This window comes from Halomonas sp. M20 (genome assembly GCF_020622265.1).
Taxonomy (GTDB): domain Bacteria; phylum Pseudomonadota; class Gammaproteobacteria; order Pseudomonadales; family Halomonadaceae; genus Modicisalibacter.
Genome location: NZ_JACNMQ010000001.1, coordinates 918,401 through 1,033,743, shown reverse-complemented (window position 1 = coordinate 1,033,743; position 115,343 = coordinate 918,401). Strand labels below are relative to the sequence as shown.

110 protein-coding genes and 4 tRNA genes (2 of these 114 running past the window's edge) are annotated in these 115,343 nt (G+C 57.0%); 45 read left to right on the top strand and 69 right to left on the bottom strand.

Annotation, left to right across the window (positions count from 1 at the left end; genetic code table 11):
* The 10 genes from cheA to fliD form a co-directional block, all read right to left on the bottom strand.
* Positions 1–1,084: the 5' portion of a chemotaxis protein CheA gene (gene cheA, locus H7850_RS04860; RefSeq protein ID WP_227368288.1), read on the bottom strand. The gene continues 1,052 nt to the left of window position 1, outside the view; only the first 1,084 of its 2,136 coding nucleotides appear in the window; the start codon lies at positions 1,082–1,084; the stop codon falls past the left edge of the window.
* 19 nt (positions 1,085–1,103) lie between these two features.
* Complete coding sequence (gene motB / locus H7850_RS04855; protein WP_227368286.1) at positions 1,104–2,060, bottom strand: flagellar motor protein MotB; 957 nt, start codon at positions 2,058–2,060, stop codon at positions 1,104–1,106.
* The gene (gene motA / locus H7850_RS04850) at positions 2,057–2,929 is read right to left on the bottom strand and encodes a flagellar motor stator protein MotA (RefSeq protein WP_227368285.1); all 873 of its coding nucleotides are present in this window, start codon (positions 2,927–2,929) and stop codon (positions 2,057–2,059) included. The genes motB and motA overlap by 4 nt, the downstream gene beginning before the upstream one ends.
* Positions 2,930–3,111: 182 nt before the next feature.
* Entirely contained in the window at positions 3,112–3,708 is a 597-nt protein-coding gene (gene flhC / locus H7850_RS04845) for a flagellar transcriptional regulator FlhC (RefSeq protein ID WP_227368284.1), read from the bottom strand.
* A 3-nt stretch (positions 3,709–3,711) separates the two neighbouring features.
* On the bottom strand, positions 3,712–4,041 hold the full coding sequence (gene flhD / locus H7850_RS04840; RefSeq protein ID WP_227368283.1) for a flagellar transcriptional regulator FlhD: 330 nt from the start codon (positions 4,039–4,041) through the stop codon (positions 3,712–3,714).
* A gap of 402 nt (positions 4,042–4,443) precedes the next feature.
* Complete coding sequence (locus tag H7850_RS04835; RefSeq protein WP_227368281.1) at positions 4,444–4,725, bottom strand: EscU/YscU/HrcU family type III secretion system export apparatus switch protein; 282 nt, start codon at positions 4,723–4,725, stop codon at positions 4,444–4,446.
* A complete protein-coding gene (locus H7850_RS04830) occupies positions 4,722–6,002 on the bottom strand; it encodes a flagellar hook-length control protein FliK (RefSeq protein ID WP_227368280.1) in 1,281 nt (426 codons plus the stop codon). The genes H7850_RS04835 and H7850_RS04830 overlap by 4 nt, the downstream gene beginning before the upstream one ends.
* On the bottom strand, positions 5,999–6,364 hold the full coding sequence (locus H7850_RS04825) for a flagellar protein FliT (RefSeq protein WP_227368278.1): 366 nt from the start codon (positions 6,362–6,364) through the stop codon (positions 5,999–6,001). Before H7850_RS04825 ends, H7850_RS04830 begins: the two co-directional genes overlap by 4 nt.
* 30 nt (positions 6,365–6,394) lie before the next feature.
* Positions 6,395–6,778, bottom strand: a complete 384-nt coding sequence (gene fliS, locus H7850_RS04820) for a flagellar export chaperone FliS (protein ID WP_227368277.1) — start codon at positions 6,776–6,778, stop codon at positions 6,395–6,397.
* Between the two features lie 11 nt (positions 6,779–6,789).
* The gene (fliD, locus tag H7850_RS04815) at positions 6,790–8,178 is read right to left on the bottom strand and encodes a flagellar filament capping protein FliD (RefSeq protein ID WP_227368276.1); all 1,389 of its coding nucleotides are present in this window, start codon (positions 8,176–8,178) and stop codon (positions 6,790–6,792) included.
* Between the two features lie 229 nt (positions 8,179–8,407).
* On the opposite strand from fliD, the gene H7850_RS04810 reads away from it, so the two are divergent.
* Positions 8,408–8,911: a hypothetical protein gene (locus H7850_RS04810; RefSeq protein WP_227368275.1), complete on the top strand. Its 504-nt coding sequence runs from the start codon at positions 8,408–8,410 to the stop codon at positions 8,909–8,911.
* 5 nt (positions 8,912–8,916) lie between these two features.
* Positions 8,917–10,134 (top strand): MFS transporter, encoded by a 1,218-nt coding sequence (locus tag H7850_RS04805; RefSeq protein WP_227368274.1) that lies wholly within the window; start codon positions 8,917–8,919, stop codon positions 10,132–10,134.
* A gap of 15 nt (positions 10,135–10,149) precedes the next feature.
* Here H7850_RS04805 and H7850_RS04800 read toward each other — a convergent pair whose 3' ends face one another.
* From H7850_RS04800 to H7850_RS04785, 4 genes are all read right to left on the bottom strand, one after another.
* On the bottom strand, positions 10,150–11,133 hold the full coding sequence (locus H7850_RS04800; RefSeq protein WP_227368272.1) for a biotin-dependent carboxyltransferase family protein: 984 nt from the start codon (positions 11,131–11,133) through the stop codon (positions 10,150–10,152).
* A complete protein-coding gene (gene pxpB / locus H7850_RS04795; RefSeq protein WP_227368271.1) occupies positions 11,130–11,864 on the bottom strand; it encodes a 5-oxoprolinase subunit PxpB in 735 nt (244 codons plus the stop codon). The genes H7850_RS04800 and pxpB overlap by 4 nt, the downstream gene beginning before the upstream one ends.
* A gap of 198 nt (positions 11,865–12,062) precedes the next feature.
* On the bottom strand, positions 12,063–12,830 hold the full coding sequence (locus tag H7850_RS04790; protein ID WP_227368269.1) for a 5-oxoprolinase subunit PxpA: 768 nt from the start codon (positions 12,828–12,830) through the stop codon (positions 12,063–12,065).
* Positions 12,831–12,844: 14 nt separating this feature from the next.
* Complete coding sequence (locus H7850_RS04785) at positions 12,845–13,723, bottom strand: urea carboxylase-associated family protein (protein WP_227368268.1); 879 nt, start codon at positions 13,721–13,723, stop codon at positions 12,845–12,847.
* Positions 13,724–13,855: 132 nt separating this feature from the next.
* Between H7850_RS04785 and H7850_RS04780 the strand changes: the two genes are divergently transcribed.
* The 4 genes from H7850_RS04780 (at position 13,856) to H7850_RS04765 (ending at position 18,012) form a co-directional block, all read left to right on the top strand.
* Positions 13,856–14,857, top strand: a complete 1,002-nt coding sequence (locus tag H7850_RS04780; RefSeq protein ID WP_227368267.1) for a TRAP transporter substrate-binding protein — start codon at positions 13,856–13,858, stop codon at positions 14,855–14,857.
* 190 nt (positions 14,858–15,047) lie between these two features.
* On the top strand, positions 15,048–15,602 hold the full coding sequence (locus H7850_RS04775) for a TRAP transporter small permease (RefSeq protein ID WP_227368266.1): 555 nt from the start codon (positions 15,048–15,050) through the stop codon (positions 15,600–15,602).
* A gap of 15 nt (positions 15,603–15,617) precedes the next feature.
* On the top strand, positions 15,618–16,916 hold the full coding sequence (locus H7850_RS04770; protein WP_227368265.1) for a TRAP transporter large permease: 1,299 nt from the start codon (positions 15,618–15,620) through the stop codon (positions 16,914–16,916).
* A 46-nt stretch (positions 16,917–16,962) separates the two neighbouring features.
* Positions 16,963–18,012 carry an asparaginase gene (locus H7850_RS04765; protein WP_227368263.1) on the top strand — a complete coding sequence of 350 codons (1,050 nt, stop codon included), beginning with the start codon at positions 16,963–16,965 and terminating at the stop codon, positions 18,010–18,012.
* A gap of 63 nt (positions 18,013–18,075) precedes the next feature.
* Here the strand turns inward: H7850_RS04765 and H7850_RS04760 are convergent, their stop codons facing one another.
* Positions 18,076–18,303, bottom strand: a complete 228-nt coding sequence (locus H7850_RS04760; protein ID WP_227368261.1) for a DUF2835 family protein — start codon at positions 18,301–18,303, stop codon at positions 18,076–18,078.
* Between the two features lie 420 nt (positions 18,304–18,723).
* On the opposite strand from H7850_RS04760, the gene H7850_RS04755 reads away from it, so the two are divergent.
* The 3 genes from H7850_RS04755 (at position 18,724) to H7850_RS04745 (ending at position 24,159) form a co-directional block, all read left to right on the top strand.
* Positions 18,724–19,548, top strand: coding sequence for a flagellin (locus H7850_RS04755; protein WP_227368259.1), 825 nt, complete (start codon positions 18,724–18,726; stop codon positions 19,546–19,548).
* Between the two features lie 235 nt (positions 19,549–19,783).
* Positions 19,784–23,611, top strand: a complete 3,828-nt coding sequence (locus H7850_RS04750) for a TDP-N-acetylfucosamine:lipid II N-acetylfucosaminyltransferase (protein ID WP_227368257.1) — start codon at positions 19,784–19,786, stop codon at positions 23,609–23,611.
* Positions 23,608–24,159, top strand: a complete 552-nt coding sequence (locus H7850_RS04745; RefSeq protein WP_227368255.1) for a class I SAM-dependent methyltransferase — start codon at positions 23,608–23,610, stop codon at positions 24,157–24,159. The genes H7850_RS04750 and H7850_RS04745 overlap by 4 nt, the downstream gene beginning before the upstream one ends.
* A gap of 44 nt (positions 24,160–24,203) precedes the next feature.
* Here H7850_RS04745 and H7850_RS04740 read toward each other — a convergent pair whose 3' ends face one another.
* The 3 genes from H7850_RS04740 to H7850_RS04730 are packed head-to-tail and all read right to left on the bottom strand — an operon-like array spanning position 24,204 to position 26,466.
* Entirely contained in the window at positions 24,204–25,052 is an 849-nt protein-coding gene (locus H7850_RS04740; protein WP_227368253.1) for a sulfotransferase family protein, read from the bottom strand.
* A gap of 26 nt (positions 25,053–25,078) precedes the next feature.
* Entirely contained in the window at positions 25,079–26,185 is a 1,107-nt protein-coding gene (locus H7850_RS04735; protein ID WP_227368251.1) for a DegT/DnrJ/EryC1/StrS family aminotransferase, read from the bottom strand.
* A complete protein-coding gene (locus H7850_RS04730) occupies positions 26,182–26,466 on the bottom strand; it encodes a hypothetical protein (RefSeq protein WP_227368249.1) in 285 nt (94 codons plus the stop codon). Before H7850_RS04730 ends, H7850_RS04735 begins: the two co-directional genes overlap by 4 nt.
* A gap of 266 nt (positions 26,467–26,732) precedes the next feature.
* Between H7850_RS04730 and H7850_RS04725 the strand changes: the two genes are divergently transcribed.
* Positions 26,733–27,212 carry a hypothetical protein gene (locus H7850_RS04725; RefSeq protein ID WP_227368247.1) on the top strand — a complete coding sequence of 160 codons (480 nt, stop codon included), beginning with the start codon at positions 26,733–26,735 and terminating at the stop codon, positions 27,210–27,212.
* 236 nt (positions 27,213–27,448) lie between these two features.
* On the top strand, positions 27,449–30,217 hold the full coding sequence (locus H7850_RS04720) for an EAL domain-containing protein (protein WP_227368245.1): 2,769 nt from the start codon (positions 27,449–27,451) through the stop codon (positions 30,215–30,217).
* Positions 30,218–30,405: 188 nt separating this feature from the next.
* Here H7850_RS04720 and fliE read toward each other — a convergent pair whose 3' ends face one another.
* Positions 30,406–30,735 carry a flagellar hook-basal body complex protein FliE gene (gene fliE, locus H7850_RS04715; protein WP_227368243.1) on the bottom strand — a complete coding sequence of 110 codons (330 nt, stop codon included), beginning with the start codon at positions 30,733–30,735 and terminating at the stop codon, positions 30,406–30,408.
* A 310-nt stretch (positions 30,736–31,045) separates the two neighbouring features.
* Between fliE and fliF the strand changes: the two genes are divergently transcribed.
* The 13 genes from fliF to fliR all read left to right on the top strand — a co-directional run bounded on the left by fliF (position 31,046) and on the right by fliR (position 42,550).
* On the top strand, positions 31,046–32,758 hold the full coding sequence (gene fliF, locus H7850_RS04710; protein WP_227368240.1) for a flagellar basal-body MS-ring/collar protein FliF: 1,713 nt from the start codon (positions 31,046–31,048) through the stop codon (positions 32,756–32,758).
* Positions 32,751–33,746 carry a flagellar motor switch protein FliG gene (gene fliG, locus H7850_RS04705; protein ID WP_227368238.1) on the top strand — a complete coding sequence of 332 codons (996 nt, stop codon included), beginning with the start codon at positions 32,751–32,753 and terminating at the stop codon, positions 33,744–33,746. Before fliF ends, fliG begins: the two co-directional genes overlap by 8 nt.
* Positions 33,739–34,476, top strand: a complete 738-nt coding sequence (gene fliH / locus H7850_RS04700; RefSeq protein WP_227368236.1) for a flagellar assembly protein FliH — start codon at positions 33,739–33,741, stop codon at positions 34,474–34,476. The genes fliG and fliH overlap by 8 nt, the downstream gene beginning before the upstream one ends.
* The gene (gene fliI / locus H7850_RS04695; RefSeq protein ID WP_227368233.1) at positions 34,473–35,909 is read left to right on the top strand and encodes a flagellar protein export ATPase FliI; all 1,437 of its coding nucleotides are present in this window, start codon (positions 34,473–34,475) and stop codon (positions 35,907–35,909) included. Before fliH ends, fliI begins: the two co-directional genes overlap by 4 nt.
* A gap of 84 nt (positions 35,910–35,993) precedes the next feature.
* Positions 35,994–36,464, top strand: coding sequence for a flagellar export protein FliJ (gene fliJ / locus H7850_RS04690; protein WP_227368232.1), 471 nt, complete (start codon positions 35,994–35,996; stop codon positions 36,462–36,464).
* Positions 36,465–36,500: 36 nt separating this feature from the next.
* Positions 36,501–37,871 carry a flagellar hook-length control protein FliK gene (locus tag H7850_RS04685; protein WP_227368231.1) on the top strand — a complete coding sequence of 457 codons (1,371 nt, stop codon included), beginning with the start codon at positions 36,501–36,503 and terminating at the stop codon, positions 37,869–37,871.
* 186 nt (positions 37,872–38,057) lie between these two features.
* Positions 38,058–38,546 (top strand): flagellar basal body-associated protein FliL, encoded by a 489-nt coding sequence (fliL, locus tag H7850_RS04680; RefSeq protein WP_227368230.1) that lies wholly within the window; start codon positions 38,058–38,060, stop codon positions 38,544–38,546.
* A 7-nt stretch (positions 38,547–38,553) separates the two neighbouring features.
* Positions 38,554–39,594 carry a flagellar motor switch protein FliM gene (gene fliM / locus H7850_RS04675; RefSeq protein ID WP_227368229.1) on the top strand — a complete coding sequence of 347 codons (1,041 nt, stop codon included), beginning with the start codon at positions 38,554–38,556 and terminating at the stop codon, positions 39,592–39,594.
* The gene (gene fliN / locus H7850_RS04670; protein ID WP_227368228.1) at positions 39,587–40,198 is read left to right on the top strand and encodes a flagellar motor switch protein FliN; all 612 of its coding nucleotides are present in this window, start codon (positions 39,587–39,589) and stop codon (positions 40,196–40,198) included. The genes fliM and fliN overlap by 8 nt, the downstream gene beginning before the upstream one ends.
* Positions 40,195–40,680, top strand: coding sequence for a flagellar biosynthetic protein FliO (gene fliO / locus H7850_RS04665; protein ID WP_227368226.1), 486 nt, complete (start codon positions 40,195–40,197; stop codon positions 40,678–40,680). The genes fliN and fliO overlap by 4 nt, the downstream gene beginning before the upstream one ends.
* 44 nt (positions 40,681–40,724) lie before the next feature.
* A complete protein-coding gene (gene fliP, locus H7850_RS04660) occupies positions 40,725–41,450 on the top strand; it encodes a flagellar type III secretion system pore protein FliP (protein WP_227368541.1) in 726 nt (241 codons plus the stop codon).
* A gap of 37 nt (positions 41,451–41,487) precedes the next feature.
* Positions 41,488–41,757, top strand: a complete 270-nt coding sequence (gene fliQ / locus H7850_RS04655; RefSeq protein ID WP_227368225.1) for a flagellar biosynthesis protein FliQ — start codon at positions 41,488–41,490, stop codon at positions 41,755–41,757.
* A 1-nt stretch (position 41,758) separates the two neighbouring features.
* The gene (gene fliR, locus H7850_RS04650) at positions 41,759–42,550 is read left to right on the top strand and encodes a flagellar biosynthetic protein FliR (RefSeq protein ID WP_227368223.1); all 792 of its coding nucleotides are present in this window, start codon (positions 41,759–41,761) and stop codon (positions 42,548–42,550) included.
* A 214-nt stretch (positions 42,551–42,764) separates the two neighbouring features.
* On the opposite strand, the gene H7850_RS04645 is transcribed toward fliR, so the two are convergent.
* The 12 genes from H7850_RS04645 to flgB form a co-directional block, all read right to left on the bottom strand.
* Entirely contained in the window at positions 42,765–44,033 is a 1,269-nt protein-coding gene (locus tag H7850_RS04645) for an O-acetylhomoserine aminocarboxypropyltransferase/cysteine synthase family protein (protein WP_227368222.1), read from the bottom strand.
* Positions 44,034–44,145: 112 nt separating this feature from the next.
* On the bottom strand, positions 44,146–45,360 hold the full coding sequence (gene flgL / locus H7850_RS04640; RefSeq protein ID WP_227368221.1) for a flagellar hook-associated protein FlgL: 1,215 nt from the start codon (positions 45,358–45,360) through the stop codon (positions 44,146–44,148).
* Between the two features lie 25 nt (positions 45,361–45,385).
* Positions 45,386–47,023, bottom strand: a complete 1,638-nt coding sequence (gene flgK / locus H7850_RS04635) for a flagellar hook-associated protein FlgK (protein WP_227368220.1) — start codon at positions 47,021–47,023, stop codon at positions 45,386–45,388.
* An 89-nt stretch (positions 47,024–47,112) separates the two neighbouring features.
* Positions 47,113–48,189: a flagellar assembly peptidoglycan hydrolase FlgJ gene (gene flgJ, locus H7850_RS04630; RefSeq protein WP_227368218.1), complete on the bottom strand. Its 1,077-nt coding sequence runs from the start codon at positions 48,187–48,189 to the stop codon at positions 47,113–47,115.
* Complete coding sequence (locus H7850_RS04625; RefSeq protein ID WP_319799262.1) at positions 48,189–49,316, bottom strand: flagellar basal body P-ring protein FlgI; 1,128 nt, start codon at positions 49,314–49,316, stop codon at positions 48,189–48,191. The genes flgJ and H7850_RS04625 overlap by 1 nt, the downstream gene beginning before the upstream one ends.
* Before the next feature lie 31 nt (positions 49,317–49,347).
* Entirely contained in the window at positions 49,348–49,971 is a 624-nt protein-coding gene (locus tag H7850_RS04620) for a flagellar basal body L-ring protein FlgH (protein WP_413614140.1), read from the bottom strand.
* Between the two features lie 101 nt (positions 49,972–50,072).
* Positions 50,073–50,855: a flagellar basal-body rod protein FlgG gene (flgG, locus tag H7850_RS04615; protein ID WP_227368214.1), complete on the bottom strand. Its 783-nt coding sequence runs from the start codon at positions 50,853–50,855 to the stop codon at positions 50,073–50,075.
* A 31-nt stretch (positions 50,856–50,886) separates the two neighbouring features.
* Complete coding sequence (gene flgF, locus H7850_RS04610) at positions 50,887–51,624, bottom strand: flagellar basal-body rod protein FlgF (RefSeq protein ID WP_227368213.1); 738 nt, start codon at positions 51,622–51,624, stop codon at positions 50,887–50,889.
* Positions 51,625–51,713: 89 nt separating this feature from the next.
* Positions 51,714–52,940, bottom strand: coding sequence for a flagellar hook protein FlgE (gene flgE, locus H7850_RS04605; protein WP_227368211.1), 1,227 nt, complete (start codon positions 52,938–52,940; stop codon positions 51,714–51,716).
* A 97-nt stretch (positions 52,941–53,037) separates the two neighbouring features.
* Complete coding sequence (locus tag H7850_RS04600) at positions 53,038–53,736, bottom strand: flagellar hook assembly protein FlgD (protein ID WP_227368209.1); 699 nt, start codon at positions 53,734–53,736, stop codon at positions 53,038–53,040.
* Positions 53,737–53,760: 24 nt separating this feature from the next.
* The gene (gene flgC, locus H7850_RS04595; RefSeq protein WP_227368207.1) at positions 53,761–54,168 is read right to left on the bottom strand and encodes a flagellar basal body rod protein FlgC; all 408 of its coding nucleotides are present in this window, start codon (positions 54,166–54,168) and stop codon (positions 53,761–53,763) included.
* 6 nt (positions 54,169–54,174) lie between these two features.
* Complete coding sequence (flgB, locus tag H7850_RS04590; RefSeq protein ID WP_227368206.1) at positions 54,175–54,588, bottom strand: flagellar basal body rod protein FlgB; 414 nt, start codon at positions 54,586–54,588, stop codon at positions 54,175–54,177.
* A 227-nt stretch (positions 54,589–54,815) separates the two neighbouring features.
* Between flgB and flgA the strand changes: the two genes are divergently transcribed.
* The 4 genes from flgA to H7850_RS04570 all read left to right on the top strand — a co-directional run bounded on the left by flgA (position 54,816) and on the right by H7850_RS04570 (position 57,951).
* Positions 54,816–55,523 carry a flagellar basal body P-ring formation chaperone FlgA gene (gene flgA / locus H7850_RS04585; protein ID WP_227368205.1) on the top strand — a complete coding sequence of 236 codons (708 nt, stop codon included), beginning with the start codon at positions 54,816–54,818 and terminating at the stop codon, positions 55,521–55,523.
* 112 nt (positions 55,524–55,635) lie between these two features.
* Entirely contained in the window at positions 55,636–55,920 is a 285-nt protein-coding gene (gene flgM / locus H7850_RS04580) for a flagellar biosynthesis anti-sigma factor FlgM (protein WP_227368204.1), read from the top strand.
* A 24-nt stretch (positions 55,921–55,944) separates the two neighbouring features.
* Entirely contained in the window at positions 55,945–56,397 is a 453-nt protein-coding gene (locus H7850_RS04575) for a flagella synthesis protein FlgN (RefSeq protein WP_227368203.1), read from the top strand.
* A 66-nt stretch (positions 56,398–56,463) separates the two neighbouring features.
* Positions 56,464–57,951 carry a GGDEF domain-containing protein gene (locus tag H7850_RS04570; protein ID WP_227368202.1) on the top strand — a complete coding sequence of 496 codons (1,488 nt, stop codon included), beginning with the start codon at positions 56,464–56,466 and terminating at the stop codon, positions 57,949–57,951.
* On the opposite strand, the gene H7850_RS04565 is transcribed toward H7850_RS04570, so the two are convergent.
* Positions 57,931–58,356, bottom strand: coding sequence for an SRPBCC family protein (locus H7850_RS04565; RefSeq protein ID WP_227368201.1), 426 nt, complete (start codon positions 58,354–58,356; stop codon positions 57,931–57,933). The genes H7850_RS04570 and H7850_RS04565 overlap by 21 nt on opposite strands.
* Before the next feature lie 271 nt (positions 58,357–58,627).
* On the opposite strand from H7850_RS04565, the gene queC reads away from it, so the two are divergent.
* From queC to H7850_RS04545, 4 genes are read left to right on the top strand one after another with little or no spacing between them, the layout of a single operon-like run.
* Positions 58,628–59,344 (top strand): 7-cyano-7-deazaguanine synthase QueC, encoded by a 717-nt coding sequence (gene queC, locus H7850_RS04560; protein WP_227368200.1) that lies wholly within the window; start codon positions 58,628–58,630, stop codon positions 59,342–59,344.
* Complete coding sequence (gene queE / locus H7850_RS04555) at positions 59,337–59,981, top strand: 7-carboxy-7-deazaguanine synthase (protein WP_227368199.1); 645 nt, start codon at positions 59,337–59,339, stop codon at positions 59,979–59,981. Before queC ends, queE begins: the two co-directional genes overlap by 8 nt.
* Positions 59,981–60,829, top strand: a complete 849-nt coding sequence (locus tag H7850_RS04550) for a 6-pyruvoyl trahydropterin synthase family protein (protein ID WP_227368198.1) — start codon at positions 59,981–59,983, stop codon at positions 60,827–60,829. The genes queE and H7850_RS04550 overlap by 1 nt, the downstream gene beginning before the upstream one ends.
* Complete coding sequence (locus H7850_RS04545) at positions 60,826–61,110, top strand: YkgJ family cysteine cluster protein (protein WP_227368197.1); 285 nt, start codon at positions 60,826–60,828, stop codon at positions 61,108–61,110. The genes H7850_RS04550 and H7850_RS04545 overlap by 4 nt, the downstream gene beginning before the upstream one ends.
* A 72-nt stretch (positions 61,111–61,182) precedes the next feature.
* Here H7850_RS04545 and H7850_RS04540 read toward each other — a convergent pair whose 3' ends face one another.
* The 10 genes from H7850_RS04540 to H7850_RS04495 form a co-directional block, all read right to left on the bottom strand.
* A complete protein-coding gene (locus tag H7850_RS04540) occupies positions 61,183–63,018 on the bottom strand; it encodes a SurA N-terminal domain-containing protein (RefSeq protein ID WP_227368196.1) in 1,836 nt (611 codons plus the stop codon).
* A 179-nt stretch (positions 63,019–63,197) separates the two neighbouring features.
* Entirely contained in the window at positions 63,198–63,470 is a 273-nt protein-coding gene (hupB, locus tag H7850_RS04535) for a nucleoid-associated protein HU-beta (protein WP_227368195.1), read from the bottom strand.
* A 175-nt stretch (positions 63,471–63,645) separates the two neighbouring features.
* Positions 63,646–66,054 (bottom strand): endopeptidase La, encoded by a 2,409-nt coding sequence (gene lon, locus H7850_RS04530; RefSeq protein ID WP_227368194.1) that lies wholly within the window; start codon positions 66,052–66,054, stop codon positions 63,646–63,648.
* Between the two features lie 163 nt (positions 66,055–66,217).
* Positions 66,218–67,501, bottom strand: coding sequence for an ATP-dependent Clp protease ATP-binding subunit ClpX (clpX, locus tag H7850_RS04525; RefSeq protein WP_227368192.1), 1,284 nt, complete (start codon positions 67,499–67,501; stop codon positions 66,218–66,220).
* Between the two features lie 68 nt (positions 67,502–67,569).
* Positions 67,570–68,190 carry an ATP-dependent Clp endopeptidase proteolytic subunit ClpP gene (gene clpP / locus H7850_RS04520; protein WP_227368191.1) on the bottom strand — a complete coding sequence of 207 codons (621 nt, stop codon included), beginning with the start codon at positions 68,188–68,190 and terminating at the stop codon, positions 67,570–67,572.
* A 117-nt stretch (positions 68,191–68,307) separates the two neighbouring features.
* The gene (tig, locus tag H7850_RS04515; RefSeq protein WP_227368190.1) at positions 68,308–69,666 is read right to left on the bottom strand and encodes a trigger factor; all 1,359 of its coding nucleotides are present in this window, start codon (positions 69,664–69,666) and stop codon (positions 68,308–68,310) included.
* 250 nt (positions 69,667–69,916) lie between these two features.
* A tRNA-His gene (locus tag H7850_RS04510) sits at positions 69,917–69,991 on the bottom strand.
* A gap of 44 nt (positions 69,992–70,035) precedes the next feature.
* Positions 70,036–70,110, bottom strand: a tRNA-His gene (locus H7850_RS04505).
* Between the two features lie 65 nt (positions 70,111–70,175).
* Positions 70,176–70,252: transfer RNA gene (locus tag H7850_RS04500), tRNA-Arg, on the bottom strand.
* Between the two features lie 65 nt (positions 70,253–70,317).
* Positions 70,318–70,394, bottom strand: a tRNA-Pro gene (locus H7850_RS04495).
* Between the two features lie 222 nt (positions 70,395–70,616).
* Here H7850_RS04495 and folD point away from each other — a divergent pair.
* Positions 70,617–71,489 carry a bifunctional methylenetetrahydrofolate dehydrogenase/methenyltetrahydrofolate cyclohydrolase FolD gene (gene folD / locus H7850_RS04490; protein ID WP_227368189.1) on the top strand — a complete coding sequence of 291 codons (873 nt, stop codon included), beginning with the start codon at positions 70,617–70,619 and terminating at the stop codon, positions 71,487–71,489.
* 14 nt (positions 71,490–71,503) lie between these two features.
* Here the strand turns inward: folD and cysS are convergent, their stop codons facing one another.
* Positions 71,504–72,886 carry a cysteine--tRNA ligase gene (gene cysS / locus H7850_RS04485; protein WP_227368188.1) on the bottom strand — a complete coding sequence of 461 codons (1,383 nt, stop codon included), beginning with the start codon at positions 72,884–72,886 and terminating at the stop codon, positions 71,504–71,506.
* Positions 72,887–72,906: 20 nt separating this feature from the next.
* Entirely contained in the window at positions 72,907–74,598 is a 1,692-nt protein-coding gene (locus H7850_RS04480) for a glutamine--tRNA ligase/YqeY domain fusion protein (protein WP_227368187.1), read from the bottom strand.
* 145 nt (positions 74,599–74,743) lie between these two features.
* Between H7850_RS04480 and H7850_RS04475 the strand changes: the two genes are divergently transcribed.
* Both H7850_RS04475 and H7850_RS04470 read left to right on the top strand, forming a co-directional pair.
* Positions 74,744–75,238 (top strand): peptidylprolyl isomerase, encoded by a 495-nt coding sequence (locus H7850_RS04475; protein ID WP_227368186.1) that lies wholly within the window; start codon positions 74,744–74,746, stop codon positions 75,236–75,238.
* 67 nt (positions 75,239–75,305) lie between these two features.
* On the top strand, positions 75,306–76,040 hold the full coding sequence (locus H7850_RS04470) for a UDP-2,3-diacylglucosamine diphosphatase (RefSeq protein ID WP_227368185.1): 735 nt from the start codon (positions 75,306–75,308) through the stop codon (positions 76,038–76,040).
* Between the two features lie 27 nt (positions 76,041–76,067).
* On the opposite strand, the gene H7850_RS04465 is transcribed toward H7850_RS04470, so the two are convergent.
* The 3 genes from H7850_RS04465 to H7850_RS04455 all read right to left on the bottom strand — a co-directional run bounded on the left by H7850_RS04465 (position 76,068) and on the right by H7850_RS04455 (position 81,138).
* The gene (locus tag H7850_RS04465; RefSeq protein ID WP_227368183.1) at positions 76,068–79,988 is read right to left on the bottom strand and encodes an AAA family ATPase; all 3,921 of its coding nucleotides are present in this window, start codon (positions 79,986–79,988) and stop codon (positions 76,068–76,070) included.
* 64 nt (positions 79,989–80,052) lie between these two features.
* Positions 80,053–80,688: a tRNA-(ms[2]io[6]A)-hydroxylase gene (locus H7850_RS04460; protein WP_227368181.1), complete on the bottom strand. Its 636-nt coding sequence runs from the start codon at positions 80,686–80,688 to the stop codon at positions 80,053–80,055.
* A gap of 9 nt (positions 80,689–80,697) precedes the next feature.
* On the bottom strand, positions 80,698–81,138 hold the full coding sequence (locus tag H7850_RS04455; protein WP_227368179.1) for a DUF1289 domain-containing protein: 441 nt from the start codon (positions 81,136–81,138) through the stop codon (positions 80,698–80,700).
* A gap of 407 nt (positions 81,139–81,545) precedes the next feature.
* Between H7850_RS04455 and acnB the strand changes: the two genes are divergently transcribed.
* The 4 genes from acnB to H7850_RS04435 all read left to right on the top strand — a co-directional run bounded on the left by acnB (position 81,546) and on the right by H7850_RS04435 (position 87,546).
* Positions 81,546–84,149 (top strand): bifunctional aconitate hydratase 2/2-methylisocitrate dehydratase, encoded by a 2,604-nt coding sequence (gene acnB, locus H7850_RS04450; protein ID WP_227368177.1) that lies wholly within the window; start codon positions 81,546–81,548, stop codon positions 84,147–84,149.
* Between the two features lie 249 nt (positions 84,150–84,398).
* Positions 84,399–84,998 (top strand): porin family protein, encoded by a 600-nt coding sequence (locus tag H7850_RS04445; protein ID WP_227368176.1) that lies wholly within the window; start codon positions 84,399–84,401, stop codon positions 84,996–84,998.
* A 140-nt stretch (positions 84,999–85,138) separates the two neighbouring features.
* Positions 85,139–85,627 (top strand): ribonuclease E activity regulator RraA, encoded by a 489-nt coding sequence (gene rraA / locus H7850_RS04440; protein ID WP_227368174.1) that lies wholly within the window; start codon positions 85,139–85,141, stop codon positions 85,625–85,627.
* Positions 85,628–85,713: 86 nt separating this feature from the next.
* Complete coding sequence (locus tag H7850_RS04435) at positions 85,714–87,546, top strand: glycerophosphodiester phosphodiesterase family protein (protein ID WP_227368172.1); 1,833 nt, start codon at positions 85,714–85,716, stop codon at positions 87,544–87,546.
* Positions 87,547–87,613: 67 nt separating this feature from the next.
* On the opposite strand, the gene ppsA is transcribed toward H7850_RS04435, so the two are convergent.
* Positions 87,614–89,986: a phosphoenolpyruvate synthase gene (gene ppsA, locus H7850_RS04430; protein ID WP_227368171.1), complete on the bottom strand. Its 2,373-nt coding sequence runs from the start codon at positions 89,984–89,986 to the stop codon at positions 87,614–87,616.
* Positions 89,987–90,319: 333 nt separating this feature from the next.
* Here ppsA and H7850_RS04425 point away from each other — a divergent pair, with 333 nt between their 5' ends.
* The gene (locus tag H7850_RS04425; protein WP_227368169.1) at positions 90,320–91,153 is read left to right on the top strand and encodes a pyruvate, water dikinase regulatory protein; all 834 of its coding nucleotides are present in this window, start codon (positions 90,320–90,322) and stop codon (positions 91,151–91,153) included.
* A 4-nt stretch (positions 91,154–91,157) separates the two neighbouring features.
* Here the strand turns inward: H7850_RS04425 and H7850_RS04420 are convergent, their stop codons facing one another.
* The 5 genes from H7850_RS04420 to H7850_RS04400 all read right to left on the bottom strand — a co-directional run bounded on the left by H7850_RS04420 (position 91,158) and on the right by H7850_RS04400 (position 96,308).
* Complete coding sequence (locus H7850_RS04420; protein ID WP_227368168.1) at positions 91,158–92,537, bottom strand: MATE family efflux transporter; 1,380 nt, start codon at positions 92,535–92,537, stop codon at positions 91,158–91,160.
* A 94-nt stretch (positions 92,538–92,631) separates the two neighbouring features.
* Positions 92,632–93,021 carry a rhodanese-like domain-containing protein gene (locus H7850_RS04415; RefSeq protein ID WP_227368167.1) on the bottom strand — a complete coding sequence of 130 codons (390 nt, stop codon included), beginning with the start codon at positions 93,019–93,021 and terminating at the stop codon, positions 92,632–92,634.
* 19 nt (positions 93,022–93,040) lie between these two features.
* Positions 93,041–93,943, bottom strand: coding sequence for a 3-hydroxyisobutyrate dehydrogenase (gene mmsB, locus H7850_RS04410; RefSeq protein WP_227368166.1), 903 nt, complete (start codon positions 93,941–93,943; stop codon positions 93,041–93,043).
* Positions 93,944–93,998: 55 nt separating this feature from the next.
* The gene (locus tag H7850_RS04405; protein ID WP_227368165.1) at positions 93,999–95,108 is read right to left on the bottom strand and encodes an enoyl-CoA hydratase/isomerase family protein; all 1,110 of its coding nucleotides are present in this window, start codon (positions 95,106–95,108) and stop codon (positions 93,999–94,001) included.
* A gap of 30 nt (positions 95,109–95,138) precedes the next feature.
* The gene (locus H7850_RS04400) at positions 95,139–96,308 is read right to left on the bottom strand and encodes an acyl-CoA dehydrogenase family protein (RefSeq protein WP_227368164.1); all 1,170 of its coding nucleotides are present in this window, start codon (positions 96,306–96,308) and stop codon (positions 95,139–95,141) included.
* A gap of 203 nt (positions 96,309–96,511) precedes the next feature.
* On the opposite strand from H7850_RS04400, the gene H7850_RS04395 reads away from it, so the two are divergent.
* Together H7850_RS04395 and H7850_RS04390 are read left to right on the top strand one after the other, a co-directional pair.
* The gene (locus tag H7850_RS04395) at positions 96,512–96,970 is read left to right on the top strand and encodes a MerR family transcriptional regulator (protein ID WP_227368163.1); all 459 of its coding nucleotides are present in this window, start codon (positions 96,512–96,514) and stop codon (positions 96,968–96,970) included.
* A 66-nt stretch (positions 96,971–97,036) separates the two neighbouring features.
* The gene (locus H7850_RS04390) at positions 97,037–98,788 is read left to right on the top strand and encodes an AMP-binding protein (RefSeq protein WP_227368162.1); all 1,752 of its coding nucleotides are present in this window, start codon (positions 97,037–97,039) and stop codon (positions 98,786–98,788) included.
* A gap of 40 nt (positions 98,789–98,828) precedes the next feature.
* On the opposite strand, the gene H7850_RS04385 is transcribed toward H7850_RS04390, so the two are convergent.
* From H7850_RS04385 to H7850_RS04365, 5 genes are all read right to left on the bottom strand, one after another.
* Entirely contained in the window at positions 98,829–99,560 is a 732-nt protein-coding gene (locus H7850_RS04385; protein ID WP_227368161.1) for an S-methyl-5'-thioinosine phosphorylase, read from the bottom strand.
* Positions 99,561–99,581: 21 nt separating this feature from the next.
* Entirely contained in the window at positions 99,582–100,160 is a 579-nt protein-coding gene (locus H7850_RS04380) for a hypoxanthine-guanine phosphoribosyltransferase (RefSeq protein ID WP_227368160.1), read from the bottom strand.
* A complete protein-coding gene (locus H7850_RS04375) occupies positions 100,153–101,460 on the bottom strand; it encodes a mechanosensitive ion channel family protein (RefSeq protein WP_227368158.1) in 1,308 nt (435 codons plus the stop codon). The genes H7850_RS04380 and H7850_RS04375 overlap by 8 nt, the downstream gene beginning before the upstream one ends.
* Before the next feature lie 2 nt (positions 101,461–101,462).
* A complete protein-coding gene (gene nagZ / locus H7850_RS04370) occupies positions 101,463–102,500 on the bottom strand; it encodes a beta-N-acetylhexosaminidase (RefSeq protein WP_227368157.1) in 1,038 nt (345 codons plus the stop codon).
* A 114-nt stretch (positions 102,501–102,614) separates the two neighbouring features.
* Positions 102,615–103,316 (bottom strand): TetR/AcrR family transcriptional regulator, encoded by a 702-nt coding sequence (locus tag H7850_RS04365; RefSeq protein WP_227368155.1) that lies wholly within the window; start codon positions 103,314–103,316, stop codon positions 102,615–102,617.
* A gap of 221 nt (positions 103,317–103,537) precedes the next feature.
* Here H7850_RS04365 and lexA point away from each other — a divergent pair, with 221 nt between their 5' ends.
* Positions 103,538–104,182, top strand: coding sequence for a transcriptional repressor LexA (gene lexA / locus H7850_RS04360; protein WP_227368154.1), 645 nt, complete (start codon positions 103,538–103,540; stop codon positions 104,180–104,182).
* A 15-nt stretch (positions 104,183–104,197) separates the two neighbouring features.
* The gene (dinB, locus tag H7850_RS04355) at positions 104,198–105,244 is read left to right on the top strand and encodes a DNA polymerase IV (RefSeq protein WP_227368153.1); all 1,047 of its coding nucleotides are present in this window, start codon (positions 104,198–104,200) and stop codon (positions 105,242–105,244) included.
* A gap of 156 nt (positions 105,245–105,400) precedes the next feature.
* Here dinB and H7850_RS04350 read toward each other — a convergent pair whose 3' ends face one another.
* Positions 105,401–106,072, bottom strand: coding sequence for an energy-coupling factor ABC transporter permease (locus H7850_RS04350; RefSeq protein WP_227368152.1), 672 nt, complete (start codon positions 106,070–106,072; stop codon positions 105,401–105,403).
* Positions 106,073–106,291: 219 nt separating this feature from the next.
* On the opposite strand from H7850_RS04350, the gene H7850_RS04345 reads away from it, so the two are divergent.
* The gene (locus H7850_RS04345; protein ID WP_227368539.1) at positions 106,292–107,890 is read left to right on the top strand and encodes a ribonuclease J; all 1,599 of its coding nucleotides are present in this window, start codon (positions 106,292–106,294) and stop codon (positions 107,888–107,890) included.
* A 160-nt stretch (positions 107,891–108,050) separates the two neighbouring features.
* Here H7850_RS04345 and H7850_RS04340 read toward each other — a convergent pair whose 3' ends face one another.
* From H7850_RS04340 to H7850_RS04295, 10 genes are all read right to left on the bottom strand, one after another.
* Entirely contained in the window at positions 108,051–108,338 is a 288-nt protein-coding gene (locus tag H7850_RS04340) for a hypothetical protein (protein ID WP_227368151.1), read from the bottom strand.
* A gap of 182 nt (positions 108,339–108,520) precedes the next feature.
* Complete coding sequence (moaA, locus tag H7850_RS04335; protein WP_227368150.1) at positions 108,521–109,510, bottom strand: GTP 3',8-cyclase MoaA; 990 nt, start codon at positions 109,508–109,510, stop codon at positions 108,521–108,523.
* Positions 109,507–109,959, bottom strand: a complete 453-nt coding sequence (gene moaE, locus H7850_RS04330) for a molybdopterin synthase catalytic subunit MoaE (protein ID WP_227368149.1) — start codon at positions 109,957–109,959, stop codon at positions 109,507–109,509. The genes moaA and moaE overlap by 4 nt, the downstream gene beginning before the upstream one ends.
* Before the next feature lie 2 nt (positions 109,960–109,961).
* Positions 109,962–110,843: a cyclic pyranopterin monophosphate synthase MoaC gene (gene moaC, locus H7850_RS04325; protein ID WP_227368148.1), complete on the bottom strand. Its 882-nt coding sequence runs from the start codon at positions 110,841–110,843 to the stop codon at positions 109,962–109,964.
* On the bottom strand, positions 110,840–112,099 hold the full coding sequence (locus tag H7850_RS04320) for a bifunctional molybdopterin-guanine dinucleotide biosynthesis adaptor protein MobB/molybdopterin molybdotransferase MoeA (RefSeq protein WP_264477202.1): 1,260 nt from the start codon (positions 112,097–112,099) through the stop codon (positions 110,840–110,842). Before H7850_RS04320 ends, moaC begins: the two co-directional genes overlap by 4 nt.
* Positions 112,096–112,668, bottom strand: a complete 573-nt coding sequence (gene mobB, locus H7850_RS04315) for a molybdopterin-guanine dinucleotide biosynthesis protein B (protein ID WP_227368146.1) — start codon at positions 112,666–112,668, stop codon at positions 112,096–112,098. The genes H7850_RS04320 and mobB overlap by 4 nt, the downstream gene beginning before the upstream one ends.
* A 177-nt stretch (positions 112,669–112,845) precedes the next feature.
* Positions 112,846–113,445, bottom strand: a complete 600-nt coding sequence (gene mobA / locus H7850_RS04310) for a molybdenum cofactor guanylyltransferase MobA (RefSeq protein WP_227368145.1) — start codon at positions 113,443–113,445, stop codon at positions 112,846–112,848.
* A 91-nt stretch (positions 113,446–113,536) separates the two neighbouring features.
* Positions 113,537–114,211, bottom strand: coding sequence for an ATP-binding cassette domain-containing protein (locus H7850_RS04305; protein WP_227368144.1), 675 nt, complete (start codon positions 114,209–114,211; stop codon positions 113,537–113,539).
* Between the two features lie 11 nt (positions 114,212–114,222).
* Positions 114,223–114,930: an ABC transporter permease gene (locus H7850_RS04300; RefSeq protein ID WP_227368143.1), complete on the bottom strand. Its 708-nt coding sequence runs from the start codon at positions 114,928–114,930 to the stop codon at positions 114,223–114,225.
* A 15-nt stretch (positions 114,931–114,945) separates the two neighbouring features.
* Positions 114,946–115,343: the final stretch of a substrate-binding domain-containing protein gene (locus H7850_RS04295; RefSeq protein ID WP_227368142.1), read on the bottom strand. 466 nt of this gene lie beyond the right edge of the window; the window shows 398 of its 864 coding nt (coding positions 467–864); its start codon lies off the right edge, out of view; the stop codon is at positions 114,946–114,948.

Genomic DNA, 115,343 nt, shown 5'->3' with positions numbered 1-115,343 from the left:
CCCGAGCATTGCGCTGTAACAGATTGAGCCCGTTGTGCAGGGCGGTGTGAGTGATGCCATCGATTTCGCTGGCAGTCTGATCCAACATCGACTGAGTGATGATCAACTCGCCCACCAGATTGATGATCTGATCAACCTTGTCTACCGGCACTCGCAGAGAGGATTCGCCGCTGCCATTTTTCGCCTTGCCGCCTTGAGGTTTACCTTGAGCCTTGGCAGCCTTTGTCGGTGCAGAGGCTTCAGGGGGCGCTGACGTTTCAACCTTGGCAGCCGAAACACTCTCAGCCGCTATCGCTTCGTCAGGTTCAGCGGCTTGTTCGGGCTCATCGATTTTCTTGTCAGCACTTGAAGCAGCCGATTCTTGGTTCGAAGCCTTGGCAGTAGTGATCTCGAGTTGCTCGTCATCGATGATGAAACACATCACCGCTTCGATATCCTCGCCGCTCACCCCGGTTTTCAGGGTCACTTCGTAGCGCTTGTCGTCGCCTTGCTGTTCGATCACGCTGCCCAACTGCTCCAGCTCCTCGACCAGCAAACCGCGGTCCTTCTCGGCAACATTCAGCAGGGCAACGCATAGTGTCGCTTCCTGCCCTGCATTGCTTTCGTCGTCGGCAGCTGCCGTCGTCCCGGATTCCTCGACCGGTTCGGGAGTTGGAGCCGGCTTGGTTTCAGGCGCATTCTCGCCACCACCGCCGCCCAGCTCATCCAGCGCCATCTGCTTCAAGGTCTTGCAGATTCGCTCAAAAGCCTCCTGGTCGGGCTCCTCGCCATTGCGATAGGCATTCAACTGATCGTGCAGCATGTCCTTGGCTTCCAGAAAGGTGTCGACGATATCCCGACGCAGGGTAAGCTCGCCGCGTCGGGTATGATCGAGCAGGTTCTCGAGAATATGGGTGGTCTCCTGAAGCACCAGGAAGCCGAAGGTTCCAGCGCCCCCCTTGATGGAGTGAGCAGCACGAAATATCGCATTGAGCTCCTCCGCGTCAGGTTCATCGACATCCAGCTCCAGAAGAAGGCGCTCCATGTCACCCAGGAGTTCCTCGGCTTCTTCGAAGAAAGTGTCATAGAAATCTGTGATATCCATGGGCTAGTCCAGTTGGGTCTCAGAGGGCATCGCCGACGACGGGCGCCGGCGATACCGAACTCGGTAAAACATTTATTGTTTCCACTTGTGTTGCCGGCATTTCCATCCCGTTCTCGAAGGTAGTATTGGGTTGTGGCCAGCTACGCATGCTTTGGCGCTCGATCAAATTCGCTGCACGCTTATCCAGCACGACGATACTGATGCGCCGATTGGCAGCATCGTTGGCCTCAGTTTCGTTGAGCGGCACCCGTGACCCCATGCCGGCTACTCGCAGTAGCCTCTCGGAATCGAGACCGCCTGCCACCAACTCGCGCCTTGATGCATTGGCACGATCCGCGGACAGCTCCCAGTTGCTGTAGCCTTTTTCACCATTGATGTAAGGCACATTATCGCTATGGCCACTCAAGCTGATGCTGTTAGGCAACTCATTGAGCACTGGCGCGATGGCGCGAAGAATGTCACTCATATAAGGTGCGACGCGATCGCTGCCGCGTTCGAACATCGGCCGGCGATCGGAGTCGACGAGCTGAATCCTGAGCCCTTCTGAGGTAAGGGACATGCGCATCTGTGGCCGCATGTCCCGCAGATTCGCCTTGCTTTGGATGACCGCTTCGATACGCCGCTCGAGATCGATCAAGCGCTGTTGTTCGTCGCTGGTGCGAGTCTCTTGACGACGATCTACGCGCTCCTCCTCACCGTTGATATGCGCAGGATCCGGCCCGCCACCAGGAATGGCACTGGCACTGGCGGTATTCTTGTCGCCCCCGGCCATAGCGACAGGCAAGGGCGTGCGAAAATACTCGGCAATGGTCTTGAGCTCAGACTCATCCGCCTGAGCCAGAATCCATAACACCAGAAACAGGGCCATCAGTGCCGTCATGAAATCCGCATAGGCGATTTTCCAGGCGCCGCCATGGTGGCCACCCTTCGCCACTTTCTTGCGCTTGACGATGATGGGGCGATGAGCGCCACTCATGAACCACCCGCCGTATTCTTGGTCGAGCGCACATGCTCCTCGAGTTCATTGAAACTGGGACGCTCGGCGGTAAATAGCGCCTTACGCCCAAACTCCACCGCCAATTGCGGGGCATAGCCATTGAGACTCGCCATCAAGGTGACGCGAATGCACTGCAACATCTTTACAGCCTCGGTCACCTGATGAAGAATGCGAGACGCCAGAGGATTGACGAAGCCATAGGCCAGCAGGATGCCCAGGAAGGTGCCGACCAAAGCATTGGCAATTAAGATACCCATTTGAGCGGCGCCCTGATCCGCTGCGGCCAATGAATGCACCACTCCCATGACCGCCGCCACAATACCGAATGCTGGCAGGCCATCGCCGACATTTTGCAGGCCGTGTGCCGGTACCTCTGCTTCGTGCTGGAAGGTCTCGATCTCGTGTTCCATGAGGGCATCGATCTCGAAGGGGTCCATGTTGCCGCTGACCATCAGGCGCAGGTAATCCGTGAGAAACCCCATGATCATGGGATCGCTCAGCAATGTGGGGTATTCGGCGAACAGGGCGCTCTCCTGTGGCGCATCGATATCACGTTCGATGGCCAGCATACCGTCGCGTCGTGCCTTGGCCAGCAGCTTGTACTGCAACGCCATGAGCTCCATGTACATTATCTTGTTGTACTTGTTGGTGCGCTTCAATTTGGAGAAGGTACGCAGGGTGGCTTTGATGGTCTTACCGTTATTCGACGCCAGGAAGGCACCAACCGCCGCGCCGACGATCATGATGATTTCAGCGGGCTGGTAAAGCCCACTAAGGTGACCACCGATCAGCAAATAACCGCCGAATACGGAGCCGATAACAACCAAGTAACCGATAAGAATTAGCACGTGGAAACACCCTTGCCGTGAACCGTTGGACTTGTAATGGATTATCGGCAGAGGGGGAAACAGCTTGAGGCAACCGGCTGAAAACTTATGCGCATCGGGGTCGTCAAGAAACAAAAAAACCGCAGTGTGATGACACTGCGGCTGGTGGGTTCACATCGAATCATTGCCCCTTGAATACGGGGCTAAGCGTGACGCTTGACCAGAAGCTGGCTAGTTCGCTTGTCGATCGTTGCGGTAGGTGTCACCTGCTTCTCTTCTTCACGTCGCTTGCGAGTCTTGCCGGCCCTCGAGGGAGGCTGACAGATACCGCATACGAAATCGTGTGAAGGCGTATGTGCATGCATGACATAGTGACCGGAACAGCCGGTACATTTGCATAGCTCGAGCAGGTTGCTCTCGAAGAAGCGCACTAGCGTCCAGGCCCGGGTCAGACCAAGAACCGGTTCCGCTTCTTCCAGTGCCAACTGCTCCAGATAAAGCTTGTAGGCCCGCACGAAGGCGTCCATGCGTTCACACCCGTGATCCTGCACCAGCCGCTGGTAGATATTGTAGAAAAGCGACGAATGTATGTTGGGTAGCCAAGTGATGAACCAATCCGTTGAAAATGGCAGCATACCCTTGGGAGGGGACATACCGCGCACTTCTTTATACAGCTTGATCAGACGCGCCCGGCTTAGGTCGGTTTCGGTCTCCAGCACCTGCAGACGGGCACCGAGCTCGATCAGCTCGATGGCCATCCGCACCTGGTGCATCTCGGTGACCAGGCTTTTCTGAGTCATGATTTAACCCCTTGCCTGAGCGAGCGAAGCCGTGGGTACGGAGGCCATCAGCAGCGCGGCATGGGTCTGTCCCAGTCCCTGCTCCCGAGGATCGTTGGTCAATTTCAGCAGCTGCTCTGGATTGTCGAAGCACAGACGACACAGAAGCTGGTTGGTACGAGAAAGCTGACCCAGCTGTTTGATGGACAAGGAAGCGAGCAGATCAGCCATGGATTCGCTCAGCTTGAGGCGGAACATTGCCGTTGCACGATCTTCGTTCAACAGACGCTGTACAAGTAGCAGATAGGACAGATTGATGTCTTGGATATCTTCTAGAAGGCTGTCGATTGTCATGATGTTATTCCCTGCGTTTGCGTTTTTCATTTGGTTTTTTTATTAGGCTTTCGCCTAGCTGTGTATGACTCTAATGGTCATTATTTATTGTGCCCCTGTCACATTTGACTTAGTTCTAATGCTTTAGGACAGGTGTATTTTGAGACCTTTTTATGAGCCATTGCAATAGGTGTGTCGCAAAAAAATGACGAATGCGTTACCGAAATGTAATCAATCGAGAAAAACGCGCATAACTTGCTGCTTTATAAAGCGATTTTTTTTAACGCATAATGCAGAAAACCCCGCATGCGGGGGCTTCACGAGAGGTCAAGAGATTGAAACGATCGTTTGCGTTTAATTTACCATACTAATTTAAACGCAAAAACGATAGACACAGCCTGTGAATAGGAGATGGAAAAGCGTTTAGTGGGAGTCGGCGTCGATTTCAGCGGCCCAGGCCAGCAGTTCCGCAATGACCTGGTACAAGGCAGGAGGGATTTGAGTGTCGAGATCGACTTGCATCAGCAGGGCCACCAGTTCCGGCGCATCGTGTATGTAAAGACCCTGGCGACGGGCTTCGGTGGCAATCCGTTCAGCGAGTTCACCATACCCCTTGGCCAACACCTTAGGGGCACGTCCATCGTCGCTATAAGCAAGGGCTACGGCTTGACGACGCTCTTTATGAGGCGGTTGCGATTGACTCATGATGTTTCTTCACCAGAGAAATTAGCCTTCGTGCCCTTTACTTTGGTCAATACATTGACCTGTACGTCCGCAAAACCACAGCGAACGAGCCGTTCGCTCAAGGCGTCCCGCTCTTCGTTGAGCATGCCTGTACAAGCCACGCTCTCGCTTTGCAATACAAGGCGTATCGAGGTATCGCGCAGATGCAACTGTACTTCCAGTTCGCCCAGGCGCGGTAGTTCGAGTTTAAGCTGGCTATGCCACACCGCTTCCTGATCCTCTTCACCCCGCTCCTGCTCCTGATCCTCGCCGTGCTTTGCATGCTCCGCCAGTTGCTCGGGGATCTGAATGACTAGCGCCATGAAAACACCGGACCAGAGATCCCCCTCCCATCGCAGGGTTGGCGTTACCAGCAACTCGAGCTGATGCCTTAAAATACCCTGCAAAGACTCATCGATACCGTCCATGGCATTGGCATGAGCACGCTGGGTCGCATCGATACCCGGATTGACACCTGACCCCATGAGTAGCTCACCCCGCTGAGCAAATGCCTGGGCTACCTCCTGGGGTGTCATGAATGCCAGAGCAGCCTGCATAGGAGACAAAGGCGCCAGGGGCGAGGCAGGCTGTGCTCCTGCAGGTAGCGGCGTCAATATCCACCGCTCAGCCCCCAGCAAGGCAGGCATGGAGCGTCTATCGATCAGCAGGCTGCCGGCTGACGCAGCGCCTTCGGACTGGCCCGATTTAGTCATCAACGCATTGGCCATCGCAACATTCGAAGAGTGAGCCTGCATCTGGGGCTCACGCAAGAGCGCGGCTCCAGACATCTTTCCTCGATACCAGCGTCCGACATGGGACTCATAGAACAATCCGCTGGTCTCGATACTGCTTTGTAGCCGGCTTGCCAAGACAGGTGCATTGATGACGCCCTGATCAGCACTGCCGGCCAACAACGGCGCTGGCGATCTGATAACGGAGGGCGGTGCGGGGAATTTGAAGAGAATATCGGCGATGCTGCGAGCAGCAGGGCTGAAATGGGTGGTAGTCGAGGCAGGCGTTGTGGCGACGTGAGGCAACGGCCCGGCCTGCCCTCTCGATTCCTTTGCACCCGTACCGGGAAGAGAGACGCCGCTGTGCTCCGTATGCAACCGAGAGTCGCTGTGAAGCGCCCGGGGCGCCTGACCTGGCGTCAAGGGCTTGACCGGTTCCAGGAGTTCCCGGTTTGCCAGCGTATCCACGCGCTTTCCCAACACCTGATGTAATAACGTGTCGAGCAGCGGTGTAATGACGCCGCTCATTGGCGGCCTTGATTACTGGAAACACCACCAATATCGGCAGCCTGATAAGCTCGGGAAAGATCTCGTCGACGACGGCTGTCGTCCATCAATTCGCCAAGTTCGGCGCGATGCTTTTCCACACACCGACGCGTTTCTGCATCCTGGATGAGAAGTCGTTCGAGCAGTTCGGCTTTACGGCGCACACTATCGGAGGTCTGCGTCTCGGGCGTCTCCAACTCCTTGAGCGCTTCAATCTCCTTCCGGTAAGCAGATTCTTCTTCGGCTAGCTGCGCCCATTCCTCTTTGCGAGCCAGAGCCAGCATACGTGCAGAACGGGTAAGAAGTTTTTTATAGCTCACGAACACTGCGTCTATTGGCCTCATCGGCAACTCCTCCTTGCTCAAGCGCACGTGTTAAGGTGCAATTTCGCGCCAAGCGGAGGCGATGTTTTCAAGCAATTGCGAGGCCTCATCGAGAGACTGCTCGTCGTTCTTCAGATTGGCCTTCAGCAACAAGCTGACAATATAATCATAAAGCGATCCCAAGCGTTCGGCGACCTCGCCCCCGCGCTCATGATCAAGCCCTGCCCCCAGTCCATTGTTGACGATATCGATCGCCTTGGATAGCGACTTGCCTTTTTCCGTTACGTTACCCTGCTGCATGTGCAGGCGCGCGGCCCGCATGGAAGCCTGTGCGCCATCGAAAAGCATCACGATCAACTGATGGGGCGATGCGGACATCACCCCGGTTTCCACGCCCACTCGAGCGTAGGCATTGGCACCGCGCATCGCACTCATTGAAAGCTCCATCAACTATTACCCAATTGGGCATTCATGGCATCGAACTGCTGACCCAGGTAACTCATGGTGGAGTTCATCTGGGCGACCAGAGTATCCATCTGCGCGAACTGCTGGCGATAGCGGTCTACGGTAGAATCAATTGTGCGCTCCATTCGATCGAAGCGATCGTCCAGAGAACTCATCCGTTCTTTCAGGCCACCCGTGGCGTTATCCAGCATGCCTTCGAAATCGAGCATGGCACCCAAGGTGTCGCCTACTTTATCCGCCAGACCGTCAGTCGTGGCAGTGCCGGCAAAATACTTGTTCAGCCCCTCGGGATCGTTATTGACCCACTCGCCGAGCTTTTCATCGTCGATCTTCAAACTGCCGTCGAGGGTCAGCTCGATGCCCACATCCGACAGCATTTGAGCAGTGCCGGCGCCGGCAGTGGAGCTCATTACGGTACGCAACCGCGCTTCAACGCTGCGCATCGTACTATCCCCAAGCAATTGACCCGCCACGTCGGTCTCCTTGTTATAAGAAGTGAGACCATCCATGGTTTTCTGCAGTGAATTGTAAGCATCGACGAAGTCCTGGACATTTTGCGTGATGCCCTCGCTATCGCCGCTAACCGTCAAGGTGCCCGATGCCGTAGGACTGGTCAGATCGAGCGTGACACCCTGAATAGCTTCCTCGAGGCGGTTTGACTGGCTAGTGATGGCGATGCCGTTGACGCTCAGGCTGGCATCTTGGGAATCCACCGTCTCGGTCATCGTGCCCGTATTCGCGCTGCTGTCATAAGTGAGCAGCTCACCCAGGCGAGCATTGCCGCTGGTCGTCAACGTCATCTCGGATTGCGTACCGGTCTCGTCTGATGTCAGTACCAAACGATAGGGTGCGGTTGCATCGCCGTCGTTGACGATGGAGGCGGTCACACCGAGCCCGTCGGTAGCATTGATCGCGTTGCGAATCTGGGTCAGCGAACTTGCCCCATCACCGATGGCGATATCGTGAGTCGTACCATTCTGGGTAATGGAGATAGTGCCGGCACCGGTACCTTGCTGAGCACTCTTGTCGGCGACACCAGGCGATGCCAGTGACTGTGCCCTGGCCAAATTGGTGACCGAGACCTCATAGCGACCTGGCACTGCACTACTACTCGAGGCAGCGGTGAACCCTTCACCGGTGACATTGCTGGTCACTGCGCGGAAGGTATCCGGCTTATTCAGCTTGGACGCCGCTTCCTGAAACTTGTCCAACGCCGACTCGAGCTTGCCAAATGCTGAAATCTTGGCCTCGTAGCTTTTTTGTTGCTGAACGATCGGGACCAGCTTCTGACGCTCAGCGGCTTTAAGCTGATCGAGCAGACCATTGAGGTCCATTCCCGACCCGATACCTAGTGAAGAAATACTCGCCATGATGACCCTCTTTGATCTATGACCTTTTTACCAGCCCGACAACGGCTTCGCCGCTGGAAAAGGCTCGCGACAGGTGTTCAATTCGATGTATCGGCAAATTACGCGTGAACTTGAGGGTCATCGCTGGCATGAGATCGACAGGTACGCCATCATGGTTCCCCTTTGAATGAGGGCCTCCCTCTCGATATCGGCTGCACTGCCACTCCTCTTGATATTCAAGGACATTGTCATGGACTCGACCGGACTTTTTAACGACTATCACCGCTGGCAACGCTTCAACCGCCAGGATCAAGTGAGCCGGGAACATAATGCCGCTATACGCAAACTAGCGGAGTCCCATGCCATGGCCTCTCGGGTCACCGAAGGCTACCGCAGCATGGCGGACAAGAGCGCCAAGGAAGGCGCCTGCTATCGCACCCTGTTCCTGCGCCGGCGGGACAACGCAGAAGAACTGGCCTGCGAAGGCTGGCTCTTCGTGCGCCGGGTATTGACCGAAGGCGGCACTACCCGCGTGCGCGCTACCTTGCTGGAAAGCTTCACCCTAGAGGATGGCAGCATCGAACCGGGCACCAAGCCCGCCATCAAGATCACCTTGGATATCTTTGACGAGATACTAGTCAAGCGCAGCATGTCCCTAGGCTGTCGTATCGACCGCCAGGACGATGAGCGAGAGACACGTTTTATCACCTTCCTCGACAGCGTCCGCGGCGATCTGAAAAAGCACCTGCAATAACACCCATGGCATCGCTACCGTCGCGGTCTCGCCCGCTGCTCTTCGTGGCATTGATGATTCTCGTGGCGCTCAATCTGCGTCCGGCGCTATCGTCGATGGCCCCCTTGCTGATACGTATTCAGCAAGAGCTTGGCCTTTCCGCCTCCGCTATTGGCGCCCTGACCACTCTTCCGGTGCTGTGCCTGGGGCTGTTCGCGCCTCTGGCGCTTCGACTATCAAGCCGGTTGGGTGCGGAGCGCGCCTTGAGCCTGGGACTGCTGTTGCTGGTATTCGCGCTGATATTACGCGCCACTAACAATATTCCCTTGCTCTACCTCGGCACCTTGCTGGCCGGCGCCGCCATCGGTATTGCGGGCACCCTGCTGCCCGGCCTGGTAAAGCGCGAGCTCCCCCAGGGCGCCGATGTGGTGACCGGCGTCTATACCATGGCGCTGTGCTTGGGCGGAGCACTAGGCGCCGGACTCACGGTACCATTATCGAACTGGCTGGGTGACTGGCGCTTCGGTCTGGGTAGCTGGGCGCTTCTTGCCTTGCTGGCACTGACCGCCTGGCGTCTGAGCATGCCGCACCCCCGCTCGGGCATCGGGGGACATACACAACTTCAACACCCCAAGCCCCGCCTGATGCGTTCAATGCTGGCTTGGCAGGTGACCGGCTACATGGGCTGCCAGTCATCCCTTGCCTATATCGTCTTCGGCTGGCTGCCGGTACTGCTTCAACACCGCGGGCTCGACGAAAGCGAGGCCGGCTGGTTGTTGGCCACCTCGATTACCTGCCAACTGGCGACCGCTCTGGGGGCGCCTTGGCTTGCACGCCTGGGTCGCGATCAGCGCCCTACCATTCTTCTGCTGATGAGCATGACTGCCGCAGGTATCGCCCTGCTCCTCTTGGCACCGCTGAACTGGCGCTGGCTGGGGGCACTTCTTCTGGGGATGGGTCAAGGGGGCTGCTTCAGCATGGCGCTGACGCTGATCGTGCTGCGCACCGGCACTTCGGAACTCGCAAGCCAGTTGTCGAGCATGGCTCAGGGGTTTGGTTATGTATTGGCGGCCACCGGGCCATTGATGGTCGGTATCCTGCTGGAATATACCCAGGACATGAGATTGCTGGCCACGGTGTTATTGGTCTACGTCGCGCTGGCCACTAACTTCGCCCTGCTGGCAGGGCGTCAGCGCAGGCTCGAACTCGATACTCAGGGCCAATTGGTGACCATCGCCCATTGATTGCCGCACAGGGCGTCAATCAGCCCGAAAGAGCCGCAGAAAGTCTCGGTATTCTTCTTGCGCCGCACTTAACGCCTGAGCCTGTAAATGCACCTCATGCCCTGGTAAACACTGCGCCAGTTGCGCGCAGGCAAGCGGCGTCAAGGTGCCCAGCCGCGGGTAGCCACCAATGGTCTGGCGATCATTGAGCAGAACGATTGGCTGGCCGTCCGGCGGTACCTGTACGGCGCCGAGCCCTATGCCCTCAGAGATCATGCTGGAAACGGCGCACTTCAAAAGCGGGCCGGTGAGACGCACGCCCATACGATCGGCACGATCATCGACCTGCCAAGGGTGATTGAACGCCGCAAAGAGACTACGGCTTTCAAAGTCGGCAATCTGGGCGCCGGGTACCAGCGCAAGTCTCGTCGGTTGTGAATAATCCGGGCGCTTATCTGCAGATGGTGCTTCGGGCAGTTCATCGTTTTCAATATGGCCTTGTTGAAAGACCAGAGCATCGCCTTTTTGCAACTTGCCGCCCTGGCCATCGTGGCCTCCCAAGCCCTCCCTGGTCACACCGGCAACACTCCCCAGCACCGGCTCGGCAAGAAAGCCGCCCGGCGCGGCCAAATAGGCTCGCAACCCATCTTTCGGCGCACCGAAGCGCAGGCGCTGACCCGCCTGTACTTCAAAACGCGACCAGGGTTCGATTGGTTCATCGTCCAGGGTCGCTTCGAGATCCGCTCCCGCCAGCGCCAGCCGTGCATTGCCTTCGGCAATCAGACTCAAGCCACCGAAAGTGATTTCGAGCGTCGCCGCGCCCCAGCGGTTGTCTAGTAAATGATTGGCCCAGGCCCAGGCATGAATGTCTACCGGACCACCCTGAGTCACGCCAAGGCGCCGCACACCGAAGCGCCCGGCATCCTGTAATAACGCAAGCGGCCCGGCTTGCTCTACGCGCAATTGCACTCTGCCTTCACCACTACCGCCCCTACTGCTCCTACCGCTGGCTACACTCATGAATTCTTCCTGCTTGTCTCCGCGCCGCGCTCCTCGACCGGCGTGGTATCGCCACCGGCGTCCTCGAACTCTTTGCGATCCACCGCCACGAAGCGCACCCGATCACCCACTCGCAATAGACTGAAGCCGTCGCGCTCGCGGTCGAACAGCCGTGCGCTAGTGCGCCCGATCAGGTTCCAGCCCCCAGGGGATATGCGCGGGTAAGCGGATGTCTGGCGATTGGCTACCGCTACGCTGCCCGCCGGCACGCGCTTTCGCGGGGTATCCAGACGCGGCAATACCAGCTCTTCGGTCAAGCTGCCCATAAAGGCGAACCCTGGCGCAAACCCCAGGGCGAAGACATGATATTTCTGATCGGTGTGGGCCTCGATGACCGCCTCCCGGGAAAGTCCGCTACGCTCTTGGAGCAGAGAAAGCTCTGGCCCTACGCTATCGTCATACCAGACCTGCAGCTCTTTAATCTCACCGAGGGCACCCTGCTCGTCGGGTTCGAGATCCGCAAGCAGCGTCGCTAGACGCGAGCGCGCCTGCGCCGGCGTGAGCTGTAGGGGATTGTAATGCACCAATAGCGTGGTGTAGGACGGCACCAAGTCGACCAGCGCATCGCCAAAACTCTCTTCGCAGCGGCGTAGCAACGCCATGATCCAGGGCATGTTGGCATCGTCGATACGATCGAACAATCGCACTAGCCAGGCGTCGACCCCCGCCACTTCCAGACACGGTAACTGCATTGCATATGCTTCCTTGCTCATAGAGTGCTTTTCAAAACTCAGTCGCTAAGAGACACTTCTCCGGCGGCAAGGTACCGCAAGGGCGCTGTAAACCCGTCCTTGGGCGCTACTTTTGCCATCCATGGCAAAAGACCCTTGCTTTACCTTACCCCCGGCGTCCATCGCTGTGAAAAATTCGGAAACAGTTTCCAAGTCGGCTCATACCTCTATCGTAGCGCTCATTCCGCTCTCCGCCAGCGCCTGACGAATCGCTCTCACCGCGGCGATGGATTCCGGATTGTCGCCATGCACGCACAGTGTTTGCGCTTCTAGCACCAGCTCGCTGCCGTCGCTTGCGGTTAGCGGCTGGCCCTTGGCGATTCGCAGCGCCTGATCGACGATCGTCTCGGCATCGTGATGTACCGCGCCGGGCTTGCGCCGAGATACCAGCCGGCCTTCGCCGTCATAGGCGCGATCTGCGAAAGCCTCGAACCACAGGGTAATCAGATGGCCATCGGCCAACTCCTGGGCCGGTGCGGGATCGCGAGTGGCCATGACCATTAATGGCAGTGCCGCATCGAAGGCGGCCACCGCCCGCATTACCGCGGCGAGCTTGACGCTGTCGCGCATCATGTCGTTGTAGAGTGCGCCATGGGGTTTGACGTATCGCAGCCGAGTGCCTTCCGCCTCGCACATCGCCGCTAGCGCGCCAATCTGATAGAGCACCAGGTTCTCGATCTCCTCCGCGGAACACGCCATGGAACGACGTCCGAACCCCACCAGATCCGGATAGGCGGGATGCGCGCCTACCGCGACCTTGTTCGCCACCGCCAGACGCACTGTACGCCGCAGGGTATCCGGGTCAGAGGCATGGAAACCGCAAGCCACGTTGGCCAGATCGATGTAGGGCATGACCTCTTCATCCCTCCCCATCGTCCAGGCACCGAAACTCTCTCCCACATCCGCATTGAGTAGCAAGGTTGGCATGGTGTTGTCCTCCCTTATTGGCCGCTATTCGTGCTGTTTGCCTTGATTTCCGCCCAGTCGACCTGCGGTCGCTGCAATCCATGCCCTCCTTTATAAGGAGCGGGCTCCGGCGGCGACCAGCCTTTGAGCAAATCATCTTCTACAGCATAGACCTCCACGCCCAGCGGATGACAGGTCTGTAGCGGATCGGCGGCCTCCGGACCCCAAAGATCCACAGAGAGATCGCCCCCTGGGCAGCAGGACATGGCGCAGAGCAGATCGATCTCGGCGAAGAATTCCAGATAGTCGCCCTTTCGTGCCGGGCAGGCCTTCATGAAATATTGATCGTCATCATTCAAGCCTGTGCATTGAAAGACGTTGAGCACGTCGTGGACGTCCCGCTCATCGAGACCATGAGGAAGCACCGCCCGCACCAGATTGGAATGACAATGAAAGTCGAAATCTTCACCGCTGAGTAGTCGATTCACATAAGGATCGCAGCGCGTGCCGAGCAGATCGTGTACCCGTCCACCTTCGTCGTCCATGCCGTAATCCGCCAGGCTGTCGTCGATGATGGTGGCCATGGGACGCAGATAAGGCAGTGTCGACCACAGCCTATCGAAGGTCGAGACATGCGCATGCTGCAGCTGACGGGTGCGGGAGGCCCAGAAGCGCTCGCGAGGATTGTGCAGACTCCAGAGATTGAGATCGCCGACCTGCGGGCCTTGCGTTATCTTAATGCGAAATATATGCCCTGCTGGCACCTCCCAGGCCAGGCCATCACGGATAGGCACCGTATGGCTGGTGGTCAATTTGCGGCCATCCTGCTCTTGCGCAAGCCGACGATAAAAATTACGGTCGATATCGAGAATCGATCCCGAGGTGGCACGATAGGCGGCAGCAACATTGGCCATTGGGTCTCCCTTCATTGGATGGTCGTGGTGTGCTTCACTCAAGTTGTGTTCTATGCTCATTGAAGCCGTACTTGTGCCGATCGACAAGGCTCGGGGCAAAACACTTTTTCGACAACAAAGAAGGAATCGCGTATGTCTCTTTATAGATCCGGTTGTCAGTTCGTCGCGCTATCGCTAGTTGCCACGGGTCTGGCCGCCGCCTTGAACACCGCTCAGGCCGCGACGGAATGGGACATGCCCACCCCCTATGGTGATCGCACCTTTCATACCGTCAATATTCGCGAATTTGCCGACGACGTGCGCGAGAAAACCGGCGGCGAGCTGGATATCACCGTGCATGCCAACGGTTCACTGATCGCTCATCCAGAGATCAAGAATTCGGTACGGCGCAGCATCGTACCTATAGGCGAGATGATCATGTCACGTCTGGCCAACGAAAATCCGATCTTCGAGGTGGATTCGGTGCCTTATCTAGCCTCGAGCTACGAACAGTCGCGGACCCTTTGGGAAGCCTCTAAGGAGATCATCGACGAGGAACTCGCCAAGCAGCAACTGCGCCTGCTGTTCGCCGTTCCCTGGCCACCTCAGGGCATCTATACTCAGGACAAGGTGTCAACCATCGACGATCTGAAGAATCTCAAGATGCGCGCTTATAACAAATCCAGCGAGCGTCTGGCGCAGCTGGCCGGCGCAGTGCCAACCCAGATCGAAGTACCGGACATTCCTACTGCCTTCAGCACCGGTCGCGTAGATGCCATGGTCACCTCACCGGCTACTGGCGCCGACACCAAGGCCTGGGACTATCTCGGCAACTTCAACCACGCTCAGCTGTGGCTGCCCAAGAACATGATCATCGTCAGCGAACGCGCCTTTGGCCGCCTTGACGAAAAAACCCAACAGGCCGTACTGGACGCAGCGAAAGAAGCGCAGGAACGCGGTTGGGAGATGAGTCGCACGGAAACCGAAGAGGCACTCGAGGTGCTGCGCGAGAACGGCATCACCGTCAGTGAACCTAGCGAGGAATTGGCCGCGTCCCTCGAGGAAATCGGCAACACCATGACGGAGGAGTGGAGCAAGCGCGCCGGCGAACAGGGTCAGCAGATTCTGGATAACTATGAGCAGCTTCAACAGTAGCGCTTAGTAATCACTGTTTAAATGCCTGTACGAACGAATCGCTTCGTTGCGCGGTGCTGGTGCGCCAGCCCGGTAAAAACTTGCCTAACACCCAGTTATGTCTCGTTTTTTGTGCTCCGTGCGCATTGCGCTTCATTTCGTACGGCAATTTATCCAGCGATTCCTTAACATTAACAAGCCGGGATTATTCATGCACTTTCGACTTCGCGCACTTTATACCTTAGGCGGATACGCGGCAGCGGTTTGTCTGTGCGTCATCTGCGCCATGATCGCCCTGCAGGTGGTGGGCCGCCTCCTCGACAAGCTGCTGACGGCGATCGATGCCGAGAGCCTGAATCTGGTCATTCCCGGCCTATCGGAAATTTCCGGCTTTCTATTGGTGGGTGCAAGTTTTCTAGGGTTGGCCTACACCTTCGTTCACGGCGGCCATATCCGCGTGACCTTGGTGACCGGGCAACTGCCGCCCAAGGTGCGGGCATTCGTCGAACTATGGTGCCTGAGTATTGCCTTGGGTTTATGTGGTTATCTCGCCTGGTATACCGGCGTACTGATGCTCGACAGTATTGAATTCAATGAAGTCTCCTACGGCATGGTGCCGGTGCCGCTATGGATTCCTCAAAGCGCCATGCTGCTGGGCATCTTGCTGCTGACCCTCGCACTGCTCGAAGCCTGGATCAGTACTGCACTAGTTGCCTTCACGCGGCCCGGCGAGTTTCGTATCGACGACGCCAGCCCCAATGAATGACCCAGGAAAACCTCGATGCTAATCCTCATACTGACTTTGCTGATCGCCCTGCTCGTGCTGCTCGGCAGTGGCGTCTGGGTCGCGTTCTCGCTGATGGGCCTTGGCTGGATCGGCATTAGCCAGTTCACCTCGATACCCGCCGGCGACGTCATGGCTTCGGATATCTGGAGCGCCAGCTACAGCTGGGAGCTGACGGCGCTACCGATGTTCATCTGGATGGGCGAGATTCTGTTCCGTTCGCGCCTCGCCGAGGACATGTTCTCCGGCCTTGCGCCCTGGATGACGCGCATTCCAGGGCGTTTGCTGCATACCAACGTGGTCGGTTGCGGCCTGTTCGCCGCGGTTTCTGGCTCCTCGGCGGCCACCTGCGCCACCATGGGCAAGATGGCAATTCCCGAACTGACCCGGCGCGGCTATGACGAACGCCTGATCATCGGTACCCTGGCCGGTTCCGCCACCTTGGGCTTGCTGATTCCACCCTCGATCATCTTGATCGTCTACGCCGTGGCCACGGACCAATCCATTGCTCGGCTGTTCATCGCCGGTATCCTGCCCGGGATGCTGCTGATCTCGCTGTTCGCCGGCTATTTGATGCTGTGGTCCTGGCGTTTTCCCGATCGCGTCCCTCCCGCGGATGAACACACCTCGCTGGGTGAGAAGTTCCGCCGTTCACGCCGGTTGATTCCGCTGCTGGGGTTGATCGTTGGAGTGATCGGCTCGATCTACGCCGGGCTCGCCTCGCCCACGGAAGCCGCCGCCGTGGGGGTGGTGCTGTCGCTGTTACTGGCCCGCTGGCAAGGGGTCATGCAATGGAGTACCTTCGTCGAGGCAACGATGGGCGCGGTGCGCACCTCAACCATGATTGCCTTCATCCTCGCTGGGGCCTCGTTTCTGACTGCTGCCATGGGCTTCACCGGACTGCCCAGCGATCTGGCAGCATGGATCGCCTCGTTGAACCTCTCGCCCTACATGCTACTAGTGGCGCTAACCGTCTTCTTCATACTATTGGGCTGTTTTCTGGACGGCATCTCGGTCGTCGTGCTGACTACCTCTATCCTGCTGCCCATGGTCGAGGCCGCCGGCATCGACCTCATCTGGTTCGGCATCTATCTGGTCATCGTCGTGGAGATGTCGCAGATCACCCCACCGGTAGGCTTCAATCTATTCGTGTTGCAAGGCATGACCGGTAATAACATCCTGAGTATTGCCCGGGCGGCGCTGCCGTTTTTCTTCCTGATGGGTCTGGGTGTTATCCTAATCACGCTGTTTCCGGAGATCGCCACCTATCTGCCCGAAGCGATGAGTGGGCGTTGATGCCCAGTAGCCTCAAGAATATTTACCGCGACGTTAGAAGCCAACGATGTCAAACACTCCCCTCCTGGTCATCTACACCGGTGGCACCCTGGGCATGCTGCCTAGTGACACCGGTCTTGTGCCAGGTCACGATTTCGAAGCGCGTCTGCGTGGGGCGCTGAAGACACTTCCTCCCGCGCGCCAAGCTTCTCTTCCCGAATTCGAAGTGCTGGAATATCCCGACCCCATCGACTCCAGCGCCGCGACTCCCGCAGACTGGCAGCGCCTGGCCCGGGATATTGCCGGACGCTATGCCGATCCACAGAAGAGGTATGCCGGTTTCCTAGTGCTGCATGGCACCGACACCCTGGCCTGGACCGCGTCTAGCCTGGCCTTCCAATTACAAGGGTTAGATCGAGCGGTCGTCGTGACCGGATCGCAATTGCCCTTGGAAGCTGGCGGCAGCGATGCACTGGGTAATATCGAAGCGGCACTACGCTTCGCCACCCTGCCAGGATTACAGGAAGTGGCCGTGTGCTTCGCCGGCAAGTTGATGCGTGGCGTGCACACCCGCAAATGGCATACACATGCCTTCGATGGCTTCACCAGCCCTAACTATCCCCTGCTTGGCGAAATGGTGGATACCGCACCCGTGCTGTACCCCTCGCGGGGGCTGGATTCACAACAACGCGGCTTGCCACGATTCGAATTGCCGGATTACAGCGCATTGGATGACACCGCCGTGGTTCGCATTGCCCTCTGGCCGGGTGTCTCCGCCCGCCTGCTGGCTGCCTGGCTGCTCGATGACAGCGTACAGGGAGCACTACTGGAAGTATGGGGCAGCGGCAACATCCCCGAAGACCCGGAAATCCTTGGCGTTCTCGCCCAGGCGACCGGCGAAGGTAAATTGCTGGCTGCCATCAGCCAATGCCCCCATGGGTCGGTTTCTATCGGCACCTACGCCGCCGGTAGTGGATTGCTCGATGCCGGCGTACTTTCCGGCGATGCCATGACCCCGGAAGCCGCCATGACCAAACTGGTGCACTTGGTAGCCCAACCGCTGAGCGACGCCGAGAAACGACAGCGTTTTGTGGTCGCGCTGGCGGGAGAACTATAGAAAAAGGGATGCTGCCGACTACATTGAGAGTGCTGTCTGAATCGCCCCTAACTTCTTAGACACCTAGCGACTCGACAAGGCCACCAACGACTCGAACTTGCCATCACTGGTAAAACTCAGCCGATAAAGGCCATGCACGCCATCGCGCCCGACGATACGCCGTAGCGCTTGGGCGGGGAACATTACCCGTCGACCGTCCAGGCTGTAGGCATAAACGTGTTGCGCACCGCCTGCGTAGTGGGCCAGGCACTGCTCGGCGGAAAGATCAATCACCACATCGATACTGGGCATCAGGGAAGTTTACTGCTGTTGAGCCGCCACATTACATCAATCGAGCCTCGAAACCATCCGCGACGTCGTTGGGAGCTTTGCAGGGTACGACCCTTGCCTGATCGATTCCAAGCAATATTCACCCATGTCCTTGATGGCTTGGCGGTATACGGTTTCACATACATCCGCTTCTAAACGCCCAGGGGCTCGACAAATCGAACTGGCATCAAAAGCGCCGCCATTTCACCTATTGACTCTTTTCACACTCCTTCCACAAAAAAAATCGCAATTAGTCCTAAAGCATTTTTCCCAAGCGACGATAAACAGGGTAACGGCCAACGGTGCCGTTGTGGTGAGAGAGGCAGAACCCTACTGATAAACGCCGATCCGCCGCTGGAGCCCCCAAGACCTAATCAGGTTACTAATAGGAAGGAAATACACATGTCAGTTATCAATACCAACATCACTTCTCTGATCTCTCAACAGAACCTCAACTCTTCCAAGGGCGACCTGACTACCGCCATGGAGCGTCTGTCTTCCGGCCTGCGCATCAACAGCGCCAAGGACGATGCCGCCGGCCAGGCCATCGCCAACCGTATGACCGCTCAGGTCACCGGCATGAACCAGGCCAGCCGTAACGCCAACGACGGCATCTCCCTGGTGCAGACCATGGAAGGCGGCCTGAATCAGATCAACGACAACCTGCAGCGCGTTCGTGAACTGGCCGTACAGGCAGCGAGTGACACCAACAGCGACGTCGACCGCGCTTCCATCAAGACTGAAATCGATGAGCGTGTTGCCGAGATCGACCGTATCGCCGGCAGCGCTTCCTTTAACGGCACTATGTTGCTCGACGGCGCCGCCGCCCTCACTATTCAAATCGGCGCCAATACCGAAGCCGAGGACACTATCGACGTCAATACCATTGATGCGACTTCAGCAAGCCTTGGTGTGTCCGGCACTACTGTTAACGTAGCTAGCTCTGGCTCATCCCAAGCTCTTATCGACGCCGTTGACACTGCTATCAACACTATCGATACAAACCGCAGCACCTTGGGTGCCACGCTGAACCGTTTCGACTCGGTCATCAGCAACCTGAGCACTTCTTCCACTAACCTGTCTGCCGCGCGTTCACGCATCGAAGACGCCGACTACGCGGTCGAAGTCTCCAACATGACTCGCGCCCAGATCCTGCAGCAGGCCGGTACGTCTGTCCTCGCCCAGGCCAACCAGGTACCGCAGGGCGTTCTCTCCCTGCTGGGCTAATAATCAGGTAGCAACAAGACGGGGCTTCGGCCTCGTCTATTTCGCCTACCCTTTAGCACCACTGACAGGTCACCGCAAGGTGGCCTGTTTTTTATTGTACCTGGAACTCGGGACCGCCCAGTTCGATCGCGAACACCCGAATAACGCTGACGAACCCTGCCTTTTCATACCAAGCTACGGCATAACCGGGTGTTAGCATCGCATAACCATTGCTCACCCGTTCAGGAACGTCCCCATGGCGCGCAGTAAAAAATCTTCTTCAAAACTCTCCAATCGCCACAAAAAAAACTTTCAGGCTAATAAATCTACCAGTCTCGAAAGCTTGATCTTGCAGGGGGAGCAACACACCAAAAAAGGCAAGACGCAACAGTCGCTCACTCCTTTGGAAAAAGCGGTAAGGTGTTACCCGCAAGATACCAAAGCCCGGCTAATGCTATCGCGCTCCCTCTTCGCTTTGGGACACTACGATTCTGCCTTGGAACATGGTGAATGGCTGATTAAACACGCTTCCCATGACGCCAACGTACTAACATGGCATGCCAGTATTCTGGAAAAGCTACATCGCCATAGCGAAGCCATCGAGTGCCTGCAGAAGGCACTCGAGAAAGACCCGCAGAATATAAGCGCACATAACAATATCGCTACCTTACAAGTTAAGGAGGCCAATTACCTTCAGGCTGAGCGACATTTTCGAAGGGCATGGGAACTCGATCCCAAAAACGACCTCGCTTACTCCAATATGGTGTCGACTAAGCATTACAATCCAAGCTATAGCGTCGATGAACTCTACGAAGATATATTGAGCTGGGAGCGCTATTTTGCATCATCGAATCATCCGACAAGAGCTGATACGGACCGTGATCCTCAGCGTCGATTACGCATTGGGCTGCTCTCCGGAGGCCTGCGTATGCACCCAGTCGGGCAAATGGTACTACCTGCGATCAAGACACTAAATGATCGTGAATTTGAGATTTTCGTCTATACCACTAACGAACTATCCGACCTCCTTACAGACAAATTCAAGCAGAAAACACATCTTTGGCGTTCAATAAAATACCTTTCTCACGATGATACGGCTCGAAAAATTCGTGAAGACAAGATCGATATACTGATCGATCTCAATGGCGGCGGGGAAGATAGCCGCTTCAAGACGCTGGTCCTCGAGCCCGCCCCGCTCCAGGTCAAATGGGTAGGCAGTCTGTTCAATACCACGGGCTTGAGTGGCGTTGACTATCTGATCAGCGATGCGATCGAGACGCCAGCAGGCGTCGATCATCGCTACACCGAACGCCTGATTCGCATGCCGGATGACTATATTTGTTATCACCGTCCAGAACATGCACCGGCCACCTCGGCCCTGCCAGCACTCAAGAACGGCCATATTACTTTCGGTTGTCTGAACAACCCGGCCAAGCTCAACGATGAACTGCTAGCACAATGGGCCAAGCTGATGCAGGACGTCGCAGGGAGTCGTTTACTGCTACGTGGCGCCCAGTTCGAGAGTCCAGATTTTTACGATCGGATTATTCGGATATTCAAAGAACATGGCATCGATGAACAGCGCCTGATACTCGAAGGGCCAACTCATCATCAGGACTTCCTGGCCACTTACAATCGCATCGACATCGCCCTGGATACCTGGCCCTATTCCGGCGGCCTGACCACCTGCGAAGCCTTGTTGATGGGAGTGCCAGTAGTGACACTGCCCGGCCCGACCTTCGCCGGCCGCCACTCCGCCACACACCTGACCAACGCCGGCATGGCGGAACTGGTGACCCATAGCTGGGACGAATACCGTCAACGCGCCGTCGAGTTGGCCGCCAACCTACCCGACCTCAGCGTAATTCGCGCCTGCCTACGCACCTATCTGCTGCAATCGCCGGTATGCGATGGCCCACGTTTCGGAAAACACCTGACCACTGCCCTGCGCGCCATCTGGCAGCGCCATTGCGAAGGCAAGGCGCCAGCCGCCCTAACTTTCAACAAACAGGGCGAGGCCTATTTCGATGGGGAAGAAAAGCCAGTCGAGATCCTGCTTTCGAGCCCATATCACGAAAGTCAGAAAGAGGAGGCAGGCTTCCAGTGGAATATCGACGGCAAGATCATCGCTATCGACAATGGCGCTGGCCTGACCTCTTTGTCGACCACGCCGGAGCTGATGAAATCGAATGCCTTCGCGCTGATCGCTTTCGACCCAGCAAGCCGGATTAGCGATCCCGCCCCTCTACAGACAGGCGGTGAACTTCATCACTACCCGCATACTCTGCTTGGCGATGGCAATCCCGCAACGCTACACGTATGCCTGGACCCGGCGATGAGCGCCACCCTGGAGCCCTTATCTGCGGAGCAACAACCCCAGGGTCAGGGGCAAGGTAGCCAGGTACTCACCACCCTGCCGATCCAGACGATTCAACTCGACAGTATCGAGGGATTGGAGAGTATCGATTGGTTGATTCTCGACAACCTGAATGACAGCCTCGCGGTACTAGAAAATGGCGAACAAGCGCTAAAGAACACTCTGTTAATTCAGGCGAGTGTTAGCTTGCAGCCCACGCATAAAAAGCAACCAGAACTGACGCAGATCAGCCAATGGATGTCCGCTCATGGCTTCCACCTGCTACAACTGAATAATCGACCGCAATCTGGTCAACTGGACGATAGCCAAGAGCAGGTTTCGCAACAGGCTACTCAGCTGACTAGTGCGGACGCACTTTATATGCCCAGCGCAGAACGGTTGAACGAATTAACCGATAGTCAGCAATTGAAGTTGGCATTCATACTACACTCGGCTTACGGAAATCATGATTTAACGCATAAGCTAATCCATCAGGTCGATACGGAGGTGGCAGAGCGATATTTGGCAAGGCAAAATTATTTGACTTCTAAAACGTCTAGCGCTTCTCAAGCCGATTCAGAGCTCCCCACCCCTAACTCATCATTATTAACGAGAACAGGTTCAAAAAAAGCCAAAAATCGCTTCATACATATTTGCTTCAACAACATGCATGTGCAGAGGCTAGTTGATGCTTTGAGTAACAGCGATGAAGAATCCGAATCGGAAAATCACATTTATATTAACAAACACCGAAGCGTCAAAGATTACGATGTCGACATAAGCAGGAATAGTAATTCTTTGTTTTTTGATGCCAGTCAAGAATTAGAAGAGGTACTTCTTGACTGTTTGAAGGATGACGTGGCAGGTATCTTTTTTCACGGTCTATTTTTTGATTGGCAAAAAAGACTTGTTTTAAGCATTGGCTCAAGAAAGAAAACTATTTGGGTGGTATGGGGAGGGGATCTATACAGATATAAGTCAGCAGATAGCGATATGAAAAAAGTGGTTGAGCAGATAGATTACTTGGCTACATTGACTGCCTCGGACTATGAGGTATTCAAAAAACTCTTTGGCAATAAGCCAAGATTCGACTTTGCCTATCGTCTACCCTTTGATGATTTAGAAAAAGCAAATGCCAATACAAAAGAAAAGTTACTGATTGTAGGGAACAGTGGCGATATCACTAACAACCATATTGAAATACTTAAAAATCTCTCAAAGAAAAAAGACATAAATAATTATAGTATATGCCTGCCTTTTTCTTATAACGCACCCACAGGCTATAAAGAAGAGGTAGAAACCCAGGCTGCTTTGATAGGGATAAAAGAAAACATTTATATAATTGAGGAACATATGAACAAGGAGCGTTATTTTAATTTGATCTCTAGGGCAGAAGTCTTAATAACAGCGCAAGATCGATCTCAAGCTGGTGTAACGACCCATGCCGCCATCTATTATGGAACAAAAGTTGTTTTAAAGAAAAACATTCAGCACGGCAAACATATTTTGCTGAATCCTATGTGGTCCAGAATAAATAAAATGAAGATTGATCCTATTAGCTATGAAAAATTCATCGAAGCTGAAAAAATATCTACTTTACAAGAAAAAAACAGTTCGAAAATATTACTAGACCGGGAAAATCTCATATCCGCTCGCGGAGAAAATTACTCAAGAGACTGTCTGGCTAAAATTCAAAAAACCTGCTTAAAGAATAAGGTGGAAAGATGAAAGAAGATAACAGAAAAAAACTAATAGACACTCTCCCTAAGAAATCTATAGGTGCAGAAATTGGCGTTCATAAAGGAGATTTCAGTGCTGATCTTTTAAATGCATTAGATCCCCAAGAACTACATCTAATCGATCCCTGGCATTATCAGGACAGTGACACATATAAAAACTCGTGGTATGGCGGTTTATCCAAAGGTCAAATCGAAATGGATGAACGCTACTCGAGTGTTAACGAAAAGTTTAAAAAAGAAATTGAAAAACTTACGGTAACTATCCATAGAAAAACTTCAACCGAAGCACTAAGCGGATTCCCTGACAATTATTTCGATTGGATTTATATAGACGGAAATCATTTATTTGATTATGTGATGTGCGACCTCAAGTTAGCTTACTCAAAAGTGAAAGAAAAAGGCTTTATTTGCGGCGATGATTATGAAGAAGGAGGTTGGTGGGAAGGTGGGGTTTTAAGGGCCGTTGATGATTTTTGCCTTAAAATAAATCTTGATAAGAAGATATTTGGAAATCAATTCATAGTACAAAAAATATAGCATAAAAACATAAACGGCCGAGGCGCAATCAACCTCGGCCGTTCTTACAAATAATTGAAATACTCAAGATTTACAAATGCGTGTTTTTCAAATTCATTTATTTGATCTTTAGTTAGAATTCTTTTATATTGTCCGTGATTCTTTTTATCAACAGGCTCGAATGTTTTTGATTTCCACTGCATAAAATCAGTAGGCTCATCATTCTTCTGATAATAACTCAGCATTTCTGATGAAAAACCCACACCCAAAGAACTACATACCTCTCTTAATATGCCATTCGGATTTTCGATAAGATTTTCATATTTAACTATTAACACACCCTGCTCTTTCTCCCTCTCAATTGCCTTTGCAGCATTAAGGCTCCATTCGCTGGCCATCTCAGATATCGTGCTCGGTAGTTTTGGCTTATAAGTAGAATTTATTTTTTTTGATAAAATATCAATATATGAGCAGGCGACATCCCTACCGTCTCTAATTATAAAAATTTTCTGAGCGCCAGGAAAAAACTGATCAATTTCACCCAAATGATTTATGTAATAATTATTTTTATCGCCCAAGGACCGAGGGTTTTTATTAAAAAACTCGCCATATGCATGATAAACACAGGCCGCCATTTCTGAATAGCGCTCAGGCCTAAACTTCATGATATTTTCTAGAACTAGCTTTGAAGGCACCCCCCATGTTTCAAATTTTTTTGATTTAGCCACATTGTCTGCAAACTTCAGATAAGCACTTTCATTAAAATCTTCCATGTCCGAAAATTTAGGCGCAAGCCATAGGGAAAAACCACACTCGGGAGGAACCGTAATCTCCGGGTGGCTATTGAGCATCAACCTTAGCAGTGATGTTCCCGAACGGGGGTTGCCTATTATAAAAAAAGGTGTCGATAACATTATTGATAACTTTTATTTTAGTTAAATTATTTTTTTACAATGGATAGTATTTTATCTACATCATTTGCATTCAAGCCTGGGTAAATTGGAAGACACAGGACCTTATAGGCTATACGTCTTGATGAAGGCAAGTTGCTAGCTGAAGCTGAGGGCATACCTCGATACATGGGAAACTCACTTATCAACGGATAGAAATAGCGTCGAGCGAATACATTATGATCTCTCAGCTTCTGATACAGGTCGTCACGGCTGAGATGATAATCTGGCTCAACAAGGATCGGAAAGTAAGAATAGTTGGAGGTCACATGAACCGGTTGCTCAAGGATACGAATGCCTTTCACACTCTTGAGCTCTTCACGATAGAGTCGATCGATATCGCGGCGACGGGCGATAACCTGGTCAATATGCTTGAGCTGTAACAGACCGAAGGCTGCATTGATCTCGCTCATCTTGCCGTTGATACCCGAGGCTACTACGGTCACCTCGTCGACGAAGCCAAAGTTCTTCAGATGGTCGATATGCTTCTTGGTTTTGGCATCCGGGCAAACGATGGCTCCGCCTTCAAAGGTATTGAATACCTTGGTGGCATGAAAACTCAGCACGCTCAAGTCACCATGGCGCAGCACACTACCACCGCCATCATTTACGCCAAAGGCATGGGCGGCATCGTAGATAACGTTAAGGTTGTAGTTGTCTGCGATCTTCTGAATGGCCTCGACATCGCAAGGATTGCCATAGCAATGCACGGGCATGATGGCGGTAGTACGTGGAGTGATCGCTGCTTCGATTTTTGCCGGGTCAAGATTGAACGTCTGTGGATCGATATCGACAAACACTGGAGTAAGGCCATTCCACAGCAGCGAATGCGCAGTGGCAACAAATGAATACGGGGTGGTAATAACCTCACCCGTCACCCGCAGTGCCTGCAAGGCGGTAAGCAAGGCTGTAGTGCCATTGTTAAACAATGCAATATGCTCAACACCAAGATAGTCACAAAGCGCCTGTTCCAGCGCTTGATGCATGGGACCGCCGTTAGTCAGCGTTTTGCTTTGCCAAATTTCTTCCAGATAAGGAATAAACTCTTCTAGTGGCGGTAGATGAGGTTGAGTAACGTAGACAGGCTCACTACTCATGACAAAAAATCCCCTTTCCTGATCAGCTCACCCAGATATCGCCCATAGCCATTCTTACCCAACCCCTCACCTGCCGCTGCAAGCGCATCAATGCTCAACCAGCCATTGCGTCTGGCAGTACCGCTTTTGACGAAGCTACAGCGTGGAAAATCGATACATGCAGTTAAGCGCTTGAGGCTTCCGGCATAGCTCGGCCTGTCAAAAAGCACAGTTTGCCAAGCCGTATATTTGCTCGGCGCAGTAGCGTGAAAATCTGCTTCGACTTTTATCAACGCCCTCATAACCGCCATCCTGATCAGCCTCACTGGGTCAGGATGCATCATCGCGCGTGAGCGGCATGTGCATATGCTCGATAAGCCTTCAAAATCGAGCGCTAATCTAAAAACGAAGGGCTTTATTACAAAGTAAATTTAGTTATGCAGGCGGCTTTACCATTTAAACCAACTGCCTTATCGGGTGAATTTAAACCTTTTTACGTATTAGCCGATAGAACTTCAAAGATACATTTATACACACACAAATACATACTCGATAAGCAGGAAATCCAATGAGTCAATCAACTGCCTCCAAAACTAAACTAGACAATGCGTTTCGAGAAACTCTCGACCAGGCATTGAAAACCCTGGTCGAGCAGGACCGCTTCCTTTTGAAGACCTCGGCCAATGAGCGTGCGATTTCATTTCGTCTGGCCATGCATCTTCAGGCGCTGTTGCCCGAGTGGAACGTGGATTGTGAATACAACTGCTGGGAAACGCCCTGCCATTACATGAAGCATGTCGTCACTGGCACCACGTCATCGGCAACCGAGGCGCGCACCATTTTCCCGGATATCGTCATTCATCGACGAGGCACCTCGGAAAATCTTGCAGCCATTGAGATTGCAAAGAGCTCCAACCGCTTCAGTATTCATCAGGACATCAAGAAGCTGAAAGCCTACAAGAAGGAGCTGGGCTATCAGCATGCCTTGTTTTTGAGCATCGGGGTCGATGAGGATATCGATAACAGTCAGGTTGAGGTTGTTACCTGAATCCTTGGCTCCGATACGCTTAGGAATCGCCATGACATTCTTTATCGATGACGTCAATTCTCTTGAGCGATTGCAGGGTCGTCTAGTCACTCTCCCGATGTGATGACGACCCACTTGCCTCGGAAAAACGAGCATTGCTTAAGATTCGCAGGATAACTGCCGATAACAGCGGATAACACGGCGTATCCAGTGCTATCGGTATCGCCCCACCCATCCCTCGAGGACTGAACAGAACAATGAACCATTTCGTCAGTTGCTCCTTACCCCAGCAACCATCGAGCGTTGAGGATTCAGGGCGTCTGGAAGCGTTGGAATCGGTACGCCTGATGGATACGCCTTCAGAGCAGCGCTACGATGTGCTGACACGCCTCGCTTGCCGGCTCTTCAAGGTGCCCATCGCATTGATAAGCCTGGTGGATGATAAGCGCCTATGGTTCAAATCAGCCCAAGGCATCACTGTACGTGAAACGCCAGCGGAGCATACTTTTTGCGCTCGTGTAGTCGAAGCGAACGAGCCTGTCATCGTTGAAGATGCAAGCCAGGACCCCCGTTTCCAAGATAATCCCCTGGTAACCGGGCCACCTCATATCCGCTTCTATGCCGGAGTACCGATCTACGGTCTCGGTAATAACCCCTTGGGAACACTCTGCATCATCGATCGTACACCTCGCGCTATCAGTCCCGAAGAACTGATTACGCTTCAGCACCTTGCGGATCTGGTCAATTTCGCAATTGCCGACGGGCAGCAATCCGTTACATCGGGAGAACTACCCGCGGATGAAATCGGCGTGGAAACCCTTGTCGGGGCGCTTATCGCCCGTGCAGAACAACGCCACCGAGCCGGCACACCGCCAAAGCTCATCCTGCTCGAGCTACTTGATGACTTCCTGCATTTGAGCAAGAGCCAATACGGTATGGTAGGCGAGGTTGTGAACGAAGATGGCGCCCTGGTGCTCGACGTCATTGGTATCTCCTTGGGAGATATGAGCGATAAGATGCATGCCTTCTTCGCTCATGGCGGTCGCCGTTTGAACGTCGATCGCATGAGTGCCCTGACTGGTGGTCGCTTTCAACGTCCTGAAATCCAGGTATTCAGCGAGACCGATTTTGCCGCCATCTCGCCGAGTTCGCTCCCGGAAAATCACCCCCCCCTGCATAACGCGTTAATGGTGCCGTTCGTGGTAGGCAAGCAGAACGTAGGGCTAATGCTGGTGGCCAATCGCGAGGGGGGCTTCAGTTTATCCCGCGCACAACGTTTGCTGAAGCCTCTGATGGATATTGGTAGCCGCCTAATCGAATCGATGCAAGAAGAGCGAAAGCAAACTGCCCTTTACGCCACCTTGGAAGAATTTCGCGCCACACTGGACGCGACTCTGGACCTGATTCTCATCTTCGAAGAGCAGTCTCAGCGTTTTACCTATTGCAACCAAGGGGGGATGGATCAGCTTGGTTATGGCGATGATGAAATCAAGACGCTATCCCCTGCTCATCTGATCGACTGCTTCAGCGACACGGCTCCTCCGGAGCAGCTCGCCATGCTGAAAAGAGACGACCAATCGGTACGCCTGAATACTCATCTGCGTTGTCGTAATGGCGAACTTCTTCCGGTACAGGCGACCATACAGCGAATCAGACACGAGAACTCGGGTCGTTATAACTATGTCATCGTCGCCAGGGATTTGCGTGAGTCATTGGAAGCCCAACGCGAAATCGAATGGATCACACATCACGATGCCTTGACTCGGCAACTCAACCGTGAGGGATTCCTACAAGCACTTTCGAAAAACATTCCCTTGCGCTGTGCGGCAGCTCGCCGTCAGGCAGTGCTGGTGTGCGGTGTCGACCGTTTCAAGCGGATCAACGATGCTCATGGCACGGCAATGGCAGATGATGTGCTGCGCGAGCTGTCCGCTGTTTTCGCAGCGACACTGGACGTCTATCCCGATGCGCTACTAGGGCGTCTAGGAGGCGATGAATTTGCCATAGGCGTGAATCTAGTCGATGACAAGCACGCGCTGGAGCTGGCGGATCGCTTGCGTCAACGGGTGGAGCAGCATCGCTTTTCCATGATCGGCGAGTTGCAATTAACCATCAGTATTGGCCTTGCCACCACGACTGGCGGCTATATCAAACCCGAGGAGCTCCTCCGCCGTGCCAATGCCGCTCAGGTACAAGCCAAATTGCATGGGCGCAACCGGACACGACAATACCTGAGAGGCATGCTCAAGGAAGCCAGCCGCTATCAGAATATCGAACAGCGACTCTCGGGCGCTTTTGCCAGGGATGACTTTTACCTGCTTTTTCAGCCTCAATGGCAACTATCGGATCTTTCCCAGCCTGTGGGCGCGGAAGTTCTCTTGCGGTGGAACGATGAGCAGCTTGGCATCGTCGGCCCGGATGTTTTCATTCCCATCCTCGAGGAAAACGGAATGATGATCGAAGTGGGAAAATGGATCATCGAGCAAGCGCTGGACGACTTCATCGCGGTTCGTGATCGGCTTCCCATCGACTTTTTCATCAGCGTCAACGTCAGCGCCATTCAGCTGATGGACGACGATCGTCTGGCGGCCAATGTTCTGGACGCACTTCGCCAACGCGGGTTGCCCACGAAGGCCCTGGAACTCGAGATTACGGAAACCGCCCTCATCCAGTCGCCGGAATGGATCGGTCAGCAGCTGGCATATTTGTACAATCATGGCGTGCGGATCGCCCTGGATGATTTCGGTACCGGCTTTTCGTCACTATCGCACCTGAAGCAATTTCCCTTCGATACGATCAAGATCGACAAGTCCTTCATCGCCGGCCTGCCTCACTCCAAAGAGGACAGCGCCATCGTCGAATCGCTTCTGACGCTTTGTGCCGGGTTCGGACGAGAAGTCTGCTCGGAAGGTATCGAAACCCAGGAGCAATTGGACTTTCTTTACCAGCACGGCTGCGACAGGATTCAAGGCTATTTACTGGGGAGGCCCGAGCCGGCGTTGTTGCTCCAGTCCAGTCAGGAATAGGCAGTCATCAGGATCTGGGTTCACTGGCTTTCGCCTGCCTGGCTGCATAAAGAACGAAGGCCACGATAGCGAACGTTACCCGCTGCGCTATCGTGGCCTTATTGCATCTTTCCTATCCGATTATATCTTTTCTATCCGCGGCGAAGCGCTGGAGGCAGCCGCGGGTCTTTCCCTGGTGAGCCCTGCCATTACACCTGCATGTTCATAATGTCCTTGTAGGTCGTCACCAGACGATTGCGCACCTGCACCCCCATCTGAAAACCGACGCTGGCTTTTTGCATGTCCACCATCACATCGTTTAGCGACACGCCGGGAGCACCCGCCTGAAAAGCGTTGAGCTTGGCGTTGGCGGTCTGTTGCAGCCGATTGATACGTTGTATCGACGACTGCAGCTCTCCGGCAAAACCGCCTTGTCCCACCATAGTGGATAGCTGCTGGCCTTTGGCGGCCTGACCGCTGGCCTGGGTTGCCAGACTCTGCATCTGACTCAGTGCTGCTTGAATGGCTGGTGCACTCATGGCGAACTCCTGCACGCATTGATAATGGGATTGATAGTGATGGCAAGCCTATCAACCCCTTCGTCTTATTCATGCATGCAAATGAACTAACAAAAGCGTCCTTTTCCTGCCTTTAGCCTTGCCATCGTTGCGGATAATGTCCTCCATCACCCGACCGTTCGGATCAGGCATTCGGGCCTGGTCGGAACGACGAATCGAGACGGATGCTGGAGCCGGACATCATCATGTTATCTGGACCGACCCACGGCTATCGGGCCGACACAAACAACATTGCCTTTACAGGCACTATCTTTAACGCTGGGAGGCGAGCATGAGTGACGCCGCTTCGGCCAATCAATCGACTCAGAATGCCAAGGCATCATCGGCTGCAAACGTGTTGACCAAGCTGCGCAGCAGTCCGCTGGTCCCTCTGCTGATCGCCGGCGCCGCTGCGGTCGCCATCGTGGCAGCCATGCTGCTCTGGGCCAGCACGCCGGATTACCGCGTGCTGTACAGCAATCTCAGCGATGCAGATGGCGGACGCATCATCAACGAGCTGGACACACGAGGAATTCCCTATCGTTTCAATGATGGCGGCGGTGCCCTGCTGGTGCCCGGCGATCAGGTGCATACACTGCGCCTGCAGCTGGCGGAGCAAGGCCTGCCTCAGGGTGGCAACGTCGGCTTCGAGCTGATGGACACCCAGGCCTTCGGGGTCAGCCAGTTCACGGAACAACTCAACTATCAGCGCGGGCTGGAAGGCGAGCTCATTCGCTCGATTGAAGCACTGGGCCCAGTCGCTTCGGCGCGCATTCACCTGGCCATGGCCAAATCGTCGGTCTTCGTCCGTGAGCGGGAGCCCGCCAAGGCGTCCGTAGTATTGACGCTGCAACCCGGACGCGTGCTGGGTGACGGTCAGATCAATGCCATCGTGCACATGGTCGCCGGTAGCGTGCCGGAACTTGCCTCGGAAGCGGTTACCGTGGTGGATCAGAACGGTCGTCTACTCTCTCGCAGTGGCAGCAGCCTGGGAGATCTCGACGGGACTCAGCTGAGCTACATTCAGGAAGTCGAGCGCTCCTATCAGCAGCGTATCGAACGCATCCTCTCCCCTATTCTTGGCCCGGACAACGTGCGTGCCCAGGTGGCGGCCCAGATCGATTTTTCCATTCGGGAACAGACCGCGGAGCGTTACAGTCCCAATCAGCCGCCGAACGAAGCTGCGGTGCGTAGTCGCCAGACCAGCGAATCCTTCACCGGTGGTGACAACCTGAGTCGCGGCATTCCCGGCGCGCTAACCAATACGCCTCCCGGCACCGCTCCTTCCCCTATCGATCAGGGCGCAGAAACCGCCGCGAATGAAAACGAAGAAGGCAATGTCGATCAGACCACCGAGAATAAGCCGCCGAGCCGTCTGGATCGGGATGACGTGGTCAACTACGAAGTGGATCGCAGCGTCGAGCACGTGCAGTACCGTCGCGGCAGCGTTCAGCGTCTCTCGGTAGCGGTCGTGATCAATTATCGGGATGGTCTCGATGAGGAAGGCCAGGCGATTCGCGAGCCCTTGAGCGATAGCGAACTGGCACAGATCGAGCGACTGGTACGTCAGGCCATGGGCTTCTCCGAGGCGCGAGGCGATGCCATCGAAGTGGTCAACTCGAGCTTTGCTCAGCGTGATGACGCCATTGATCCCCTAGCCTGGTGGCAGACCGCTCAAGCCATCGAACTGGCCATGACGCTGGGTCGTTATCTGCTCGTCGCCCTGGCCACGCTGTTCCTCTGGTTCATGGTACTGCGCCCCCTGGTCAAGCGTCATAGTCAACCCTTGCCGTCGGCAGCGCCTAGTACACCGAACATGGTTGCGACCTCTTCATCGGATGAGCGCGCTGAAGATGACTTCATCGACGAGATGCCGCCGCCGCGTCGCCGCCCTCGTGGCGCATCTGCTTACGAACAGAACCTCAAGACAGCGCGGGAGATGGCTCAGGAAGATCCGCGTATGGTCGCCCTCGTTGTCAAAGGTTGGATGAACAAAAATGACTAAGATGACTGGTACGCGCCGCAGCGCTATCCTGCTGCTGTCTCTGGATGAGGACAGCGCCGCGGAAATATTTAAGTATCTATCGGCCCAGGATGTCGAAGAGCTGGGCATGGAGATGGCCCAGCTAAGCCAGATCTCTCATGACGAGATGCGCCAGGTACTCGAAGAATTCCATGATGAGGCGGAGCAGTTCGCCGCACTCAACCTGCATTCTAGCGACCATATCCGCGCGGTATTGACCAAAGCGCTAGGTAATGAGCGTGCATCGAGTCTGATCGAGGATATCCTTGAGGCCAAGGGTACTAGCTCGGGTATTGACTCTCTCAACCTGATGGAAGCCCCCATAGTGGCGGAAATGATCCGCGACGAGCATCCACAGATTATCGCCACCATCCTGGTGCATCTTGAACGTCACCAAGCCTCGGACATTCTGGAATTGTTCAATGAGAAGCAGCGCAACGACGTGATCTTGCGTATCGCGACTTTCAGCGGTGTTCAGCCCGCAGCCCTACAGGAACTGACGGAAGTGCTCGGCGGCATGCTCGACGGCCAGAATCTCAAGCGCAGCAAGATGGGCGGCGTAAGAACCGCGGCGGAAATCCTCAACCTGATGAGTTCGGCACAGGAAGAGGCCATCATCGAGAACGTGCGTGCTCACAGCGAAGAACTGGCGCAGAAGATCATCGACGAGATGTTCCTGTTCGAAAATATCATCGACCTCGACAATCGCGGCATTCAGCTCATCCTCAAGGAGATCGACAACAACTCCCTGGTGTTGGCGCTCAAGGGCGCGCCCAGCGAATTGCTCGAGAAGTTCACTTCCAACATGTCCCAGCGTGCGGCACAGCTACTGACAGAGGATCTCGAAGCTCGCGGTCCAGTTCGCATGTCTCAAGTCGAGAACGAGCAAAAAGCGATCCTGCTGGTGGTGCGACGCCTGGCAGAAAACGGCGAGATCGTACTAGGCGGTGGAGACGACAGCTATGTCTAAGCGCTCCGCTACCCTTACTCGGGACAGTGACGATTGGCGTCGCTGGCAGATGGAAGAGCTCGATACGGCCCAGCAGGCCAACGCTTCTCAGGAGCACTCCCGCCAGAACGCGATTCGCCAGCAAGCTCTGCGGCGCAGTGCCGAACTCGACGCGGAACGCAAGAGTGCCCGTAAGGAAGCATTCGACGCCGCCTATGCGGAAGGCCTGGAACAGGGCAAGCAAGATGGCTTCGAACAAGGCCTCGAGGAAGGTCGCCAGACCGGCGAGCAGGAGCTGCAACGCCAGATCGAACAGACACTGGCTCCCCTGCTTGCGCTGGCAGAACGGTTTCAAGACGCCCTTTCAAGCCTCGATGACGATATCGCCGAGCACCTGGCGGATCTCGCCTTGACCACTGGCCGTCAGCTTGCCGGTGAAGCACTGGAAGAAAAGCCGGAACAGATACTTGCCATCGTGCGTGAACTCCTGCACGTAGAACCCGCGCTTTCCGGCCGTCCACGGCTATGGTTGCATCCGTCGGATCTGCTACTGGTCAAGGCGCAACTGGGGGTGGAGTTCGACGCGGCAGGCTGGCAGCTGCAGCCGGACGATACGATTACCCGTGGCGGTTGCCGAGCGACCAGTGCCAGCGGCGAACTCGATGCCACCTTCGAGTCCCGTTGGGAGACGGTCGTCAGCAAGGTGCGCCGTCGACATAACAAGGATGCCCCGACAGGAGATGCCTCATGAGCGTCGTCGCGGAGCCAGACAACATCCATCAGCGCCATTGGCAGAATGCCCTCAACGGCGTTCAGAGTCGCGTGCAGACCATTCCCCCTTATCGCACCAGCGGTCGTATCGTGCGGGCTACCGGTCTGGTGCTCGAAGCGATCGGCTTGCGGGTGCCTTTGGGTAGCGCCTGTCGTATCGAGATTTCACCACCTTCTTTAAAGTCAGCCGCGGCATCTGCTTCAACACCCGCTTCCACGCTATCGAACAATGAGCGCTTTGCGGAAGCGGAGGTCGTCGGTTTCTCCGGGGAAAAGCTGTTTCTGATGCCACTGGAAGAGATCAGCGGTCTGCTTCCCGGCGCTCGGGTATTTCCCCTTGGGGAAGGCGGTCCGGACAGCAGTGCCCGGCGCTTCCCCTTGGGTGAAAGCCTGCTGGGTCGCGTGGTGGATGGCAACGGTAGGCCGTTGGATGGGCTGGAACCGCTGACAGATGCGCCCCATTCCCCCTTGGCAGCTACGCCACTCAACCCTATGGATCGCGCCCCCATCGAGACACAAATAGACGTGGGCATTCGCGCCATCAATGGGCTCTTGAGTGTCGGCCGGGGCCAGCGCATGGGCCTGTTCGCAGGCTCCGGGGTGGGTAAATCGGTGCTGCTTGGAATGATGGCCCGCTACACCAAGGCGGATGTGATCGTGGTCGGACTGATCGGCGAACGTGGCCGGGAAGTACAGGATTTCATCAACAATATTTTAGGCGCCGAGGGGCGCCGACGGGCCGTGGTGGTCGCCGCTCCGGCGGACACTTCACCGTTGCAGCGCCTGCAAGGGGCAGCCTACGCCACCCGGCTGGCGGAAGGTTTTCGTGACGCGGGCCAGGATGTGCTGCTGATCATGGATTCGCTGACCCGCTACGCCATGGCTCAGCGGGAGATCGCACTGGCCATTGGCGAGCCGCCGGCGACCAAGGGTTATCCACCCTCCGTGTTCGCCAAGCTCCCCGGCCTGGTGGAGCGCGCTGGCAACGGCGTGAAGGGCGGCGGCTCTATTACTGCCTTTTATACGGTACTCACGGAAGGCGACGATCAGCAGGACCCGATTGCAGACTCCGCCCGGGCGATTCTCGATGGCCATATCGTGCTATCTCGCTCACTGGCGGAAAGCGGCCACTACCCGGCCATCGATATCGAAGCCTCGATCAGCCGCGCCATGACCGCCATCGTCAGCAACGAACAGCAGCGCCAATCCCAGCGTTTCAAGCAAATGATGTCCCGCTATCAGCGCAATCAGGATTTGATCAGCGTCGGCGCCTATACGCCGGGTCACGATCCTCAGCTCGATCAGGCGGTGATGATGCAACCCAAGTTGGAGCAGTTTCTACAGCAGAGAATCGATGAGCGTGCCGATATACCACAGACGCACCATGCGCTCGATCTTCTGCTGCCGGTTTGATGACTGTCATCGATACCTTCAAGCGTAAAGCATCTCGAAACGCAAGCCGCTTGAAGAACGAATTTATAGAGAAGGAAGAGACACATGGCGACATCCACACCGCTTGACACCTTGATCACTCTCGCTCGGGATTCCCGGGATAATGCCGGGATCGAGCTCAGTGGTCTGCGTCGTGCCCAACAAGAATCCAAGGCTCAGCTCGATACGCTCTTGCAGTATCGCCATGAGTATCGTCAGAAGCTGCAGACCTCCATGGAGTCCGGCATTGGCCCTGCCAGCTGGAGCAATTACCAACAGTTCCTGCGCTCCCTGGACGATGCGATCGCCGGCTCGCGGCACGCCCTCTCGACACACGAGTCGCAGCTAGCCCAGGGGCAGCTGCGTTGGCAACAGGAGCAGCAACGACTCTCCGCCTACGACACCTTGGTGGATCGCCGCAACACTGCCGAACATCAGCGCACAACGCGTCGTGAACAGCGCATGGCAGATGAAATGAGTGCCGGCATGCGCATTCGGCGTCAGGCCCAACAAGATCACTCTGGTTCCAGCCACTAATTCTGATTCTACCCACCAAGGGGAGACCTTGCTTCTATGGAAATTTCACAACTGCTAGCATCCAAGGGGGCGTCACAACCAGCCTCTGCTCTGGGCCAGAATGCCAAGGGCGAGTCCGATGTTGGCGACAAGTTCGCGCAGCTTTATCAAAAAGCCGGCCAGAACGCCAAGTCCTCTGTCGAGACGAATGCCACCAGGGAGCCTTCATCCGCGATTGTCTCTGGCGGTGCCGCCGGGAAAGAGCTTCTTGGCGCAAACGGCAAAACCTCACTCGACAAGCTGCTGGACAAACTCGACGCCGGCATCGAGCTCTCGGATGATGAGGCATCGTTACTGGACGGCTTGGCTGATGCGACTCAGATGCCAGCGGAAATGACGCCTTTGGCCCAGCAGATCGCCATGCTGGCAGGAAATGACAGCCAAGTACCGGCCGGCGCCTTGCTGAGTAGCGTCCAGGTTCGCCAGGCCGACGTCGCCATTGCACAGACCCAGGGCGCGGCGTCCGGACTCGATGCCATTCGCCAGCGCCTGGAACTCATTGCTCAAGCCCAGCGCGGTGATGCCACGACTCAGCAAACCCAGGGCCAGCAGCCTGCGGCCCTGATGGCCGCCACGCAAGGCGATCAAGCCCTGGCGCCGCTGGATAAACTTGGCGATAAGGCAGCTTCGACACGTTTGGTCGACAGCGGCACCCTGCGGCATCAGGCGTTAACGGCCCAAGGACAGCCTGGCGCCCTCGCCCAGGCGAACACGCTGAGTGCCGAGAATATGACTGTCGCTCAGCAGAACGGTACTTTCGGCAATCTCGGCACTCCCGGCTCCTTCATTGATGCGATGGCTGGCGGCGATGGCGCCCTGAACGGTCGCGGCGGTGCGGAAACACTCGCCGGTCAAGGAGCGCTGGCAGCGGGGGCGGGTACGACGGGGGCATCTTCCCAGGTTACCGGACAGGCTCAAGGCATCACCCAAGCGACCCTCAGCGCACCGCTGGCCTCCGCCCAGTGGCAACAAGGGCTTGGACAGCAGTTGGTATCGATGCATCAGCGTGGCAATCAACGTGTCGAACTTTACCTGCATCCGGCGGACCTGGGACCGGTAAGCATCAGTTTGAAGATGGATGACCAGCTGGCTCAGGCGCAGTTCACCTCTGCCAACCCGCATGTGCGCGCGGCTATCGAGCAGGCCATCCCGCAGCTACGTGAGGCCCTGGCAGAAAACGGCATCCAGCTTGGCGAAGCCATGGTCGGTCAGCAGAATCAGCAGCGCGAAGGCGATCAAACCGGTGAGCGTGGAGACGCCCTGCTTGCGGATTCTTCCGCAGGAGCCGGCGCTAGCGATGATGCGGAGTCGTTGGTCGTGACACCGCAAAGCATCGAGATGGATGGGCGAGTCAACCTCTACGCCTAGGACCTTTTCTTCACTCTACGCCCGGTTCGTGCTCAACGATCCGGGCGTTTTGCCGATACACGAGTGGAGCGTCAGCTCAAAACCTTGAGTTGAGTACCTATCGGCGGCCTTTTCCATCCATATCAAACGATCCGCTGCCGCCATAATCCTCTTGCAATCATCGATCAACGACGGCGAACACACACAATGGCCAAGAATCAGTCTGAGAAAAAAGGCGGGAAGCCCTGGTGGCTCCTCGGTATCGTGATCATAGCGATCTCGATGGCAAGCTCTGCCGGCGTGTATTACCTGCTGGATTTGAACAAACCGGTAAACGCAGATGATAGCGTGCCAGAAGCGAAAGCAATCGTTGCAGCGGCTCCGATCTTCGCGACCGTCCCGCCGTTCACGGTCAATGTACAAAGCGAAAACTACGAGCAGCGTCTTCTCTACATCGGCCTGTCTTTCAAGGTGAATAACGAAGAGACCGCTTCTCTGATCGCACAGAACATGCCCCAGCTTCGCAGCCGGCTTCTGCTGCTGCTTTCCGACCAGTATGCAGAAGAGCTGACTCGCCCTGAAGGCAAGGAAGCGCTGGCCGACAAGATCTTGACACTATTCGATGAGCCGTTCAGCGATCCCCAGCCGGATCTTGCGATCGCCGACGTGCTCTACACCGACTTCATCGTGCAATAGGGACACCATGTCTCAAGACGATCTGCTTTCGCAGGATGAGATAGACGCCCTTCTCAAGGGCGTCAGCGGCGAAGAAGAAGCCGGCGATGGTGGCGATTCATCGACGGCACCGCGTATTCGCCCCTACAATCCCGCGACTCAACACCGCATCATCCGCGAGCGCCTGCATGCGCTGGATATCATTAACGAGCGTTTTGCTCGTCAGTTCCGCATGAGTCTTTTCAACCTCCTGCGACGCAGCGCCGATATCACCGTGGAAAGTGTTCGCTATCAGAGCTACAGCGATTTTTCGCGGCATTTGCCGGTGCCTACCAACGTCAACCTGATCACCATGAAACCGCTCAGGGGCACCGCGTTGGTGGTATTTCCCCCTAACCTGGTGTTCATGGTGGTGGACAATCTGTTCGGTGGCGACGGGCGTTTTCTGACCAAATCCGAAGGTCGGGAATTCACCCATACCGAGCAGCGCATCATTCAGCGCTTGCTGCATCTGGCCATCGACTCCTATCAGGACGCCTGGAAATCGGTGTTCCCGCTGGAAATCGACTACGTGCGCTCGGAGATGCAGGTACGCTTTGCCAATATCACAAGCTCACCCAACGAAGTCGTGGTGACCAGCACCTTCCATCTGGAAGTTGGCAGCCTTGCCAGCGAATTCCAGATCTGTATGCCCTACTCGATGATCGAACCGATGCGCGAGCGCCTTTCCGGCCCGCTCACCGACAACAACGCAGATGAAGATCGCCAGTGGGGCCAGCGTATGGCCGGTGAAATCAAGCACTCCCAGGTCGAGCTGATCGCGGATTTCGTGGAGGTCGACGCCAGCATCAGCCAGGTCATGTCGCTGAAGATGGGCGATGTCCTGCCTATCGAGCTTCCCGATATCGTGCCGGCCCGCGTCGATGGCGTACCGGTCATGAACTGTGAATTCGGTAGTCAGAGTGGCCAGCGCGCGCTACGCGTACGCCAGCTGATCGACCATGTCGCCCAAACCAACAAGTTCGCCCTCGGTCTGACGCCAGGCACCAAGGAAACCGACAATGACTGACCCCAAAAACCCCGACCAGAACAGCTCTGATTTAGACAGCTCCAATTTAGAGAGCCCCGGTTCAGAAAGCTCCGACCAGAACGACCTCGAACAAGGGGGCGCTGACGATCCTTGGGCCGATGCCATGGCAGAGCAGGAAAATGCCAGTGCCGATGAAGAGTCCGGCAGCGACGCCGCCGCGGACGAAGATGATCCCTGGGCGGCAGCCTTCGCCGAACAGGCGGAAGCCGAGCCGGAGGACGAGTTCGATACGCCTGCGAGCGGCAACGCTACCGCACCGGCCACCGCCGCCGGCGACCAGGTGTTCAAGCCACTGAATAGTGGGTTTGAAAGCGGTGCCGCACGGGATCTGGAAATGATCATGGACATCCCGGTCAAGATGACCGTAGAGCTGGGCCGCACTCGCATCACCATCAAGCAGCTGCTTGAACTGGCCCAAGGTTCGGTAATCGAACTCGACGGCCTAGCGGGAGAGCCCATGGATATCCTGATCAACGGCTATCTGATCGCCCAGGGCGAAGTCGTGGTGGTGGATGACAAGTACGGCATTCGGATCACCGAGATCGTCACCCCTTCAGAACGAGTACAGAAGCTCAATCGATGAGTCAGACTTCCTCTTCTTCCAGCGCGAGCTTCTCTAGTGCGACCCAGGGCGTCGCGGAGTCGGTCAGCGGCGCCCAGAGCGATGCGTTGATCGGCCTGGCGACCCTGGGCAAAACGGCCTTGGCGCTGGCAGTGGTCATCGGCATCATCCTGCTCTGCAGCGCATTTCTCAAGCGTGTGGGGCCCGGGCGCAAAGGCAGCGGCCAGCATCTGAAAATGGTCGCCAGTACCGCCGTGGGTCAGCGTGAGCGAGTGGTCATCGTCGATGTAAAAGGTACCTGGCTGGTGCTTGGCGTCGGGGGCGGCCAGATCACGCATCTACATGAAATGCCCGCACCGGAGGAAGAGATCGCAAACGCGTCAGCGCCATCGACCGCTGCACAAGGCAGCGACGGCTTCGCCACCCGTTTTGCATCTGCGCTGCGTCATAACACCAAGGAGCGTTTCAGCAGCCAAGATCGCAAGCCCGGGGGTGATGCATGAAGTTCACTCCAGTGCTGCTACTTCCACGCCTGCTCGCGCTACCGATGTTCATCGCCCTGGCCCTTGTCTGGCCCGAGCAAAGCTGGGCCCAGGCTTCCATTCCCGGCATGATCAGCCAGCCCCTGGCGGATGGCGGTCAACAATGGTCACTGAGTCTGCAGACGCTGTTGCTGCTCAGTTCCATGGCTTTTCTGCCGGCACTTCTGCTGATGATGACCGGTTTCACCCGCATCATCATCGTGCTGGGCCTGCTTCGCACCGCCATGGGCACCCAATCCGCGCCCCCCAATCAAGTGTTGCTCGGGCTGGCGCTATTTCTGACCTTCTTCGTCATGTCGCCGGTCATCAATCAGGTGTACGAAATTGCCTGGCTGCCCTTCTCCGCCGATCAGATCAACTTCGATGAGTTTCTGCGCCTGGGTAGCGAGCCGTTTCGGGAATTCATGATGGGTCAGACCCGGGAGCCGGATATCGCCCTGTTTGCACGCTTGGCAGATGCTGGCACCTTTCAGGGCCCTGAGGACGTCCCCATGCGGGTGCTATTGCCCGCCTTCGTCACCAGCGAGCTCAAGACCGCGTTTCAGATCGGCTTCACCATCTTCATACCGTTTTTGATCATCGATCTGGTGGTGGCGAGCGTATTGATGGCCTTGGGGATGATGATGGTGCCCCCGGCGACCATCTCGCTGCCTTTCAAGCTGATGCTGTTCGTGCTGGTGGATGGCTGGCAGCTGCTGATCGGCTCCCTGGCCGAGAGTTTCTACATTTAATGTTTCTATTCGATATTCACCGCTTGCGAGGCACGGCATGACACCGGAAATGGTAATGAGTACGGCCTACCAGGGCATGAAGGTCACATTGTTCCTGGCCGCCCCGCTGCTGCTCACAGCGCTGTTCATCGGTCTACTGGTGAGCCTTTTTCAGGCCGCCACCCAGATCAACGAAATGACCCTGTCCTTCATACCCAAGATACTTGGCGTATTCGGCGCGCTGGTACTGGCCGGCCCCTGGCTGATCCAATTGATCACCCACTTCACCATCGATCTGTTTCGCAACATTCCTTTGATGCTGGGCTGACATGGTCGAGGTCACCTTCGACCAGCTACAGGGCTGGCTCATCACCTTCTTTTGGCCCTTCGTCCGCCTGACGGCTTTTCTCATGGCTGCCCCTCTCTGGGGCCATTCCAGCGTACCCAGACAGGTCAAGATAAGCCTGGCCATGTTGCTTGCCATCGTGATCTCCCCGACCTTACCACCATTACCCGCGGTGCCCATCGTCTCCTGGGAAAGCCTTGGCATAATGCTAGAGCAGATGCTGATCGGCATCGCGATTGGGCTGGTCATGCGGGTCGTACTGGCAGTAGTGATGGCAGCGGGAGAGTACATCAGCTTGCAGATGGGTCTGGGCTTCGCCACTTTCTTCGCGCCGGATCTTGGTGCCAGTTCCATGGTACTGTCGCGCTTTCTCTATATGATCACCCTGCTGCTGCTGCTGGCCTTCAACGGCCATTTGATCGTAATCGAGATTCTCGCCAACTCCTTTATCACCCTGCCCATCGGCATGGGCGGCTTCAACCCCGACGCCTTTGTGATTCTGGCCCGCTATGGCGGCACGATATTCTCCGCCGGCCTGCTACTCGCCCTGCCAGTAGTGGCCTCGCTCTTGATCATCAACCTGTCCCTGGGCATCCTCAACCGTGCCGCGCCTCAACTGACCATCTTCTCGATCGGCTTCCCGATGACCCTCACCGTGGGGCTGATTCTACTGATGGTGCTAATGCTGGACCTGGGCCGCTACCTGGAAGGCCTGTTTTCCCGTGGCTTCGTGTTTATGCAGGAGTTGATCGCAATGATGGCACCGCTTGGGTGAGCGACGTCCAGCTTCCCAACGCCAAAATACGATATGGGCCTGTTTGAAAAGTAGGCGAGCGAAGCTCAGCGCTAAGCCCGCTCCTGCGGGCTATAGCATTCCCCACATCCATGTGGGTCACAAAGCGAAAATCGGCGCAAGAACGGAGTTTACGTTTTGTAAATGAGTACCTTAAGCCGATTTTCAACACAGTATGAGCGAGCGCAGACACTTTTCAGGCAGAGCCCAAGGCCTGATCAAGATCGGCGATGATATCATCGACATGCTCGATGCCGATCGACAGCCGCACCATGTCCGGGCTGACCCCTGCGGACTTGAGCTCTTCCTCGTTGAGCTGGCGATGCGTGGTAGCCGCGGGAATCGATGAGCAGGTCTTGGCGTCACCGATGTTGACCAGCCGCAGGATCAGTTGAAGTGCGTCGTAGAATTTCGCTCCCGCCTCCAAGCCGCCTTGAATACCGAAACTCAGGATGCCCGAGGCATGACCGTTCATGTAGCGCTTGGCCAGGGCGTGATCCTTGTGGCTTTCAAGCCCCGCGTAGTTCACCCAGTTGACCTGAGAATGCTCCTCCAGATAGCGGGCCACCTTGAGGGTATTGTCGCAGATGCGCTCGATACGCAGCGCCAGGGTCTCGAGACCTTGCAATAGCTGCCAGGCGGCTTGGGCGGAAAGCGCCGCCCCCATGTTACGCAGCGGCACCACCCGCGCTCGGGCGATAAACGCCGCATCTCCCACGTCTTTCGTATAGCTGATGCCGTGATAGGAGATATCCGGCTCGTTGAGCAGGGCAAAACGCTTAGCGTGATCGGCCCAGGGGAATTTGCCGGAATCCACGATCACCCCACCCACGGTAGTGCCATGGCCGCCAATATACTTGGTCGCCGAGTGGATGACGATATCCGCACCGTGCTCGATGGGTCGCCATAGAAACGGCGTGGCGACGGTATTGTCCACCATCAACGGCACCCCATGGCGATGCGCCACCTCGGCCAGCGCCGCCATATCTACCACGCCCCCGGAGGGATTACCGATACTTTCGCAGAACACCGCCTTGGTGCGTTCATCGATTAGCGCCTCGATACCGGCGATGTCGTTCTTGTCGGCGAAACGCACCTGAATGCCCTGGCGTGGCAAGGTATGGGCGAACAGATTGTAGGTGCCGCCGTAAAGCTCGCTGATAGAGACGATGTTGTCACCGGTCTCCGCAACGGTCTGAATGGCGGCGGTAATTGCCGCCATGCCCGAAGCCATCGCCAGCCCAGCGATACCACCTTCCAACGCGGCGATGCGCTGCTCCAGCACCGCGCAGGTAGGGTTCATGATACGGGAATAGATATTGCCCTCGACCTTGAGATCGAAAAGATCCGCCGCATGCTGGGCGTTATCGAAGGAGAACGAGGTGGTCTGATGGATGGGCACCGCCACCGCATGTTGATCATCGGCGGTATAGCCGTGGTGCAAGGCAATGGTTTCAGGTTTCATCGTGACTCCGAAGAATGTTGTTATCGCTGACTGTCTCCGGATTTGGCTACATTTAAACAAAAAAAGCCAGTCGGACTGCTTAACCGACTGGCATCAAACTATGAAACGTTTTTTATAGGCGGTCGAACAACGACATTCCCTGGATTTCGGTAAAGACCTTCTGGGCGGCCTGCAAGCCGACCTGACGAATCTTGTAATCGGTGATCGCGCGGCCGTAATCGAGGTCGACCAGATCCGACAGGGTCGATTCGTAATTCACGGAGCGATTGCTACCCACGGAATCGAGCACATCCAGTTCGTTAAGCCGTGCGCCCACCGAAGCGCGTACGGTCAGGACATTGTCGAGGCTATTGTCGAGTTCGCGACTGACCGTGGAAAGAGTATTGCGTCGCGCCGCCTTGTCAGCCGGGGTTTCAGCCGGGGCGTCGAGAGCGGCAATGGCGCTTTCCAGGGTGGAGAAGATGCTTTGATCCTTCGCCTTGGCCATGGAGATTTCATCGCCTGCTGCAGGCGTGCCTTCGAGAGTGATCGACAAGCCAGCAAACTCGAGACTGGCGCCTGACGTGTATGCTTCTCCCGTATGCCCCGGCACGGTGTTGCCGGTAGTGGTGTTGGTCACGGTATATTCTAGAGTGCCGCCATTGTCCGCAAAGCTGATGGTATACTCATCGCCATATCCCGCTGCTGCCGCATCCACTCGCGTCGGACCGGTAAAGGTCACGTTCCCGTTGTTGGCACCAGCAGTCGACACATAGCTCGCCCCACTATGCACGCTTTCGAAGATCGTCGAGCCGCTATCCCCCACCGGCATCTGCCGTGAAGCATCGACCTGTTGTTTTCTGACCTTGTCATGGCCTTGGTAATCGACGTTGCCGTTGGCATCCTTGATAAAGGGAGGCGCATCGTCCTTGTAGCCGCCGAACAGATAGGTCCCGTTACCGTTGGAGGAATTGGCCAGACCCAGCATGTTCTCGTAGATGCCCTTGAGTTCCGTCGCCACAGACGCGCGGTCCGCATCGCTCAGGGTGTCGTTGCTGGCTTGGATAATCAGTGTCTTGGCGCTGGCGATACCGTCGCTGACACTGTTGAGCACGCTCTCTTCCTGGGCCAGGGCATTGCCCGCGCTGATGCGCGCATCCGCATACTGCTGGCTGACTGCCATGGACTGGGACACATTGACGGCACGGGAGGCGGCCTGCGGATCGTCCGAAGGATTGACCACTCGGCGCCCGCTGGCAAGTTGCTGATCGACATGCATCAACTTGGCTTGTTGGCTATTCATGGAGCTCAAGCCGGAATCGAACATGGTGACGGTACTGATACGCATGGTGGTGCCTCTAGATCAGTGATGCTCAGCGCAGGTTGAGAATGGTATCGAGCAGATTGCCGCCGGTCTCGATGACCTTGGCGTTGGCTTGGTAATACTGCTGATAACGAATCAGGTTGGCGGCTTCCTCGTCCAGATTCACCCCGGACTCGGACTGCTGCACGGCGGTAAGCTGTTCAGTAAGCCCCTGCTGAGCCGAGAGATTGGCCTTGACCACGTTGGTACGATTGCCCACGTCACTGACGATGGAGGCGTAGGCCTCGTTGATACTGGCCTTGCCACCGACGATATTCTTGTGTTGCAAGTTCTGCAGCAGCAGAGCATTGCTGTTATCGCCACTGGAGAAACTGCCATCGTCCGGGTCGGGCAACGCTGCAGCGATCCGAGCGGTATCGTGAATCAGATTTTTGAACTCACCCGCGAGATCCCGGGTTGGCTGCACCTGAAAACGATCTCCTGTTGCGGGAGTACCGGCGACCGTCAACTCCAGACCATCGAAGGTCAACGTGGTGGCGGTGGTTGTGATGTCGGCAGCGGGGATCTCTTCACCGGTAGCACGCCGGGTGACCACGAAGTCGGTGGTGCCTGGCCCTTCGAAGCGCACATCGTAGTCGCTGGCACTGACCTTTTGGCTATCGACATAGGCAGCCGTAAGCGTCGCACCACCGGTATTCTTGTCGTGGAAGAGCACCTTGGGCGAGCCGATATCAAAGAAGTCCTCACCCGGATCACCATTGAGATCAAGCCCTTCCTTATGCTGAGCATTGAACTCACTGGCCAGTGTCAGAGCCATCTGCCCGATCTGGTTCTGGGTCTTGTCCAGGGTTTCTCGGCGGAAGGTCATGAGGCCGCCAAGGGTGCCCTTCTCGAAGGTCGATTCGTCGAGAGACATCAGGTTGCCGCCGGCATCGCGATAAGCCACCACGGTACGCGACGGATCCAAGGGCGAGCTGACGGCTTCCAGGCTGAAACTCTGCCTACCGGCTACCAGGGGTTGGCCGTTGCCGATGGTCAGGTTGTAGCTGTCGCCATCCTGATTGACCAGATCGACGCCAATACGCTTGCTGAGCTCGGCGACCATATTGTCACGCTGATTGAGCAGGCTGTTAGGGGCTTCGCCGGTCTTGGCCTTGGCCAGGGCGATCTCGCGGTTGAGCGAGGCCACTTGCTTGGCGGTGTTATTGATCTGGGTGACTTCGTCGCGGATGTTGCCGTTGATGCCGGACTGCATATCATCAAGATAGCTATCGAAGGAACGAAATTGAGCCGTCAGGGTATCGGCGGTGCCGATTACGCCCTGGCGTGCCGCCGGGTCCGAGGGCGCACCGGCCAAGTCTTCCAGCGAGGAGAAGAAGTTTTGCATCAAGGGTGCCAGGCCAGCATCTCGGTCCGCCAGCAGATTGTCGATCTGGCTGACCTGATTCGAGTAGGCATTCAAGGCCGCGCTGTTGCCGCTGGCGGTATTGAGCTGGGTGGCGACGTACTTGTTGAACTGACGCTGTACGTCGTTGACTTGTACGCCGCCGCCCACAGTGTTTTCCCCGACCAGGGTCAACTGGCGGTTATAGCCCGGCGTAAAGACGTTGCTGACGTTGCTGCTGGCGGTTTGCAGAGCAGCCTGGGCAGTGTTCAGGCCACTAAGGCCGATGGAAAAGAGGCTCATTGGTCCGTTCCGAGTTAGCGATTATCAAGGTTATCGGCCGGAGTCGTCTCAACTTGAGCCTCGGATGCAGCTTCCCTTCTTGTTTTTTCTCAGAATCCACTCACCGACTGAGCATCGGCCTTCGCCGTGGCGATCGGACCCGATGTTCCAAAGCTGTCCATCACTGCGATCAGCTTGTCGGCGTAGGCCGGATCGGTCGCGTACCCGCCGTTCTGAAGCGCCTTGGCCGCTGACGACGCGTCCGGTGCGGTGACTACCGCGCTGTAGCGCGGGTTGTCGCCTATCAGCCGAGCGTAATCGGTGAAGGCATCTTCGAAAGAGTCATAGACGCGGAAACGATCGACCTGCTGTACCGGACGATTGTTTCTGTATTCCGTTGTGGTGATATTGGTGGTTTCACCCTGCCAGCGGCTGCCGGCCTTGATGCCGAACAGGTTGTGGCTATTACCGCCACTGGCGGTTGGAATCTCATGTCGACCCCAGCCAGTCTCCAGCGCCGCCTGAGCCAGAATGAGCTTGGCGGGCACGCCGGTAGTGCGACTGGCCCGCTCCGCTGGGCCTTCGAGTTTATTCAGGAACTGGGCCACATGATCCGGGCGCTCACGCACTGGCTCGGCATCAGGCCCGGCGGGTGGCGTAAGCGCTGGATTCCGGAGCCTGAGATCCAGCTCATCCGCCAGCTTCACCGGCCCATTGGCGGAGGCCGCACTGGTCGTTTTATCCGTTGCACCCACGGGATCGCTACCAGGCGCGCCCGTCGATCCGCTATTCAGCCCGCTATTCAAACCATCATGCAGCAATCGCGGCGTACCCCGAGGGATACCGGCGATCAGGTTTTCGCTGGCACTGGCGGCCTTCGGCACCAACCCGCGCCCTTCGAGCTGGTCGATCAACTGCTCTGCAAGGCCGACGCCCTGCCCGGACAGATGCTGAGCCCACTGCTTATCGAGCATTTCGGTATAAAAGCGCGACTGCTGACTGTCCATGAGACCGGACTCAGGAATCGCTTCTCGCATGCTCTTGATCATCATCTGCAGGAAGACCGACTCGAACTGCTCCGCCGCGGCCTTGAGGCCCTCGCCGGGTGCGCGGCTGGCGGTATGCTTGAGCCGCTGCAGCCCCTGTAGGTCAAGCGCGAATTGACTACTGATATCGCCGGCACTCATCAGATGATCTCCAATTCAGCGCGAAGCGAGCCCGCCGCCTGCAGCGCCTGCAGGATCGACATCAGATCCTGGGGCGTGGCACCCAGGGCGTTGAGGGCACGGACCACTTCCGCCAGATCGGCGCTGGTCTCCAACATCTGCAGGGCGCCCCCTTCCTGAGCGACGCTGATATCCGCATTGGGCACCACCACGGTGTTGCCACCGCCAAAGGGATTGGGCTGGCTGACCTGAGGGTTGGAGTCGATGGTAATCGACAGATTGCCATGGGCCACTGCAGCCCGGTTCAGAGTCACCGCACTTGTCAGCACCACTGAACCGGTACGGGAATTGATGATGACTTTCGCCGGTCCTTCACCCAAGGCCAGATCCACGTTCTGCACCCGGGCCATGAAACGCACCTGATCGTTGCTGTTGATGGGCGCATTCAGGCGAATGACCCGGCCATCCAGAGCGGCAGCCACCGGAGCGCCAAATTCACTATTGATCGCGGTAACGGCCCGCTGGGCGGTATCGAAATCGAAGGTGTCGAGCTGTAGATCGAGAATGCCATCCGCGCCAAGTACCAGAGGCACTTCCATCTCTACCGTGGCCCCGTTGGTGATACGTCCTGCGGCCTGATGATTGATCTGTACGCTACTGCCGCCGGCCTCGGCACCGACACCGCCCACCAGCACATTGCCCTGGGCCATGGCATAGATACGTCCATCCGCGCCCTTGAGAGGAGATAGCAACAAGGTGCCGCCGCGCAGGCTGCGCGAGTTGGCGACGGAAGAGACCACCACATCGATTTTCTGTCCCTGACGCGAGAATGGCGGCAGTTCGGCGGTGACCATCACCGCCGCAATGTTCTTGAGCTGCATGTTGGTGCCCGGCGGCACGGTGATACCGAGCTGGGAAAGCAGGTTGGTCAGACTTTGGGTGGTGAACGGTGCCTGGGTGGTCTGGTCGCCGCTACCGTCGAGCCCCACCACGAGGCCGTAGCCTACCAGGGCGTTGTCTCGCACACCGACAAAAGAGGCCAGGTCCCGCAGGCGCTCGGCCTGAGCCGTTTGAGCAACGAACAACGCCAACAGCAATGCGAGCAGCGAATGCAGGATGAAAGCGCGGTAACCGTGGCGTTGAATCATGTTCATCGACCTGTATTTCAGGTGTCGCCGATCAGAAAGGCGATACGTTGAGGAAGAAGCGCTGCAGCCAACCCATGGTCTGCGCCTCGTTGATATAACCATCGCCGACATACTCGATGCGTGCATCCGCCACCTGGGTCGATGGCACCGTGTTCTGGCCGCTGATGGTGCGCGGGTTGACCACCCCGGAGAAGCGAATGAATTCAGTGCCCTGATTGATGGCGATCTGCTTTTCACCGCGCACCCGCAGGTTGCCGTTATAAAGAACATCCAGCACCGTCACGGTAATGGTGCCGGTAAAGGAATTGGTGGCTCTGGCGCCCCCGCTACCGGAGAAATCATTGCTCCCGGAAACGTCGAAGCCATATTCGAGGAGTTTGTCCAGCTTCTCGGGTAGCTGCGTCAGTTCAAGACTTGCGGAACCGTCCCGGCCGGCATTGGCGGATGAGTTCTTGCTGGCGCTGACCTCTTCGTCCAGCACGATGGTCAGGATGTCGCCGATCATGCGCGGACGACGATCCTCGAACAGCGGCTGATAACCCAGATCCGGCTGAAAGATGGAACCGTTGGCCACCACCGGCGGCGGCTCGACCAGGACGAGCTTTTCCTGTTCGCCCACCACGGAGGCCCGCGGAACCTGGGCGCAGCCTGCCATGACCAATAAAATCCCGAGCACCAGCAACACGCGCAGCGCCTGGCCAACGAAAGAAGAGGGTCGCGTTTTCATGGGGTGCTTGGTGCTCATGGGCTCTAGTCTCACATCTGGCTCAGGCGGGCCAGCATTTCGTCGGAGGTCTGCACGGCCTTGCTGTTGATCTCGTAGGCGCGCTGGGTCTGGATCATGCTGACCATCTCTTCCACCACGTTGACGTTGGAGGTCTCGACATAGCCTTGATAGAGCGTGCCGGCACCGTTGAGCCCGGGTACGCTGTCATTGCGCGGGCCGGAGGCGTTGGTTTCGAGATAGAGATTCTCGCCGATGCTATCGAGCCCGGTCGGGTTGGTGAAGGTGGAGAGCAATAGCTGACCGACCTGATTGGACTCGGAAGTGCCCGGCTGGGTCACGGACACGATACCGTCTTGACTGATCGACACTGACAAGGCGTTTTCGGGAATGAATACCGCGGGTTCCACGGGGTAGCCGCCGGCGGTGACCATCTGACCGTTTTGGTTGACCTGAAAACTGCCATCTCGGGTATAGGCAGTCGTGCCATCCGGGCGCAGAACCTGGAAGAAGCCCTTGCCGCTGATGGCCAGATCCTTGGAGTTCTGGGTGTTTTCCAGTCCACCCTGAGTATGCAGTCGCTCCGTGGCGACCGGACGCACACCGCTACCGATCTGCAGGCCCGAGGGCAGATTGTCCTGCACCGTAGCCTGGGCGCCAGGCTGGCGCATGTTCTGATACAGCAGATCTTCGAAGACCGCCCGAGAGCGCTTGAAGCCGTTGGTGCTGACGTTGGCCAGGTTGTTAGCGATGACGTCCATCTGCAGCTGCTGGGACTCGAGACCGGTCTTGGCCGTCCAAAGAGATCTGATCATGTTTCAATTCCTCACAAAAAGTGCCGAAGCGTTAATTTGCTGACAACAGACTATTGGCCCGCTGAGCGTTCTCATCGACACTCTCGATGTTCTTCATCTGCATGTCGTAGCGTCGGGCGCTGTCGATCATCGCCACCATGGTTTCCGTGGCACTGACGTTACTGCCTTCAAGCGCACCGCTGACCACCCGTACGTTCTCGTCCGCCTGCAGCACGCCGGGACCTGCCTTGGGACGAAAGAGCCCATCTTCACCGCGCAGCAGGCTGCCCCGCTCCGGGTTGACCAGCTTGATCCGTCCAACCGGGCCCATGGTGTTGGGCTCGCCGCCGGCAACCAGTGCACTCAAGGTGCCGTCGCTGCCGATACTGACCTGGGACCCCAGAGGCACGATGATCGGCCCACCGTCGCCCTGTACCGGCCGACCCATGTTGGTCAGTACGCCGTTGGCATCGATCTGCAGATCGCCACGGCGGGTATAGGCTTCGCCATCGTCGGTCTGTACCGCCAGCCAGCCGTCGCCGTCGATGGCTACGTCTAGCTCCCGGCCGGTGGTGTTGATCGCACCATGGCTGAAATCGCTGCCCGGCGTGGTGGCTGCGACCACGGTACGGGTCGCCAGGCCATCGCCCTGGACAGGCACGGAGCGCAGGGCCTGCAACTCGGCACGAAAGCCCGGTGTTGCGACATTGGCCAGGTTATTGTTGATGACTGCCTGCAGATCCATGCTCTGCTTGGCGCCGCTCATGGCGGTATAAAGAAGACGATCCATGGGGTCAGGCTCTCCTGATTCGGCTCGGTGGACTCACGTTAGGGGCTGTCAGTGTCTGCCGAACTCAACGCTCGGCAGACGTGCTGTCATCAACGCAGGTTCACGACACTTTCGAGTACCTCGGACTGAGTCCGAACCGAGTTGGTGTTGGCCTGGAAGGTGCGCTGGGCGACGATCAGATCCACCAGCTCCCGGGTCAGATCGACGTTGGAGGTTTCCACCACGCCGGATTCGATGCTGCCCAGCATGCCGACACCGGCCTGGCCTACGAGCGCCTGACCCGATTCGCCGGTTTCCGCCCAAGCGTTGTCACCCACCGGCTTCAAGCCTTCCGGGTTGCGGAAATTGGCCAGGCTGATGGTGCCCAGGTTCTGGGACTGCTCGTTGGAGTAGTTGCCCATGATGCTGCCATCGGAGTTAATGGCGATACCCACCAGGTTACCCGCAGCGTAGCCATCCTGGGTCAGGGAGCTCAGGGAGAACTCGCCGCCATTCTGGGTGGTACCAGTCAGATTGAAATCCACGGATAGCGGGTCTGTACCGTTACCTAAGTCACCGAAATTGAAATTCAGCGGCATGCCAGAAGTAAGCTGCCCCTTGGTATCAAACGTTAGCGGCTTAGGCTGACCTACTGTGAATTGAGCTGTACCATCTTCGTCAGGATCACCGGGAGCCATCTTGCCATCAATGGATTGGCGCACTTCCCATTGATTGTCAGCGGTCTTGGTAAAGTACATGGTCACATTGTGACTGTTGCCCTGAGAGTCGTAGACCGTGGCACTATTGGCGTAGGAATAGGTATCCCTGTTGGTCTGGTCGAAGGTGGTAGTACCACGATCGATGCTCGCCTCATTGGAGTCGAGTTTGAATTCGGCCTTGATACCGGTAGTTGCATTGGCCGCCAGGGCTTCGGAAGGCACCTGCAGCTCCACAGGCTCCGCCCCGGCACCCGCGCCTGCCGGGAAGCCCGTCAGTCGTGCACCCTGGGCATTCTGCAGATAGCCGTCCGCGGTCATGGTCATCTGACCGTTGCGGGAGTAGACCACCTGATCGTTCTGGGACATGCGGAAGAAGCCGCCGCCGCTGATCGCCAGATCCAGATTGCGGTTGGTGCTTTCCAGGGTGCCGTTGCTGAAGTCCTGCAATACCGCGGAAACCCGCGTACCCAGACCCACCTTGGCACCGGCATAGACGTCGGCAAACTGTACGCCAGAGCTTTTGAAGCCCACGGTTTGCGAGTTGGCAATGTTGTTACCGACCACGTCCAGATTGGTCGAAGCGGCGCTTAGACCGCTTAGTGCTTGTGAAAAACCCATTGTGATACTCCTGCGCGTATTTGGTTATGCGTTCTTTTTTATGATGAGGCCTTTAAGGCGAATCGAATCCTTCGAATAAGTGCTGAAAAACGGTTCTTCAGAGAATTTGACGTACGTCATCGAGGCTTGCGGAGTCCATCTTGGCGCCCAGATCCAGACGCGCCCCACCGTCCGACTTGATTACACCGCCTACCAAGGCATAGTTGAGGGACGTCACATTGACCGGCTCATCCCCTTGGGTTGCCTCGATAGTGAAGCGATAGGCTCCAGGTGGCGCCACAGTCCCATCCGGCAGCTTGCCATCCCAGGAAAACGAATGAACGCCCTTATCCAGTGCCCCGACCTTCTCCGGCAAATACTGCCGCACGACTTCACCATTGCTGTTGGTGACATTGATGGTGACCTTATCCGCAGAACTCGCCAGCTCGACACCGAAAGGCGTGGTTGCAATCGTCTCGCCCTCCCCCTCGCCGCCGGAGAGTATCTGATTGCCTGGCACCAGCACGCCCTGACCGATCAATGCAGTTGCCTGCAGAGCCTGGCCCGCATCGATCTGGCCGGTAATACCTTCAAGCGTCTTGTTGAGATCCTGAATGCCGTTTACCGTGTTGATCTGCGCCAGCTGCGAGGTCATCTCGGCGTTTTCCATCGGCTTCAAGGGGTCCTGATTCTTGAGCTGGGTCACTAGCAGCGTCATGAAGCTGTCGCTCAACTCCTGAGTACTGCCCTGGGCCGGCTTGGCCGCCGCGGCAGGATTCATTGAATTCAGAACATTGCTATCGATCGTATTGGCCATGGGTTATCTCTTGAAGGCGTTTGATCAGTTTTCACCCAACGTCAAGGTCTTGAGCATCAGCGTCTTGCTGGTGTTCATGACCTCGACATTGGCCTGGTAGGAACGCGAGGCGGCGATCATGTTGACCATCTCGTTGACCGGCTCCACGTTGGGCATCGTCACATAGCCATCTTCATCGGCCAGGGGATGCTCGGGGCGATACTCCACGCGCATTGGCGATGGATCATCAACGATACTGGTGACGCGTACCCCGCCCACGCCGTTTCCCGCCTGGGACTGGGTTTCGAACATGACCTGCTTGGCGCGATAGGCTTGACCATCCGGGCCGGCCACGCTGTCCGCGTTCGCCATGTTGCTGGCGGTGACGTTCATACGCTGGGCCTGGGCGCTCATGGCGGAGCCGGAAATATCGAACACACTGAACATTGACATCGAGCGTTACTCCGGTTGCATGGCCGACTTCAGGCCCTGGATCTTACGGTTCATGAAGGTCAGGCTCGCTTGATAGCGCACCGTATTGTCGGCAAACTGCGAACGCTCCCGATCCATGTCCACGGTATTGCCGTCAAGGCTCGGCTGATCGGGCACGCGATAGAGCAAATCGCGCCCTGCCGATGCCGGCCCTTGTGCGGGAATATGGCGGCTTGACGTGGTGTCCAGCGTCAGGCCTTTACCGTCGGCGCGGCCTTGCTTCATCACCCGCGAGAGCTCGCCGGAGAAATCCATGTCCCGCGCCTTATAATTGGGCGTATCCGCATTGGCGATATTGCTGGCCAACACTTTCTGTCTTTCGGCGCGCAGGTTGAGGGCTTCCTGGTGAAAGCGTAACGCGCCATCGAGTTTATCCAACATCGTCAAGGCCCCTTGGTGCTCAATAGGAAATCGATGGGGAAAGATTCAGGGTGGAGAATAGACGCCCGACCGTCCGCCCAAAGGAAAAAACAAACCACGATTTGCCTATCATTTCCGCGCATGAGTTTTTGCGCACTCTCCTAGAATCGGCAGCATTCGATCATGGGAGGACCACCATGCAGCCCCTGCGACATTCCAATTTGGACCCAACGCGCACCAGGAGAACGATGTTCGAATCGACTCTGAAGACGCTAGGATCGTTGCTGTGCTGGTGTTCCATCCTGCTTGCCACTGCGGCAGGGGCTATCTCGTTTGAAGAGCAAGACGGCAACTCCGTGCTCGAACAGCGCGTGAGGGACTTTCTTGAATGGGAGGCTCAAGATCTTGGACGGGATATAAAGGTCACTCCTCATTCCGGAAGCGCACGGCTGTCCAATTGTCACGACCCGGAGCCCTTTCTGACCAACCCCGAACAACGCCTGTATGGCCGTGTTTCGGTAGGAATTCGCTGTGAAAGCGGTCAAACCCGCTATTTGCAGGCGGACGTCTCGGTGCTGGTGGACCATGTGATAGTGGCCCGGGATATCGAGGCGGGAGCAACGATCGGTGCAGGCGATGTGGAGCTTGTCGAGGGGCGCTTGGAAAAGTTACCACGCCATGCACTGCTTGAGCTCAGTGAGGCCTTGGGGATGAGCGCAACGCGTCCGTTACGAACGGGAGCGCTTTTACAGTCCCATCATCTGCGCAAGCAGAGGCTGGTCAACCGGGGCAGTCGGGTGACGGTGATTGCCAAAGGCAATGGCTTCAGCGTGCGGCGAGAGGCGAAAGCACTGGACAACGGCAGCCTGGGGGATGCGGTGCGTTTGAATATTGCGGATGGCGGTCAACTAAAGGCAATTGTAACGGGACATGGGCGTCTTGAAGTCGTGTTTTAGCGATTAACTTATGGTCTTAGAAAAGAAATTCACACTCTTTGCTACTGCGCCTTAAAGTTGTGCGTAGGATGGTCGATAGATTGGGAAAGCGCACTCTCATAAGGATGACTCCATGAAAATCGATAGCAATCAGCCTTTACACTCCATTCAACAACAAGATGGCGCCAAGAAGACTGCTCCCCAGCAAAAGAACGATGCCGGTCAGGCAGCTGCCCCATCGAAGGCATCGGTGTCGCATTTGAACAGCGGCGTCAATGACGCGAGCCATGATGTCGATGCCGCCCGGGTTGCGGAAATCCGTCAGGCGATCAGCGAAGGACGCCTGGAGATCCGCTCGGAGCGCATCGCCGATGGCTTGATCGACAGCGTTCGCGATCTACTCGGACGTTCTGAATAACGTATTTCACAGAGGGCCTTTCGCATGAGTCTGGCGCAACACATCGCTCGTCAGCACAAGCATCTCGACGATTTCATTGAGCTGCTGGAGGCAGAGCGAGAGAGCCTCTCCTTTGCACAGGTAGATGGCAAGCAGCTATCCGAACAGGCCCGGCGCAAGCAGGCACTGATTCAACAACTTGAGCGGCTTGAAGCCCAGCGCCTAGTCGCCCAACGCAAACTGGGCTATGGCGAAGGCCGTCAAGGGGCTGAAACTGCTGCGACGGATGCGAACTGCCTGGATACGTGGCTGAAGTTTCGTCAGCGAGCCTTGCAGGCAAAGCAACTCAACCAGTTCAACGGATTGTTGATAGGCGCACGGCTGAATCAAAATCAGCGTATTCTCGACTTTCTCAGAAATGCGGCCGGGCAGGCACTTTATGGGCCGGACGGACAATCGCGCATGGGCGGGCTGGGAAGCGTTGCCTCTCGGGCATGAGTGCTCTTTTTTGTTTACAGCACCTGACGGGCAATACCTAGATTTTCAAGCTGCGGGAGTGTTTTTTTGATCAACGATACGCTGCGTGAATCCCTGGCCGCCTGTCACGAACTCCCCTCCCTGCCCTCGGCAGTACTCAAAGTCATCGAGCTCGCCCAGAACCCGGACGCCCGCTTGCAATCGATCATCGAGGCCCTGCAGCACGACTCGGCCTTGACTGCTCGACTCATTTCCTTGGCCAATACGGTGTACTACGCGCAGTCGCGCAGTGTGGAAACGCTGCGAGAAGCCGTGGAACGCCTGGGCATGGAACTCACCGTCTCTCTGGCGTTGGGATTCAGCCTGGCCCGCAGCTATGGCAACCGGGCCAAGCCTGAAAGGCTGGATCTGCACTACTACTGGCAACGCTCGTTGACCAGCGCCATAGCGGCTCAGGAACTCGCGCGCTCGTTGCCCAGAAAACTCGACACCGACAGCATCTTTACCGCTGCTCTGCTGCAGGATATTGGCATGTTGGCTCTTGATGCCATCGAAGGCCCTGCTTACGCGGAGATCGTGGGAGATCTTCATTGCCACGACGATGTCTGCCTACGGGAACGCGGGGGGGTGGGCGCCGATCACAGCGAAGTCGGTGCCTGGCTTGCGGCGAACTGGGGATTGTCTCGTCGCTGTCGCGACTGGATTCGGCGCAGTCACGACTACCCTGCCCAGATGCACATTCTGAGCGGCGGCGAGTGCGTCATGCTATCGGGCCGCCTGGCAGACCTGCTATTAACCCCGAATAGCGAACGCACGCTTTCGATGATCGAGCCTTGGCTGGGTGAAGCGGATAAAAGAGCCGCGCTGCTTGAAAGCATCCAGGCACGTTTGCCCACCATTGCCGATATGTTCGACGTGACGCCTCCAGAGCGAGTCGACGCCGACCATCTGCTGTTCGAAGGCAAAAAAGCGCTGTTGAAACGCACCCTGCACCTTCATCAGCAGGTCGACCAGCAACAAAACGAATTGAAGCGTCAGCGCAAGTTGAATGCTCGGCTGGATCGTGCGGTGCGCCTCGATACGCTTACCGGCCTGTACAATCGTCAGTCCCTGACACGATTGTTCATGGCGCACTTCGCCAAGGCCCAACGCGAAGCATTGCCGTTGGCACTGGTATTCATCGATCTTGATCATTTCAAGAGAATCAACGACGAGCATGGCCACCATCATGGCGACATGGCCCTCAAGTCATTTGCCGCGCTACTCAGTCAGATGAGTCAGAGTGGCATGGTCGCTGGGCGTTTCGGCGGCGAGGAATTCATTGCCATTCTGCCCGGACACAACCTGGAAAGCGCTACGAGGTTTGCCAACCGGCTCTGCGCCAATCTACGCGCCAAACCCCTGGTACGCTATGACGAGACGGTGCTGTTCGTGACCGCCTCTATCGGTGTTGCCAGCCTGGATGGGGGCGACTTCGCAAAACCGGACGAAATGCTGCGCACCGCGGATCAGCGTATGTACCTTTCCAAGCGGGGAGGCCGGGATAGGGTAACCTCAGGACGTTCCGCTTCTTAACCGTGCTTCCACACGCTCGAGGATCTGTTCACTGACTTGATTTATCAGCGGACGCGCTGCCTTATTGACCGCTTTTTCCAGCAGACGATTGCCTATGTGATAGTTGACGGTCAGGCGCACGCGCGTGCCTTCCGGCACCGGGAACAGCTCATAGCGCCCACTATTGCGCACGCCATTTATCGACTCCCAGGCCAGCACCTCCGGTGGCCTGACCTCCGTCACCTTGACATCAAAACTCCAATCCATGCCTACGGCATGAATATGCCAACGGTAGCGGCGCTCGCCCAACGGCTCCACCGCCTTGATATGATCGGAGTAGTCGACAAAGTTTTCGACTCGCTCGAGTAAAACAAAAACGTTCTCCGGTGGCGCGTGCAGCACCGCACTGTGTTCAATGGTTGCCATGCGCGCTCCTGATTGGCAATGAGAAGACTCACTCGAGAGTAACGTTAGCCGACGGGAATCACCAGAACCCTCGGAAAAGCATGTCGGCCGCGTGGGATTGTTGCCGATGCACTCAATCTGGCCGGCAAGGGGCTCAATCGTTACAATGTGCTGTGATCGAATCGCCATTCGAACATTCCCGCTTCATATTTATTTCCCGGACACCCGGATCCCGGGCTGTGGTACATCTCGCGTTATCGCGCTATCAATAAATTCTCCGGAAGGTTATGGCATGACGGATACACATCACGACAGTGACGGCAATTGCACCCCAAAGGCGATCGTCGTCTATTCCGGGGGCATGGATTCATACACGGTACTGCACAAGGCGCTGCAACGCGGTTATGAAGTGCATGCGCTCTCGTTTCACTATGGTCAGCGGCATGCTCGCGAGCTCACGATAGCCGCAGACGTCTGCCGCGCTCTCGGCATCGCTCATCAGGTGATCGATATTCGCGCCATGCACGCCCTGATCGACAATTCAGCGTTGACCGATGCTAGCCGCCCCCTACCAAGCGGCGATTACGACCAGGCCAGTATGGCGGCGACGGTCGTGCCCAATCGCAACATGATTCTACTGTCGCTGGCGATCGCTCAAGCAGTCAACATTGGCGCCAAGGTATGCTTTTACGGCGCTCATGGCGGAGACCATGTGCTCTATCCGGATTGTCGACCGGAATTCGTCGAGCGCATGAATGATGTCGCCGCTATCGCCAATTTCGAGGCGGTGCGAATAGAGGCGCCCTACTTGCATGCCGACAAGACCGCCATTCTCGCCGATGGTCTGTCCATGGGACTCGATTACACCCAGACCTGGACCTGCTATCAAGGCAATGAGCTGGCCTGCGGCGAATGCGGCAGCTGCCGCGAACGCCTGGACGCCTTCGAGAAAAACGGCCTCACCGATCCGATTCGCTATGCGCCAAGAGGAGTTGCCGCCCATGTATAGCGTCAAGGAAGCCTTTTATTCACTGCAGGGAGAAGGAGCGCGAACCGGGCGCGCCAGCGTATTCTGTCGTTTTAGCGGCTGCAATCTGTGGTCGGGCCGCGAGAAGGATCGTGCTACCAGCCAATGCCGTTTTTGCGATACGGATTTCGTCGGCATCGACGGGCAGCATGGCGGGCGCTTTGCTGAGGCCGAGGCGCTCGCCGACCATCTAGCAGCACTCTGGCCTGCCGCCGACTGTCATGGGGTACCCTATGTGGTATTTACCGGCGGCGAACCGCTTCTGCAACTCGACAAAACGTTGATCGATGCCATGCATGAGCGAGGATTCGAGATTGCAGTGGAAACAAACGGTACGATCCAGCCGCCAAAAGGTATCGATTGGCTATGTGTTAGCCCCAAGGGAAAGGTGCCATTGGCGCTTTCCCAAGGCGACGAACTCAAGCTGGTCTATCCCCAGCCGGATGCTCCGCCGGAACGGTTCATTGACCTCGAATTTCGCTACTTCTATCTACAACCCATGGATTTACAGCCATCCGGCGGTGCCGATTCGGCGGTTACCGAGGCTCTTTCGTACTGCCTGGCACATCCACACTGGCGACTTTCGCTGCAAACGCACAAGACACTGGAAATTGACTAATGACGCTTTTCGTCAATGCCCTGACCCAGCTTGATGTTTCACTCTGGTGCCCGCAGCGAGGATTGACAGGTGCCAGTTGGCAGGTTGATTGCGCACTCGACGGTGAATTGGGCGAAGACGGCATGCTCTTCGACTTCGGCGAGGTCAAGCCGTGGATCAAGTCGCGCCTGGATGCAAGCCTGGACCATACGCTGGTCATCCCGACCCAGGCGCCCGAGCTTACCGTGCAAGAGTGCAGTGAAGGACTCAGCGTACATGCCTCCCTGCCCTATGATTTCGAGATCAGAGCGCCTCGCCAAGCCTTCACGATGCTTCCCTGGAGCGAAATCAGCACCGAGCGGCTGGCGCGATATTACAGCGAGACTCTCACGCGGCGACCGCCGACTCGGGTCGAGTCGATCCGTCTCAATCTACGCGAAGAGCAGATTGAGAGCGCCGCCTACACCTACAGTCATGGCCTCAAGCGTCACATAGGAAACTGTCAACGCATTGCTCATGGCCATCGTTCACGGCTTCATATCTGGTGCGATGGCGCCCGCGCACCGGAGCTCGAAGCCCAATGGGCACAGCGGCTCGACGATCGCTACCTGGTGACTGGGGAGGACATTCTCGAAGCAGGCAACAACGCATCTCGGGACGACACTCTGACGATCGGGTATCGCACTGCGCAAGGGCGTTTCCTGATGCGGCTACCTCGTGAGCGCTGCGAGATCCTGCCAACGCCCACCACGATAGAAAACATCGCTTCCTGGCTTGCAGAACAGGTCGCCCGGGACTGCGGGCAACGAGTACGCGTCCAGGCCTTCGAAGGTATTGGCAAGGGCGCCATTGCCGAGGCAAGTCCATGAGCGATCACGCTAGACCGAGCAACGATGAATCCACCGGCTGCCGTCCGGGATGCGGTGCCTGCTGTATTGCGCCATCGATCAGCTCTCCTATTCCCGGAATGCCCGAGGGCAAGCCTGCTGGCGTTCGCTGCCAACAGCTCGATGGGCGCAATCTATGCCGCTTGTTCGGTGACCCACGGCGGCCACTGGTGTGCCTACGCTTCGACTTCGATATAGAACTGTGCGGTGATCATCGCGACGTGGCTCTTTACAGAATCGCTGCCTTGGAAGTAGCAACCTGAAAGCACGGGATGAATACAAAAAAGCGCGGCAAAAGCCGCGCTCCATCAAGATGAAATAAGTGCATAGGACGTCTATAGCCGCTTGATGTCCGCTTGGGCACGAAGCTCCTCGAGCAGACCCTGTACGGCAGCCTGAGCGCGCAGCCGCTGAGTCAGTTGACTCGCGAAGCCGGTCGCCTGGGTATCTTCGGCTTGTTCGTTCTCGCTGACAGCGGTCAAGGCAATCAAAGCAACACCATCTTCGACCGTGGTCTGGCCGTAGACGCTCTCCTGTTCCGGCTTGGGTAGCTTGAAAGCGGTGCTCAAGACCGGTTCGGGAATATTCGTATTTCCTTGCCCCGCCTCCTGACGCGATACCTGGTTGGCCTGCTGCCACTCTAGAGTGGGTGCCTGGCCATCGCGCAGCGATGCCGCCAGTTCACTGGCGCGGCCACGCAAGGCATCATCAATCTTGTTCGCCTTGACCTGTTCTTGCACCTGGTCACGCACCTCTTCCAGCGGTAGCGTCGTTGCTTCTCGATGCTCGGCAACTCGCAGCACCATGCGCCGCTGGTCGTCGAGCTCTATTACTTCGCTGTTGTAGCCATTTTCCAGTACATCGGGCTCAAAGGCTGCCGCCATCACAGCCGGCTCTGTCAGCACGCCCTCGGCATCATTTCGGGATACCCAGTCGCTCTGCTGTAGCTCGAGGCCGAGATCCTCGGCAACGCTTGCCAGATCGTCCGCGGCGAAACTCTCGTCGATCAGACGCTGCGCCTGCTCATTGAAACGATCACCAGCCTGCCCAAGTGCCAACTCCTGGCGCAGCGTATCGCGCAACTCCTCGAAAGGAGGCAAATCAAGCTCCGTTACCTTGAGGATATGCAGTCCGTTGTCCGTCTCGACGATATCCGATACCTGGCCAGGTGCGAGGGAATAGGCAGCTTCTTCGAAGGCTTCATCGAAGAACCCCCGACTGATGTATCCCAGATCACCCTGATCATCAGCGGTGGTCCCGTCATCCGAGTACTTCGCGGCCAGCGCGGTAAAGTCGTCACCTTGTTGCAAGCGCTGCCGAGCTTCTTCAAGACGCTGACGCGCCTCTTGCTCCGTGCGATCATCGCCATAGGTCACCATGATGTGGGAGACCCGGCGTTCCGCATTGTCTTGGCGCTTAGCGTAAGCCTGACGCAACGCTTGATCATCGACCTCGATATCCTTCGCCATATCTGCTTGATCGAGAATGACGTAGTTCAAGCGGACTTCTTCCGGACGACGATATTCCGCTTGATGCGCATCGTAATAGGACTGCAGATCGGCATCGGTAATATCGATCTCGGCATCGACATCTTCAGGTGTAAGTACATGATAGCGAAAGCTGCGCGTCTGGTTTTGCAACTGGGCGAGTCGTTGACGCTCGCTATCCAGTAGAAAATCACTGGCGGTCAGACCCTGCTGCATCTGCTGGCGCATGAGGTCGTTCTTGAGCTGCTGGCGAAAGGAGAGTGGCGTATACCCTGCACTGGCCAAACGATTGCGAAACAGATCCGTGGAGAAATTGCCGCTTTGATCCTGGAATTCGGCACGATTGACGATTACTTGGTCAAGCTGCTGATCCGAGACGTGCATATCACCCTCGGCAATGTACTGATCGAGCAGTTCGAGGGTCACCAACTGTTCGGTTACCTGATTGCGCAACTGACGCTCCTGCTCCGGGGGGACCTGACCGGAACGAATGCCACGCTGGACTTCCGTTTCGATTTGTTGCCGGGTGATTGGCTCACCGTTGACCTCGACAACGTCATCGGCACCACTGGTGAACAGGCCTACCACGGACTCAATACCGAAAAGCGCAAGGGCGACGACTACGGCACCCACGATAATCTTGGCGATCAGACTTTGAGAGCGGTCGCGGATTTGTTGCAGCATGCTAACCTCGAATGCTGTAGACGGAATAATAAAAAAGCGTATCGCTTACGCGATACGCCTAGCTTGGAGGTCACAAGAAACAACGGTGGGTGAAATGAGCATGTCACATGCCATGAATTGAATCGATGGCATCCTGGAATCACTGCCAGATTCTGGGCTCACACCTGGATACCGTTTGCTTAGTTGACCGAATCCTTGAGTGCTTTGCCAGCCTTGAAGCTGGGTACTTTAGCAGCGCTGATGTTGATCGGCTTGCCTGTTTGCGGATTGCGACCAGTGCGAGCAGCGCGCTCTTTGATACTGAACGTTCCGAACCCAACCAAGGCTACGGAATCACCTTTTTTCAAGCTGTCGGTAACGGAATCGATCATCGCATCCAGGGCACGACCTGCTGCCGCTTTAGGAATATCGGCAGATGCAGCGATGGCTTCGATCAGCTCAGATTTGTTCACATTTCACCCCTTGACTGTTTCAGAAATTACTGTAATTCGGCGCTTCATTTCAGGCAGCTCGCACGATCGCAGCAAAACGCAATTTATAGCAATGCCGCGAAACTTGTGTCAAGTAAATAAGGCGCAAACCCGCGCCATTTCGACGTTTGACAAATAATAATTTGTATTATGCAGCCTAATGGGTACTTACTATCGAACTGGAAGCTACCGAATCATCAGGACGATTATCATCCCCATTAGCATCCGTATTATTTACCAGTGCGAGCTCAAGAACCTCATCGATCCAACGTACTGGATGAATATCGAGAGCATTCTTGATATTGTCCGGCACTTCCTTGAGATCGCGACGATTCTCTTCCGGAATGAGCACCGTCTTTATACCACCGCGCCGAGCGGCCAGCAATTTCTCCTTTAGCCCCCCGATGGGCATGACTTCGCCACGCAGATTCACCTCACCGGTCATCGCCACATCACAGCGAATCGGCTGCTCGGTATACGCGGATACCATGGCGGTCACCATGGCAATACCGGCACTGGGACCATCCTTGGGCGTTGCCCCTTCGGGAACGTGGATATGCAGATCTTCCTTCTCGAAGCGTTCGGGATCGATTCCCATGGCCACTGCCCGAGCCCGCACAACCGTATGTGCCGCATCCACCGACTCTTTCATGACATCGCCCAGAGAGCCGGTCTTGTGTATTCGGCCTTTACCCGGCATCACCACGGATTCGATATTGAGTAGCTCCCCCCCGACAGAGGTCCAGGCCAACCCAGTAACGCGCCCTACCTGGTGCTCCATGTCCGCCAGGCCATAGCTATAGCGACGCACGCCGGCATAAGCTTCGATATCCGCAGCGACCAGTGCTCGTGGCGCCAGAGCGCCCTCCTTGGTCTCTTCCTCGACGCGTTCGCGCAATACTTTACGGCATACCTTGGCGATCTGACGCTCGAGTTCACGGACCCCGGCTTCCCGAGTGTAGTAGCGAATGATCTCCATCACGGCGTCATCGGAATAGCTCAACTCCCCTTCTTTCAAGCCGTTGGCCTTGAGCTGCTTGGGTACCAGATAGCGATTGGCGATAGCCAGCTTTTCGTCTTCGGTATACCCCGGCAGACGAATGATTTCCATGCGATCCAGCAGCGGTCCGGGAATGTTCATCGAGTTTGCAGTACAGATGAACATGACATCCGAAAGATCGTAATCCAGCTCCAGATAGTGATCGCTGAAGGAGTTGTTCTGCTCCGGATCGAGTACTTCGAGCAGTGCAGAGGATGGATCGCCGCGATGATCCATGCCGATCTTGTCGATTTCATCGAGCAGGAATAGCGGATTGCGTACGCCTGCCTTGCTCATACGCTGAATCATCTTGCCGGGTAGCGAACCAATATAGGTACGGCGATGGCCACGAATCTCGGATTCGTCCCGCACGCCACCCAAGGCAAGACGCACATACTTGCGATTGGTTGCCCGGGCGATGGATTGTCCAAGAGAGGTCTTGCCCACCCCAGGCGGCCCCACCAGGCACAGAACCGGTCCCTTGAGCTTCTTGACACGCTTTTGCACGGCCAGGTATTCAAGGATACGCTCCTTGACCTCTTCCAGGCCGTAGTGGTCCTCATCGAGCACCGTGACGGCGTGAGTCAGGTCGTGCTTGACCCGGGTACGCTTCTTCCAGGGCACCGCTATCAGCCAATCGAGATAGGAGCGCACCACGGTCGCCTCGGCGGAGGTGGGCGCCATCATCTTCAACTTGCCCAGCTCCTGAGTTGCCTTGTCCGCGGCCTCCTTGGGCATGCCCGCGTCCTTGATGGCCTGCTCGTACTTTTCTGCCTCGTTGGGCACGTTCTCGAGCTCACCCATCTCCTTCTGGATGGCCTTCATCTGCTCATTGAGATAGTACTCGCGCTGGGACTTCTCCATCTGGTCCTTGACCCGGGAGCGTATGCGCTTTTCCACCTGTAGCAGATCGATCTCGGATTCGATCAGTGCCATGAGATGTTCGATACGATCCCGCACTCGATCCATTTCCAGCAATTCCTGCTTGTCACCAATCTTCAGCGACAAATGGGCGCAAATAGTATCGACGAGTCGGCTCGGGTCCTCGATCCCTTGCAGGGAGTTGAGCACCTCGTTGGGCACCTTCTTGGAAAGCTTTACGTATTGCTCGAACTGGTTGAGCAGCACCCGCACCAGGGACTCCTGCTCGCGTTCGGAAAGGGGTTCGCTTTCACGCAGGGCAATCTCGGCAACGCTGTAGCCTTCTTCGACAACGCTTACCTCGTGCACATCGGCCCGGGAAGTGCCTTCGATCAGCACCTTGACCGTGCCATCCGGCAGCTTGAGTAGCTGCATGATCTCGGCGACGGTGCCGACAGCAAACAGATCGCGGGTATCCGGATCGTCCTGACCTGCCTCGCGCTGCGCCACCAGCAGGACGCGCTTATCGACTTCCATGGCAGCCTCGAGCGCCTGAATCGACTTCTCGCGGCCAACGAATAGGGGAATTACCATCTGCGGATAGACAACGACATCTCGCAGCGGCAGAAGGGGCAAACTGAACGTCTGTTCGGCATTCTGCTGCATCGCAGAAGTTCCTCACGAATCGGGGGATGGTGCGCTAATGGAGCGCCAGATGAATAATGCTATTGATGGGGGTAAAACCGCGTTTTGCAACCATCAAATTGTAGAAGACAATTATTCGACGACAAGAAAAAGGGGGCCGTTAGCCCCCTTGGTTCACGCTGTATCAACCGTCTTTATTTGCCACCTTGCTTTCTTCCTGACTGGAATAGATAAGCAAGGGTTCGCTATCGCCGGCAATGACCGACTCGTCTATTACCACCTTGGAAACGCCATCCAGCGAGGGTACTTCATACATGGTGTCCAGCAGCACGGATTCGAGAATCGAGCGTAGTCCACGGGCCCCCGTCTTGCGCGTCATCGCTTTGCGCGCCACTGCACGCAATGCGTCTTCGCGGAAATCGAGTTCGACGTGCTCCATGTCGAACAGCTTGGCATACTGCTTGATCAGCGAGTTCTTGGGTTCCGTAAGAATCTGAACCAGTGCATCCTCGCTCAGCTCAGTCAAGGTGGCGATGACCGGGAGGCGCCCGACGAACTCCGGTATCAAACCAAACTTGACCAGATCTTCGGGTTCCACGCCGAGCAGTATATCGCCTACGCCCTTGCTGGAATCCTTGCTCTTGACCGTGGCATTGAAGCCAATTCCGCCCTTCTCGGCCCGATCGCGGATCACCTTGTCCAGGCCCGCAAAGGCGCCACCGACGATGAACAGGATATTACCCGTATCGACCTGCAGGAACTCCTGCTGTGGGTGTTTGCGCCCGCCTTGGGGCGGTACCGAAGCGGTAGTGCCTTCAATCAGCTTGAGCAGCGCTTGCTGCACACCTTCCCCGGACACATCCCGGGTAATGGAAGGGTTGTCGGATTTGCGCGAGATCTTGTCGATCTCGTCAATATAGACGATGCCCTTCTGAGCCTTTTCTACATCGTAGTCGCATTTCTGCAACAATTTCTGAATGATGTTCTCGACATCCTCACCAACATAACCCGCCTCGGTGAGGGTGGTGGCATCCGCAATGGTGAACGGTACGTTGAGCAGTCTCGCCAATGTCTCGGCGAGGAGCGTCTTGCCGCTACCGGTCGGTCCAATCAACAGGATGTTGGATTTACCCAGTTCAACGTCATCGGACTTTGATTCCATCCGCAAACGCTTGTAGTGATTGTAGACCGCGACGGACAGCACCATCTTGGCGCGATCCTGACCGATGACGTAGTCATCGAGCGTATTGCGAATATCACGAGGTGCCGGCAGGCGATCATCATCACCTTCTGCGTCGGCCTCAAGGACTTCCTCGCGAATGATGTCATTGCACAGGTCGACACACTCGTCGCAAATATAGACGGAAGGACCAGCAATCAATTTGCGAACTTCATTCTGGTTCTTGCCACAGAACGAGCAGTACAGCAGTTTGCCTTCGTCTTTGTCTTTGCCTTTGCCGTCGGCCATTAGCGTACCTCTTGGCTGTGGCGGTCCGGAACGACCGCCAGAGTATGCAAAAAATAGGGTTTATATCATCAGGAGACCGGACGCTTTTCCAGCACAGCGTCGATGAGGCCGTATTCAGCCGCCTGCGTACCGTTCATGAAATTGTCACGGTCAGTATCGCGAGCGATCGTTTCGATGTCCTGACCAGTATGATCGGCCAGAATCCTGTTTAGTTTATGGCGGATGCTGAGAATTTCCTTGGTATGAATCTCGATATCCGACGCCTGCCCCTGATAACCGCCCAATGGCTGATGAATCATCATGCGCGAGTTGGGCAAGCAGAAACGCTTCTCCTTGGCACCACCGGCCAGCAGCAGTGCACCCATGCTGGCGGCTTGGCCGATACAGACCGTCGAGACATCCGGCTTGACGAACTGCATGGTGTCATAGATCGACATGCCCGCCGTCACGGAGCCACCCGGTGAATTGATATAAAGATGAATGTCCTTGTCCGGATTCTCCGACTCGAGAAACAGAAGCTGGGCTACCACCAGATTAGCCATGTAGTCTTCTACCTGACCAACGAGGAAGATTACACGCTCCTTAAGCAGTCGCGAGTAGATGTCGTAAGCCCGCTCTCCACGCGCGTTCTGCTCGACGACCATGGGTACCAGACCGCCAGCGTTTTGAATTTCGTACTCGTTGCCCATTGCGTGACCACCCTAATCCAATGATTTGAAAATCATATCCAGTTTGCACTCGGAAAGCGCCAGTGACTAGCAACCCGGCCGTAGCCGGGTCTGTTCATATAGCTGCTTGGCTCGAAGTCAGCCTTGTACGGACGCGTCTTCGTTGTCGTCCGCGCCCTCGTCTTCCTTGCCACCCTCTTGAGCAGCTTTCAGCGCTTGCTCATAGGTCATTTCAGTGTCCTTGACCTGAGCTTGCTCCAGCAGTTTATCAACCGCTTTCTCTTCAAGCACGGCAGACTTGACTTGATTTTTCATCTGCTCGTCCTTGAGATAATACTCAATTACCTGCTCCGGCTGCTGATATTGCTGAGCCAACTCTTCAACCTTGGCCTTGATTTCATCGTCGCTGGCTTCCAGCTCGTTGGCCTTGATCACTTCGGCCAGCAGCAACCCAATCTGCACTCGGCTCTTGGCCTGGTCGGCAAAGAGTTCATTAGGCAGTTGAGATACATCGAAATCCTCTCCCAGGCCAAACTGCTGAGCAGCCTGGCGTTTGAGGCCTTCGGTCTCCTGCTCTATCAGCGATGCAGGCACCGGAATGTCATTGGCGTCCTTGAGGGCTTCGAGCACCTGCTGCTTGACGCGATTGTCGATGGCCTGCTTGACCTCGCGCTCCATGTTCTTGCGTATTTCAGTACGGAACTTGTCCTTGTCACCGTCTTCGACACCAAACTGCTTGATGAATTCAGCATCGATCTCCGGCAACTGCTGGGCACTGACCTGATGTACCTTGACCTTGAAGGTCGCCTCCTTACCCGCCAGATGCTCGGCCTGATAATCTTCGGGGAAGATCACTTTTATTTCAGTCTCATCGCCCGCCTTGACCCCTTCCAGCTGCTCTTCGAATCCTGGAATGAAGCTATTGGAGCCGAGCACAAGCTCATGGCCTTCAGCTTCACCGCCCTCGAAGGGTTCATCGCCGAGATACCCCTTGAAATCGAGCTTGACCTGATCGCCTTCCGCGGCAGCGCGATCGACTGGCTCCCAGTTGGCGTTCTGCTTGCGCAGCGTCTCAATCATCTGATCGACATCCGTATCTTCTATCTTGGCCACCGGACGCTCAATTTCGGTGCCTTCGATAGAAGCCAGCTCGACTTCGGGATAGATTTCCAGCGTAGCGACGAATTCGAGATCCTTGCCGGACTCGTTCACCGTCGGCTCCAAGGCAGGATACCCGGCAGGATTGAGACTGTGTTCGGTAATTGCCTTGACATAATGCTGGCGCATCATCTCGCCGACAACTTCGTTGCGCACGTCGTTGCCATAACGCTGCTTGACGACGGCCATCGGCACCCTGCCCTGACGGAAACCATTCAAGCGGACATTTTTCGCGGTGTCCTGGAGGCGGGCAGTAACAGCCTGATCGACCTCTGCAGCGGGCACCTGAACCGTGACGCGGCGTTCGATCTGTGAAGTCGTCTCGACGGAAGCTTGCATGAAAGGTCCTCTAACCGGCTGGGCATTTGTGAATGTATTTAAAAGTGCAGGATTTTAAGAATACCGTGACGTGCTGGCAAGCACGCTGTCATTGCATCAATGGGGATAGGTGAAGGCACTTGCAAGAGCAAACGGGGAAAATACTGAATTCATTGACTTACTTGCGTATTGAAACGAATCGATCGCTAAATGAAAAATTCGTGAATACAAGTAATAAAAAAAGATATCAGGAGAGATCGAGCCAACATCTTGGGGTGGATGATGGGGATCGAACCCACGACCACCGGAGCCACAATCCGGGGCTCTACCACTGAGCTACATCCACCACGATATTGTATTGCTGTGTTGCTGTAGCTGGATGAAACGATATGGGGTGGATGATGGGGATCGAACCCACGACCACCGGAGCCACAATCCGGGGCTCTACCACTGAGCTACATCCACCATATCGATCATCGCTGCTAACCGGGAACGCTTGGCATGTCTTGCGTATCGTGCTTGCCAGACATTGGCGCGCCCAGCAGGACTCGAACCTGCAACCTACGGCTTAGAAGGCCGTTGCTCTATCCGATTGAGCTATAGGCGCATGGTATGGCCCGAGACATTCGCCTGCAAGCCCATCGAACAACTACATCAAGCGAGTCAATGAGTTGGTCGGGGTAGAGGGATTCGAACCCCCGACATCCTGCTCCCAAAGCAGGCGCGCTACCAGACTGCGCTATACCCCGTAGGCCTATTGCCGACACTCGAACGACAAACCTGAGGCGTCGCCGAGCGCTGCGTATTCTACGCTAGATTCCCCTGCGGTCAAGTACCATTGTCCAAGTGCGTTCTACACAACGCTGTAAAGGCTTTGAGCCGGGCGCTGCACATGCGAAAATCCGTGTCTTGTTTCCTCTTCTTCCAGACGCATTGAACTTCACGACCAAATGTCACGACAGGAATTCTTGATGCCCGCACAACTGATCGACGGCAAGGCCATTGCCGAGAAGGTACGCCACCAGGTCGCCCGCCAAGTACAAGCAAGACATCAGGAAGGACGTCGTATTCCCGGTCTCGCCGTCGTCTTGGTGGGTGAAGACTCGGCCTCCGAAATATACGTGCGCAACAAGCATCGCGCCTGTGAGGAGGCGGGCATTCACTCCTTTCGTCATCAATTGCCTGAAAACACCTCGCAGCAGGCGCTGGAAAAACTGGTCGACGACCTGAACGCGGATTCTGCAGTAGACGGCATACTGGTGCAGTTGCCATTACCCGAACACCTGGATGAGCGTCCGATCCTCGAACGCATTCGGCCTGACAAGGATGTAGACGGCTTTCACCCCTACAACTTGGGTCGTCTGGCGCAACGCTTGCCCATGCTGAGGCCTTGCACGCCAAAGGGCGTCATGACTCTGCTGCAGGAAAGCGATCTCAGTACCCGAGGGCTGAACGCCACCGTCGTGGGTGCTTCGAACATCGTCGGCCGCCCCATGTCCTTGGAGCTCATGCTTGCCGGCTGCACTACCACGGTCTGTCATCGTTTCACTCATGACCTTGAAGAGCACGTCCGGCGTGCGGACCTCGTGGTCGCTGCGGTGGGTCAGCCGGGGCTGGTCAAGGGGGAGTGGATAAAGCAAGGAGCGATCGTGATCGATGTGGGTATCAATCGCCAGGAAGACGGCCATCTGATCGGTGATATCGAATTCGAGTCCGCCGCCGACCGGGCCAGCTACATTACGCCGGTACCCGGGGGCGTCGGTCCCATGACGGTAGCCTCGCTACTCGAGAACACGCTGTTCGCGGCAGAACTGCACGATGCCGCGGACAACGCGGATAAATAGCCCCATCCTGGAAGCTACTGCTCGAACACCCAGGTGGTACCTTCCCGGGAGTCCTTGAGCACGACTCCCATGCTTGCCAGTTCGTCCCGGAGTCGATCGGCCTCACTGAAATTCCGCGCTTTCTTGGCATCGGCGCGGGCCTGAATACGCGCCTCTATTTCCGCTTCGGAAATCGATAGCGCCTGGGCCCCCGTCTTCAGAAACGCTGAAGGGTTCTGATTGAACAGCCCCAGAATCGCCCCTAAGCGCTTGAGTTCGAATGCCAACGCCGGCACCTGATCCGGCGTCTCCTTCTTGGCCCGGTTCAACTCCCGGGCAAGTTCGAACAGCGCCGCTAATGCCTCCGGTGTATTGAAATCATCGTCCATGGCGGCGGTAAAACGCTCGACAAAGCGCGAGGCCACCTCACCGCTTTCTGGATTTATACCTTCCAGGGCATTGTAGAAGCGCTCCAGAGACTTGCGGGCCTCGATAAGCGCATCCGGGGCATAGTTGATCGCACTGCGATAGTGGCTCGCCAGCAGCAGATAGCGCACCACCTCCGGATCGTGCACCTCGAGCACTTCCCGTATGGTGAAGAAATTGCCCAGAGACTTGGACATCTTCTGCTGATCGACCCTTACGGCGCCCGCATGCATCCAGGTATTGACGTAGGGCTTGCCAGTGGCAGCCTCGCTCTGGGCAATCTCGTTCTCGTGATGCGGGAACGTCAGATCCGGCCCACCGCCATGAATATCAAAAGTATCCCCGAGGCAGCAGGTCGACATCGCCGAGCATTCGATATGCCACCCCGGGCGCCCTTCTCCCCAAGGTGACGGCCAGCTTGCCTCACCGGGCTTAGCAGCTTTCCACAGCACGAAATCCAGTGGGTCTTCCTTGTGCTCGTCCACCTCGACTCGCGCACCGGCACGCATTTCGTCAGGGTCCCGATTGTTGAGCTTGCCGTAGCCCTCGAAGTGGCGCACCCGGTAGTAGACGTCACCGTTATCCGCGGCATAGGCATACCCCTTATCGATCAGGCGCTCGATCATTGCCTGGATTTCATCGATATGGGCGGTCGCCCGAGGTTCATGATCCGGACGCAGTACGCCCAGACGATCCTCGTCTTCATGCATGGCCTCGATCATGCGCTCCGTCAGGCTGGCGATGCTCTCGCCGTTTTCGTCCGCTCGCTTGAGTATCTTGTCGTCGATATCGGTGATATTGCGCACATAGTTGACCTCGAACCCACGGCTGCGCAGATAGCGAGTGACCACATCGAAGGCCACCATGACCCGGGCGTGACCGATATGGCAGTAGTCATAGACAGTGATGCCGCACACGTACATGCGTATCTTGCCCGGCTCGATAGGCTCAAAAGCCTCCTTGCGCCGGGTCAGGGTGTTGTAGATCTGCATATCTTGCTCAACCCTTTTTACTAGTCCTGCCGTTTTTGAATCTTTGCCCAGGTATCTTTCAAGCTCACGGTACGATTGAAGACGCGACGGCCTTCGGCGGCGGCGTGCCGATCGGCACAGAAATATCCCACCCGCTCGAACTGAAAGCGTGTTTCAGGCTCTACGTCGGCGAGGCTAGGTTCGCCATAAGCCTGCACCACCGTGAGCGATTCGTCGTTGAGATGATCAAGAAAGTCCACGTCCCGATCCCTATCAGGTGCTTCGACCTGGAACAGATTGTCGTACAGACGCACCTCGACGGGTACCGCATGATCCGCGCTGACCCAATGAATCACGCCCTTGACCTTGCGCCCTTCCGGGTTCTTGCCGAGGGTGTCGAAATCCACGCTGCAGCGCAGCTCTTCGATCTCGCCATCGTCACGCTTGATGACCTCGTCGCAGCGAATCACATAGCCATTGCGCAGGCGCACTTCCTTATCCGGGGCCAGGCGGAAGAACTTCTTCGGCGGCTCTTCCAGAAAATCCTCCGCGTCGATCCAGATCTCCCGGGTAAATGGCAGCTTGCGCAGACCCATGTCCTCTCGCGCCGGATGACCGGGCACCTCGAAGACCTCCTCGTGATCTTCCGGCACATTGGTCAACACCACCTTGAGCGGATTGAGTACGCACATTGCCCGGGGCGCGTTGTCCTCGAGATCCGAACGAATGGCGTGATAAAGCATGGCGATGTCGACCATACCGCCATCCGCCCGGGTAACGCCGATCATCTCGCAGAACTTGCGAATCGAGCCCGGTGTGTAGCCGCGCCGGCGCATGCCGGAAATGGTCGGCATGCGCGGGTCGTCCCAGCCATCGACGATGCCCTGATCCACCAGCAGCTTGAGCTTGCGCTTGGAGGTCACGGTGTAATTCAAATTCAGCCGGGCAAACTCGATCTGACGTGGCTTTGCGGGCACCGGCAAATTGGCCAGGAACCATTCGTAGAGGGGACGATGATCCTCGAACTCCAGGGTACAAATGGAATGGGTCACCCCTTCGATGGCATCCGACTGGCCATGAGTAAAATCATAGGACGGATAGATCTTCCACTTGTCGCCGGTCTGATGATGGCTGGCATGGCGAATGCGATACAGCGTCGGATCGCGCAGGTTGATGTTGGGCGAGGCCATGTCGATCTTGGCCCGCAACACCTTCTCGCCCTGGGCGAACTCGCCTTTGCGCATGCGCTCGAGCAGATCCAGGTTCTCCTCGGTGCTGCGTTCGCGATAAGGGCTTGGCCGACCTGGCTCCGTCAGGGTGCCGCGATATTCACGAATCTCGTCTGCGGAGAGATCGTCCACATAGGCCTTGTCCTCACGTATCAGATGCTGCGCCCATTCATAGAGCTGATCGAAATAGCTCGAGGCAAAGCGAACGCCGCCCGCCCAATGAAAGCCTAGCCACTCCACATCCGCCTTGATGGCGTCGATGTAGATCTGCTCCTCCTTGGCCGGGTTGGTATCGTCGAAACGCAGATGGCAGTCACCCTTGAACTGCTCGGCGAGACCGAAATTCAAGCAGATGGATTTGGCATGGCCAATATGCAAAAAGCCATTGGGCTCCGGGGGGAATCGCGTAACGATCGTCTCGACGGTACCCGCCTCGACTTCCTCGAGAATCTGGTTACGGATGAAATTCGGGGCACTGACGCTTTCGGTACTCTCGGTGCTCATGGGGAGTCGATGAACCTCTGTGAATCGCGAGTGGCGAAGCGACGGCGGGCTTGCTTGTTTCGCACGTCGATTCAAAACCGCTATTATAGCGCGACGCCTACGCGCTTCGCCAAGGCGCACCATTCAGACTGACCGGGAAACTTCTATGATCGTCCTGCACACCAATTACGGTGACATTCACCTCGAACTGGATCACGACAATGCGCCCAAGACTGCGGCCAATTTCGAGCAGTACGTGCGTGACGGCCATTACGACAACACACTCTTTCATCGCGTCATCGACGGCTTCATGGTTCAGGGAGGTGGATTCGACAGCGACTTCGAACAAAAACCCACGCGAGAGCCCATCGACAACGAAGCGGACAATGGCTTGAAAAACGTCACCGGAAGCGTTGCCATGGCGCGTACCCAGGACCCGCATTCAGCCACGGCGCAATTTTTCATCAATGTCGCCGATAACGAGTTCCTCGATCATCGCGGCAAGAATCTGCAGGGCTGGGGGTATTGCGTGTTCGGCAAGGTGGTCGAGGGCATGGATGTCGTCGAGAAGATAAAAGCCCTGCCTACTACTCGTCGCGGCATGCATGCAGACGTACCTGTCGAGGATGTCACGATTCAGCGCGCCGAGATCGTCGAATAAGTTCGACTGTCTATCATAACGGCCCGCTGCGGCGGGCTGACCCTCAACGCCATACGGCCCGCACTCCATGACCACACTCTTAATTTCAGATCTGCATCTGCACCCTGGAGCGCCCGAGATTGCCTCCGGATTTCTCGACTATCTCGAGCATACGGCGCGGGAAGCGCGAGCGCTTTATATTCTGGGGGATCTCTTCGAGGCCTGGATCGGCGACGACTATCATCTCGACGGCGATTTCGAGGCCCCCATCCTTGAAGCGCTCAGTCGTCTGAGTGACGCTGGCACTCAAGTCTACTTCATGCACGGCAATCGCGATTTTCTCATCGGTGAAGATTTCGCCAAGGCCTGTGGCGCCACCCTGCTATCCGACCCGCATCTATTGGAACTGAATGGTGAGCGAATATTGCTGATGCATGGTGACAGCCTATGCACCCGGGACGAGGAATACATGGAGTTCCGCGCCATGACCCGGGACCCACAGTGGCAGGGCCAAATTCTGGCGCTACCGGTGCAGGAACGTCTCGAACTGGCGCGCAATCTACGCACCCAATCCGGCGAGGCCAATTCCAACAAGGCCCAGGACATCATGGATGTGACCCCGGCGGAAGTCGTCAAGGTCATGCAGGAACATCAAGTGCGCACCCTCATTCATGGGCATACCCATCGGCCCGACGTACACGAACTCGATATAAAAGATGAGCCGGCAAGACGTTTCGTCCTGGGCGACTGGAAGAAGGATCAGGGCTGGGATATCCGCATCGAAGACGGCGGCAAGCCAACGCTAAGACGCTTTGGCTACTGACTTTCGATGCTACTTGCCTGCGGGCGATCAGACGCTGCGACTGGGATGTCGCTTGCCGGGCAACTCTTGCCGATCGAGCAACAGGCGCCAGCGCATCAATACCGGGGCGTCGGTCTTGTAAACTTCTTCCAGAAGTTGACGGAATTCGTCTCGGGCCTCGCGATCGCCGGGCTCGATACTTTCAAGCCACAGTTCGAGTACAAACAGCAAGTGGTGGATATTGCCATGCTCTCGAGCCACGATCCGAGCCTGCTCCACCAGGCTGCGCACCGAGACGGCGGAACGCTCCCGCTTGAGCCGTACGCTGGCCAGACGCACCGATAGCTCAGGCACATAGAGCGAGTTGCGCTCCCGGGCAACCAGCAGGCACTGATCCAGATAATCTTCGGCCCTGGTCAGCTCATCCAGCGCCAGGCACGCATCCACGTACCATAGATTCGGGCGTTGAAAACGGTCGCGTCCGACCATTTCGGCAAGCTCGTCAAGTCCGCTCTCGATGGCCGCCAGCCCTGCTTGGTCCCCCTGCATCGCCTTGTACCAACCCAACGTACACTGTGCGCTGACGTGCCAAAGATGCAGATCCGCGGTATGAGTCAAGCCAAAGGCACGTTCGGCCCGACTCCCGGCCAGATGAACGTGGCCTAGTTGACGGTAGATGGTGGCGGCGAACATCAACGCCATGGCGAGCGACCCCGGGTGCTTGAGATGCTCAGCCAGTCGAATGGCCGCCTCCACCTGCTGCTCCGCCGCCAGGTAATCACCCCGTAGACACAGCGTCCACCCTTGATAACAGGCGGCTGCAATCTGGGGATGATCGGAAAATGGCAACCACTCGATCATCATCGGCTGATTCAAGGGATCGATCTCATGCAGATGATCATGAGCCTGACGCAGTCGACCGGCCCAGTACTCACAGTGCGCCTGAGCATATTCCGCCAGGCGCCCATAGCGCAGGTCCGGCAGTTGTCGTGCCAGCGTGTTCAAACCCGATGCCAGGGAAAAGGCGTCGGCGTTGGCATAGCGCTGACTGCAACCTACCCAGAGCCCCCAGGTGACCAGGAACCGTTGTTCGAGTTCGGTTTCTTCATCGGCACTGGGGGTCTTTTCAAGCACCTCTCGGGCACGAACGAAACTGTCGTGGGCGGTAGGAGAGCCATGCCCTTCCAGCGCCAGGGCAGCCTGCCCCTTGACGGTGAGAAGACTTATTTCACGCTCTTCCTGCCCCTGTACGCTCTGCAGGCTCTTCAAGCCCGCATCCGCCATGCGCATGGCCATGCGATTGGCGCTTATCTTCAAGGCTTCCCGGGCAGCCAGCTCGAAATAACGCGCACCTCGCGCATGGTAGCCACTTCTATGCAGATGCAGCGCAAAATCGTCGGGATGGCGACTGATATAAATTGGATAGTGCTCTTCGATCAGCGTCACTACCTGCTGGTGAATCGCTTCTCTGATATCCGTCGGGCAAGACAAATAGGCCGCTTCCTGCAGCAAAGGATGGGTAAACTGATAGTCGTACTCGCCTTGCGCAGTGCAGGCTTCGATGATTTCCAGACGCTGCATCTGTTCCAGTGCCAGCTTGAGCCGGGCGTCTTCGACGGGACTGCAATGGCGTAGAAAATCGAGCCGGAATTGACGCCCAAGTACGGCAGCGGCATGAGCCACCGGGCGGTCGCTATCAAGCTGATCGATGCGACTGGCGAGCAGCCCCAGCAACCCTTGAGGAAGCTCATCGATCTGCAGGCTGCGCCCTTCACGGCGATTGGTGTCCAGGCGCCGACACACCTCCTGCAGATAAAGAGGCACCCCTTCGCAGCGCTCGATAATCTGATTACGCAGCCGTGGCGTGAGATGCAAGCGATAGTGCTTGGCCAGATGAACCAATAGCCGCGACGACTGAACCGCATCGAGCTGAGTCAACACGACCTGCTGATCCCAATGCAGTCTGATGGACAGAGGTTCCTGTCCACGCATACTGGCCACAAGAAGGAACGGGCAATTGATGGGTAGCCGCGCCTGCAGGCCTGACAGCACCTTGAGAGAAAGCTCATCGATCCACTGCAGGTCGTCGATCATCAAGACCAGCGGTTTATTTCGGGTGGCATGTTCAATCAGGCGGTGCAGCAAACGAATGACCAGCTCGACGGCTTCGTTGTTGAACTCGCCACCCGGGCCTTTCTGAGCGCTAAGTTCGACCGGGGCCACCTGCAGTGCCTGCTGCAACAACCGATAGTGTTCCACGTCCTCGAGAATCGGTGCATCGACGCTATCGCTCAAAAGTCCCTGCAATATTTCGCTGTGCGCCTCGTCCCCTGCATACCAGCGAAATAACCAGCACGCCACGCCATAGGGCTCTTGCATCGACATGCGGGTCATGGAATGCCAGCAGATAGTAGTATCCTGACTCTGCTCCAGCTGGCGGAACCCTATCAACAAGGCAGATTTACCCATGCCCGAAGCCCCCTGCACCAGCACACTTTGACGCAAACCGATACCGGCGCGCGCAAGTGCATCGCGCAGTTTGCGCAAGGCGTTCTCGCGGCCTATCAGAATCGGCTGCTGGGCTTCACGGCCATTCATGTTGACGCCCAATACCAATGCGCGCAGGCGTACCCTGCCATCACAGGCCATTACCCGGCTCGATAGACGAGGCTGAAGATCGAATGCTGGAGGCATATGTTGACTTGCCACCTGGGAAATCAACAATTCGCTACCGTCAGCGGCACTCATCAGTTCCAACGCACGCTGACTGACCTGCCCAAGCGGATCGACCAGCCGTCGCTCGGGAAGATACACCACGCGTCCGCTATCGAGTCCTGCCGCAAGGTCAAAGGAAGGTTGCGGCGTCTCTTCGGCCCAGTGCCGCGCTACTTCCGCTGGCAAGGCGCGCCGACAGTGTTCATAGAGTGCCACCAACTCGGCCAGCTGGTGCGCTGGCCCATGGGTACCAAAACAGGCGAGCCCCATGCCCCCCGTGACACCGGGTAACCAGAACCCTCCCAAATGATGACACTGCTGCTCGAGCCACTGCAGCAACTCGATCTGTAGCGTCAAACAGGCCCGCACCTCAGGACGCTGATCGCGCTCGTCCTTGAGGCGCAGCCGGATCGCCATGACTGATAGCTGACGCTGCTCGATTTCGTCGTCACGCAGTGGTTCGCCTCCCGACTCGAGGGGGCGTACGTAAGCGGTTTGAGACGAGGGTCGCTGCACATCGCCTTTGCCATTGGTCCAATGCCGGGCAAGATGCAGAATATCCGGATCCGGCTGCTGCCCCGACAGTGCCAACAATTGCAGATAGGCATTGTATTCTTCATGGGCGGCGGCAGGCTGATCCTGATCGATCAACTGATGCATCAGTCGTTCGTGGAATGGGGCATAGCCGGAAAAACGGCTAACCAACGTACGCAACAATTCATCGTCGAGTTCACTGGCAGTGGTCAGCACCTTCTCCGCATAGGCAATGACCCGCTGGCGCCATTCGCCGCGAAGACGCACCAACCAACGTTGATAATCGACACATTGGTTGAGCTGCAACTCTTCAGCGATATCACCACGATAAAGTGCCAGTAACTGCTCCAACCCTTGAGTACTGGCAGGCTCGGCCAGCAGCTGTTCGACCTGGTGCAGGTCTAGGCGCCATTGCCGGGGTAGCGCAAAGGCAATGGTCTGGCGCGTCACCATCAATACCTGATCAGCCTCGTCACCTAGACTCTGACGTAGACAATGCAGCGCATGACGCAGATTGGTGCGCCCTGAAGAAAGCCCCTGATCGGGCCATAACAACTCCGCCAACGTCGCACGATTGACCTGCTGTTCATTGAGCAGCAGATAGATCAGCAACGCCTTGACCTTGTCATAGCTGAACTGTGTCAACACATCGTCACCGACGCCTAGCGAGAAGTGGCCGAACAGTGTCAACTCGGTTGTGGCGGATATATCGCGTCTCATTGTTATGGTTTCCTACAGTGTCGTGATGCCAGCGTGCCATGGCTCGCCGCCGGACAAGTCACTTTCAGGCGGCCATCGGCAAGCCGCTATGAAAGCGGAAAACGGGGTCCGGCGCCTTGATCAACGCTCGCTCGTGTTCGGCAAAAAAAGCGATGCGCTCTTCTATGGGCTCGCCTGCGTAGTGCCGGGCCAGCATCAGATAATCTTCGTAGTGGCGCCCTTCCGACTTCACCAATCCGCGATAGAACCTGGCCAGCTCATCGTCCAGGTGCGGTATCAGGCAGGCGAAACGTTCGCAGCTTCGCGCCTCGATGAAGGCTCCCACGATCAATACGTCGATCAACCGCTGCGGGTCGTCCCGGCGCACCCACTCACGCAATCCCCCGGCATAACGGGATGCGCCGATATGTCGATAAACCACACCCCGCTCTTCCATGAGCTTGACGACCTGCTCGAAGTGCAAGAGCTCTTCCCGGGCGAGCTGCGACATCTTGGTCAGCAACAACGGATGTTCGACATAGCGATACATCAGGCTCATCGCCGTGGACGCAGCCTTCTTCTCGCACTGCGCATGATCGATCAGCAGTAGATCCGGATTGGCAAGCGCCGCTTCGACCCAGGCCTCGGGAGTCGTACAAGGCAAGAATGCCAGCAGCTCTGCAGGCAATAACGTGGCAGTGGATTCAGACGTTGTTTTCATCATCTCGGATCAATCGAGCTCCAGGGTCAGGCGGCGGGATTCAGCGCACTCGAGCAACGCACGCGTAATAGCCTCATGCAGTTCATCGGCGGAAAGTCGCAACCCTTTACCCAAAGGCTGCAAACCATAACGGGAAAGATCGCGAATACGTGTACGCCCTACACGCAATAATTCGATGGCTCGAGACAGCGATGGCTGGTCGTCACGAAAGCGAATGCGATGACGTTCGAGCTGACGTTGCAACAACCCGGCATCCAGAACCTCAAGGAAATCACCCGCGACGCGGGCGCGTAGCGCATCCAGTTCGGCCATGCGGGCACGACGCTGTTCGTCGGCATATCCGAACCAGTTGCGAATTTCGCTCTCTGTGCGCTGACAGCCCCGGCATACGGGGTCCCCAAGGGTGGTGGAGCAGAGTCCAACGCAGGGCGAAACGATAGCTTGTCCCATGGCATCCTCCTCGGTAGCTCATAGTAGCGCGCCACACCTTGACCAGCGACCGACAAAAAAGCAAAAAGCATGATTCCAAGCTAAACCAAAGTTGAATTAGCTAGGAATGCGTCTCTCTTAACATTGTCGACAATTTCACGTACTATCCGCTCGCCCAACTGCGAAACCCATGCAAGCGCCTGACCCGCGCTGACGGCGCCCCACCGTCGTGGTTTCGCTTGGAGCCTGCTCAGGATCTAGCGAGTTGGAATCGAACAAAACGAAGTCAAGTGAAGAAAGCACCGGGCTCGCGCTCGAGTTTACTCAAATAAACGAGCATTCTGAGCTGGTTTCAACGAGGTTTGACCGACACGCTGCAGATTCTTGGCAGGTTCGTAGGGTTTCCGACCACTAAAAAGGATCCCACCGTGCTTGAAGCCTATCGTCACCATGCCAAGGAGCGTGCCGCCGACGGCGTGCCGCCCAAGCCGCTGAATGCCGAGCAGACAATTGCGTTGATCGAACTGCTTGAATCGCCAACTCCGGGAGAAGAGCAGTTCTTGCTGGAACTGATCACCGATCGTGTGCCTCCGGGTGTCGATGAAGCCGCTTATATCAAGGCGGGATTCCTGAGCGCCATTGCCAAGGGTGAAACCGAGTCGCCGTTGATCGACAAGATCCATGCGGTCAAGCTGCTGGGCACCATGCAGGGCGGCTACAACATCACGACCCTGGTGGAACTGCTGGACGACGACGTGCTCGCCAAGGAAGCCGGCGAACAGCTCAAGCACACCCTGCTGATGTTCGATGCCTTTCATGACGTAGCCGAGCGTGCCAAGACAGGCAATGCGATTGCCAAGGATGTTCTCCAATCCTGGGCCGAGGCCGAATGGTTTCTGGCCAAGCCGGCGCTAGCGGAAAAAATCACACTGGCAGTCTTCAAGGTACCCGGCGAAACCAATACCGACGATCTATCGCCGGCCCCGGATGCCTGGTCGCGCCCGGACATTCCACTGCACGCCAACGCCATGCTCAAGAATCCACGGGAGGGCATCGAGCCAATCGAGCCGGGCACCAAGGGACCGCTTGAGCAGATCGAGGCAGTCAAGGCCAAGGGCTATCCGGTTGCCTATGTCGGTGACGTGGTCGGCACCGGTTCTTCGCGCAAGTCCGCCACCAATTCGGTGCTGTGGTTCTTCGGCGACGACATTCCGTTCGTCCCCAACAAGCGCGCCGGTGGCTTCTGTTTCGGCGGCAAGATCGCGCCGATCTTCTTCAACACCATGGAAGATGCCGGCGCCCTGCCCGTCGAAATGGACGTTTCCAAGATGGCCATGGGGGATGTCATCGACGTCTACCCTTATGAAGGCAAGGTCTGCAGGCACGATACCGACGAACTGCTGAGTACGTTTGAGCTCAAGACTCGCGTGATTCTCGACGAAGTGCGTGCCGGCGGACGCATTCCATTGATCATCGGTCGTGGCCTGACAGACAAGGCACGCAGCGAACTCGGCCTGGGGCCCTCCGAAGTGTTCAAGACCCCGGAGCAGCCCGCCGATACCGGCAAGGGATTTACCCTGGCCCAGAAGATGGTGGGCAAGGCTTGCGGCATGGAGGGTGTGCGCCCTGGCATGTACTGCGAGCCGAAGATGACCACCGTCGGCTCCCAGGATACCACCGGCCCCATGACCCGGGACGAATTGAAGGATCTGGCCTGTCTTGGCTTCCAGGCGGATCTGGTGATGCAGTCGTTCTGCCACACCGCCGCCTACCCAAAGCCCGTGGACGTGGAGACTCACCACACCCTGCCGGATTTCATCATGAATCGCGGCGGCGTTTCGCTGCGCCCGGGGGACGGCATCATCCACTCTTGGCTGAACCGCATGCTGTTGCCGGACACCGTGGGCACCGGGGGCGACTCCCACACCCGTTTCCCCATGGGAATTTCGTTCCCGGCTGGGTCGGGGCTGGTTGCCTTTGCCGCAGCCACCGGCGTCATGCCCCTGGACATGCCGGAGTCGATTCTGGTGCGTTTCAAGGGCGAGCGCCAGCCGGGTATCACCCTGCGGGATCTGGTCCACGCCATTCCGCTGTATGGCATCAAGCAAGGACTGCTCACCGTCGAGAAGTCCGGCAAGAAGAACGCCTTCTCCGGTCGGGTACTGGAAATCGAAGGACTCGAGGACCTCACCGCCGAACAGGCCTTCGAGCTTTCCGATGCTTCCGCGGAACGCAGCGCCGCCGGCTGCACCATTACACTCTCCGAAGAGAGCATCAGTGAGTATCTGACTTCGAACGTCACCCTGCTCAAGTGGATGATCGACAATGGCTATGGCGATCGTCGTACGCTGGAGCGTCGCATCCTGGCGATGCAGGAGTGGCTGGCCAATCCAAGCCTGATGCGCGCGGATGCAGATGCTGAATATGCCGAAGTGATCGAGATCGATCTTGCAGACATCACCGAGCCGGTGCTATGTGCCCCCAACGATCCGGACGATGCACGCCTGCTCTCCGACGTGGCCGGTGAGAAGATCGATGAAGTCTTCATTGGCTCCTGCATGACCAACATTGGCCATTTCCGTGCCGCAGGAAAGTTGCTGGAAAAGCAACCAGCAGGTAGTCTTAAGACTCGCCTATGGCTGGCACCGCCTACCAGAATGGATCAGCATCAGTTGACCGAGGAAGGATACTACGGGATATACGGGCGTGCAGGCGCACGGATGGAAATGCCGGGTTGTTCGCTTTGCATGGGCAATCAGGCTCGCGTGGCACCAAAGTCCACCGTGGTCTCCACCTCGACCCGTAATTTCCCCAATCGCTTGGGAGACGGTGCCAATGTCTACCTGGCCTCAGCAGAACTGGCAGCAGTCGCCGCGGTCGTGGGTCGCCTCCCCACGGTCAAGGAGTATCAGGAGTACATGGGTGAGTTCAACGCCATGGCCGGAGAGATCTACCGGTACATGAATTTTCATGAAATCGAGGAGTTTCAGAAGGCAGCCTCAAACGTGATTCCTGTCGCACAGGAAGCATGACCTATCGATTCCGATGCTCGCAACATCGATGGAATCCTTGAGGTTCCGAATCGACCACAGAAGCGCTCCGATGATCGGAGCGCTTTTTTTTATAAAAAATTTGCGTTGTTTGATATCTTCGCACTTGTAACCGAACAGTGTTCGGATTAATTTCGAGCTCAATGACTCAACAATGCTGAACCTGGTTCTCGTCAACGTGTCGTTCGATAATCGCGACGCGGTCTGACTCGACTATTCTGGAGACTACCCATGAAATTCAAGACACTGGTTGCCGCTTCCTGCGCGTCTACCTTGATGATCGCTTTTGCGCCCTCGATACTAGCCGCCCCTAATGCAGACGGTCTGTATTTAGGAATCGGTACGGGTTTCAGTTCGTTGAAAAATAATCGTGGAGAGGTGAGCGACTTCATCTCCGATGGAGTCGAGGACTTCGATCCTGATGACGATGACGACAATGTGTTCAAGGGCTTCGTCGGCTACGAGTTCAACCCCTACTTCGCCACTGAACTGTTCTATGCCGATCTTGGCCGAACCCGCTGGCAGGGAGGCGAAAATGTCAATACTGATCTAGAATCCAGAGCCTATGGGGTGAGTGCAATCGGACAGCTCCCTATCGCCTCCTGGCTCACACTATTTGCCAAGGCCGGTATCGCCAAATGGAATACCGACGTCAAGAGCAATCTAAGTGGCTCGGATATGGATGATCAGGATGGCACCGATCCGGTTTATGGTGTCGGCGCTCAGTTCAACTTCGAGCCGTTTATGGTACGTACCGAGTACGAACGTTACGACTTCGACAACAATTATAAGATCGATACGTTTACTGCCTCTGCAGGTTTCAAATTCTAGGCTCGATACCCATAATCGGTGCAGCGCCGGGGCCAATTCACATCTGCCCCGGCGTTATAGATCCTGAAGCAGTCTCTGAAATAGCCCCTGAAATTCTATAAGCAACAAGTTCACACGGATTTGATCAAAGGAAACCAGCCATGCCTGCCATCGTGACGCCGGATATCTGTGATGCTTACCCAGAGGTTCAGGTGCTCGATCCTCTGTTCGCCAACTTCGGTGCCATCGATGCCTTTTATGGCCCAGTGAAGACCATCAAGTGTTTCGAAGATAATTCCCGGGTCAAGGAAGCGGTGAACGAGCTCGGCGAAGGGGCAGTACTGGTAGTGGACGCCGGCGGCTCGCTGCGCTGTGCCATGCTGGGCGACATGCTCGCTGAAAAGGCCGCTGCCAATGGCTGGGCCGGGATCCTCATGTTCGGCTGTGTGCGGGACGTGGAAGTACTGGCGGAAATCGAACTTGGCGTACAGGCGCTAAGCGCCCACCCGCGGCGTAGTGAAAAGCGCGGCGAAGGGCAGCGCGATATTCCCGTTACCTTTGCCGGGGTTACCATCCACCCTGGGCAGTGGCTGTATGCGGACAACAATGGCGTTCTAATTGCACAAGAGCGTTTGGCGCTAGACGACTGATCCCAGAAAAAATGAAGGCGTCTCAATCTCTGCCCTTGCAAGAGTGAGGTTTGTCATGCCAAGCGCAGAATGAGACGCTCGCTCCCATGTCTGAACAAAATACTCTTACCCTGACGCCGCGCCACTTGCTGAAGGCGGTGGTCGCCTCGTTACGCGAACATTGGCGACCCCTGCTCGCCTTTCACCTGTTCTTCACGCTTCTGGCAACCACCCTGCTGCTGCCTGCCTCCGCGACCGCACTGGCCGCGCTGTTGAAGCGTATCGGACGCCCTGTGTTCACCAACGGTCAGTTGCTCGACATCGCGCTTTCCCCGACAGGTTTGCTGTGGTTGCTGGTCGCCATCGGAGCCACCTTCCTGATCCTGTTTCTGCAACAGGCCGGCATGTTGCTGGTGGCGATGCGCACGGGGGCCAGTCGCTATCGTGCTGCCCTGGAAGCGCTATGGAATGTCGCCCGTCGTTTTCTTGCCATCACTACACTGACGCTGATCCAGGTCGCCACTCATCTGCTGATTGCACTGCCTTTTCTCATCATCCTCGTCGTTCTCTATCAATGGCTGCTCGGCGGCATGGAAAGCTACTACATACTACGGGTCAAACCACGGGAGTGGTGGCTGTTCCTGGCCAGTGGCCTGCCCTTCGTTCTACTTTGGCTGTGGTTCGCGGCACGACTTTATCTGCGCTGGGCTCTGGCCCTGCCGGTATTGATCCTTGAAGGCGTATCGACGCGCCGGGCATTGGCCCGTAGCCACGAGCTGGCAAAAGGAAACAAACGACGCTTGGCGCTGCCGATCGCGCTGCCGGTGCTGATGATCGTTGCCTTGCCGATAGGCATTACCAGTCTGTTCGATGCCTTGATCACCCCATTGCTGGGTTGGCTGCCTGAACGTAGTGCGATATTGATTCCGGCAACCCTTGCCTATCTGACGTTCTATGTTCTGCTGACCCTTGCGGTTACCTTTATCGGCGTAGCGATCAATAGCCTCTTGCTTGCCTGTCTTTATCTACGTTTGGCACAGCAACAGCTCAAGCCTCAAGCACCGCCCGAAGGCAGCTATCCCGCCTGGGTGGCCTGGGGCGCGGAAGCCTTCATTTTAGTCTTGGCGTTAAGCCAGGCAGCCGCGGCGCTCACGAGCTTCGAGATTCGTGATCGTGTCGCTATTACTGCTCATCGTGGTAACTCATTCAAGGCGCCGGAAAATACCCTGGCGGCGTTCGAGCAGGCCATCGAAGACGGGGCCGATTACATCGAGTTCGATGTGCGCCTGACGCAAGACAACGAAGTCGTGGTTTCTCATGATAACAACCTTCGTCGTCTGACAGCCCTCAATCGCCCGCTGTCCGAGATGACCCTGGAAGAAGCACAACTGGTTGATGTCGGCAGCTGGTTCGGGGATGTATTTGTCGATACGCGGATTCCCACCCTTGATGAAGTCATTAATCTGGCTAGAGGCCGCATCAAGCTTTATGTAGAACTCAAGCCCGTTCGAGGGGGTGAAAAGGCGCTTGCCACCGCCGTGATCGACAAGCTATCGGTGGTTCCCGATGACGATGTGATTCTGGCTTCCCTGTCACCCGTCGCGCTTGCCGAGATCAAGCAACTTGCTCCGCAATTGCGTACGGCGCTTTTCGCCCAATTCGTCGTGCGCGGCGGCATGGATAGAGGTTTGTTCGATGCCCTTGGCTTACGCCATAATCGCGTAACGCTGGCCTCCATTAGAACGGCGCAGCGTCACGAATATCAATTGCACACCTGGACGGTGAATGGGCAGTCTGAGATGTCACGACTGATCGACCTGGGAGTCGACAACATCATCACCGACCGACCCGGTCTGCTCGCCGAGGTACTGAACGAGCGAGCGACGCTCAGCGATGGAGAACTGTTGCTGTTAAAGCTGCGTAATTGGTTGCGCTCATAGCAGCATCAACGAAAAAAGCCCGGCAGGTACCACCTTGCCGGGCTTTGTATCTAGCTATGAGGTGCTATCACTCCATGGTCTCACCTGCCAGCATAAACCAGGTCTCGAGCACCGCATCCGGGTTCAACGACACCGAATCGATGCCTTGCTCCATCAACCACTTGGCAAGCTCGGGGTAGTCCGAAGGGCCCTGACCGCAGATGCCCACGTACTTGCCCTGCTTCTTACAGGCGGCGATGGCCATGGCCAGCAGCTTTTTGACCGCCGGGTTACGCTCATCGAACAGGTGGGCAACGATGCCGGAGTCCCGGTCGAGTCCCAGGGTCAGCTGGGTCAGGTCGTTGGAGCCGATGGAGAAGCCGTCGAAGTGCTCGAGGAACTCCTCCGCCAGTAGCGCATTGGCCGGCAGCTCGCACATCATGATGACCTTCAAACCACGCTCGCCACGCTTGAGACCGGCGGTATCGAGCAGCTCGACGACCTCCCGTGCCTCGTCCGTGGTACGCACGAAGGGAATCATGATCTCGACGTTATCCAGCCCCATCTCATCACGCACCCGCTTGATCGCCTGGCACTCCAGCTCGAAACACGGGCGGAAGGACTCGGAGATGTAGCGCGAGGCACCGCGGAAGCCCAGCATCGGGTTCTCTTCCCCGGGCTCGTAGAGCTTGCCGCCGATTAGGTTCTCGTACTCGTTGGACTTGAAATCCGACATGCGCACGATGACCCGCTTGGGATAGAACGCCGCCGCCAGGGTCGAAATACCCTCTACCAGCTTGTCGACATAGAAGCTCACCGGGTCGTTGTAACCGGCGGTACGCGCATCGATGACCTGCTGCAGATCCGTGGGTAGCGTGGCGTAGTCCAGCAATGCCTTGGGATGCACCCCGATCATGCGGTTGATGATGAACTCCAACCGCGCCAGCCCTACACCGGCGTTCGGCAGCGAGGCGAAATTGAAGGCACGATCCGGGTTACCCACGTTCATCATGATCTTGAAGGGAATATCCGGCATCGCATCGACACTCGACGTCTTGCAGTCGAAGTCGAGCAGACCTTCGTAGACATGGCCGGTGTCACCCTCGGCGCAGGAGACCGTCACCTCCTGGCCGTCGGTGAGTACGCGAGTCGCGTCACCACAGCCCACCACTGCTGCAATGCCCAGTTCCCGGGCGATGATCGCCGCATGACAGGTACGTCCGCCACGATTGGTAACGATGGCGGAGGCACGCTTCATCACCGGCTCCCAGTCCGGGTCGGTCATATCCGTGACCAGAATGTCGCCGGGGTTGACCTTGTCCATCTGCTCCGGGGTCTCGATGATCTTGACCACGCCTCGCCCGATGCGCTGACCGATGGCGCGGCCGGATACCACCAAGCGGCCTTTTTCCTTGAGCTGGAAACGCTCGAGCTTGCCGCCTTCTTGATTGGAGACCACGGTTTCAGGACGCGCCTGAACGATGTAGAGCTTGCCGTCATCACCATCCCGGGCCCATTCGATATCCATGGGGCGGCCATAGTGCTGCTCGATGGTCATCGCCTGACGTGCCAGGGCCATGACGTCGTCGTCGTCGAGACAAAAGCGCATCCGATCCGCCGCCGGTACATCGATGGTCTGCACCGAACGTCCGGCGGAGGCCTCGTCGGTGTAGGTCATCTTGATCAGCTTGGAACCGAGGGTGCGACGCAGTACGGCAGGGCGCCCCGCCGCAAGAGTCGACTTGTGCACGTAGAACTCGTCCGGGTTGACTGCCCCCTGAACCACGGTTTCACCCAACCCCCAGGAGCCAGTCACGAACACCGCGTCGCGATAACCGGACTCGGTATCCAGGGTGAACATGACGCCGGCAGCGCCCGTTTCGGAACGCACCATCTTCTGGATGCCCGCGGACAGCGCGACCAGCGCATGATCGAAGCCTTGATGCACGCGATAGGAGATCGCACGATCGTTGAACAGCGAGGCAAACACTTCATGCACGGCGCGCTTGACGTTATCGAAGCCTTCGATGTTGAGGAAGGTCTCCTGCTGGCCGGCAAAGGAGGCATCCGGCAAGTCTTCTGCTGTCGCCGAGGAGCGAACCGCCACCTTGAGATTTTCGTGACGAGATTCGAGTTCGCGATAGCTCTCCTGCAAGGCCTTCTCGAAAGCCGGCGGCAGCGGCGTATCGATGACCCACTGGCGAATTTCTGCACCAACCCGGGCCAATTCCTTGACGTCATCCACGTCAAGACGATTCAAAGCGTCGTTTATACGCTCGTTGAGACCTTCGTGGGCCAGGAACTCGCGGTAGGCAAAAGCAGTGGTGGCGAAGCCCCCGGGCACAGTGACCCCCGCATCCGCTAGATTGGAGATCATTTCGCCCAGCGAGGCGTTCTTGCCCCCTACCCGCTCGACATCGTTCATGCCGAGACGATCGAACCATTCGATATATTGTTCCAAGAGACCCCCTAGGTCGTTATGCAAAGGATAACGCCTGCGCTGCTGGCTGTATCATCGCTAATCACTATATTGATACATAAATTTACATATAGCAACACACGCTTTTCTAGATGCTGCGTACCCTAGCAAATCGGAAGTACTATTCACCATTAGTCTAATAGAGAAGTCACTGGAGTATTTTTACAACACTCGCCTCCTTTGCCGGTTTTCCTGTAGTCACTTGCTAGCAAAACGACGAGAAAATCCTCGAGAGTCAGGGAAAGCGATTGTGGCGTTGGTGGCGAACCGGGACAATACATTGCATATCATCCAGCATCGTCAAGAGGATACGCCATGCCGCGCACCGCCTTCTTTATCTCCGATGGAACCGGCATCACCGCCGAAACCCTGGGCCGCAGCCTGCTGGCCCAGTTCGAGAACGTCGAGATCACCATGGTGACCAAACCCTATATCGATTCGACGGAGAAGGCGCATAACCTGGCCACGGTAATCGAAGCTACTGCTGCTCGGGACGGCGAGAAACCGATCATCATCGATACCATCGTCGATGAGTCGATTCGCGAAGTGATCTCCCAGGCGCAAGGCTTCAAGGTGGATATCTTCACTACCTTCCTCGCTCCCCTGGAAGAGGAGTTGCATACCCACTCCTCCTACTCCGTGGGCCGTACCCACGCCATCGGCAAGGACGAAGTCTACATGCATCGCATCGACTCGGTGCATTTTGCCCTGGACAACGACGACGGCGCCCGGGTACATCAGTATGACAAGGCGGATATCATCCTTGTGGGGGTTTCTCGCTGCGGCAAGACGCCTACCTCGCTTTACCTGGCACTGCAGTTCGGCATCCGTGCCGCAAACTACCCGCTTACCGATGACGATCTCGATGAGGATGGCACTCTCAAGATGCCCAAGGCGCTGGCGCCCCATCGTCACAAGCTATTCGGACTTACCATCAACTCCCGGAGGTTATCGGCCATTCGCAGCGAGCGCCGGCCCAATAGCCGCTACTGCTCCATCGATCAGTGCCTGCAGGAGGTACAGCAGGCGGAGGCGCTGTACCGGCGCTATCATGTGCCCTTCATCGACACGACACGCTTTTCCATCGAGGAAATTTCGACCCGCATGATCGCGGAGACGGGATTGCAGCGGCGGTTCAGCCCTCGCTAACGGCTCACACCTTCAGCCGCCGGCGCAGCGTGCTCCGCATCTGATGCCAGGAGATCACCGCCATGATCAGATTGGCGAACATCATGCCGAAAAAGATGCCTAGCGGACCCTGCAAGTAGCCTCCGAGCCAGGCCAGGGGTACGAAGAGCACGAACAGGCGCACCACCGAAAGCTCCAGGGCGCGTCGAGGCTGATGCAGCGCATTGAAGGACGAGTTGGCCAGGATTACCACGCCCTGTGCGCCCAGGCCTAACGGCACCCACCATAAGAACAACCGCAGCACGTCACCCACCTCGGGGTTCTGCGCATAGCTGCTGGTCAGCCAAGGCGCCAGCAACTGCAGCACGCCCCATATAATGAGCTGCCAGACGAGCACGAAAACGAAACAGCCTAAAATCGCCTGCTTGACCCGTTCGGGCTGATCGGCGCCATGGTTCTGGCTGACAAATGGCGATAGCGTCATCGATAGCGACAGCACGGCAATCTGGGCGATGGCGTCGATGCGAGTGCCGACCCCGAAGGCCGCTACCGCCGCATGGCCGTAATCCGCAACGATGCGGGTCACCAGCGCCATGGCGATAGGGGTAAAGACGCTGGTGATGGCCGCCGGCAGTGCGATCTTGCCCAATTCCCGCCAGGACTCGATCAGCGCAGCGAGCTTGAAGCCGCCAAAGTCCATCATCCTGCGCAAGTCGTGCTGGGCGAACAGCGCCAGGGTCATGGCGGCCCAACTGATGACCGTGGCCAGGGCCGCGCCACTCACCCCAAGTGCCGGTACCGGCCCCAGCCCGAAAATCAACACAGGGTCGAGCAGCGCGTTGAGCAGTGCCGCACCGCCCATCATCATGCCCGGCACCAGCGTATTGCCCTGAGCTCGCAATACGCTACTCAGCACCCGGGGCGCGATGACGAACGCCGCGCCCAGGTACCAGACGTTCATGTAGTCACGAATATAAGGCATCAAGGCCTGATCGGCGCCCAGAGCCGTGAACAGCGGCACGACACTCGCCCGGCCCGCCAATGTCACCACCACGCCCACCAGCAGCGCCATCAGGAAAGCATCCGTGGCGCGTCGGCGTACGGTTTCCACCTCGCCACGGCCCAGGCGTCTGGCCACCACCGCCGACGTGCCAATGGCCATGCCGATCGCCAGACTGATGGCGGCAAAGGAGACCGGAAAGGTAAAGGAAACCGCTGCCAGGGGCTGGGTACCCAGTCGCGCAATGAACCAGGCATCCACCAGGTTGAACAGCATCATCGCAATCGAGCCCGCTACTACCGGTAGCGATTTCTTTACCAAGGTGGAAGCGATCGGCCCCGTCAAAAGCGGATTGGTAGACGCTATCGAAGAGGAAGAATCACCGGGCTGAGCGGAAGAACGCATGCATACTCTCTAAAATGCAGACATACAAAGCCGCCATTTTGCCCGGCGCGAGGCTTTATCCCAACCGATCTCAGTCTTTTCCAGACTCAAGGGTTCACTTTTCGATGGGACCCTCGGCTTCGCGCCAGGCCGTGAACCCACCCCCCACATGACAGATCGGCCCAAAGCCCATGCGCTGCAACTGCTGAGTCGCCAGGGCCGAGCGCTGACCCTTGGCACAGAACAGCACGTAGCGATCGTCTCGGGCGAAAACCTCGCGATGATAGGGCGACTCCGGATCGATCCAGAACTCGAGCATGCCGCGTGGGGCATGTACCGCGCCGGGCACCCGCCCTTCTTTATCTAGTTCCCGTATATCCCGAATATCGACAAAGGTCACCCCGGGCTGATCATGCAGGGCCAGAGCTTCTTCGGCGGTCAGGGTTTCGATCTCGGTTTCCGCCTCGGCGACCAGCTCGGCAACACGCTTGCTCAGTGGTTTCATCGTCTTCTTGCTCCTTGTCTCACGACTCCTCGCCGGCGCGATAGAAACGCTGAATGCTGGAGAAATCGAGCCGACCATTGCCTTGGGCGGCATGCTGCACGTACAGGTTGCGCGCCTGGGACCCCATGGGTACCGCTGCCTTGGATTCCAGGGCCATTTGCCAGGCAAGGCCCAGATCCTTGGTCATCAAGTCGACCAGAAAGCCGCCCTGATAGTCGTTGGAGGCCGGCGCATTCTCCATCACATCGGGCCAGGGGTTATACACGTTGAGCGCCCAATTGCCGCCGGAACTCTGCTTCATGATCTCAGACAGTACCGCCGGATCGAGACCGTTTTTAACGCCCAGTGACAGGGCCTCGGCGGTGCCGCTCATGAGAATACTCAGCAGCATGTTGTTGCAGATTTTGGCCACTTGCCCCGCGCCACTCCCACCAGCATGAAAGACATTCTTGCCCATCGCCTCGAGTACCGGCTTGGCCTGCTCGAAACCGGCCTCGTGTCCCCCGACGATGAAGGTCAAGGTGCCCGCCTTGGCGCCACCCACGCCCCCGGAGACCGGCGCATCGAGATAACTCAGACCACGTTCGCGAGCTGCCTCGGCGACCAGGCGAGCATCCTCTGGAGCGATGGTCGAGGCATCGACGATCAAGGGTTTTCCGTCAAGTGCATCGAGCAATCCCGGCTGATCCTGCTGACCGAGATAAAGCCCTTTCACATGAGCACCGGCGGGCAGCATCGACACAATCACCTCGGCACCGCGAGCCGCTTCCGCCGCGGAAGCGCCACTTTTCGCGCCGGCAGTTTTCAGCGTCTGGATGGCAGACTCGACTAGATCAAAAACCACGACCTCGTGGCCGGCGTTGACCAGATTGATGGCCATGGGCGTGCCCATGTTGCCCAAACCGATAAAGGCGATTTGCATGGCGATCTCCTTGTGACAATCTTGCGACATCAGTGTTGTTGGCGTTGAACGGGGCTCAGATATCCCGCAACGGATGCGTTTGCGACGACCACAGCGGGCTCAAGAAATCTTCGATGTCACGTTCCGGCACACTGGCCACATCCGCATGGGACCATCGTGGATTCTTGTCCTTGTCGACCAGTAAGGCCCGCACTCCCTCGGCGAGCTCCCCATGGCGACAGCACTGCACCGACAGGTTGAGTTCGTCACGGAAAGCGTCCGCCAAACTGGCATGGCGATGACGCGCCAGCATGCGCCAGACCAGATGCGCGCTCATCGGACACCCCACAGCCAGGCGCTGACGGTTGGCCGCCAGCCATTCGTCGTCCGTGGCATCGTCGAGAATACGCGTGACCGCTTCATTGACCGTCGCGGCATCGACCAGGGATTGAATCTTGTCGAGACGAGGCGTCACCTGGGCTTGAGGCGCTTCACCCCGGGCTTCGAAATCGCGCAGTACGTTGCGCAGGCCGGTTTCCGGTGCGCCGAGATCCGCATCCACCAGAGCATCGAGCACGTCCTGGCGCCGGGCATGCGGTATCAGGCGATCCGCCAGCCCCAGATCGAGGGCGTCCCGGGCGTTGAGTTGCGCGCCAGTCAGGCCCAGATAGGCGCCTACGCCGGGGGGCATACGGTTCAAGAACCAGCTGGCGCCGATATCCGGGTACAACCCGATGGTGATTTCCGGCATGGCGATGCGGGTGGACTCGGTGGCTACCCGCTGACCACCACCCGCCATCAGGCCCAGGCCACCGCCCATGACGATGCCGTTGCCCCACACGACCAGCGGCTTGGGATAGGCATGGATCTTGTAGTCGAGTCGATATTCCGCGGTGAAGTAGCTCTCGGCGAAGGCGCCTGCCTCATCCACATGCTCCGCCTCGGTCATGGCGCGATACAGCGCCACCACATCGCCACCGGCGCATAGCGCCTTGTCGCCGGCGCCTTCGAGCCATACGACCTTGATCCGGTCGTCCTCGGCCCAGGCATCGAGCTTGGCGGTCAGCTGCTCGATCATTTCCAGGGACAGCGCATTGAGTGCCTTGGGAGCATTGAGGGTGGCGACGGCAACAACGCCGCCATCGCGAGTCGTTAGCTCATTGAACAGGACGAAGGGTTCAGACATACACAATGCTTCCTTGCCGGGATAATGGGTTCATTGCTGCAGGGCATCTATAGCGCCCTCCGCAAACAGGCGGCGGGCGGTGATCAAGCGCATGATCTCGTTGGTGCCCTCGAGGATCTGGTGCACGCGAGTATCCCGCACCAGACGCTCCAGGGGATACTCCTTGATATAACCGTAGCCACCGTGCAGCTGCAGGGCTTCGTTGCACACGTTGAAGCCGATGTCCGTCGCCAGACGTTTGGCCATGGCACAGTGCGCCGACGCCTGAGGATCGTTTTGATCCAGCCGCCAGGCCGCGTGACGCACCATCAGACGTGCGCTGGTAAGCTCGGTGGCCATGTCGGCGAACTTGAACTGTAGGGCCTGAAACGATGCCAGGGCGCTGCCGAACTGCTTGCGTTCGTGCAGGTATTCCCGAGACAGGGACAAGGCGTGCTGAGCGGCCCCCAGGGAACAGCTGGCGATGTTCAGGCGCCCGCCGTCGAGACCTTTCATGGCAAGCTTGAAGCCTTCGCCCTCTTCGGCAAGTCGATGGGTCGCCGGCACCCGCACGCCGTCGAAGCTGACCAGCCGGGTCGGCTGGCTCTTCCAGCCCATCTTGTCTTCGTTCTTGCCGTATTCGATCCCGGCACTGTCCGCGGGAACCGCAAAGGCCGTCACGCCGCCGGCGCCGGAATCCGGCTCGCCGGTGCGGGCCATGACCACCAGCATGTCGGTTTCTCCGGCGCCGGAGATGAACATCTTGCTGCCGGAAATCACGTACTCGTCGCCTTCTCGCACCGCCTTGGTGCGCAGATTGGCGGCATCCGAACCGGAACCGGGTTCCGTCAGGCAATAGGACGCCAGGCGCTCGCCGCTGATCAGGGCGGGCAGCCAGGCTTCATGCAAGATTTGCCCGCCCCAGTTGGCGATCATCCAACTGGCCATATTGTGGATGGTCAGGTAAGCAGTGGTGGAAATACAGCCTTGGGCCAGCTGTTCGAAGATCAGCGAAGCATCGAGTCGGGATAAGCCCAGCCCACCATGATCCTCATCGATATAGATCGCCAGGAACCCCGCGTCGCCGGCGCGCTTGATTACGTCCACGGGAAAATAAGAGGTTGCGTCCCATTCAGCGGCATGTGGGGCGAGTTCGACCCGGGCAAAATCCGCAGCGGCCTGCTGCAGTGCGCGCTGGTCTTCGTTTAAGGCAAAATCCATGGCAGCCTCCCTGACGTAAGAAAATGTTAACCAGTACAGGCAAATTCAAAACAAGAATTGCATCATCCCTACAACCTAGCATTTGTCGGCAGCCATGAAAGCTATCGCTTGGTCTACTTTACGTTAACGTCAAGCTGATCTAGCCTAGCCCCACCGGGAAAACAATGGCGATAACCCGTCATCCATAATTAAAGGATAGCAGCATGTCCGAGTTGTCCCCGCGCGATTCCATTCGGCACGGCTTTGGCCAGCGGCGCTCATTATCGCGACGCCAGTATACGATCGGCGAACTCGCCAAGATTTTCGAGGTAACACCTCGCACCATTCGTTTTTACGAACAGGAAGGATTGCTGACACCGGAGCGTCGCGGCCGTACAAGGGTCTATCATGAAAAGGACCGAGTGCGGTTGAAGCTGACACTGCGGGGTAAGCGCCTGGGGTTTTCTCTGGCGGAAATTCGCGAGGTGGTTCAGCTTTACGATCAAGCCCCGGACGGCGATGAACGCCAGTTGCAACTCCTTCTCGACATACTCGGCGAAAAGCGCGAGGCCATGCAGCAGCAGCTGGAAGACATTCGAATATTGCAACGAGAACTCGACGAGGTCGAAACGCGCTGTCGCGAATCCCTTGCGCTGCTCGAGGAAGCTCGCGGCAAACGTTGAATCGCGGCTTGAGTCGTCTTTGTCATGAACGAGGCATTCCACCGCCAACAACAAGCAGGAAGCACCATGACCCAGCATGCCACTACGTCTACTTTATCGACCAGCTCTTCTCCTGGCTCACGAACTGGTTCTTCGCTCAGCTCTTTGTTTAGTTATGCCTGCGGCATCAGCGAGCTGCCTCTAAAGGGCCAGACCATCGGCGACTGCTTCGATGAGACCGTCGAGCGCTACCCCGAACGGGATGCACTGATCAGCCGGCACCAGCAGTTGCGCTACACCTGGCAAGAATTGCACACCGAGGTCGAACGTGCCGCCCGCGCCCTGCTCGCCATCGGCGTGACCAAGGGGGAGCGCGTCGGCATCTGGGCACCCAACTGCGCCGAGTGGGCGATCACGCAGTTCGCCACGGCGAAGATTGGCGCGGTACTGGTCAATATCAATCCAAGCTATCGTACTCATGAGCTGGAGTACGCCCTGACCCAGTCCGCCACCTCGACCCTGATCCTGCAGGGTGAGTTCAAGACGTCCAACTATGTCGACATGATTGCCGAACTGGCACCTGAGCTTTCCAGCATTTCATCCGAGGCGCTTAATAGCCCACGCCTACCCAACCTGAAGCGTGTCATCTGTCTCAATGCAGCTCTCACCATGCCCGGCATGATGCATTGGGAAACGCTGCTCGAGCAGTCGGACAAGGTTACTTCCGAAGCGCTGGCGGCACTGCAGGCCACCCTGCAGTTCGATGAACCGATCAATATCCAGTACACCTCCGGCACTACCGGCGCTCCCAAGGGCGCGACGCTGTCGCATCACAACATACTCAACAACGGCTTCTTCGTCGCCGAACGCATCAAGCTTACCAGCGAGGACCGCATGGTGATTCCGGTGCCGCTCTATCACTGCTTCGGCATGGTCATGGGCAACCTGGGTTGCATGACCCATGGCGCGGCGATGATCTATCCCGATGAAGGCTTCGATGCCCTGACAACGCTGCAAGCGGTCAGTGAAGAACGCGCCACCGCCCTGTACGGTGTGCCCACCATGTTCATCGCCGAGCTCGAACACCCGGAATTCGAGCGCTTCGATCTAGGCTCGCTGCGTACCGGCATCATGGCCGGCTCGATCTGCCCCATCGAGGTGATGCGCCAGGTCATCGACAAGATGAACATGAAGGAAGTCAGCATCTGCTACGGCATGACCGAGACCAGCCCGGTCAGTCTGCAGACCCAGACCGACGCGCCACTGGAAAAGCGGGTCACCACGGTGGGGACGATTCATCCCCATATCGAAGTCAAGCTGGTCGCCCCTTCCACCGGAGCAGTGGTGCCCGTAGGTGAAAAAGGCGAACTCTGCACCCGAGGCTATAGCGTGATGCTCGGCTACTGGGGCAACGTGGAGGCCACGGACAAGGCCATCGACCCCGCCGGCTGGATGCACACCGGCGATCTCGCGACCATGGACAACGAGGGTTACGCCACCATCGTCGGACGCATCAAGGACATGATCATCCGCGGTGGCGAGAACGTGTACCCCCGAGAGATCGAGGATTTCCTCTACACCCACCCGGCCATTTCCGATGTGCAGGTGATCGGCGTGCCAGATGAGAAGTACGGCGAGGAGATCATGGCCTGGGTCAAGCTGGCCGAGGGTGAAACCCTCGACGAGGAAGGCCTGCGGGATTTCTGCAAGGGCCAGATCGCCTATTATAAGGTCCCGCGCTATGTGAAGTTCGTCGACGCCTTCCCCATGACCGTGACCGGAAAGATCCAGAAGTTCAAGATGCGTGAAGAAGCGACCCATGAGCTGGGTTTGAAATAAAGAGATGAAATAAAGGCCTGAAAAACGGGTCAGGCGCCGATCAGACCTTCAGTAGTGCGCCGATCACTCGCTTGATCCGTTCGATACCTTCATCGAGTGCGGCCTCGATCTCCGACATGGTGATTTCGGCTTCAGTGACACCGGCGGCGGGATTGACTACCAGAGCCAGGCAGGCGTAAGGAAGCATCAGCTCACGAGCCAGCACCGCCTCCGGCATGCCGGTCATGCCCACCAGCCCACAACCGTCCCTCGCCATGCGCGCGATCTCGGCGGCGGTTTCAAGGCGCGGCCCCTGGGTGCAGCCGTAGATACCACCGTTCTCGATCGTTTCACCGGCCTGCCTGCCCGCTGCCACCAGAGTATTACGCAAGCTATTGTCATAGGGCCAGGAAAAATCGATATGCTTCAAGGGGCGGAAGCGTCCATCGAAATAGGTGGACTCGCGCCCAGTGGTGTAATCGATCAGCTGGTTCGGTATTACTAACGCACCAGGCTGAAGCGTGGGATCGATACTCCCCACCGCATTGATGCCGACGATGCGGGTGGCGCCGGCCTGTTTGAGCGCCCACAGATTGGCACGGTAGTTGATCCGATGCGGCGGCAGCTTGTGCGGATGGCCATGGCGAGCCAGGAACAGGATACCCCGCCCCTCCAGCGTGCCCTGCAGCACACCGGTGGACGCCGCGCCCAACGGGGTTTCCACGGAGTGACGCCTAATGACTTCCAGCCCGGTCATTTCGGTCAGGCCAGTCCCACCGATAATCGCCAGCATCGCAAGTCTCCCGAAATTTATCTACATGCCCTTGGGCGCGAAGATACCCGGTGCATTGCGCCAATACCCCTTGTAATCCATTCCGAAGCCGAATACATAGCGGTCTTCGACCTCCAAGCTGCAGTAGTCCGCGGTCAGCCCCGGTACCGCCTTACGCTCGTGGCGCTTGTCGACCAGCACCACGGTGGAAATACTAGTCGCCTGGGCCTCCCGGCAATAGGCCAGAATGGCCGCCAGGGTCGTGCCTTCATCGAGAATGTCATCGACGATCACCACATGGCGGCCGGCCATGGGAATCTCCGGCGAGACCCGCCAGAACAGCTCGCCACCCCGAGTACCGCCACGATAGCGGGTCGCATGCAGGTAATCGACTTCCAATGGAAAGCCAAGCCGGGTAAGCAAGTGTCCGGTGGTAATCAAGCCACCATTCATGACGCAATAGAAGACCGGCAGTTTGTCGCCGAGATTGCGGGTGATCTCCTCTGCCATGCGATCCAGAGCCCGCTCGACTTGCTCCTGAGTAATCAGACAGTCGGCGTTTTCCATCAGGTCGCGCATGGTGACCAAGGATTCTTGATAGTCGGTATCGAGTTTAGGCATCGGCATCCTGGTTGCTGGCGTTTTCAGAAGAATCGTCCGCATCCCCTCGCGCAGGAGAAGCGGCACGCTGAGATGATGGAGAACGGGATGATGAAGTAGCGGTATTGTGCCTATTGTCCATCCCACGCGACGATGATTGTTCGTCTCGTTCATTGCCTTCATGAGTCCCGTGGTCATCATGTCCCTCGGCCTCGCCACTTTCCAGCGTCACCGGATCGGCCATGTGCAGCTCTCTGGCTGGCATGGCAATACCCCCTCCTGCTTCATCGACGATCGACGCGATACGCAGCAGAATGTCCTGCTTGATATCCAGATGCTCGGCCCAATCCGTCGTGCAGGTATAGGCATAGATCACGATATCAAGCGAATAGGCACCAAAGGACTCGAAGTTGACCAGCATGAAGCTTTCCTGATCGATCGACTCATGCTCTTTGAACATGCTGCGAATATTCGAGACGATTCCATCGACCTGAGCGATATCCTGATAGCGCAGGCCAATGGACTCGTAGATACGCCGATTGAGCATCCGCGATGGATTGACCACGGCGATCGAACTGAAAATATTGTTGGGAATGTATAGCGGGCGCAGGTCGAAGGTGCGGATGCGCGTCAGGCGCCAGCCAATATCCTCGACGGTCCCTTCTATCTCGCGATCCGGCGAGCTGATCCAATCGCCCACCTTGAACGGGTTGTCCAGATGAATAGCCAGGCCACCAAAGAAGTTGGCCAGAATATCACGCAGGGCAAAACCGACGACCAGACCGCCCAGCCCACCGAAAGCCAGTAGGCCGGACAGTGACATGCCCAATGCTTCCAGCATCGCCAATGCCACCACGGTAAAAATGACGGCGCCTAAAAGCTTGCTGACCGCAGAGGCGGTCGAGACATCCATGGGTTTGGCGGAATTACGCTGGGAAGGCACCATCAGACGCCGCTTGATCTGGCGTACCAGACGCAGGCCAGTCCACCCGACCATCAACAACACAAACACCCACATTGCGGTGGGGGTATAGGCAACAACGCGATTCAACTCCAGGTAGGCAGCGCCCAGGCTCGTCAGGGCGATGAGAGCACAGCCCCAGACACCGACCCAAAGTGGGCGGCGCACGGCCAACAGCAGCACGTCATCCCAACGATGGCGTGTCTTTTCCAGCACGTTGCTCAGCCGCCAGACTACCAGGCGCAAGAACAAATCTGCCACTAATGCCAGGCTCAGAATGGCTGTTGGCGCCAGCAGCCAGGAGGGTAGATTGAATGTCGCCTGAAACCACTGTTCCACCGGATCTAGAAATTCCAGCACGCTCAACCCCTCGTGGCACTATCCGAGGGGGCGTCGGCTAGCGCTTCGAGACGCGCATGAACGCGCCGCCAGCGGCCCAGTGCCGGTAGCGTATCGAGACTAGGGCGTGCACGGGCATAGCGTAGACGAGCCTGGCGCTTCGATTCACGACCCGTACAAGCCTTTGCCACCGCCAAAGCTGCTTCGCGATCGTTGCATATCAGCACCATGTCGCAGCCGGCATTCAATGCCGCCAGGGCGCGATCGCCCGGGCCACCGGCAACATGTGCGCCGGCCATGGACAAATCATCGGAGAAGATCGCCCCCTTGAAGCCTAGTTCTTCACGCAACATGCCCAACCAGTTCGGTGAAAAACCCGCAGGCCGCTCATCGAAGACGCTATAGACCACATGGGCCGGCATCACGCCATTTAATCGATTGGCCAGCGCGGTAAATGGCACCAGATCGTGTTCTCGTAGCGTTTGCAAGGGGCGATCATCGATGGGCAGTTCAAGATGAGAGTCCGCGGCGACGCCTCCGTGGCCGGGAAAATGCTTGCCGATAGCAGCCATTCCGGCTTCGTGCAGACCATCGATGAAGGCACCGGCCATGGCGGTAACGGCCTGGGGATCGCTCGAGAAGCTGCGGTCGCCGATCACGCTGGAGCGACCGGTATCCACATCCAGCACGGGCGCAAAAGTGATATCCAGACCGCAGGCCGACATCTCCATGCCCAGTAGCCAGCCCGCATCTTGACAAAGCTGCAGGCACTGTTGAGGTTCCTCGGGATAACATTGCCCCAGACGCGCCATGGAGGGCATACGTGTCACGCCCTGACGCAAACGTTGCACACGACCACCTTCCTGATCGATGCCCAGCAATATCTCGGGACGAAGCTCGCGAATGGAGGCGCACAACTCAATAACCTGTTCGGCATCGACGATGTTGCGGGCAAACAGAATGACGCCCCCAACCTCCGGCCGTGACAACAACCTGCGTTCTTCACGGGACAATGTAATGCCTTCAAGATCCAGCATCACCGGACCGAGTGGTTGGGTCATGATTGGGTTCCTCATGAATGAAGGAGGCTGATTCTAGAGCAAAGACCAAAATAACGACAAATATCCACAGTGTTACGACTTCCTGGCGTTCCAACTCCAACTCTCGAATATAGGTCAGGCTGATGCCGCATGATCTACCTGGGGCAAGGGGGCATTCATGCCGGCCACGACCACGGGGCCCAGGCGATGAATGAGATCCCGCACGCCTATCTGTTCACCGTAATCCTTAGCAGCAATGTCCCTTAGCGCGTCGAGTCCGGACAAGGTAAAGATCACCGTGCCCAGCATGAAGTGCAACCGCCAAAAGCGCTCGGCATCCGGTAGATCGGGGGTTGCGCGCCGCATAAGCTCGGTAAAACGCGTAAAGACACTGCCGTACTGCTGCTGAATGTAACGACGAAGATGCCCCTGGGCTTGGGTATAGGCCAGCCCGAGTAAACGGATGAACACCTTCAAGCTGTTGCGCTCTGCCGGTACCTCCAGCACTGTATGAGCCATGCTCTCGAGCAAGATTTCGAGAGGAATTGGCTGATCGCCATACTCGGCTTCGAGTTCATCCAGTGTTTCATGAAAGCGCTCGGTAAAAGGGTCCAGATAGCGCGCGAATACCGCCTGAATCAGCGCTTTCTTGGAGCCGAAATGATAGTTCACCGCAGCCAGATTGACCTTCGCCTTGCTGGTAATGTTGCGCAAGGAGGTCTCGGCAAATCCACGCTCGGCAAACAACACCTCAGCGGTATCGAGAATACGCGTCACGGTATCGACCTGGTTCTGGCTCTTTGTTTGATTCTTGCTCTGACTCTGATGAGGGGCCATACCTTGTCCCTTGAGCTGGTAAACGCTTGTTTTAAACGTTGCACTATTGGTCTCAGACTACTCAATCCCGTCCGCTGACGCTATTACGAGGCTAATTAGTTGCTCAGTAAATGCCTATGCACTGGCGGTTCATTCCGTAATACGTTTCAATTTTTTGTATTACTGGATACAATCACATGCTGTATACTTGCACAAATTCCAGTGGTCATCGCGGAGCCTTCATGACTCGTCCTCTTACCCCGCGCCAACAGAATGTCTACGATTTCATCGTCAAGACCATGCAGGAACAAGGCTATCCGCCGACACGCGCCGAGATTGCACGGGCACTGGGCTTTCGCTCGCCCAACGCTGCAGAAGAACATCTGCGTGCGCTGAGCAAGAAAGGCGTCATCCGCATGATCCCCGGTACGTCTCGCGGCATCCGTCTCGTACAACCGGAAAATGATGAAAGCCCCATCGATACCAGCCAGGGGTTACCTGTCATCGGTGAAGTTGCCGCCGGTAGTCCTGTGCTGGCCGCTGCCCACATCGATCGCTACTGTCCGCTGCCGGCGGATTATTTCACTCCTCACGCCGATTATCTATTGCGCGTAAGGGGGCTCTCCATGCGCGATATCGGTATTTTCGAAGGCGATCTTCTGGCGGTACACCGGACTACCCGGGTACGCGACGGGCAGATCGTCGTGGCCCGCATGGAGGACGACGTGACCGTCAAACGCCTGCAGCGCGATGGGCATCACGTCCGACTGCTGCCGGAAAATGCCGACTTCTTGCCTATTGAAATCGATCTGCGCTACCAGCATCTCGAGATCGAAGGCATAGGCGTCGGCGTGATTCGCGGGGGCAACGGCCAAGCCCTCGGTTGATTGCCAGGGGTTAGCGTGCGCAAGATCCTACATGCCGACTGCGACTGCTTCTATGCCGCCGTGGAGATGCAGGACAATCCAGCCCTGCGGGAGATTCCCTTGGCGATCGGCGGTAGCGCCGATCGCCGAGGCGTCATTGCCACCTGCAACTATCCTGCTCGCGTCTTTGGCATCCACTCCGCCATGCCCACGTCCCAAGCACTGCGCCTATGCCCTGAACTGACGCTGATGCCAGCGGACTTCCCTCGCTATCGTGCCGTCTCCGAGCGTATTCAGGCGATTTTTTACGAATTGACGCCGCTGGTCGAGCCTTTATCCCTGGACGAAGCCTTTCTCGATGTCAGCGCGGTCACCCGCTTCAAGGGTAGTGCCACCTGGATGGCTCGCTGGCTCAAGGAAGAAGCCTTGAAACGCACAGGGATCACGCTATCCGTGGGCGTGGCGCCGAGCAAGTTTCTGGCCAAGATCGCCAGTGACTGGGACAAGCCCGATGGGCTTCACGTTATCACCCCTGAGGAAATCGAAACCTTCGTGGCCACCCTGCCCGTTGGCAAACTACACGGCGTTGGTCCAGCAACGGCAGCCAAGCTGCAGGAAATGGGAATCGTCACCTGTGACGATCTACGCAATTGGCCATTGGACAGCTTGCTCGAACGCTTCGGCAAGTTCGGCATCCGTCTGTACGAGCTGGCCCGGGGTCAGGATGATCGCCCGGTCAAGATCGAACGCGAGCGCAAGTCCGTAAGTGCGGAAAACACCTTTCATCGCGACCTGGCCGGACTTCCCGAGTGTCGTGCCGAGCTACCCAAGCTGATAGAACGGCTAGGCCAGCGGCTTGAGCGTCATGGCAACCCCGCCATCAAAGGCCTGTTCGTCAAGGTCCGCTTCAACGACTTCTCTACCACCACCCTGGAAGGCCTGGGCCGACAAACATCCACAGAACGCTTTCTCGCCTTGCTCGATGACGCCTGGAAGCGACGCAGTCGCCCGGTGCGTTTGCTTGGCGTGGGCGTGCGCTTGGTGCCACCCGATAGCACGCGGCAGATGACGCTGTTCGAGTAAGCCCATGCAGAGCTTAAAAGCTACTCATGATCGTCACGAACGAAGGCGAGACAAGGCGAAATTGATAGAAGAAGCGGAGTTTACGGGTTGTAAATGAGTATTATGAGATCAATTTCAACGCCGTATCGTCGAGTGTAGTAGACCATGGGTAGTCTTTTATTTTGTGTCGATGTAGCGATGACTATCAAACGTCAGCACCCAATGAGGGTGATAGACCAGCAACAGACTCAGCATCGTACCGGTAACGAAAGCCTCGGAGGGCAGCAGTAGCGGCAGGAACAGAGCGTACTCCGCCATCAAGCGCAACACCTCCGGGTCGCTGCTTCCCAGCCATATGATGCCAATGGTGCATATGCCGCTAAGTAGCGTCGCCAATCCGGCGCCAAAAAAACCACAGGCGAACAGAAACACGAATAGATTATCCGGCATGCGCCGATCCACCAGCCGCCAGATCGTCACACTGATCAACGCCGGTAACACCCCGGTAATCAATATATTGACCCCCAACAGGGGCCAGGCAATCTGCCCTATCAGCACCATGGCGAGGTTGATCAACGCATTTGCAAGCAGTGCCAGCGGCGCCGTGAACACCAGGGTGAGAAATACCGTGAACACCATGTGCAGGGTAAGCCAGTCGATGGCCTGAGCGCGTAGCTGCCACATCAGCATGACAAAGACCGTGGCACCCAACAGCCGATGCTGCAGTGGTCGGTCCTGCTCCAATCGCCGCCAAGGGAATACCCAAGCGGCTCTGACCAGCACGCCCAGACTGAGTAGCGCAGTCAAAATCAACATCCAGGGAGCAAGTACGACAGCGGCAAACGACATGGGAAACTCGTGCAGACTTATGAACAAAACAAGGGGATCACTCAGTCCTGAGAACGCAATGATCCGCGTTCATTCATTGTGGCGCCGCCCCGGCATCACGTATAGTAAAAACCTCTTTATTTGCCAGTGTCTATGATGCTTCACACCCAGGTACAGCTTCGTCAACGCCGCCGACCGCCTCTGCACTTTCTGCCTTTAGGGGGCTGTGGCGAGATCGGCATGAACCTGAGCCTTTACGGTTTTGGCGACGATTGGATAGCGGTCGACTGCGGCATGATGATCCGCCAGGATCTGCCGGACTCACCCTTGCAAGTGCCTAATATCGATGGACTACCGGCGATGGGCATCGCCCCGCGCGCCCTGGTCATCACCCACGGCCATGAGGATCATATCGGCGCCGCCGCCTGGCTGTGGCCACACTGGGGCTGCCCTATCCTGGCGACGCCCCTGGCCGCAGGACTGTTGCGTTCCAAATTCATGGAGCGCGGCCTTGCTACCGATGCGATCCAGATCGTCGAGCCTGGAGATGCACTGGAAGTCGGCGCATTCACCTTGCGCTACCTCCCTCTGCCCCATTCGATTCCCGAAAGCTGCGCGCTGCTGCTTGTGACGCCTCATCACCGGGTACTGCATAGCGGCGACTGGAAACTCGACCCTGACCCCGTGATCGGAACCGCGGCCGACGAAGCGCTATTCCGCTCCCTGGCGCCGATCGATCTATTGATAGGCGACTCCACCAATGCGCCGGTGCCAGGCTGGTCTCGCAGCGAAGGTGAGGTCGCGAAAGCGCTGGAAAAGACGCTACGAACGTGCTCGGGCCGCGTCATCGTATCCTGCTTCGCAAGCAACCTGGCGCGTGTGCTCGCCATCGGACGTGCCGCAACCCGTTGTGGCCGACGAGTAAGCCTGATGGGACGCTCCATGGAACGCATGGTGCGTATCGCCAGGGGCCTCGGTTACCTCGAGGATTTCCCGCCCTTGGTGCCGGTACGCGATCTTGGTTATCTTCCGGCCCAAGAAGTAGTCGTCATTGCTACCGGCAGCCAGGGCGAACCACGTGCCGCGTTATCCCGGCTCGCTCAGGGACGTCATCCAGACTTCGAATTACAGGACGGCGACACGGTGATCTTTTCCGCCAAGGCAATTCCGGGTAACGAACGCCTTATCGAGCGCTTGTACAATGGTTTGCGTCGCCTCAATGTCACTATTTTCGAGGAAGGAGGACATCCCGAGCTGCATGCGTCAGGCCATCCGGCACAAGCGGAATTGCACACTTTTTACGAATGGCTCAAGCCGCGTTATCTGCTGCCGGTCCACGGCGAGCCTTTTCATCAAAAGACCCACCGCGAACTAGCCGAAACAAGGGGCATCGCAGCGCCACTGATTCCCCTCAATGGCGATCTCATTCGCTTTGACAATAAGGGACTGACGCTGGAAACACGCCATTCCCAGGCACCACGAATCGTCGCAAATGATCGCGTACAGGCTCTGTCCGGTTTGCAAGCCCCGAAAGGCGATCGTCGCGAACGCTTTGGTGAGCTTTTCATCGTGATTGCCGTTGCCCCGGAAACCTCGGGTTGGCTACGCATAGGGCGTCTTCTGATCGACGCGTCGACTCCAGTGGCTCTAGATGAAGATAGTTTCGCTGAATGGATCGATAGCACTCTTGAAAAAACGAATGTGGCAACACTCGTTCAACTACGTGACCACTTGCAACTTCTAATGATGCAGTGGCTTGCGGATCATCTACGGCACCTGCCTACGGTACACCTGCAACTGACGCCTGCAGAAGTTAATTTTCCGACATATGCTGACTGATGTGGGTATTCGGACATCGGCAAAGTACGTTCAGCCTATTATTCGATGGATTCACGTGCCTTTATCTTTAGAATTATCAATCGAAAAAAGAAGCGGTCGGTTGAGCCGCTTCTTACTAATCTTGTGTCGTATCAGGAATTACTTTGCCGTTTAGGCGTGTTCATGCCTTGGCATTCTTGGGGGGCCGGCCACGGCGCCGGCGGGGCTGCTCACCGACCAGGTCGTCAACTGAAAGGCCGGCATCGTTGATAGCCTCCCTGATTTCGGCAAGTTTGCGAGCCTTCTGATCTTCTTCTTCGCGACGATGATGATCTTCTTGCTGCTTCTGTTCGATCACCTCGTTGATGACCTCCGCAAGCTTATGCAATTGCTCCATGCTTAGCTGACGGGCGGCAGCTCGTGCGACGTTTTTGTTGCGCGCAATCCTTTCAAGGGATTCAGTAGACATCGATTTCCTCCGCACTAAAAAAATTATCGACTACATAAAGTTTATTATCCTAAAAAGTATAAACTTACTTACTCGATTGACAAGGTATGACTAGCACTAATAATGAAAAAAAGAACCGTCAATTCAAAAAAAACAGCGATCATTGATCGCTGTTAATGCTAAAAAGCAATTGAAAATGCGTTTTATCCACCCGTCATATTCATGAAACGCACGACTTGCACGTCGCCATCCGTCGTAAAATGGTGGCGTTCTGGTTTAAGTGCCATTGCGTCGACAATACGTGTCTTGAGTCTTTCGATATCGCCGGGGTAGCGCCGCAACGTCTCGCGTAAATCGACAGAGTGCTCATTGCCCAGACAAAGAAGGAGACGCCCTTCCACGGTGACTCGTACACGATTGCAGGTAGCGCAGAAATTATGACTATGAGGCGAGATGAAGCCAATCTTCGAAACGCTATCCGCCATACGAAAATAACGGGAAGGTCCCAGTGTGGATTCAGTAGTTGGCATCAAGGCGTGACGGGATTCGATGATGGCCTGGACTTCATCGCTGGAACAGTAGGTCTCGCCACGAGAATGATCCGACACATCCCCTAAAGGCATCTCTTCGATAAAGCTGATATCGATGGATTCGCGACGCGCGAATTCCACTAGATCGAGTATCTCATCATCGTTTCTGCCTTTCATGATAACGGCGTTCAATTTGATTCGCTCGAAGCCGGCATCCTGGGCCGCGTGTAGACCGTCGATTACCTTGTTCAGGTCGCCAGTGCGAGTCAGCTGCTTGAAACGCACTGAGTCCAGAGAGTCCAGGCTGATATTCAGTCGTTGCAATCCGCCTTGGCGCAGTGCGGGGGCATGCTTGACAAGCCCGGCACCGTTGGTGGTCATGGCGAAATCCTTGAGGCCTTCCAACTGGCCGATTTCCGTCACCAGCTCATCGATTCCACGACGAACCAGTGGCTCCCCACCAGTGAGTCGAATCTTTTCCACGCCCAGCTCGGTGAAAGCTCGTGCGACGGTCGCCAACTCTTCCAGGGTGAGAACCTGCGCGCGAGGTAGAAAAGTCATCTCCTCGCTCATGCAATAGACACAGCGAAAATCGCAGCGATCGGTAACGGAAATCCTGACATAGCGCACCACGCGCTGAAAATCGTCGATCAACTGTGTCATGACACCTCCCAGCGCTTGGCATCCTGCTTGTCGGAGTCACGTTCCGATACCCAGTAGTGCCCCCCGGTCGTATGCTCTTTTTTCCAGAAGGGCGCCTGGGTCTTGAGGTAATCCATGATGAAATCACATGCCTCGAATGCACTGCGGCGATGGGCGCTGGCAACCGCCACCAGCACGATCGGGTCGCCCGGTTCGAGATGACCGACACGATGAATCAAGCGTACGCCTTGCAGTGTCCAGCGCTGCTCGGCTTCAGCGACAATATCGGCAAGTGCCTGTTCGGTCATGCCGGGATAATGCTCGAGAGACAGCCCCTGAACTTCGGGGCTCTCATTAAAATCGCGCACCAGCCCAGTAAAACATACCACCGCGCCAATGTCGGTGCGCCCCGTGAGCAAGGCTCCATGTTGCTCGCCCACATCGAAAGGCTGCGTCTGTACCTTGATCATGTTCATCCCCCGGTCACCGGTGGAAAAAAAGCGACTTCATCGCCTGCAGTCAACAGCGTATCTTCAGCGCTCATCACCTGATTGACAGCACATAATACACGCTGTTCGCGCAGTAAAGCGAAGCGCTCATCCTGTTGCTCTAGCGCGCTCTTGAGCCCGCCAATCGTAGGCTCGAGAAGCGCCGTAAGCGGGACGTTGATATCACTGACGCCAAGGCGTTCACGCAACTCTGCAAGACACTTCACACTGACGCTGGTGCGCTCTTCTCCGAGCGAGACACTAACGCTGCCCTCGAAGAATTTACCCGTCACGATAGGGGCAATATCGAGCTGCTCGCTCCTGGAAGCCATCGCATCTTCTGCAAAGGCATCGGGCTGCGTGGAAGATGCGCCAACCGGTCGGTTTTCATCGAGGGATCGCTGATAATCGCCGGACTTGCCACCGGTCTTGGAGAGCAATTGTATTCCTTCAATGCTCATATCCTTGTCCACCGCCTTGCACATGTCATAAAGGGTCAGACAGGCCACCGACACAGCCGTCAATGCTTCCATCTCGACCCCGGTGCGACCGTTCAAACGGCAAGTGGCAGTCACATCGACACTGGCATCAGCCTCGTTGAGCATGAAATCGACACTTACCTTGGACAGCGCCAAGGCATGGCACAGCGGAATCAATTCAGACGTTCGTTTGGCTGCCTGTATACCGGCAATACGTGCCGTGGCCAGCACATCGCCTTTCGGCATGCCCCCCTCGGCTAGCAGTGCCAGGGTTTCCGGGCGCATGTGAATTCGTCCACCGGCCACCGCTTCACGGCGGGTTTCCGTCTTGTCGGCGACGTCCACCATATGCGCCTCGCCACGAGAATTAAGATGCGTCAGGCTCATGTCAGCTCCCCAAAGGGTTGTAAAGTCACCGTTTCACCTTGCGCCACTTCGGCGCGTGTCGCCTCGATCTCGATCAAACAATTGGCCGCCGTCATCGAGGATAGAATCCCCGAGCCTTGGCGACCGGTCATGCTGACGTGCAGGCGTCCTTGTTCATCACAGCGGTAGATGCCGCGTAGAAAATCGACCCGCCCCTCACGACTTTTTAGCGGCTCGTCGGCGATCGCCGTCAGACGACGGGGTTGCCACTGGTGCTCACCCTGCAGGGTGCGCAGCAAGGGCTGCACAAACTGCAGGAAAGTCACCATAACCGCCACCGGATTACCCGGCAGCCCGAAAAAGGGAGTATTGCGCTCCCCCAGGGTGCCGAATGCCAGGGGTCTACCAGGGCGAATGGCGATACGCCAGAAGCCGAGCCGCCCGGTGTCGTCCAGCGCCTTCCGGGTCCAGTCAGCCTGACCCACGGAGACGCCACCGCTGGTGATGACCATGTCCGCTGTCTGCGCTGCAGTCTCCAGCGTATTTTTGATGCTGACAAAATCGTCTTTGAGAATGCCTAAATCGACTACCTCGCAGCCGAGTCGAGTCAATAGCCCCCGCAGAGAAAAACGATTGGAGTCGAAGATACCCGCCGGAGGCAATACCTCTCCTGGCGCGGTCACTTCATCACCGGTGGAGAAGATGGCAACTCGTGGGCAACGTGCGACTCGCACCTCACCCATCCCAAGCGATGCAAGCAACCCCAGATGCTGCGGGTTCAAGCGCGTTCCAGCCTCCAGTGCCGTCGTCCCCCGGGGGATATCCTCCCCTGCCCTGCGTACATTCTGCCCTTGCTGCACCCGGTCTGCCTGCGCTATCTCGACCCAACGCGATGCGCCATCTTCCTGCATGTGCAGCTGTTCGGACATGATGACGGTATCCGCGCCTTGCGGCAGTGGCGCGCCGGTAGTGATGGTCACTGCCTGGCCGGGCTCAAGGCGGCCTTCAAAGCAGCTACCGGCAAGCACGTCTCCTTGCAGCGCGAATCGCGTCTGGGTGCTGGCTGGCCAGCTTAGGGCAATACCATCCATTGCCGCATTGGTATTCTGCGGTACATCGATAGGGGATACCGCATCTTCCGCCAGAACCCGATTCAGCGATGAAAATAACGGTATAATTTCACTTTCAAGCGCTCGTGGCGTCAGCTCTCGTAAAGCGGTCAACGCCTCATCGATGCTGAGCATACGCTCGCCCAGCTCGAAACAGGAAAGGCTCATGGCGAAACTCCTGTCTTGCGCGGCTGGCGCCGCCGTGGCCACTGCTCCGGCCAGGCCGCCACGTAATCGGTCAGTGCATCAAGATCATTGAGATCGAGAGCTTCCACGCCTTCCGGCAACGTCAAGGCTTCGTCACTTGCCACGCCTTTTACCCAGACATCGCTCTCCGCCAATAACGGTTTTTCAAGCACGGGACGAAACAGTTCCAGCTTGGGCACGGGCCAGGCTTTGAAGCCTTCGATCAACACGAGATTCGGCTGCAGCGGCCTGACCTGGTCGATCAGCATGGCAAGGTCGGGTTCCGTACGATTCGGTGTTTCCATCATCAGCGCGAAGCGTGCTTTCGAGGCGACCAGCACCGGGGCCGCACCGGCGGCGCGCATTCGGTAGCTGTCCTTGCCAGGCTGATCCACGTCGAAGCCGTGGTGAGCGTGCTTGATGACCGCGACACGCACTCCGCGTTCGGCCAGACGCGGTAGCAAGGCCTCGAGCAGCGTGGTTTTTCCTGTCCCACTCCAGGCGGCGATACCCAGCAAGGGCAATGTTTCATTAGCAAGATCGAGTGTCATGATGTTTTTCAATCGCGTTCTATAACGGCAAGTTTTTAGCGCAAATTGGTGCATTCGCGAGCCAGCGTATCCTCATTAGAGGCAATCGCCGTACCGAAACCCGCATGCAAACAGCGAATAAAATCTAGAAATCACCGAGTAATCAGCACGTTGCTACCATGAGTTTACCTGACTGTGTCAAGTCGACCCATCGCCCACGAGGCGCTGGCTCAGATTCGCCTTGTCTTGAGGGCTGTTGAGGTTGGTGAATGCTTCCGGCTGATCGCTGAAATCCACGTGACACCAGTGATGACGCGCGTACCAGCGGTCGATCTTACGTTCCCCGGCCGCCAGTGCTTCGCGCAGATCCGGCGCCAGATCGCTTCGCATCAGGGCAACCACCGGGTGCGCCCGCTCTCCATCGTGGGCCACGGCGATATCCCGCTCCCCGATGCCATCGATCATACGCGTTACCAGATCTTTCGGTAGCGCCGGCGTGTCGCAAGGCACGACCAGTACCCAGGGCGTCGAGGCGGCGGTCAATCCGCTGAGAATCCCCATCAAAGGGCCCTTGAAGTCACCTTCGATATCGGTGATGACCGGATAGCCAAGCTGCTCATAGGCATCGAGACTGCGGTTGGCATTGATCAACACCCCGCGTGTCTGCCCCTCCAGGCGCGATAGCACATGCAATATCAAGGGTTTGTCGTGCAGGCGTGTCCAGCCCTTGTCCACACCGCCCATGCGGCGACCTTGCCCACCGGCCAATACGAGTAGGGTGATATCGTCCTGAGTCATGGAAATCCGTGATTGATGACCAGCACCCAGCATAACCTTCCTGGCATGCGGATGGCATGATCAAGATCAGTGTCAGGCGAGATTTAGCGACTCAGCGCAGGAGGCGCTCGGCCATGAAGGAGGCGTTCGTCGTGCTTTCCCACAAAAGGCCGTCGCAGAGTTGCCACCGGCGCTGGCAGCGCTCGGTCAGCACGCTTGCATGGTGGGCACTGAGGATGACGGCACACCCCTCGCGCACCAGATCCGCCACCAGACTATCCACATCAGCGATGGCTTGAGCATCCAGGTTGGCTGTCGGCTCGTCCAGGAGCAGGACTCGGGGCTGCAGCAGCCAGGCCCGGGCCAGGGCCAGACGCAGGCGCTCGCCGCCGGAGAGCGAACGAGCACGTTGTCGCGCCTGCTGCTCGAGACCGCACCAGTGCAGCATACGGCGCACGCGCATCAGGCTATCGCGGCGCGCTAGCCCGTACCAGCGGGCCGCCAGACGGAGATTGTCGAACACGCTGACATCGAACATGTACGGCGTTTGGTGCAGATAAATCACCCGAGCCGGACAAGGTGGGCGCTGCCACTGCCGATCGAGACGCCAGCGCACGCTACCCTGACAAGGCACGTCCAGTCCTGCCAGTATTCTCAGTAGCGTTGTCTTGCCGCTGCCGTTATCCCCCAGCAGATGCACCATATCCTGGCCCGACCAGTGCAGATGATCGATCGTCCACAGGGGCTCGGCCGAGAAACCATGGGAAAGCCGATTGATTTCGAGCATGCTCTCCTTCGTCATGAACTCAAGGTCTGCTGACCTCGCCCTCGCAGAATGCCCAGCATCAGGTTGAGTATCAGCGCCAGCCCCAACAGCACCAGACCCAGCGCGATACCCTGGGCGTACTCCCCTTTGAGGGTTTCCAACGCAATCGCCGTGGTGATATTGCGAGTGAAGTGTTCGATATTCCCTCCCACCATGACGGCGCTGCCTACTTCGGCGATGATCCGCCCGAAGGAGGCCACGATCGCCGCCATGACGCCAAAGCGCGCCTCTCCAAGCAAGCGCCAAAGAGCGGCTACGCGCCCGGCACCATGCAGCCGTGCGGTCTCCCAGGCACGCTGATCGATTCCCTGCAAGGCCGCGTGCAGCATGGCAATCAGCAAGGGAATGGCCAGTATCCATTGGCCGATCACCATGGCCGGCTGAGTGAACAGCAATCGCCACTCCCCCAATGGACCGCTGCGGGATAACAGCATGAACAGCATGAGCCCTACCACCACGGTAGGCACTGCCATCATGGTATTGGCCAGGGAAATCAACAGCCAGCGCCCGGGAAACGCAAGACGCGCCAGGGCAAGAGCGATCAGCAATGCCGGCGGGATGGCAAGCACCATGGCGGTCAGCGATACCCGAAACGAGACGCCGATGATCTCCCACAGACTCGGATCCAGGGAAATCAGCAGTATCAAGGCTGCCCGAGTCGAGTCGAGTAGTTCAGGCATCGCTATCAGCTATCCTCATTGGCTCGCACCGGTACTCACGCCCTGCTGCGGCGATACGCCTTCGCCGGCACTGGCGTGAAAAAGTGCCTCACCTTCGAGACGAAATTCATCGATTGCCTGCTGTCCTTCTTCAGAAGTCAGCCATTCAGCCAAGACACGCGCGCCCTCGGTATTGAGATCTTCATAGCGTTCGGGATTGACCAGAATCACCTGATAGGGATTGAACAAACGGGGATCGCCCTGCATCAAAAGGCTCAAGTCCAACTTGTCCTGCATCGCAAGCCAGGTGCCACGATCCGTCAGCGTATAGCCCTGGAGTTCGCTTGCCATCTGCAATACCTTGCCCATACCCTGGCCCACGGCCCGATAGCCCTCGAAGCCGGATTCGATATCACTTGACCGCCATAGGGCAA

Coding starts and splice junctions, on each gene's coding strand:
- H7850_RS04465 (WP_227368183.1), bottom strand. CDS start 79,988: ATGAGACGCGATATATCCGCCACAACCGAGTTGACACTGTTCGGCCAC.
- H7850_RS04780 (WP_227368267.1), top strand. CDS start 13,856: ATGTCTCTTTATAGATCCGGTTGTCAGTTCGTCGCGCTATCGCTAGTT.
- H7850_RS04785 (WP_227368268.1), bottom strand. CDS start 13,723: ATGGCCAATGTTGCTGCCGCCTATCGTGCCACCTCGGGATCGATTCTC.
- queE (WP_227368199.1), top strand. CDS start 59,337: ATGTATAGCGTCAAGGAAGCCTTTTATTCACTGCAGGGAGAAGGAGCG.
- mmsB (WP_227368166.1), bottom strand. CDS start 93,943: ATGCAAATCGCCTTTATCGGTTTGGGCAACATGGGCACGCCCATGGCC.
- H7850_RS04730 (WP_227368249.1), bottom strand. CDS start 26,466: ATGAGGGCGTTGATAAAAGTCGAAGCAGATTTTCACGCTACTGCGCCG.
- H7850_RS04625 (WP_319799262.1), bottom strand. CDS start 49,316: ATGATTCAACGCCACGGTTACCGCGCTTTCATCCTGCATTCGCTGCTC.
- moaA (WP_227368150.1), bottom strand. CDS start 109,510: ATGACACAGTTGATCGACGATTTTCAGCGCGTGGTGCGCTATGTCAGG.
- H7850_RS04405 (WP_227368165.1), bottom strand. CDS start 95,108: ATGTCTGAACCCTTCGTCCTGTTCAATGAGCTAACGACTCGCGATGGC.
- H7850_RS04435 (WP_227368172.1), top strand. CDS start 85,714: ATGTCTGAACAAAATACTCTTACCCTGACGCCGCGCCACTTGCTGAAG.
- flhD (WP_227368283.1), bottom strand. CDS start 4,041: ATGACAATCGACAGCCTTCTAGAAGATATCCAAGACATCAATCTGTCC.
- H7850_RS04685 (WP_227368231.1), top strand. CDS start 36,501: ATGGAAATTTCACAACTGCTAGCATCCAAGGGGGCGTCACAACCAGCC.
- H7850_RS04725 (WP_227368247.1), top strand. CDS start 26,733: ATGAGTCAATCAACTGCCTCCAAAACTAAACTAGACAATGCGTTTCGA.
- H7850_RS04420 (WP_227368168.1), bottom strand. CDS start 92,537: ATGCGTTCTTCCGCTCAGCCCGGTGATTCTTCCTCTTCGATAGCGTCT.
- H7850_RS04340 (WP_227368151.1), bottom strand. CDS start 108,338: ATGTCTACTGAATCCCTTGAAAGGATTGCGCGCAACAAAAACGTCGCA.
- flhC (WP_227368284.1), bottom strand. CDS start 3,708: ATGACTCAGAAAAGCCTGGTCACCGAGATGCACCAGGTGCGGATGGCC.
- nagZ (WP_227368157.1), bottom strand. CDS start 102,500: ATGACCCAACCACTCGGTCCGGTGATGCTGGATCTTGAAGGCATTACA.
- H7850_RS04425 (WP_227368169.1), top strand. CDS start 90,320: ATGCCGCGCACCGCCTTCTTTATCTCCGATGGAACCGGCATCACCGCC.
- H7850_RS04480 (WP_227368187.1), bottom strand. CDS start 74,598: ATGAGCACCGAGAGTACCGAAAGCGTCAGTGCCCCGAATTTCATCCGT.
- flgG (WP_227368214.1), bottom strand. CDS start 50,855: ATGATCAGATCTCTTTGGACGGCCAAGACCGGTCTCGAGTCCCAGCAG.
- H7850_RS04760 (WP_227368261.1), bottom strand. CDS start 18,303: ATGCCCAGTATCGATGTGGTGATTGATCTTTCCGCCGAGCAGTGCCTG.
- flgJ (WP_227368218.1), bottom strand. CDS start 48,189: ATGAGTGCCGGCGATATCAGTAGTCAATTCGCGCTTGACCTACAGGGG.
- fliP (WP_227368541.1), top strand. CDS start 40,725: ATGTTCATCGCCCTGGCCCTTGTCTGGCCCGAGCAAAGCTGGGCCCAG.
- H7850_RS04835 (WP_227368281.1), bottom strand. CDS start 4,725: ATGAGTCAATCGCAACCGCCTCATAAAGAGCGTCGTCAAGCCGTAGCC.
- H7850_RS04460 (WP_227368181.1), bottom strand. CDS start 80,688: ATGAAAACAACGTCTGAATCCACTGCCACGTTATTGCCTGCAGAGCTG.
- mobA (WP_227368145.1), bottom strand. CDS start 113,445: ATGACTCAGGACGATATCACCCTACTCGTATTGGCCGGTGGGCAAGGT.
- H7850_RS04620 (WP_413614140.1), bottom strand. CDS start 49,971: ATGGCAGGCTGCGCCCAGGTTCCGCGGGCCTCCGTGGTGGGCGAACAG.
- moaC (WP_227368148.1), bottom strand. CDS start 110,843: ATGAGCCTGACGCATCTTAATTCTCGTGGCGAGGCGCATATGGTGGAC.
- H7850_RS04755 (WP_227368259.1), top strand. CDS start 18,724: ATGTCAGTTATCAATACCAACATCACTTCTCTGATCTCTCAACAGAAC.
- fliS (WP_227368277.1), bottom strand. CDS start 6,778: ATGAGTGCGATGCGCGGTGCCAATGCCTACGCTCGAGTGGGCGTGGAA.
- H7850_RS04475 (WP_227368186.1), top strand. CDS start 74,744: ATGATCGTCCTGCACACCAATTACGGTGACATTCACCTCGAACTGGAT.
- H7850_RS04400 (WP_227368164.1), bottom strand. CDS start 96,308: ATGGATTTTGCCTTAAACGAAGACCAGCGCGCACTGCAGCAGGCCGCT.
- H7850_RS04565 (WP_227368201.1), bottom strand. CDS start 58,356: ATGGCAACCATTGAACACAGTGCGGTGCTGCACGCGCCACCGGAGAAC.
- H7850_RS04545 (WP_227368197.1), top strand. CDS start 60,826: ATGAGCGATCACGCTAGACCGAGCAACGATGAATCCACCGGCTGCCGT.
- H7850_RS04575 (WP_227368203.1), top strand. CDS start 55,945: ATGAGTCTGGCGCAACACATCGCTCGTCAGCACAAGCATCTCGACGAT.
- folD (WP_227368189.1), top strand. CDS start 70,617: ATGCCCGCACAACTGATCGACGGCAAGGCCATTGCCGAGAAGGTACGC.
- cysS (WP_227368188.1), bottom strand. CDS start 72,886: ATGCAGATCTACAACACCCTGACCCGGCGCAAGGAGGCTTTTGAGCCT.
- H7850_RS04600 (WP_227368209.1), bottom strand. CDS start 53,736: ATGGCCAATACGATCGATAGCAATGTTCTGAATTCAATGAATCCTGCC.
- H7850_RS04380 (WP_227368160.1), bottom strand. CDS start 100,160: ATGCCTAAACTCGATACCGACTATCAAGAATCCTTGGTCACCATGCGC.
- H7850_RS04350 (WP_227368152.1), bottom strand. CDS start 106,072: ATGTCGTTTGCCGCTGTCGTACTTGCTCCCTGGATGTTGATTTTGACT.
- H7850_RS04810 (WP_227368275.1), top strand. CDS start 8,408: ATGGACTCGACCGGACTTTTTAACGACTATCACCGCTGGCAACGCTTC.
- fliJ (WP_227368232.1), top strand. CDS start 35,994: ATGGCGACATCCACACCGCTTGACACCTTGATCACTCTCGCTCGGGAT.
- flgL (WP_227368221.1), bottom strand. CDS start 45,360: ATGCGTATCAGTACCGTCACCATGTTCGATTCCGGCTTGAGCTCCATG.
- fliE (WP_227368243.1), bottom strand. CDS start 30,735: ATGAGTGCACCAGCCATTCAAGCAGCACTGAGTCAGATGCAGAGTCTG.
- queC (WP_227368200.1), top strand. CDS start 58,628: ATGACGGATACACATCACGACAGTGACGGCAATTGCACCCCAAAGGCG.
- H7850_RS04395 (WP_227368163.1), top strand. CDS start 96,512: ATGTCCGAGTTGTCCCCGCGCGATTCCATTCGGCACGGCTTTGGCCAG.
- H7850_RS04415 (WP_227368167.1), bottom strand. CDS start 93,021: ATGAAACCACTGAGCAAGCGTGTTGCCGAGCTGGTCGCCGAGGCGGAA.
- H7850_RS04765 (WP_227368263.1), top strand. CDS start 16,963: ATGTCAAACACTCCCCTCCTGGTCATCTACACCGGTGGCACCCTGGGC.
- fliL (WP_227368230.1), top strand. CDS start 38,058: ATGGCCAAGAATCAGTCTGAGAAAAAAGGCGGGAAGCCCTGGTGGCTC.
- fliM (WP_227368229.1), top strand. CDS start 38,554: ATGTCTCAAGACGATCTGCTTTCGCAGGATGAGATAGACGCCCTTCTC.
- H7850_RS04470 (WP_227368185.1), top strand. CDS start 75,306: ATGACCACACTCTTAATTTCAGATCTGCATCTGCACCCTGGAGCGCCC.
- flgK (WP_227368220.1), bottom strand. CDS start 47,023: ATGAGCCTCTTTTCCATCGGCCTTAGTGGCCTGAACACTGCCCAGGCT.
- flgE (WP_227368211.1), bottom strand. CDS start 52,940: ATGGGTTTTTCACAAGCACTAAGCGGTCTAAGCGCCGCTTCGACCAAT.
- H7850_RS04550 (WP_227368198.1), top strand. CDS start 59,981: ATGACGCTTTTCGTCAATGCCCTGACCCAGCTTGATGTTTCACTCTGG.
- fliG (WP_227368238.1), top strand. CDS start 32,751: ATGACTAAGATGACTGGTACGCGCCGCAGCGCTATCCTGCTGCTGTCT.
- H7850_RS04775 (WP_227368266.1), top strand. CDS start 15,048: ATGCACTTTCGACTTCGCGCACTTTATACCTTAGGCGGATACGCGGCA.
- flgF (WP_227368213.1), bottom strand. CDS start 51,624: ATGGATCGTCTTCTTTATACCGCCATGAGCGGCGCCAAGCAGAGCATG.
- motB (WP_227368286.1), bottom strand. CDS start 2,060: ATGAGTGGCGCTCATCGCCCCATCATCGTCAAGCGCAAGAAAGTGGCG.
- flgB (WP_227368206.1), bottom strand. CDS start 54,588: ATGTTGGATAAACTCGATGGCGCGTTACGCTTTCACCAGGAAGCCCTC.
- H7850_RS04305 (WP_227368144.1), bottom strand. CDS start 114,211: ATGCTCGAAATCAATCGGCTTTCCCATGGTTTCTCGGCCGAGCCCCTG.
- H7850_RS04445 (WP_227368176.1), top strand. CDS start 84,399: ATGAAATTCAAGACACTGGTTGCCGCTTCCTGCGCGTCTACCTTGATG.
- H7850_RS04320 (WP_264477202.1), bottom strand. CDS start 112,099: ATGAGCCTTTCCTGTTTCGAGCTGGGCGAGCGTATGCTCAGCATCGAT.
- flgM (WP_227368204.1), top strand. CDS start 55,636: ATGAAAATCGATAGCAATCAGCCTTTACACTCCATTCAACAACAAGAT.
- flgC (WP_227368207.1), bottom strand. CDS start 54,168: ATGTCAATGTTCAGTGTGTTCGATATTTCCGGCTCCGCCATGAGCGCC.
- lon (WP_227368194.1), bottom strand. CDS start 66,054: ATGCAGCAGAATGCCGAACAGACGTTCAGTTTGCCCCTTCTGCCGCTG.
- H7850_RS04770 (WP_227368265.1), top strand. CDS start 15,618: ATGCTAATCCTCATACTGACTTTGCTGATCGCCCTGCTCGTGCTGCTC.
- fliQ (WP_227368225.1), top strand. CDS start 41,488: ATGACACCGGAAATGGTAATGAGTACGGCCTACCAGGGCATGAAGGTC.
- H7850_RS04365 (WP_227368155.1), bottom strand. CDS start 103,316: ATGGCCCCTCATCAGAGTCAGAGCAAGAATCAAACAAAGAGCCAGAAC.
- H7850_RS04455 (WP_227368179.1), bottom strand. CDS start 81,138: ATGGGACAAGCTATCGTTTCGCCCTGCGTTGGACTCTGCTCCACCACC.
- H7850_RS04720 (WP_227368245.1), top strand. CDS start 27,449: ATGAACCATTTCGTCAGTTGCTCCTTACCCCAGCAACCATCGAGCGTT.
- H7850_RS04825 (WP_227368278.1), bottom strand. CDS start 6,364: ATGAGGCCAATAGACGCAGTGTTCGTGAGCTATAAAAAACTTCTTACC.
- H7850_RS04745 (WP_227368255.1), top strand. CDS start 23,608: ATGAAAGAAGATAACAGAAAAAAACTAATAGACACTCTCCCTAAGAAA.
- H7850_RS04390 (WP_227368162.1), top strand. CDS start 97,037: ATGACCCAGCATGCCACTACGTCTACTTTATCGACCAGCTCTTCTCCT.
- fliH (WP_227368236.1), top strand. CDS start 33,739: ATGTCTAAGCGCTCCGCTACCCTTACTCGGGACAGTGACGATTGGCGT.
- H7850_RS04750 (WP_227368257.1), top strand. CDS start 19,784: ATGGCGCGCAGTAAAAAATCTTCTTCAAAACTCTCCAATCGCCACAAA.
- H7850_RS04300 (WP_227368143.1), bottom strand. CDS start 114,930: ATGCCTGAACTACTCGACTCGACTCGGGCAGCCTTGATACTGCTGATT.
- H7850_RS04830 (WP_227368280.1), bottom strand. CDS start 6,002: ATGAGCGGCGTCATTACACCGCTGCTCGACACGTTATTACATCAGGTG.
- mobB (WP_227368146.1), bottom strand. CDS start 112,668: ATGACACTCGATCTTGCTAATGAAACATTGCCCTTGCTGGGTATCGCC.
- H7850_RS04790 (WP_227368269.1), bottom strand. CDS start 12,830: ATGCCAACCTTGCTACTCAATGCGGATGTGGGAGAGAGTTTCGGTGCC.
- pxpB (WP_227368271.1), bottom strand. CDS start 11,864: ATGCAGTTACCGTGTCTGGAAGTGGCGGGGGTCGACGCCTGGCTAGTG.
- clpP (WP_227368191.1), bottom strand. CDS start 68,190: ATGGGCAACGAGTACGAAATTCAAAACGCTGGCGGTCTGGTACCCATG.
- fliR (WP_227368223.1), top strand. CDS start 41,759: ATGGTCGAGGTCACCTTCGACCAGCTACAGGGCTGGCTCATCACCTTC.
- lexA (WP_227368154.1), top strand. CDS start 103,538: ATGACTCGTCCTCTTACCCCGCGCCAACAGAATGTCTACGATTTCATC.
- flgA (WP_227368205.1), top strand. CDS start 54,816: ATGTTCGAATCGACTCTGAAGACGCTAGGATCGTTGCTGTGCTGGTGT.
- fliI (WP_227368233.1), top strand. CDS start 34,473: ATGAGCGTCGTCGCGGAGCCAGACAACATCCATCAGCGCCATTGGCAG.
- rraA (WP_227368174.1), top strand. CDS start 85,139: ATGCCTGCCATCGTGACGCCGGATATCTGTGATGCTTACCCAGAGGTT.
- H7850_RS04345 (WP_227368539.1), top strand. CDS start 106,292: ATGAACCTGAGCCTTTACGGTTTTGGCGACGATTGGATAGCGGTCGAC.
- fliD (WP_227368276.1), bottom strand. CDS start 8,178: ATGGCGAGTATTTCTTCACTAGGTATCGGGTCGGGAATGGACCTCAAT.
- H7850_RS04735 (WP_227368251.1), bottom strand. CDS start 26,185: ATGAGTAGTGAGCCTGTCTACGTTACTCAACCTCATCTACCGCCACTA.
- H7850_RS04540 (WP_227368196.1), bottom strand. CDS start 63,018: ATGCTGCAACAAATCCGCGACCGCTCTCAAAGTCTGATCGCCAAGATT.
- H7850_RS04645 (WP_227368222.1), bottom strand. CDS start 44,033: ATGAAACCTGAAACCATTGCCTTGCACCACGGCTATACCGCCGATGAT.
- H7850_RS04740 (WP_227368253.1), bottom strand. CDS start 25,052: ATGTTATCGACACCTTTTTTTATAATAGGCAACCCCCGTTCGGGAACA.
- moaE (WP_227368149.1), bottom strand. CDS start 109,959: ATGATCAAGGTACAGACGCAGCCTTTCGATGTGGGCGAGCAACATGGA.
- tig (WP_227368190.1), bottom strand. CDS start 69,666: ATGCAAGCTTCCGTCGAGACGACTTCACAGATCGAACGCCGCGTCACG.
- fliO (WP_227368226.1), top strand. CDS start 40,195: ATGAGTCAGACTTCCTCTTCTTCCAGCGCGAGCTTCTCTAGTGCGACC.
- H7850_RS04800 (WP_227368272.1), bottom strand. CDS start 11,133: ATGAGTGTAGCCAGCGGTAGGAGCAGTAGGGGCGGTAGTGGTGAAGGC.
- fliN (WP_227368228.1), top strand. CDS start 39,587: ATGACTGACCCCAAAAACCCCGACCAGAACAGCTCTGATTTAGACAGC.
- clpX (WP_227368192.1), bottom strand. CDS start 67,501: ATGGCCGACGGCAAAGGCAAAGACAAAGACGAAGGCAAACTGCTGTAC.
- H7850_RS04385 (WP_227368161.1), bottom strand. CDS start 99,560: ATGCTGGCGATTATCGGTGGGACTGGCCTGACCGAAATGACCGGGCTG.
- H7850_RS04805 (WP_227368274.1), top strand. CDS start 8,917: ATGGCATCGCTACCGTCGCGGTCTCGCCCGCTGCTCTTCGTGGCATTG.
- fliF (WP_227368240.1), top strand. CDS start 31,046: ATGAGTGACGCCGCTTCGGCCAATCAATCGACTCAGAATGCCAAGGCA.